The organism is Streptomyces sp. NPDC044064, from assembly GCF_056434245.1.
In genome coordinates, this window is sequence record NZ_JBWKFN010000031.1 from 1 (window position 1) to 114126 (window position 114126).

The 114126-nt window shown below is 72.3% G+C and carries 99 protein-coding genes and 7 pseudogenes (1 of these 106 only partly in view); 58 read left to right on the forward strand and 48 right to left on the reverse strand.

The window, feature by feature from the left end:
• Both AC07DS_RS36635 and AC07DS_RS36640 read right to left on the reverse strand, forming a co-directional pair.
• Positions 1-620, reverse strand: a 620-nt coding sequence (locus AC07DS_RS36635) for a maltotransferase domain-containing protein (RefSeq protein WP_479152498.1), incomplete at its 3' end; no start/stop codon positions are given.
• Positions 621-728: 108 nt separating this feature from the next.
• The gene (locus tag AC07DS_RS36640; protein ID WP_479152501.1) at positions 729-1028 is read right to left on the reverse strand and encodes a DUF5133 domain-containing protein; all 300 of its coding nucleotides are present in this window, start codon (positions 1026-1028) and stop codon (positions 729-731) included.
• 303 nt (positions 1029-1331) lie between these two features.
• Here AC07DS_RS36640 and AC07DS_RS36645 point away from each other — a divergent pair, with 303 nt between their 5' ends.
• The 3 genes from AC07DS_RS36645 to AC07DS_RS36655 are packed head-to-tail and all read left to right on the forward strand — an operon-like array spanning position 1332 to position 4325.
• A complete protein-coding gene (locus tag AC07DS_RS36645; protein ID WP_479152503.1) occupies positions 1332-1844 on the forward strand; it encodes a pep a2 in 513 nt (170 codons plus the stop codon).
• A 23-nt stretch (positions 1845-1867) separates the two neighbouring features.
• Positions 1868-4009 (forward strand): glycogen debranching protein GlgX, encoded by a 2142-nt coding sequence (gene glgX, locus AC07DS_RS36650; RefSeq protein ID WP_479152683.1) that lies wholly within the window; start codon positions 1868-1870, stop codon positions 4007-4009.
• A 19-nt stretch (positions 4010-4028) separates the two neighbouring features.
• The gene (locus AC07DS_RS36655; protein WP_479152505.1) at positions 4029-4325 is read left to right on the forward strand and encodes a hypothetical protein; all 297 of its coding nucleotides are present in this window, start codon (positions 4029-4031) and stop codon (positions 4323-4325) included.
• Here the strand turns inward: AC07DS_RS36655 and AC07DS_RS36660 are convergent.
• The gene (locus tag AC07DS_RS36660) at positions 4317-5126 is read right to left on the reverse strand and encodes a VOC family protein (RefSeq protein ID WP_479152508.1); all 810 of its coding nucleotides are present in this window, start codon (positions 5124-5126) and stop codon (positions 4317-4319) included. The two genes, AC07DS_RS36655 and AC07DS_RS36660, sit on opposite strands and share 9 nt — an antisense overlap.
• A gap of 127 nt (positions 5127-5253) precedes the next feature.
• Here AC07DS_RS36660 and AC07DS_RS36665 point away from each other — a divergent pair, with 127 nt between their 5' ends.
• On the forward strand, positions 5254-5610 hold the full coding sequence (locus AC07DS_RS36665) for an ANTAR domain-containing protein (RefSeq protein WP_479152509.1): 357 nt from the start codon (positions 5254-5256) through the stop codon (positions 5608-5610).
• 48 nt (positions 5611-5658) lie between these two features.
• Here AC07DS_RS36665 and AC07DS_RS36670 read toward each other — a convergent pair whose 3' ends face one another.
• Entirely contained in the window at positions 5659-6474 is an 816-nt protein-coding gene (locus AC07DS_RS36670) for an RNA polymerase sigma factor SigF (protein ID WP_479152510.1), read from the reverse strand.
• Between the two features lie 198 nt (positions 6475-6672).
• Between AC07DS_RS36670 and AC07DS_RS36675 the strand changes: the two genes are divergently transcribed.
• The 4 genes from AC07DS_RS36675 (at position 6673) to AC07DS_RS36690 (ending at position 9507) form a co-directional block, all read left to right on the forward strand.
• Complete coding sequence (locus tag AC07DS_RS36675) at positions 6673-7125, forward strand: MarR family winged helix-turn-helix transcriptional regulator (protein ID WP_479152512.1); 453 nt, start codon at positions 6673-6675, stop codon at positions 7123-7125.
• Positions 7122-7961, forward strand: coding sequence for an ATP-binding cassette domain-containing protein (locus tag AC07DS_RS36680; RefSeq protein WP_479152514.1), 840 nt, complete (start codon positions 7122-7124; stop codon positions 7959-7961). Before AC07DS_RS36675 ends, AC07DS_RS36680 begins: the two co-directional genes overlap by 4 nt.
• Complete coding sequence (locus AC07DS_RS36685; RefSeq protein WP_385171041.1) at positions 7921-8778, forward strand: ABC transporter permease; 858 nt, start codon at positions 7921-7923, stop codon at positions 8776-8778. The genes AC07DS_RS36680 and AC07DS_RS36685 overlap by 41 nt, the downstream gene beginning before the upstream one ends.
• Positions 8779-8967: 189 nt before the next feature.
• Positions 8968-9507, forward strand: a complete 540-nt coding sequence (locus AC07DS_RS36690; RefSeq protein ID WP_479152516.1) for a hypothetical protein — start codon at positions 8968-8970, stop codon at positions 9505-9507.
• A 6-nt stretch (positions 9508-9513) separates the two neighbouring features.
• Here AC07DS_RS36690 and hemC read toward each other — a convergent pair whose 3' ends face one another.
• The 4 genes from hemC to AC07DS_RS36710 all read right to left on the reverse strand — a co-directional run bounded on the left by hemC (position 9514) and on the right by AC07DS_RS36710 (position 14328).
• Positions 9514-10449: a hydroxymethylbilane synthase gene (gene hemC / locus AC07DS_RS36695; protein WP_479152518.1), complete on the reverse strand. Its 936-nt coding sequence runs from the start codon at positions 10447-10449 to the stop codon at positions 9514-9516.
• A 72-nt stretch (positions 10450-10521) separates the two neighbouring features.
• Positions 10522-11298: an NPP1 family protein gene (locus AC07DS_RS36700; RefSeq protein WP_479152520.1), complete on the reverse strand. Its 777-nt coding sequence runs from the start codon at positions 11296-11298 to the stop codon at positions 10522-10524.
• 106 nt (positions 11299-11404) lie between these two features.
• Positions 11405-12382 carry an ATP-dependent DNA ligase gene (locus tag AC07DS_RS36705; RefSeq protein WP_479152685.1) on the reverse strand — a complete coding sequence of 326 codons (978 nt, stop codon included), beginning with the start codon at positions 12380-12382 and terminating at the stop codon, positions 11405-11407.
• 473 nt (positions 12383-12855) lie between these two features.
• Entirely contained in the window at positions 12856-14328 is a 1473-nt protein-coding gene (locus tag AC07DS_RS36710; protein WP_479152522.1) for an MFS transporter, read from the reverse strand.
• A 221-nt stretch (positions 14329-14549) separates the two neighbouring features.
• Here AC07DS_RS36710 and AC07DS_RS36715 point away from each other — a divergent pair, with 221 nt between their 5' ends.
• The gene (locus tag AC07DS_RS36715) at positions 14550-15200 is read left to right on the forward strand and encodes a TetR/AcrR family transcriptional regulator (protein WP_479152524.1); all 651 of its coding nucleotides are present in this window, start codon (positions 14550-14552) and stop codon (positions 15198-15200) included.
• A 203-nt stretch (positions 15201-15403) separates the two neighbouring features.
• On the opposite strand, the gene AC07DS_RS36720 is transcribed toward AC07DS_RS36715, so the two are convergent.
• The gene (locus AC07DS_RS36720; protein ID WP_479152687.1) at positions 15404-16216 is read right to left on the reverse strand and encodes an EamA family transporter; all 813 of its coding nucleotides are present in this window, start codon (positions 16214-16216) and stop codon (positions 15404-15406) included.
• A gap of 155 nt (positions 16217-16371) precedes the next feature.
• Here AC07DS_RS36720 and AC07DS_RS36725 point away from each other — a divergent pair, with 155 nt between their 5' ends.
• The 3 genes from AC07DS_RS36725 to AC07DS_RS36735 all read left to right on the forward strand — a co-directional run bounded on the left by AC07DS_RS36725 (position 16372) and on the right by AC07DS_RS36735 (position 18701).
• Positions 16372-17235 carry a LysR family transcriptional regulator gene (locus tag AC07DS_RS36725; protein ID WP_336115306.1) on the forward strand — a complete coding sequence of 288 codons (864 nt, stop codon included), beginning with the start codon at positions 16372-16374 and terminating at the stop codon, positions 17233-17235.
• Between the two features lie 63 nt (positions 17236-17298).
• Complete coding sequence (locus tag AC07DS_RS36730; RefSeq protein WP_479152688.1) at positions 17299-17853, forward strand: PrpF domain-containing protein; 555 nt, start codon at positions 17299-17301, stop codon at positions 17851-17853.
• Positions 17751-18701: a VOC family protein gene (locus AC07DS_RS36735; protein WP_479152528.1), complete on the forward strand. Its 951-nt coding sequence runs from the start codon at positions 17751-17753 to the stop codon at positions 18699-18701. The genes AC07DS_RS36730 and AC07DS_RS36735 overlap by 103 nt, the downstream gene beginning before the upstream one ends.
• Positions 18702-18873: 172 nt before the next feature.
• On the opposite strand, the gene AC07DS_RS36740 is transcribed toward AC07DS_RS36735, so the two are convergent.
• A complete protein-coding gene (locus AC07DS_RS36740) occupies positions 18874-19632 on the reverse strand; it encodes a helix-turn-helix domain-containing protein (protein WP_479152530.1) in 759 nt (252 codons plus the stop codon).
• Positions 19633-19827: 195 nt separating this feature from the next.
• The gene (locus tag AC07DS_RS36745; RefSeq protein ID WP_479152532.1) at positions 19828-20367 is read right to left on the reverse strand and encodes a hypothetical protein; all 540 of its coding nucleotides are present in this window, start codon (positions 20365-20367) and stop codon (positions 19828-19830) included.
• Between the two features lie 209 nt (positions 20368-20576).
• Here AC07DS_RS36745 and AC07DS_RS36750 point away from each other — a divergent pair.
• From AC07DS_RS36750 to AC07DS_RS36765, 4 genes and pseudogenes are all read left to right on the forward strand, one after another.
• Positions 20577-20692 (forward strand): annotated as a pseudogene (locus AC07DS_RS36750) (MarR family transcriptional regulator); the annotation flags it as partial.
• Between the two features lie 235 nt (positions 20693-20927).
• Entirely contained in the window at positions 20928-21308 is a 381-nt protein-coding gene (locus tag AC07DS_RS36755) for a DoxX family protein (protein ID WP_479152534.1), read from the forward strand.
• Positions 21305-21772 (forward strand): peroxiredoxin, encoded by a 468-nt coding sequence (locus tag AC07DS_RS36760; RefSeq protein WP_479152536.1) that lies wholly within the window; start codon positions 21305-21307, stop codon positions 21770-21772. The genes AC07DS_RS36755 and AC07DS_RS36760 overlap by 4 nt, the downstream gene beginning before the upstream one ends.
• Positions 21773-21826: 54 nt before the next feature.
• Positions 21827-24166, forward strand: a complete 2340-nt coding sequence (locus tag AC07DS_RS36765) for an ATP-binding SpoIIE family protein phosphatase (protein ID WP_479152538.1) — start codon at positions 21827-21829, stop codon at positions 24164-24166.
• On the opposite strand, the gene AC07DS_RS36770 is transcribed toward AC07DS_RS36765, so the two are convergent.
• Positions 24167-24580, reverse strand: a complete 414-nt coding sequence (locus tag AC07DS_RS36770; RefSeq protein ID WP_479152540.1) for a cupin domain-containing protein — start codon at positions 24578-24580, stop codon at positions 24167-24169.
• A 168-nt stretch (positions 24581-24748) separates the two neighbouring features.
• On the opposite strand from AC07DS_RS36770, the gene AC07DS_RS36775 reads away from it, so the two are divergent.
• Positions 24749-25516: a dienelactone hydrolase family protein gene (locus AC07DS_RS36775; protein ID WP_479152542.1), complete on the forward strand. Its 768-nt coding sequence runs from the start codon at positions 24749-24751 to the stop codon at positions 25514-25516.
• Positions 25517-25561: 45 nt separating this feature from the next.
• Here AC07DS_RS36775 and AC07DS_RS36780 read toward each other — a convergent pair.
• Both AC07DS_RS36780 and AC07DS_RS36785 read right to left on the reverse strand, forming a co-directional pair.
• Positions 25562-25867: pseudogene (locus AC07DS_RS36780) on the reverse strand (DNA polymerase ligase N-terminal domain-containing protein); the annotation flags it as partial.
• Positions 25830-26693 (reverse strand): oxidoreductase, encoded by an 864-nt coding sequence (locus tag AC07DS_RS36785; protein ID WP_479152544.1) that lies wholly within the window; start codon positions 26691-26693, stop codon positions 25830-25832. The gene AC07DS_RS36785 and the pseudogene AC07DS_RS36780, both read right to left, overlap by 38 nt.
• 149 nt (positions 26694-26842) lie before the next feature.
• On the opposite strand from AC07DS_RS36785, the gene AC07DS_RS36790 reads away from it, so the two are divergent.
• Positions 26843-27718, forward strand: a complete 876-nt coding sequence (locus AC07DS_RS36790) for a helix-turn-helix domain-containing protein (RefSeq protein ID WP_479152546.1) — start codon at positions 26843-26845, stop codon at positions 27716-27718.
• Positions 27719-27807: 89 nt separating this feature from the next.
• A complete protein-coding gene (locus tag AC07DS_RS36795; RefSeq protein ID WP_479152548.1) occupies positions 27808-28782 on the forward strand; it encodes a TauD/TfdA dioxygenase family protein in 975 nt (324 codons plus the stop codon).
• Between the two features lie 67 nt (positions 28783-28849).
• Here AC07DS_RS36795 and AC07DS_RS36800 read toward each other — a convergent pair whose 3' ends face one another.
• Positions 28850-29878: an LLM class flavin-dependent oxidoreductase gene (locus AC07DS_RS36800; protein WP_479152550.1), complete on the reverse strand. Its 1029-nt coding sequence runs from the start codon at positions 29876-29878 to the stop codon at positions 28850-28852.
• Positions 29879-29968: 90 nt separating this feature from the next.
• Positions 29969-31471, reverse strand: coding sequence for a metallophosphoesterase family protein (locus AC07DS_RS36805; RefSeq protein WP_479152552.1), 1503 nt, complete (start codon positions 31469-31471; stop codon positions 29969-29971).
• A 110-nt stretch (positions 31472-31581) separates the two neighbouring features.
• On the opposite strand from AC07DS_RS36805, the gene AC07DS_RS36810 reads away from it, so the two are divergent.
• The gene (locus tag AC07DS_RS36810; protein ID WP_479152554.1) at positions 31582-33879 is read left to right on the forward strand and encodes a zinc-dependent metalloprotease; all 2298 of its coding nucleotides are present in this window, start codon (positions 31582-31584) and stop codon (positions 33877-33879) included.
• Positions 33880-33889: 10 nt separating this feature from the next.
• Here the strand turns inward: AC07DS_RS36810 and AC07DS_RS36815 are convergent, their stop codons facing one another.
• Positions 33890-35692 (reverse strand): alkaline phosphatase family protein, encoded by a 1803-nt coding sequence (locus tag AC07DS_RS36815; RefSeq protein ID WP_479152556.1) that lies wholly within the window; start codon positions 35690-35692, stop codon positions 33890-33892.
• 539 nt (positions 35693-36231) lie between these two features.
• Here AC07DS_RS36815 and AC07DS_RS36820 point away from each other — a divergent pair.
• The 3 genes and pseudogenes from AC07DS_RS36820 (at position 36232) to AC07DS_RS36830 (ending at position 38341) form a co-directional block, all read left to right on the forward strand.
• On the forward strand, positions 36232-36990 hold the full coding sequence (locus AC07DS_RS36820) for a MerR family transcriptional regulator (RefSeq protein WP_479152558.1): 759 nt from the start codon (positions 36232-36234) through the stop codon (positions 36988-36990).
• Positions 36991-37367: 377 nt separating this feature from the next.
• Positions 37368-37715 carry a hypothetical protein gene (locus AC07DS_RS36825; protein WP_479152560.1) on the forward strand — a complete coding sequence of 116 codons (348 nt, stop codon included), beginning with the start codon at positions 37368-37370 and terminating at the stop codon, positions 37713-37715.
• 53 nt (positions 37716-37768) lie between these two features.
• A pseudogene (locus AC07DS_RS36830) lies at positions 37769-38341 on the forward strand (transposase).
• Between the two features lie 15 nt (positions 38342-38356).
• Here AC07DS_RS36830 and AC07DS_RS36835 read toward each other — a convergent pair.
• Positions 38357-38761: a hypothetical protein gene (locus AC07DS_RS36835; protein ID WP_479152562.1), complete on the reverse strand. Its 405-nt coding sequence runs from the start codon at positions 38759-38761 to the stop codon at positions 38357-38359.
• A 487-nt stretch (positions 38762-39248) separates the two neighbouring features.
• On the opposite strand from AC07DS_RS36835, the gene AC07DS_RS36840 reads away from it, so the two are divergent.
• Positions 39249-41642 (forward strand): M4 family metallopeptidase, encoded by a 2394-nt coding sequence (locus AC07DS_RS36840; protein WP_479152564.1) that lies wholly within the window; start codon positions 39249-39251, stop codon positions 41640-41642.
• Positions 41643-41885: 243 nt separating this feature from the next.
• On the opposite strand, the gene AC07DS_RS36845 is transcribed toward AC07DS_RS36840, so the two are convergent.
• The 3 genes from AC07DS_RS36845 to AC07DS_RS36855 form a co-directional block, all read right to left on the reverse strand.
• Positions 41886-43085 carry a glycoside hydrolase family 64 protein gene (locus tag AC07DS_RS36845; protein ID WP_479152566.1) on the reverse strand — a complete coding sequence of 400 codons (1200 nt, stop codon included), beginning with the start codon at positions 43083-43085 and terminating at the stop codon, positions 41886-41888.
• A 148-nt stretch (positions 43086-43233) separates the two neighbouring features.
• Positions 43234-43989 (reverse strand): dienelactone hydrolase family protein, encoded by a 756-nt coding sequence (locus tag AC07DS_RS36850; protein WP_479152568.1) that lies wholly within the window; start codon positions 43987-43989, stop codon positions 43234-43236.
• Between the two features lie 111 nt (positions 43990-44100).
• The gene (locus tag AC07DS_RS36855) at positions 44101-44721 is read right to left on the reverse strand and encodes an L-threonylcarbamoyladenylate synthase (protein WP_479152570.1); all 621 of its coding nucleotides are present in this window, start codon (positions 44719-44721) and stop codon (positions 44101-44103) included.
• A gap of 315 nt (positions 44722-45036) precedes the next feature.
• On the opposite strand from AC07DS_RS36855, the gene AC07DS_RS36860 reads away from it, so the two are divergent.
• Positions 45037-46575 (forward strand): helix-turn-helix domain-containing protein, encoded by a 1539-nt coding sequence (locus AC07DS_RS36860; protein ID WP_479152572.1) that lies wholly within the window; start codon positions 45037-45039, stop codon positions 46573-46575.
• Positions 46576-46693: 118 nt separating this feature from the next.
• Here AC07DS_RS36860 and AC07DS_RS36865 read toward each other — a convergent pair whose 3' ends face one another.
• The 3 genes from AC07DS_RS36865 to AC07DS_RS36875 form a co-directional block, all read right to left on the reverse strand.
• Positions 46694-47926, reverse strand: a complete 1233-nt coding sequence (locus tag AC07DS_RS36865) for a cytochrome P450 family protein (protein ID WP_479152574.1) — start codon at positions 47924-47926, stop codon at positions 46694-46696.
• A gap of 116 nt (positions 47927-48042) precedes the next feature.
• Positions 48043-49290: a serine hydrolase domain-containing protein gene (locus tag AC07DS_RS36870; RefSeq protein WP_479152575.1), complete on the reverse strand. Its 1248-nt coding sequence runs from the start codon at positions 49288-49290 to the stop codon at positions 48043-48045.
• A 362-nt stretch (positions 49291-49652) separates the two neighbouring features.
• A complete protein-coding gene (locus tag AC07DS_RS36875; protein ID WP_479152577.1) occupies positions 49653-50120 on the reverse strand; it encodes a hypothetical protein in 468 nt (155 codons plus the stop codon).
• Positions 50121-50398: 278 nt separating this feature from the next.
• On the opposite strand from AC07DS_RS36875, the gene AC07DS_RS36880 reads away from it, so the two are divergent.
• Positions 50399-51748 carry a transaminase gene (locus AC07DS_RS36880; RefSeq protein ID WP_479152579.1) on the forward strand — a complete coding sequence of 450 codons (1350 nt, stop codon included), beginning with the start codon at positions 50399-50401 and terminating at the stop codon, positions 51746-51748.
• Positions 51749-51780: 32 nt separating this feature from the next.
• On the forward strand, positions 51781-52221 hold the full coding sequence (locus tag AC07DS_RS36885) for an Lrp/AsnC family transcriptional regulator (RefSeq protein WP_479152581.1): 441 nt from the start codon (positions 51781-51783) through the stop codon (positions 52219-52221).
• Positions 52222-52254: 33 nt separating this feature from the next.
• Here the strand turns inward: AC07DS_RS36885 and AC07DS_RS36890 are convergent, their stop codons facing one another.
• Entirely contained in the window at positions 52255-53361 is a 1107-nt protein-coding gene (locus AC07DS_RS36890; RefSeq protein ID WP_479152583.1) for a PP2C family protein-serine/threonine phosphatase, read from the reverse strand.
• 228 nt (positions 53362-53589) lie between these two features.
• On the opposite strand from AC07DS_RS36890, the gene AC07DS_RS36895 reads away from it, so the two are divergent.
• Positions 53590-54498 carry a GNAT family N-acetyltransferase gene (locus tag AC07DS_RS36895; RefSeq protein ID WP_479152585.1) on the forward strand — a complete coding sequence of 303 codons (909 nt, stop codon included), beginning with the start codon at positions 53590-53592 and terminating at the stop codon, positions 54496-54498.
• A gap of 180 nt (positions 54499-54678) precedes the next feature.
• On the opposite strand, the gene AC07DS_RS36900 is transcribed toward AC07DS_RS36895, so the two are convergent.
• The 6 genes from AC07DS_RS36900 to AC07DS_RS36925 form a co-directional block, all read right to left on the reverse strand.
• Entirely contained in the window at positions 54679-56169 is a 1491-nt protein-coding gene (locus AC07DS_RS36900) for a caspase family protein (protein WP_479152586.1), read from the reverse strand.
• Complete coding sequence (locus AC07DS_RS36905) at positions 56162-56593, reverse strand: hypothetical protein (protein WP_479152588.1); 432 nt, start codon at positions 56591-56593, stop codon at positions 56162-56164. Before AC07DS_RS36905 ends, AC07DS_RS36900 begins: the two co-directional genes overlap by 8 nt.
• Positions 56594-56831: 238 nt before the next feature.
• Positions 56832-57728, reverse strand: a complete 897-nt coding sequence (locus AC07DS_RS36910; protein WP_479152590.1) for a Gfo/Idh/MocA family protein — start codon at positions 57726-57728, stop codon at positions 56832-56834.
• Between the two features lie 35 nt (positions 57729-57763).
• The gene (gene tgmB / locus AC07DS_RS36915; RefSeq protein ID WP_479152592.1) at positions 57764-58747 is read right to left on the reverse strand and encodes an ATP-grasp ribosomal peptide maturase; all 984 of its coding nucleotides are present in this window, start codon (positions 58745-58747) and stop codon (positions 57764-57766) included.
• A gap of 17 nt (positions 58748-58764) precedes the next feature.
• Complete coding sequence (gene tgmA, locus AC07DS_RS36920; protein WP_014670659.1) at positions 58765-58956, reverse strand: putative ATP-grasp-modified RiPP; 192 nt, start codon at positions 58954-58956, stop codon at positions 58765-58767.
• A 179-nt stretch (positions 58957-59135) separates the two neighbouring features.
• Positions 59136-60002, reverse strand: coding sequence for a fructosamine kinase family protein (locus AC07DS_RS36925; RefSeq protein ID WP_479152594.1), 867 nt, complete (start codon positions 60000-60002; stop codon positions 59136-59138).
• A gap of 189 nt (positions 60003-60191) precedes the next feature.
• Here AC07DS_RS36925 and AC07DS_RS36930 point away from each other — a divergent pair, with 189 nt between their 5' ends.
• Together AC07DS_RS36930 and AC07DS_RS36935 are read left to right on the forward strand one after the other, a co-directional pair.
• On the forward strand, positions 60192-60902 hold the full coding sequence (locus AC07DS_RS36930) for a cyclodityrosine synthase (protein ID WP_479152596.1): 711 nt from the start codon (positions 60192-60194) through the stop codon (positions 60900-60902).
• Entirely contained in the window at positions 60899-62107 is a 1209-nt protein-coding gene (locus AC07DS_RS36935) for a cytochrome P450 (RefSeq protein WP_479152598.1), read from the forward strand. The genes AC07DS_RS36930 and AC07DS_RS36935 overlap by 4 nt, the downstream gene beginning before the upstream one ends.
• Before the next feature lie 76 nt (positions 62108-62183).
• On the opposite strand, the gene AC07DS_RS36940 is transcribed toward AC07DS_RS36935, so the two are convergent.
• Both AC07DS_RS36940 and AC07DS_RS36945 read right to left on the reverse strand, forming a co-directional pair.
• On the reverse strand, positions 62184-63059 hold the full coding sequence (locus tag AC07DS_RS36940) for an SCO6745 family protein (RefSeq protein ID WP_479152599.1): 876 nt from the start codon (positions 63057-63059) through the stop codon (positions 62184-62186).
• Positions 63060-63161: 102 nt separating this feature from the next.
• Positions 63162-64163: a Vgb family protein gene (locus AC07DS_RS36945; RefSeq protein ID WP_479152601.1), complete on the reverse strand. Its 1002-nt coding sequence runs from the start codon at positions 64161-64163 to the stop codon at positions 63162-63164.
• A gap of 367 nt (positions 64164-64530) precedes the next feature.
• Between AC07DS_RS36945 and AC07DS_RS36950 the strand changes: the two genes are divergently transcribed.
• Both AC07DS_RS36950 and AC07DS_RS36955 read left to right on the forward strand, forming a co-directional pair.
• Positions 64531-65181, forward strand: coding sequence for a hypothetical protein (locus AC07DS_RS36950; RefSeq protein WP_479152603.1), 651 nt, complete (start codon positions 64531-64533; stop codon positions 65179-65181).
• A gap of 111 nt (positions 65182-65292) precedes the next feature.
• Positions 65293-65964 carry a class F sortase gene (locus AC07DS_RS36955; protein WP_479152605.1) on the forward strand — a complete coding sequence of 224 codons (672 nt, stop codon included), beginning with the start codon at positions 65293-65295 and terminating at the stop codon, positions 65962-65964.
• A 22-nt stretch (positions 65965-65986) separates the two neighbouring features.
• Here the strand turns inward: AC07DS_RS36955 and AC07DS_RS36960 are convergent, their stop codons facing one another.
• The 3 genes from AC07DS_RS36960 to AC07DS_RS36970 form a co-directional block, all read right to left on the reverse strand.
• Positions 65987-67168, reverse strand: coding sequence for a GDSL-type esterase/lipase family protein (locus tag AC07DS_RS36960; RefSeq protein WP_479152607.1), 1182 nt, complete (start codon positions 67166-67168; stop codon positions 65987-65989).
• 38 nt (positions 67169-67206) lie between these two features.
• The gene (locus tag AC07DS_RS36965) at positions 67207-67776 is read right to left on the reverse strand and encodes a TetR/AcrR family transcriptional regulator (RefSeq protein ID WP_479152609.1); all 570 of its coding nucleotides are present in this window, start codon (positions 67774-67776) and stop codon (positions 67207-67209) included.
• A 272-nt stretch (positions 67777-68048) separates the two neighbouring features.
• The gene (locus AC07DS_RS36970) at positions 68049-68399 is read right to left on the reverse strand and encodes a winged helix-turn-helix transcriptional regulator (RefSeq protein WP_479152610.1); all 351 of its coding nucleotides are present in this window, start codon (positions 68397-68399) and stop codon (positions 68049-68051) included.
• A gap of 67 nt (positions 68400-68466) precedes the next feature.
• On the opposite strand from AC07DS_RS36970, the gene AC07DS_RS36975 reads away from it, so the two are divergent.
• From AC07DS_RS36975 to AC07DS_RS36985, 3 genes are all read left to right on the forward strand, one after another.
• The gene (locus AC07DS_RS36975) at positions 68467-69354 is read left to right on the forward strand and encodes an NAD(P)-dependent oxidoreductase (protein WP_479152612.1); all 888 of its coding nucleotides are present in this window, start codon (positions 68467-68469) and stop codon (positions 69352-69354) included.
• 197 nt (positions 69355-69551) lie between these two features.
• Positions 69552-70505: a LysR family transcriptional regulator gene (locus tag AC07DS_RS36980; RefSeq protein WP_479152614.1), complete on the forward strand. Its 954-nt coding sequence runs from the start codon at positions 69552-69554 to the stop codon at positions 70503-70505.
• Positions 70506-70653: 148 nt separating this feature from the next.
• Positions 70654-72591 (forward strand): collagenase, encoded by a 1938-nt coding sequence (locus tag AC07DS_RS36985; RefSeq protein WP_479152616.1) that lies wholly within the window; start codon positions 70654-70656, stop codon positions 72589-72591.
• Positions 72592-72667: 76 nt separating this feature from the next.
• On the opposite strand, the gene AC07DS_RS36990 is transcribed toward AC07DS_RS36985, so the two are convergent.
• A complete protein-coding gene (locus AC07DS_RS36990; RefSeq protein ID WP_479152619.1) occupies positions 72668-74113 on the reverse strand; it encodes a glyceraldehyde-3-phosphate dehydrogenase in 1446 nt (481 codons plus the stop codon).
• Between the two features lie 144 nt (positions 74114-74257).
• Here AC07DS_RS36990 and AC07DS_RS36995 point away from each other — a divergent pair, with 144 nt between their 5' ends.
• From AC07DS_RS36995 to AC07DS_RS37025, 7 genes are all read left to right on the forward strand, one after another.
• On the forward strand, positions 74258-75466 hold the full coding sequence (locus tag AC07DS_RS36995) for a hypothetical protein (protein ID WP_479152621.1): 1209 nt from the start codon (positions 74258-74260) through the stop codon (positions 75464-75466).
• Positions 75467-75601: 135 nt separating this feature from the next.
• A complete protein-coding gene (locus AC07DS_RS37000; RefSeq protein WP_479152622.1) occupies positions 75602-76294 on the forward strand; it encodes an alpha/beta fold hydrolase in 693 nt (230 codons plus the stop codon).
• 203 nt (positions 76295-76497) lie between these two features.
• Entirely contained in the window at positions 76498-77085 is a 588-nt protein-coding gene (locus AC07DS_RS37005; protein WP_479152624.1) for a DUF998 domain-containing protein, read from the forward strand.
• Between the two features lie 102 nt (positions 77086-77187).
• Positions 77188-78057 carry a PP2C family protein-serine/threonine phosphatase gene (locus tag AC07DS_RS37010; protein WP_479152626.1) on the forward strand — a complete coding sequence of 290 codons (870 nt, stop codon included), beginning with the start codon at positions 77188-77190 and terminating at the stop codon, positions 78055-78057.
• 59 nt (positions 78058-78116) lie between these two features.
• Positions 78117-79115 (forward strand): MASE1 domain-containing protein, encoded by a 999-nt coding sequence (locus AC07DS_RS37015; RefSeq protein WP_479152628.1) that lies wholly within the window; start codon positions 78117-78119, stop codon positions 79113-79115.
• Positions 79116-79186: 71 nt separating this feature from the next.
• On the forward strand, positions 79187-79660 hold the full coding sequence (locus AC07DS_RS37020) for a MarR family winged helix-turn-helix transcriptional regulator (protein ID WP_479152630.1): 474 nt from the start codon (positions 79187-79189) through the stop codon (positions 79658-79660).
• Between the two features lie 155 nt (positions 79661-79815).
• Positions 79816-81453: an MFS transporter gene (locus AC07DS_RS37025; protein WP_479152690.1), complete on the forward strand. Its 1638-nt coding sequence runs from the start codon at positions 79816-79818 to the stop codon at positions 81451-81453.
• On the opposite strand, the gene sph is transcribed toward AC07DS_RS37025, so the two are convergent.
• From sph to mgrA, 4 genes and pseudogenes are all read right to left on the reverse strand, one after another.
• A complete protein-coding gene (gene sph, locus AC07DS_RS37030; protein WP_479152632.1) occupies positions 81426-82409 on the reverse strand; it encodes a sphingomyelin phosphodiesterase in 984 nt (327 codons plus the stop codon). The two genes, AC07DS_RS37025 and sph, sit on opposite strands and share 28 nt — an antisense overlap.
• Positions 82410-82557: 148 nt before the next feature.
• Positions 82558-83190 (reverse strand): annotated as a pseudogene (locus tag AC07DS_RS37035) (cation:proton antiporter); the annotation flags it as partial.
• 96 nt (positions 83191-83286) lie between these two features.
• Positions 83287-83469, reverse strand: a complete 183-nt coding sequence (locus tag AC07DS_RS37040; RefSeq protein WP_479152635.1) for a hypothetical protein — start codon at positions 83467-83469, stop codon at positions 83287-83289.
• Positions 83470-83572: 103 nt separating this feature from the next.
• Complete coding sequence (gene mgrA / locus AC07DS_RS37045) at positions 83573-84616, reverse strand: L-glyceraldehyde 3-phosphate reductase (RefSeq protein ID WP_479152638.1); 1044 nt, start codon at positions 84614-84616, stop codon at positions 83573-83575.
• Positions 84617-84886: 270 nt separating this feature from the next.
• Between mgrA and AC07DS_RS37050 the strand changes: the two genes are divergently transcribed.
• Positions 84887-85726, forward strand: a complete 840-nt coding sequence (locus AC07DS_RS37050; protein ID WP_479152641.1) for a chitosanase — start codon at positions 84887-84889, stop codon at positions 85724-85726.
• 349 nt (positions 85727-86075) lie between these two features.
• Positions 86076-87716, forward strand: coding sequence for a phosphoglucomutase (alpha-D-glucose-1,6-bisphosphate-dependent) (gene pgm / locus AC07DS_RS37055; RefSeq protein ID WP_479152643.1), 1641 nt, complete (start codon positions 86076-86078; stop codon positions 87714-87716).
• Positions 87717-87803: 87 nt separating this feature from the next.
• On the opposite strand, the gene AC07DS_RS37060 is transcribed toward pgm, so the two are convergent.
• Complete coding sequence (locus AC07DS_RS37060) at positions 87804-88709, reverse strand: SGNH/GDSL hydrolase family protein (RefSeq protein ID WP_479152645.1); 906 nt, start codon at positions 88707-88709, stop codon at positions 87804-87806.
• Between the two features lie 346 nt (positions 88710-89055).
• On the opposite strand from AC07DS_RS37060, the pseudogene AC07DS_RS37065 reads away from it, so the two are divergent.
• From AC07DS_RS37065 to AC07DS_RS37120, 12 genes and pseudogenes are all read left to right on the forward strand, one after another.
• Positions 89056-89292: pseudogene (locus tag AC07DS_RS37065) on the forward strand (hypothetical protein); the annotation flags it as partial.
• 398 nt (positions 89293-89690) lie between these two features.
• Positions 89691-90101: pseudogene (locus AC07DS_RS37070) on the forward strand (hypothetical protein); the annotation flags it as partial.
• A gap of 472 nt (positions 90102-90573) precedes the next feature.
• On the forward strand, positions 90574-92085 hold the full coding sequence (pelF, locus tag AC07DS_RS37075) for a GT4 family glycosyltransferase PelF (RefSeq protein WP_479152647.1): 1512 nt from the start codon (positions 90574-90576) through the stop codon (positions 92083-92085).
• On the forward strand, positions 92082-93485 hold the full coding sequence (locus AC07DS_RS37080; RefSeq protein ID WP_479152649.1) for a hypothetical protein: 1404 nt from the start codon (positions 92082-92084) through the stop codon (positions 93483-93485). The genes pelF and AC07DS_RS37080 overlap by 4 nt, the downstream gene beginning before the upstream one ends.
• 40 nt (positions 93486-93525) lie before the next feature.
• Positions 93526-94527, forward strand: a complete 1002-nt coding sequence (locus AC07DS_RS37085) for a GDP-mannose 4,6-dehydratase (RefSeq protein ID WP_479152651.1) — start codon at positions 93526-93528, stop codon at positions 94525-94527.
• Positions 94528-94568: 41 nt separating this feature from the next.
• Positions 94569-95282 (forward strand): nucleotidyltransferase family protein, encoded by a 714-nt coding sequence (locus tag AC07DS_RS37090; protein WP_479152653.1) that lies wholly within the window; start codon positions 94569-94571, stop codon positions 95280-95282.
• Between the two features lie 7 nt (positions 95283-95289).
• Positions 95290-96204: an NAD-dependent epimerase/dehydratase family protein gene (locus AC07DS_RS37095; protein ID WP_479152656.1), complete on the forward strand. Its 915-nt coding sequence runs from the start codon at positions 95290-95292 to the stop codon at positions 96202-96204.
• Positions 96201-96863 (forward strand): spherulation-specific family 4 protein, encoded by a 663-nt coding sequence (locus AC07DS_RS37100; RefSeq protein ID WP_479152658.1) that lies wholly within the window; start codon positions 96201-96203, stop codon positions 96861-96863. The genes AC07DS_RS37095 and AC07DS_RS37100 overlap by 4 nt, the downstream gene beginning before the upstream one ends.
• 64 nt (positions 96864-96927) lie before the next feature.
• A complete protein-coding gene (locus tag AC07DS_RS37105; RefSeq protein ID WP_479152660.1) occupies positions 96928-97584 on the forward strand; it encodes a maltokinase N-terminal cap-like domain-containing protein in 657 nt (218 codons plus the stop codon).
• Positions 97585-97663: 79 nt separating this feature from the next.
• On the forward strand, positions 97664-98347 hold the full coding sequence (locus AC07DS_RS37110; protein ID WP_479152661.1) for a YoaK family protein: 684 nt from the start codon (positions 97664-97666) through the stop codon (positions 98345-98347).
• A 242-nt stretch (positions 98348-98589) separates the two neighbouring features.
• Entirely contained in the window at positions 98590-100452 is a 1863-nt protein-coding gene (locus tag AC07DS_RS37115) for a M1 family metallopeptidase (protein WP_479152662.1), read from the forward strand.
• Positions 100453-100609: 157 nt separating this feature from the next.
• Positions 100610-101458, forward strand: a complete 849-nt coding sequence (locus tag AC07DS_RS37120) for a lysozyme (protein ID WP_479152664.1) — start codon at positions 100610-100612, stop codon at positions 101456-101458.
• A gap of 158 nt (positions 101459-101616) precedes the next feature.
• Here the strand turns inward: AC07DS_RS37120 and AC07DS_RS37125 are convergent.
• The 5 genes and pseudogenes from AC07DS_RS37125 to AC07DS_RS37145 form a co-directional block, all read right to left on the reverse strand.
• Positions 101617-101709 (reverse strand): annotated as a pseudogene (locus AC07DS_RS37125).
• Between the two features lie 122 nt (positions 101710-101831).
• Complete coding sequence (locus tag AC07DS_RS37130; protein WP_479152666.1) at positions 101832-102395, reverse strand: DinB family protein; 564 nt, start codon at positions 102393-102395, stop codon at positions 101832-101834.
• Positions 102396-102517: 122 nt separating this feature from the next.
• Positions 102518-103186 carry a Na/Pi symporter gene (locus AC07DS_RS37135; RefSeq protein ID WP_479152667.1) on the reverse strand — a complete coding sequence of 223 codons (669 nt, stop codon included), beginning with the start codon at positions 103184-103186 and terminating at the stop codon, positions 102518-102520.
• Positions 103187-103296: 110 nt separating this feature from the next.
• Entirely contained in the window at positions 103297-104199 is a 903-nt protein-coding gene (gene surE / locus AC07DS_RS37140; RefSeq protein ID WP_479152669.1) for a 5'/3'-nucleotidase SurE, read from the reverse strand.
• Positions 104200-104251: 52 nt separating this feature from the next.
• Positions 104252-105511, reverse strand: coding sequence for an MFS transporter (locus tag AC07DS_RS37145; RefSeq protein WP_479152671.1), 1260 nt, complete (start codon positions 105509-105511; stop codon positions 104252-104254).
• Between the two features lie 290 nt (positions 105512-105801).
• On the opposite strand from AC07DS_RS37145, the gene AC07DS_RS37150 reads away from it, so the two are divergent.
• Entirely contained in the window at positions 105802-106803 is a 1002-nt protein-coding gene (locus AC07DS_RS37150; RefSeq protein WP_479152673.1) for a LacI family DNA-binding transcriptional regulator, read from the forward strand.
• Positions 106804-106878: 75 nt separating this feature from the next.
• On the opposite strand, the gene AC07DS_RS37155 is transcribed toward AC07DS_RS37150, so the two are convergent.
• Entirely contained in the window at positions 106879-107817 is a 939-nt protein-coding gene (locus AC07DS_RS37155; RefSeq protein ID WP_479152675.1) for an alpha/beta hydrolase fold domain-containing protein, read from the reverse strand.
• Between the two features lie 245 nt (positions 107818-108062).
• On the opposite strand from AC07DS_RS37155, the gene AC07DS_RS37160 reads away from it, so the two are divergent.
• A protein-coding gene (locus AC07DS_RS37160; RefSeq protein WP_479152677.1) for an amino acid adenylation domain-containing protein crosses the window boundary here: on the forward strand, positions 108063-114126 show its 5' portion. Its footprint extends 218 nt past the window's final position; only the first 6064 of its 6282 coding nucleotides appear in the window; its start codon is at positions 108063-108065; its stop codon lies off the right edge, out of view.

Genomic DNA, 114126 nt, shown 5'->3' on the forward strand with positions numbered 1-114126 from the left:
AAGAACTCGTACCACGAACCGAACAGGGCCCGCTCCCGCTCCACCAGCAGCGGCATCGCGTCCGACGCGGTCACCAACTCCCGCAACGGATACCGGGACAGCACCGCCTCCACCTCGGGTGACAACACGGCCTTCAGGCGGTGGTGCACCGACGTGGTGTCGTCTCCGAGAGCCCGCGCCGCGGCCAGGACCAGGTCCCGCTGCGCTCCCTTGGGCACTCCCGCGGCCGCACGCTCGTAGAGGTCGGCGCCCTCCTCCAGGACCAGGCCGGTGTCGATGCCCGCCGGGATCTTGACGGAGGCGGTGTGCCGCCAGGTCGCCAGCGGATGGCTCCACGCCTCGACGCGGAAGGTCCAGCGACCGGTGGCGTCCGGGGTGACCTCCGCGCCCCACAGGTCGCTGCCGGGGGACAGTTCGCGCATCGGGGTCCAGGGGCCACGGCGGCCCGCCGGATCGCGCAGGACGACGTTCGCGCCGATCGCGTCGTGCCCCTCGCGGAACACGGTGGCCGTGACCTGGAACGTCTCTCCGGTCACCGCCTTCGCCGGGCGCTTGCCGCACTCCACGGCCGGCCGTACGTCACGTACCGGTACACGGCCGATGGCCGGGGTCCTGCGCATGGATCTCACCTCCGCCGTGCGCGAAGCCGGGCCCGAGGCCCGGCTTCGCGATCCGAGAAACGGTTCGGCTGCTGCCGCCCCGTGGGGATTGCCGAGTACGGTGCCACGTCAGGGGCTTGGCGCCGTGGAACGCCGCTCCGGTGGTGGTGCCCTCCGGGCCCCCCGCCCCGGCTGGGGCCGCCCGTCCTGGTCGCGCAGATAGCCGGCCAGGCTGGAGCGCAGATAGCGCTCCGCCGCGTCCGCTGCCTCCCGGGCGCAGCGCTTTCCCATCAGCACGCACAAGGTGTAGCCCGAGTCCTCGAAAGTGGCCCGGACCGTGCGGTCGTGGGGCTTGGCGAGCATCACGCGCTCCCATGCCCGGTAACGCCGCAACTGCCGGGCCACTTCGGCCTTGGCGGGTAGCAGCATGACCCTCTTCACCTTCCACGCTCTCGACTGGGCGCGTTCCCGACGGTCGGGTGGTGTCCGCGCAGGGGAGGGCACGGCACCGTTACGGCGATCGAGGCTTTCACTCATGGTGCACGTACGGCCACGCAACGTCCTGTTGGATCTTCAACCATCCGCCGTTCGAGAGGCTCGTGTTGCACGAATGGCGTAGTGACCCCACTGTGGAGGTGACTCAGAAGCGATCGGCGCTCACGCTCGGTGTCCGGGACTCTCCCGGACGCCGGCACGGGGAGCGGGAGCTTCGCGGGTGAGGAGCAAGCGACGATGAAGACCGCAGTGCCCTGCTACTACCACCTGGACGTGGAAGTCAGCCCGGAAAGGGTGGGACAGGTCAGCCGCATTCTGGCCGCCCATCTCCGCTACTGGGACCTCGAGAACCTCGTGGTTCCCGTCTGTCACGGTGCCGAACTGCTGCTGCATGCGATCGACGAGCACGCCTCGGACAAGGACACGTCGATCGAGATGTGGTGGAACGGCCAGCATCTCATCACGGCCGTCGGCGGCGACGACCGTGACCTGCGCCCGGACCAGGACCTGCGGGCCTGCCTGGCGGACATCGCCGCCATGAGCGACGGCTGGGGCTGCTGTGCCTCGGAGGGCGGCGCCAAGATCATCTGGTTCTCGCAGCGGGCACGCGCCGGCGAGCGGGTCCCGCTGGTCCCGACCGCTCCGGCGCCGAGCCTCAACCAGGGGCTCCAGGTGCCCCGGGAGCTCCAGGTGCTCGCCCTGGCCGCCCCGGCGAACGCCGTGGACGGCGTCCTGGAGGGCGCCCGGTGACGGCACGGAAGTCCCGGAAAGGGGTGCCCGTCTGGAGCGGGCACCCCTACCCGTTGGGCGCCGCCTTCGACGGGCAGGGCACCAACTTCGCACTGTTCAGCGAGGTCGCCGAGCGCGTCGAGCTGATCCTGGTAGACGAAGCCGGCACCGAGCGCCGCATCCCCCTGAGCGAGGTCGACGGGTTCGTCTGGCACGCGTACCTGCCAGGCGTCGGCCCGGGGCAGCGCTACGGCTACCGCGTGCACGGCCCCTGGCAGCCGGACCTCGGCCACCGCTGCAACCCGGCGAAGCTGCTGCTCGACCCGTACGCGCGGGCGGTGGACGGCCAGATCGACAACCACGCCTCGCTCTACGAGCGCGCGGCGGACGGCCCTTCTCCCGGCGACAGCGCCGGCCACTCGATGCTGGGCGTGGTCACCGACCCGTACTTCGACTGGGGCGCCGACCGCCCGCCGTCGCACGCGTACGCCGACTCCGTCGTCTACGAGGCCCACGTGCGGGGCCTGACCCGCACCCACCCGGACGTCCCCGAGCGGCTGCGCGGCACCTACGCGGGTCTCGCGCACCCTTCGGTCCTGGACCACCTGACCTCGCTCGGCGTCACCGCGGTGGAGCTGATGCCGGTCCACCAGTTCGTCCAGGACGGTGTGCTGCAGGACCGCGGCCTCGCCAACTACTGGGGCTACAACACCGTCGGCTTCTTCGCCCCGCACAACGCCTACGCCGCCTTCGGCAGCCGGGGCCAGCAGGTCGACGAGTTCAAGGCGATGGTGAAGGCCCTGCACGCGGCCGGCCTCGAGGTCATCCTCGACGTGGTCTACAACCACACCGCCGAGGGCAACGAGATGGGCCCCACCCTGTCTCTCCGGGGCATCGACAACGCCTCCTACTACCGCCTGGTCGACGGCGACTGGGGGCACTACTACGACACCACCGGCACCGGCAACAGCCTGCTGATGCGGCACCCCTACGTGCTGCAGCTGATCATGGACTCGCTGCGTTACTGGGTCACCGAGATGCACGTCGACGGCTTCCGCTTCGACCTTGCGGCGACCCTGGCCCGGCAGTTCCACGAGGTGGACCGGCTCTCGGCGTTCTTCGACCTGATCCAGCAGGACCCGGTGATCAGCCGTGTCAAGCTCATCGCCGAACCCTGGGACGTGGGGGAGGGCGGCTACCAGGTGGGCAACTTCCCGCCGCTGTGGTCGGAGTGGAACGGCCGCTACCGGGACGCCGTACGGGACTTCTGGCGGGCGGAACCCGGCTCGCTCGGCGAGTTCGCCTCCCGGCTGACCGGCTCCTCCGACCTGTACCAGCACAGCCGTCGCCGGCCGCGGGCGAGCGTCAACTTCGTGACGGCACACGACGGTTTCACCCTCCGCGACCTCGTGTCGTACAACGACAAGCACAACGAGGCCAACGGCGAGGGCAACCGGGACGGCGAGAGCGCGAACCGTTCCTGGAACTGCGGTGCCGAGGGCGACACGGACGACCCGGCGGTCCTCGAACTCCGGGCCCGCCAGCAGCGCAACTTCCTCGCCACCCTGCTGCTGTCCCAGGGCATACCGATGCTCAGCCATGGCGACGAGCTCGGCCGCACCCAGCGCGGCAACAACAACGCCTACTGTCAGGACAACGAAGTCTCCTGGGTCGACTGGAAGTTGACGGACGAGCAGCTCAGCCTCACGGACTTCACCCGGTACGTCATCAACCTGCGCGCCGAGCATCCCGTGCTGCGCAGGCGCCGCTTCTTCCGCGGCGAGACCGCGACCAACGCCGAGCAGCCGCTGCCCGACCTGATGTGGCTGCGGCCCGACGCGCGCGAGATGACCGCCCGGGACTGGCAGCGCGAGGACGCCCACTCGGTCGGCGTGTTCCTCAACGGCGACGCGATCGCCGAACGCGACCCCCACGGCGGGCGCGTGCGCGACGACTCCTTCCTGCTGCTCCTGAACGGCTACTGGGAGCCCGTCGACTTCCGCCTCCCCGACGAGTCCTACGGCGAGCGCTGGACGACCCTGATCGACACCGCCGAACCGGACGGCACCTCCGACGAACGCGAACGCAAGGCGGGCACCCGGCTCCGCGTGGAGTCCCGGAGCCTGATCGTGCTCTCGAGGACGTCGCGCGGCGGGGGAGGGGCCAAGAGGGCTCGTCGCCGGTGACATGCTGTTGGATGGCCGTATGGCGAAACGGCGCGGAAGGCAGAGGCCGCTCGTCGGCGTACCCGAGAGCATCGTCCTGCCGGCGGCAGCGGACGGCTGGCGTCACAGCATCGGTACCGCGGACGGCGGGATGCTCTGCGGACGCCTCGACGGAGTGCCGGTGGCGGCGGCGGCCGAAGTGGCGCAGGCCGCTGCCGTCGAGCTGGTCAGGGACCTCGCCGAAGACGCCGGCGTCGAAGTGACCTGGGCCGCCTCCCCGGAGCCGGACGCCTGGACCGGTCGGGTCGGACCGGTCCGCCGAGTCCGCTCAGCGTGAGCGGCGGGACGTGACCGTGAACTGGGCGCCGTCCGGGTCCCGGAGGATCGCCTCGTCCTCCCGCTCGCTCAGGACGCTGCCGCCGTGCTTCTCGGCGGTCCGTGCGCAGCCCGCCACGTCGGCCACCGCGAAGTGGATCTGCCAGTGCGGCCGTACGGAGGGGTCCGGGGCCGACTCCGCCGCGCCCGAGTCGATGCGCGCCACCACATCACCCCGGCTGCGCAGCACCACCTCGCCGCCCTCGTACTCGACCTCGCAGCAGCCCGGTTTGCCGGAGGCCCAGTCGAGGATCTCGCCGTAGAAGAGCGCGGAGTCGAAGGCGTTGCGGGTGTGCAGCCGGATGAAGGTCGGGGCGGCCCGCCGCCAGGCCTCCCAGTTGCCGACCAGCTCGCCCTCCCAGATCCCGAAGGTGGCCCCGTCCCGGTCCGCGAGCAGCGCTGCCCGTCCCGGTGGGAAGGACAGGGGCCCCACGGCCGCCGTACCGCCGCGCTCCCGGGCCCGCGACACCGCCTCGTCCGCGTCCGGCACGGCGAAGTACGGGGTCCAGGCCACCGCCATCTGCCACATGGCGGCGACCGCGGCGATCCCGGCGACCGGCACACCGTCGGCCAGCGCGATCCGGAAGTGCTCGCCGAGCTTGGCGCCGCGCCACCGCCAGCCGAGCAGCGCGGAGTAGAACTCCTGGGTGGCCGCCAGGTCGCGGCTGGTCAGGCTCACCCAGCACGGGGAACCGAAGACGGAGTGCGTGGAGATGATGTCCCTCGTCCTCGGTCCACCGCTGGCAGGCGTGTCATGTTTCATGGAAGTCGCGTCCTGGTCTCGGGGTCCGGCGCCCACCGGTCTGGCACCAGTGTCCAACCGGAACCGGGTGCGGTGCCTGTCGAGTACCCCGGTGGCGGGGGGCCAGGCGGGTGAGCACGATGGAGGCATGGGAGAGACGGAACCCGACCGGATCGCCGAGCTGCAGGCCGAAGTGGACCAGTTGAAGGAGGCCGTGGCCTCCCACGCTGTCATCGACCAGGCCATCGGGATGATGGTCGCCCTCGGTCGGGTGACACCCGACCAGGGGTGGGAGGTGCTGAAGGACGTCTCCCAGCACACCAACATCAAGCTGCGCAACATCGCGGAACTGATCCTCGTCTGGGGTCGCCGGGGCGACATACCGCCCGCGCTCCGGGCCGCGCTGGAGGACGCCCTGGACCGGCACGGGCCCGTCCAGATCCCCGGGACCGCCGAGGCCATCCCGGCCGGCACGGAGGAGAGCCCCGGCAGCGTGGAGGACTGAGGGCCCGGCCCGCGTCCGTGAGGTGCCGCGCCGGCCTCGGCCGGGTGCTCAGCCGGCCTCCGCCAGGTGCTCGGCCGACGCCTCCGCGAGCAGTTCCTCCCGCAGTCGCTCGAAGCAGCCGCTCAGCAGCCGGGAGACGTGCATCTGGGAGATACCCAGCTGCTGGGCGATCCGGCTCTGCGTCATCCCGTCGAAGAACCGCAGGTAGAGGATGATCCGCTCCCGCTCGGGCAGCGCCTGGAGACACGGCTTGACCGAGGCGCGGTCGACCACGAGGTCGAAGCCGGGGTCCGCCTCGCCGAGCGAGTCACCGAGCGCGTACCCCTCCGTCCCGGACACCTCGGCGTCCAGCGACAGGGCCGAGAAGCACTCCAGGGCCTCCATGCCGGCGTGCACCTCGGCCTCGCTGAGCTTCGTGTGCGCGGCTATCTCGGCGACGGTGGGCGCTCGGCCGGCCGTGGTCTGGGCCAGTTCCTTGAGGGCGCCGCGGACCCGGTTGCGCAGGTCCTGCACCCGGCGCGGTACGTGCAGCGTCCACATGTGGTCGCGGAAGTGGCGCTTTATCTCACCGGTGACCGTGGGCACCGCGTACGCCTCGAAGGCGCGGCCACGGGCCGGGTCGTAGTGGTCGACGGCCTTCACCAGGCCGAGGGCGGCCACCTGGTACAGGTCCTCCAGGGACTCCCCGCGGCCCCGGAACCGTACGGCGATCCGCTCGGCCATGGGAAGCCAGAGCCGGACCAGCTCGTCCCGGAGCGCCTGGCGCTCGGCACCGTCCGGCAGCCGCGCGAGCCGCTCGAAGGACTCGGCCGTGTCAGGGGCGTCGTCATGGGGGTGAGGCTTCGTGCTGCCGGTGACAGGCATCGCGCGCACTTCCCTCAGCGGTTGCTGGATCCGGGCGTGCCTCCTGTCCGAAGCACTGTTGTGCGGATTCCCGCTGATGGATAGATCAAACAATTCGGGTGATATCGGGCGCGAGGTGTGCGGGGGTCGCTCCCGGCCGCCCGCTCTTGCCCGCCTCCTTGAGGCGCGATACCTCTGAAACAGAGATAATCTTCAGGAGTGGAATCCGGTTTCCCCGAGGAGCTGGCCGACGCACTCGTACGGATCCAGCGACTGATCCGGCGCAGGCTGCGCGGCGGGCTGACCCTGCCACGGCTGCGCGGCGCCGAGGTGGAGCTGCTGCGCCTGGTCGAGAGCCGGCCCGGCATCGGCATCTCGGAGGCCGCCCGGGCCCTGCACCTGGCGGGCAACTCCGTGTCGACGCTGGTCAACCATCTCGTCCGGGACGGCTATCTGATCCGTGAGACGGACCCCGCCGACCGGCGGGCCGCCCGCCTGCTGCTCACCGAGGCCGCCGAGCAGCGGCTCGGGGACTGGCAGCGCCGCCGGGCCGAACTGATCGGCCGGCACGTCGCCCGGCTGGACGAGGCCGACCGGGAGGCCCTGCGCGCGGCCCTGCCGGCGCTGCGCAAGCTGGCCGTCACCCTGCACGAGGAGGCCGAGGAGACATGACGAGCGACACCCCCGCCCCGCCCGCCGAAGCCGTCGCCTGCACCCGTCTCTGCTACGCCTTCGGGGACACCAGGGCGGTCGACGAACTCGACCTGGCCGTCCGTGAGGGTGAGGTGTTCGGACTGCTCGGGCCCAACGGCGCCGGAAAGACCTCCGCGATCCGCTGCATCACCACACTCCTCCCGGTGCCGGCCGGCATGGTCCGGGTCTTCGGGCACGACGTCGCCAGGGAACGCATGGCGGTACGCCGGCTCCTCGGCTACGTCCCGCAGCAGCTGTCCGCCGACAGCGGGCTCACCGGACGGGAGAACGTCGCCCTGTTCGCCCGGGTCTTCGACGTGCCGCGCCGCGAGCGCGGCGAGCGTGTCGCCCAGGCCCTGGCCGCCGTCGGGCTCGCCGGAGCCGCCGACCGGCTCGCCGGCACCTACTCCGGCGGCATGGTCCGCCGCCTCGAACTCGCCCAGGCCCTGGTCAGCGCGCCCCGGCTGCTGATCCTGGACGAGCCCACCATCGGCCTGGACCCGATCGCCCGCACCGGCGTCTGGGAGCACATCAACGCCGTACGCGCCGCCACCGGCATGACCGTCCTGGTCACCACCCACTACATGGACGAGGCCGACCAGTACTGCGACCGGGTCGGCCTGATGCACCGCGGCCGTGTCCGCGCCCTGGGCACCCCGGCCGAGCTGCGCCGGGGCCTCGCCGAACGCCGGGGCACGGACGCCGTGCCCACGCTGGAGGACGTCTTCCGGGACGTCGCCGGCAGCGGCCTCGACTCCGGAGGAGGTTTCCGCGATGTCCGAAGCACCCGCCGCACCGCGCACCGCGTCGGCTGATCCCACCGTCGCCGGCACCGCCCTGCTGCTCACCCCGCCCAGGCCCCGCGCGGGCTGGCGGCTGCTGCCCGCCCGGGTCGCCGCGATGTGCGCCGTCGAACTGCAGAAGCTGCGCCACGACCGCACCGAGCTGTACACGCGCGCCGTCCAGCCCGCCCTGTGGCTGCTGATCTTCGGCCAGACCTTCACCCGGATCCACGCGATACCCACCGGCGGCATCCCCTACATCGACTACCTGGCGCCCGGCATCATCGCCCAGTCCGCGATGTTCATCGCCATCTTCTACGGCATACAGATCATCTGGGAGCGCGACGCGGGCATCCTGAACAAGCTCCTGGTCACACCGACCCCGCGCTCGGCGCTGATCACCGGCAAGGCGTTCGCGGCCGGAGTGAAGTCGCTGATCCAGGCCGTCGTGGTCGTTCTCATCGCCGCCGTGCTCGGTGTGGCCCTCACCTGGAACCCTCTGAAGCTGCTCGGTGTCGCCGCGGCCGTGGTCCTCGCCTCCGCGTTCTTCTCGTGCCTGTCGATGACCATCGCGGGCATCGTCCTCAGCCGCGACCGGCTGATGGGCTTCGGGCAGGCGATCACGATGCCGCTGTTCTTCGGCTCCAACGCCCTGTACCCCGTCTCGGTGATGCCGGGCTGGCTCCAGGCTGTCAGCAAGGCCAATCCGCTCAGTTACCAGGTCGACGCCCTGCGTGGCCTGCTGCTGGGCACGCCCGCCCACCTCGCCGCCGACTTCGGCGTCCTGGCGGTGGCCGCCGCCCTGGGCATCGCCGCGGCTTCCTCACTGCTCGGCCGGCTGGCCCGCTGATCTTGCCGCGGAGTGAAATACGGCACGCGGCCGCACCCCGCCCCAGGCCCCCGTGACGGGATTCTTCCTGGGCAGCGCTTGATCACCGATCAAAGCGGGCGAACCCCCTGGCCACAGCGCATTCTGCTCATTTGACAGTGCGCTGAGCACACAGATAGACAGCAGCTCTCCGAGGTCGAGAGGGGCACTGTGTACGAGCCGAACGTGGTCGGGGACTGGCACGAGTACGACGAGCATGCCGGTCTGCGGGTCCGCGTCCACCGCCTGGAGGCGGCCGAGCCGCCGCGCGGACGTGACGACGCCGCGGCCGGGCTGACGTACTTCAGTGTCCGGGTGACGGTCGAGAACCGAGGTGCGCGGCACTACGGGATCCATCTCGAGGACGGCCAGATGGACGTCCGGGTCGGCCCGGACGGCGAGAGCGCGTTCATCGACTGGCGCAACTCCCAGTTCATCGAGGGCTTCGACGTCTACCCGCTGCGCCGGGCCACCGCCGTGCTCTACGCGGCCGCCCCGGAGGCAGCCCTCACCCACGTGGACGTACAGGTCCAGCTGCGGGTGGACGAGGAGTGGGCCGACCGCCGGCTGTGGGCGGGCGGCATCGGCATCCTGGAGGCGACGACGGCGGCCGCCTCCGTGGGCACCGGGCAGGGCAGCCTGGCGCACCAGGTCAGCGCCTTCCTGAAGGACCAGACGGTGAAGGACCAGAAGGAGCCCGGCACCGCCTGACCCGGGTCAGTGCGGGATGCCGTCGATGATCTCCCGTGCCCCCTGCCGCAGCAGCGCCACCGCGACCGAGGTGCCGAGCGTGGCCGCGTCCAGCCGGCCCGCCCACTCGTGGGCGTTCAGCCTTGTCTTGCCGTCCGGGGTGAACACGCAGGCCCGCAGGGAGAGTTCACCACCGCGGTCCAGGTGTGCGTAGCCGGCGATCGGGCTGTTGCAGTGTCCCTGGAGCACATGCAGGAACATCCGCTCGGCCGTGGCCTCCCGGTGCGTGGCCGGGTCGCCGAGCCCGCTCACCGCGTCGATCAGCTCGGTGTCGCCCTCCCGGCACTGCAGGGCGAGGATGCCCGCGCCGATCGGCGGCATCATCGCCTCCGGTGACAGCACCTCGCTGATCACGTCCTGCCGGCCGATCCGCTCCAGGCCGGACACCGCGAGCAGCAGCGCGTCCGCCTCGCCGGCGGCCAGCTTCTCCAGCCGGCGGTTGGCGTTCCCGCGGAACGGCACGCACTCCAGGTGCGGGTGCGCGGCGGCCAGTTGCGCGATCCGGCGCACCGATGAGGTGCCGATCCGGGTGCCGGCCGGGAGCTCGTCGAGAGTGAGCCCGCCCGGGTGCACCAGCGCGTCCCGGATGTCGTCCCGCTTCAGGAACGCGGCGAACACCGTGCCGGCGGGCAGTGGCCGGTCGGCGGGCACATCCTTGACGCAGTGCACCGCGAGGTCGGCCTCGCCGGCCAGCAGGGCCGCGTCCACCTCCTTGGTGAACGCCCCCTTGCCCTCGACCTTGGACAGGTCACCGAGCCACTTGTCACCCGTGGTCCTCACGGGCACGACCTCGGTGCGCACCCCCGGATGCAGCACGCCCAACTCGGCGCGCACGCGCTCGACTTGGGCGAGAGCCATCGGTGAGTCGCGGGACACGATGCGGATCAGTTCCGGGACGGACATGGGGGACACGATAGACCCTCGGGTGCCATGCCCCGTCATGTCCCCACCGAGAACAAGATGTTCGAGAGCGGGTCAGGCGTTCGGGTCGAAGGGGATGCCGGACGGCTTGGCCGAGGCCAGGTGGGAGGAGAAACTCGCGTCCTTCAGACCGAAGTGGGCACTGCCGAAGTCGTAGGCGCTCAGCTTGTCGCGCAGGCCTGCCGGATAGCCGTTCCAGCCGACCAGCGGCGGGTACTGCCAGCTGTGCCTGTGGTTCTCCGGCGGCTCGTCGTTCGTGTTGGCCAGCCGGAAGCAGTGCGTGCCGATGCCGTCCTTGTGGTACACGACCTTCGGGTGGCCGCCCTCGAAGCGGACCTCGGAGGCCGGGTGCACGGTGAACGAGCCGTGGTTGGACGTCGACACGTACCGCACCTGCCCGTCCTGCACCCACACCACCACGTGCTCCCAGTCGTGCCGGTGCCCGCCGATGCTGCTGCCGGGGAGCGCCTGGTCCTTCTCGAAGTACAGGCCGTACAGGTAGGCGCACCAGCCGTTGTTGCACTTGTGGCGCGAGTAGCTGTTGGTGTTGGCCAGGTCGGAGGCGTCGTGGCAGCTGCCGTTGAGGGCGCCCGTCGGCTTCAGGCCGCCGTTGATCGTGCCGTCGGGGCCGATCGCGGGCGTCGGGTAGCAGCCGTCGGTGTCGTAGTCGAAGGCCGGCTGGTACGCCAGCTCGGCGGGCTCGGCGTTCGCGGGCAGCGCGAGCGGCGGCGCGGCGAAGGCGGCGGCCGGGAAGGCGACGACGAGAGCGGCGGCGCCGGCGAGCACGCCGAACCATCTGCCACGCCGGGCACGGGATGTGAGTGACGGCACGAGGGTCCTCCAACAGCGGTGGGGAGCAAGGGAGTTCAGCATCCCGGGCGGAAGCCGTGCAGCCAAGAGGTCACACGCGTCCCACGAGTGCAGCCCCGCGGAACGCCTACCGTCCGTCCTCCGGGACGTCCGCCGACGACTCCTCCGGGGTGAGGTCGGGGCGCAGCCGCAGCCACGACGGCTGGCGCAGCAGCCCGGCCCGGGTCCGGGTGCTGTAGCTGACCTCGCCGACCAGCCGGGGCAGCACCCAGTGGGCGTCCGGGATCCGCGGCACCGGGTCGAAGGGGCACTCGATGCCGGCGGCGGCCCGCAGCAGCGCCGCCAGCTCCCTCCGCTCCGCCTCGCTCCAGCCGGTGCCCACCCCGCCCACGTAACGCAGCCGCCCGCCCGCCCGCTGGCCGACCAGCACCGCGCCCGGCAGCCCGGTCAGCCGCCCCTTGCCCGGCAGCCAGCCACCGACGATCACGTCCTCGCTGCGCATGTTGCGGATCTTGACCCAGGCGCGGGAGCGCACCCCGGGCTCGTACGCCGAGTCCAGCCGCTTGCACACCAGCCCTTCGAGACCGTGCTCCCGGGTCGCCCGGAGTGCCTCGGCACCGTGCCCGGTCACCGCGGCGGGCGTCGACCAGTACGGCCCCGCCAGGCCCAGCTCCTCCAGCCGCGCCCGCCGCTCGGCGTAAGGGACCCCGAGCAACGGGCGCTCCAGGTAGGGCACGTCGAACAGCACCAGATGGACCGGTACCCGGGCGGCCCGGCGGGCCGCCCGCGCGGGGGAGTGGGCGAGGCCCATCCGGCTCTGCAGCAACTGGAAGTCCGCCCGCCCCTGCTCGTCCAGGGCCAGCACCTCGCCGTCCAGGACGGCGGCAGCGCTGCCCAGGGCGCCGCCGAGCGGCCGGAGTTCGGGGTAGGCGCCGGTGATCTCCTCACCGGACCTCGCGCGCAGCAGCACGCCGCCGTCGCCGGGCAGGTAGACCATCACCCGCTGACCGTCCTGCTTGGTCTCGTACGCCCACCGTTGGTCCTGGGCGGCCGGCGGCAGCCTGCCCGGGGTGGCGAGCATCGGCGGAATCAACGGCAGGGTCACGGCGGTCACGGCAGAAGGTGTCGACCGCACCCGGCACCCTCACGCGCCTTTCGCCGCGGGTTCCCCTGAACGGGCCCGTCCGGCCGCCTCGGTGCCGCCGGCGCCGACTGGTGGGCCGGCAGAACGAGTTGGGGACGGTCCCGCGCTGCTCACGCGTGCTGCAGCTGGGCGAGCCGACGGGGTCTTCGGACCACTGCCGACCACCGCGGCCACCTCGTGCCCGACAGTGCGGAGCAGCGGCACCGGACCCTCACGCAACGGCGCGTCGTCCCCGGCGAACACCACACGCACGGCGAATCCACCTCGATCGCACTCCCGACGGGGCCGGCCGGCCATGGTCGTCGCAGAGCCCGGGCGGGCCGCCGCCCGCGACCCGCCCAGCCCTCCGGCAGGCCGTCGCTCCGTGACCGCGGCCGGACGGTCCCGCCACGTCAGGCACGGTCGCCGCTCCACCGGAGGGACGCTCGCGCTTCCTAGCCCACCGCCTCGGCCGACGGCTCCGCCTGCGCCGGGGCCCCGGCCATGCCCGAGGGGCGGTGGCGGGGGAGGAAGGAGGCGAGCACGAAGGCCAGGGCGGCGGCGCCCGCGCCGATCGCCATGACGGCCTTGAAGCCGTTCTCGGACGGCAGCGCGTGGCCGCCCGGACCGATCGTCATCTGCGAGAGGATCACACCCGCGACCGCGCTGGCCACCGAGGTGCCGATGGACCGCATCAGGGTGTTGAGGCTGTTGGCGGCGGCCGTCTCCGACGCCGGCACCGCGCCCATGATCAGGGCCGGCATGGCGCCGTAGGCGAAGCCCACGCCCGCCCCGATGACGCAGGACACCAGGACCAGGTGCCAGACCTCGCTCATCAGCACGATGTTGAGGCCGTATCCGGCCGCCACGACGACCGCGCCGATCATCAGCGTGACCTTCGGACCACGCGACTTGGTGATCACGGCGGAGACGGGCGCCGTGGCCATCATCACCAGGCCCTGCGGAGCCATCACCAGGCCCACGGTCAGCATGGACCTGCCCAGGCCGTAGCCGGTCTGCGTGGGCAACTGCAGCAGCTGCGGCAGGACCAGGGACATCGCGAACATCGAGAAGCCGAACGCGATGGAGGCCAGGTTGGTGAACAGCACCTGGCGGCGGACTGTGGTGCGCAGGTCCACCAGCGGCTGCGCCGTACGCAGTTCGAAGAGGCCGAAGGCCGACAGGACCACGACCGCGAGGGCGAACAGGCCCAGCGTGGTGCCGCTGCCCCAGCCCCAGTCGGCGCCCTTGGAGATGGCGAGCAGCAGCGAGACCAGCCCGACCGCCATGCCGAGCGCCCCGACGAGGTCGAAGCGGCCGCCGGTGCGCACACGGGACTCCGGCACCAGGGTCAGCACCAGCGCGAACGCGACGACGCCGAGCGTGGCCGAGGTCCAGAACAGCACGTGCCAGTCGAAGTGGTCGGCGATGAAGGCGGCGGCGGGCAGACCGAGGGCACCACCGACGCCGAGCGAGGCGCTCATCAGCGCGGTCGAGCCGGCCAGCCGCTCCGGCGGCAGCTCGTCGCGCATGATGCTGATGCCCAGCGGCACCACGGCGGCCGCGAGACCCTGCAGGGCACGGCCGACGACCATCGGGACCAGGGCGTCGCTGAGCGCGCAGCCCACCGAGCCGGCCACCAGCAGCACCAGGCTCACCAGCAGCAGGCGCCGCTTGCCGAACATGTCGCCGAGCCGGCCGGCCACCGGAGTGGCGACGGCGGCGGCCAGCAGCGTCGCCGTGACCGCCCAGGCCGCGTTCGACGCCGAGGCGTGCAGATAGACGGGAAGTTCCGGGACGATCGGAATCACCAGGGTCTGCATCAGCGACACGGTGATGCCGGCCAGGGCGAGCACCGCGACCACGGCGTTCGAGCGTGACGGGGTTGATCTGCCGGCCTCGGCGGGCCGGACGGGGGCGTCGGACATGGGAGACGGGACCTTCCGCAGGGAGCGGGACACTTTTTAAGTCAACTGCTTGACTTACTTTAGCGTCATGAAAGGGCGGTCCGGAGCGGGCCTGTCGGCCGCGGGCGCGGCACGCCCCGTAGGCTTCCCTGGCTGGACCTCGCCGCCCCGGTCGAGGACCTGAGGCGGTGCGGGGGACTGGCCGCCCCAGGGCGGTGCGCAGTCCCGGAGCGGTGGTGAGCATGGCGCGCAGGACGGCGCGGGCGGAGCAGGTCGGTGCGACGCGGGAGGCGATCCTGACCGCGGCGGAGCGGCTGTTCGCCGAGCACGGCGTGTACGCTGTGTCCAACCGCCAGGTCAGCGAGGCCGCGGGCCAGGGCAACAACGCGGCGGTCGGCTACCACTTCGGCACCAAGGCCGACCTGGTCCGCGCGGTGGCCCGCCGGCACGCCGCGCCCATCGAGGTGCTGCGGGAACGGGCGCTGGCGACCGCCGAGGGCTCCTGTGACGTGCGTGACTGGGTCGACTGCCTGGTGCGCCCGGTGACCGAGCACCTGGCCGGCCTCGGCAGCCCCACCTGGTACGCCCGGTTCTGTGCCCAGGTGATGACCGACCCGGCGCTGCACGAGATCATGGTCGAGGAGTCCCTGGCCTCGCCGGCGCTGCGCGAGGCGATCGGCCATCTGAACCAGGCCCTGCCGGAGCTGCCCGCCGAGGTCCGCGCCGAACGCGGCCAGATGGTGAGGACGCTCATTCTGCACACCTGCGCGGAGCGGGAGCGGGCCCTCGCCGAGGGCGCCCCGACCCCGCGCGCCACCTGGAGCGAGTTCGCCACCGGGCTCGCCGACGCGATCGTGGGGCTGTGGCTGGCGCCGGTCACCCGCGCCCGCTGACCCGTCACACGTCGAAGGTCACCACGACCTTCTCCGCGGCCCCCGGCGCGCGCCAGTTCGAAGGCCCTGTCGGCCGCGGAGAACGGGACCTGGTGGCTGATGAGCTTCGCGAAGCGCTCGTGGTGCTCGACGAGTCGGCGAGTGACCACGGGTACGAGGCCGAGCGGTGGGCCGGCCCACATCCCGGCCCACCGGGACGAGCGTCAGTGTCGCGCCGTCAGCATGCTGGTCGCGTTCGCGGCGACGACCGCGCCGATCCCCGCCCAGTCCGGCGCGCCGAGCCCCTGGCCGAGGACGATCCAGCCGACCACGGCCGCGAGCACCGGATTGACGCTCATGAAGAGTCCGAAGGTCTGCGTGGGCACGGTTCGCAGGGTGAACAGGTCGGCGAGGTACGGCACGGCCGAGGAGAGCACCCCGGCGGCCACGGCGCACAGCACGGCCCCGGCCGTGGGCGTGTGCCGCAGGGCGACGACGATGCCGACCGGCAGGAAGGCCAGTGCCGACACGCCCGCGGCGGCGGCCGCACCCTGGGCGCCGGGGATGCGACGGCCGACGAGCTGGTTGAGCAGGATGTACGAGGCCCAGCAGCAGGCCGCCACCAGGCCGAGACCCATGCCCACGTAGTCGGTCGAGGGCTGCGGACGCATCAGGACCACGACCCCGCCCGCCGCCAGCACCGCGCACGCCGCGTCCAGCCGGCGCCGGGACGCGGCCAGGGCGACGGCGAGCGGGCCGAGGAACTCAAGGGTCACCGCCAGCCCCAGGCCGATCCGGTCGACCGCGCTGTACAGCGTGAGGTTCATCGTGCCGAAGACCCCCGCCAGCAGGAGCACCGGCCACCACTGGCGCCGGCTGAAGGACCGGAGCCGCGGCCGGGCGACAGCCAGCAGGACCAGTGCGGCGACGTACTGGCGCGTCGCGACCACGCCGACGGGGCCGAGCACGGGGAAGGCCAGCGCCCCGATGGCCGCGCCGGTCTGGTTGGACAGGCCGCTGCCGAACATGGTGGCCACTCCGGCAAGCTGCCGGGCCTGCGGCGCGGAGCCGGACGCGGTGGTGGGCCCGGTCGCGGCGGCAGGGCGTTCGAGAGCTTGAGGCATGCCTGGATGGTGCGCCGCCAGGATGCTTACGCAAAATGCATGCTCAGGCTCATCTATACGCTTACCGTATGCATGAAGCGGATATCGAGCTGCGCCAGCTCCGCTGTCTCGTGGCCATCGTCGACGAGGGCACCTTCACCGACGCGGCCATCGCCCTCGGCGTCTCCCAGGCCGCCGTCTCCCGCACCCTCGCCTCGCTCGAACGGGCCCTGGGGGTACGGCTGCTCAGGCGCACCTCGCGCGCGGTGACCCCGACCGCGACCGGGCTGCGCGTGGTGGCGCAGGCACGGCGGGTGCTCGCGGACGTGACCGAACTGGTCCTGGAGGCCACCTCGGGACACGAGCGGGTGCGGATCGGATACGCCTGGTCTGCGCTCGGCCGCCACACCGTGGCCTTCCAGCGGCGCTGGACCGCCACGCACGCCGGGACCGACCTGCACCTGGTGCGCGTCAACTCCCCGTCCGCCGGGCTGGCCGAGGGTGTCTGTGATCTCGCGGTCGTCCGCAGGCCGCTGGACGACCGGCGCTTCGACTCCGCCATCGTCGGGCTGGAACGGCGCCTGTGTGCGCTGGCCGCCGACGACCCCCTCGCCAGGCGCCGCTCGGTCCGGCTCGCCGACATCGCCGGGCGCACGCTCTTCATCGACCGCCGCACCGGCACGGCCACGCCGGAGCTGTGGCCGCCGGACGCCCGGCCGGCCGTGCAGGAGACGCACGACGTGGACGACTGGCTCACGGTCATCGCCGCCGGACGCGGCATCGGCGTGACGGCCGAGTCCACCGCGAACCAGTACCCGAGGCCAGGCATCGTCTACCGGCCGGTGCGTGACGCCGAACCCGTGGCCGTGCGCCTCGCCTGGTGGCGGGACGATCCGCACCCCGCCCACCGGGCCGTGCGCGAACTGCTCACCGAGCTGTACCGGGCGGGCTGAGGCGGCGGCAGTCTCATCCCGGCGGCCGCGCTGAAGGTCACCGGATACGAGGAACCGGAGGACCTGGAGGAGGACCTGGCGCTTGCCGGCCGCCTCCACGAGATCCGGCTGGAGGCCGGGCGGCTGTTGGGGCTCGGCGATGTGGAGACCGCCACCGTCCCCAAGCTCACTCCGCTTGCCCCGCCCCGCCACGGCGGCGCGGTCACCACCCGCACCTTCATCCCCGTCCGCTGCCACACCTCCATCGGCGTCCTCGGTGCCGCGAGCGTGGCGGCCGGGCTGCGACCGCCCGGCGGGGCGGGGGAGGGGATTGCCCGGCCGCCCGGGCGGGGCGACCGGGTCCGCATCGAGCACCCCACCGGCTTCCCGGACGTCGAGACGGCCGCCGGCCCGTCCGCCTCCCCGCCCACGGCGCGTCGTACCGCCGTCGTCCGCACCGCCCGAAAGATCATCGACGGCATCGTCTTCCCGCGTGCCGCCGCCCCTGCACCCGTACAGCCCCCTTGGAGGCAACGATGGCTCCGCCGCTCGGTGACATCGCCCATATCGGCCATGTCGAGCTGTTCACCCCGGACCTGGACGCCAGTGTCGCCTTCTTCACCGAGTACCTGGGGCTGACGGTCAACGGTGAGGACGGCGACACCGTCTATCTGCGCACGTTCGACGACTACGAGCACCACAGCCTCGTCCTCACCGCCCGGGACCGGCCCGGCCTCGGCCGGCTCGCGCTGCGCACCTCCGGTGAGGAGGCCCTCCACCGCCGTATCAGGGCGATCGAGGCGGCGGGCGGCAAGGGACGCTGGGCCGAGGACGAACCCGGCCTCGGCGCGCTGTACGTCACGACCGACCCGGACGGACACGAACACGCCCTGTACTGGGAGAGTGAGCACTACCAGGCCCCCGACGAGCTGAAGCCGGCGCTGAAGAACCAGCCGCAGGCCAAGCCCAACCGGGGCGTGGGGGTGCGGCGGCTCGACCACGTCAACTTCCTCGCCGCCGACGTGCTCGCCGCCGCCGAGTTCCAGGAACACGTGCTCGGCGCCCGGCCCACCGAGCAGATCCGGCTCGACACCGGGCGGATCGCGGCCCGTTGGCTGACCTTCACGAACAAGTCGTACGACGTCGTGTACACGGAGGACCGGACCGGTTCGACCGGCCGGCTGCACCACATCGCCTTCGCGACCGACACCCGCGAGGACATCCTGCGCGCCGCCGACCTCGCGATCGACACCGGCGTCTTCATCGAGACCGGCCCGCACAAGCACGCCGTCCAGCAGACGTTCTTCCTCTGCGTCTACGAGCCCGGCGGCAACCGCGTCGAGCTGTGCAACCCGCTCACCCGGCTCGTGCTGGCCCCGGACTGGCCGCTCATCACCTGGACCGAGGCCGAGCGGGCCCAGGGACAGGCCTGGGGGCCGAAGACGATCGAGTCCTTCCACACCCATGGCACACCGCCGGTGGGCTGACCGCCGACACCCGGAGTCGCGACCTGAGCTCCTCGCCGATGGTCTTCATCGGCCTCGCGGCCCTGCGTTCGGCCCGCGGGCCGCAGCGCAGCGGCACGGAGCATCAGCTCGTCACCGCCCGGTGACCCGCACGGTGCCGCACCCGGATCCAGGGTGCGGCACCGTCGTCGCCTCACTCGCCGGGCGGCTCCACGTCCACACCCGTGCACGCCAGCTTCCCGTCCACCTCGGCGCAGGCCTCCACGCCCTTGGGCGAGCGGACGGCGAGCATCGGGCTGGTGTCCTCGGCGGAGTTGTCCGCCGGATAGCTCGCCGACATCACGTCCTGCCCCGCCCGCACCGAGACCTCCCGTGCCCTCGGTGTGCGCACCCGCACCTCCGACCACGCGGTGCCACAGGCGGGGGAGTAGCGCAGCCGGACGTCGTAGTCGGTGCCGGACACCGTGCTCGTGGTCTGCGCGTCCCGGGCGCACACCGACGCGTCGGGCAACTGGCCCTGACAGGAGCGGGCGTGGCAGCGGGGTGCGGTCAGCAGGGGCTGTGCGGCGGGGGTGGGGGAACCCTGCCGGCCGGAGACGGTGATCGCGGCGACCACCGCTGCGGCCGTGCCGAGCAGCGCGAGCGCCGACAGCGGAAGCCATCGGGAGCGGGCCCGGCCCGCCTGCTCGGGCGGACTCGGTGCGGGTGGCTCCTCGGCCGCCTCCCACAGGGCCAGTACGGCTTCGGGATCGGCGCCGGCCAGCCGGCTCAGCGCTTCCACCGCGGCCCGTGGAGGCCGTTTGCCGCCGGTCAGATAGCGGTGCCAGGCCGACTTGCTGTACGGGGTGCGCGCGGCCAGTGCCGCCAGGCTCAGCCCTGTACCGTGCTTCAGTTCGCGCAGTCTCACCACCAGTGGCTCGTCCGGCTCGGCCGATCCTTGGGGATGCCGCATCGTGCGTCCCTCGACTCCCATTCCGCTATGGGTGCTTTCACCCCTGTTGTCGCAATGGCTTCCCAGGAGATCGGCATCCGCAACACCGGCCGAGGTATGAGGACGGTGAGGCATGTGCACGCCGAAGGCCTGTTCGGGAGACGGGGGTTCCCGAGCAGGCCTTCGACGGTCAGGCGGTGCGTACGTGAGTGGTCGTCAGCACCACGCGACGGTGCGTCCGGTGCGGACGTAGCGGGCGGAGACATAGCCCCGGTGGTGCGGGAGGCGGTACCAGACGTGGTTGCCGTGCACCCAGGAGCCGTACGTCCTGCAGCTGAGCGTGAGCAGCCGGTGCGTGTGCCGGTGTCCGATCACGCGGTAGTAGGTGCCAGGGCCGGACCGGACGTTCAGCCGGGCGCCGTGCGTGGAGACCCGGCCGAGGGCGGGCAGGGTGCGGCGGTACGACATGCCCTGCGCGACCGCCCGCGCCGTGCCCATGGCGGCGAAGTGGTGCATGTGACGCGTGCGGTACCGACGGTGGTGGACGCGGCGGACGGTGCGCTTGGTGTGGTGGCGGCGGTGCTTGGTGTGGTGCGTGCGCTGCTTCGCGTGGTGGGCGGTGTACTGGGCCGCGACACTGGGCACCGGGCGCGGAGCGGCGGTCGTGCTCGCCGAGGCGGCCCCGGCCGCCGTGGGCAGGAGTGCGAGCACCGCGACCGTGGCCAGTACCCCGCTCTTGAGGGTCCGTCGGATCATGGAAACCTCCGGCTGTCGTTCTCATGACCACGAAGCGTGATCACAACAGTCAGCGTTGCCGTGACGGGCCGTCAGGATGCCGTTCCCGCGTCCCTTGGGACGCCGGGGACGTCTCCGGGGACGGGCACCGCCCCGTGTCCCGGCCCGTCCGGTCCCGTGCCGGGAGGTGTTCCACCGTCCTGCACGTCCCCGTGGACGTCCGGACGCCGGACCGGGCCCATGTGACGCGGACCGTGCAGCAGCTGCAGCGGTCCGGGTGCGTCAGCCGGGTCCCCGGCCCCGACGGCCGCCGGGCCGGCGGATCGAGCTCACCGACGCCGGCCGGGCTGTTCCGTCGCATGGCCGACGCCTTCCTCGCCTGCGCGGCGGGCGACGAGCCGGGTCAGGAGACCGACGGCCGCGCGGCGACGGGGTGACGGCGGTGGCCGCGGCCGTTCCGCCCGGATCGACGGTCCCGGCCGTTCCTCCCTCAGCGGCCGCCCCATCTGTTCACGCCGAAGCAACGGCCCCAGGGTCTACCGTCGAGTAATATCCGGCGGCAGGACACCAGAGGAGGAGCCGTGCCCCGGTTCGAACGCTCACCCCTGCTGCTGGCCGGTCTGCTGGCCACGGTCGGGGTCGCCCACTTCGCCGCCCCGCGGCAGTTCGACGCCACGATTCCGAAGGTGCTGCCGGGCTCGCCCAGGGCATGGACGTACGGCAGTGGGGTCGTGGAGCTGGCGCTGGCGGCCGGGCTGGCATCGCCCCGTACCCGCGCCGCCGCCGCGAAGGCGGCCGCCGTCTTCTTCGTCGGGGTGTTCCCCGCCAACGTGAAGATGGCCGTCGACTGGCGGCACCGGCCCGCACCGCAACGGAACGCGGCACTGGCCCGGCTGCCCCTCCAGGTGCCCCTCGTGCTGTGGGCCCGCAGTGTGGCAAGGAACGGAGAGGGACGGTCGTGAGCGAGCGCATCGAGGTCGGGGACAAGGTCGAGGACTTCGCCCTGCAGGACGAGACCGGCGCCACCCGGCGGCTCACCGAGCTGCTGGCCGAGGGCCCGGTGGTCCTCTTCTTCTATCCCGCCGCCCTGACGCCCGGCTGCACCGCCGAGGCCTGCCACTTCCGCGACCTCGCCGCGGAATTCGCCGCCGCCGGTGCCCATCCGGTCGGAATCAGTGGCGACAGCGTCGAACGGCAACAGGAGTTCGCCGGCCGGCACACCCTCGGCATGCCGCTGCTCTCCGACGCCGACGGAGCGGTCCGCGAGCGGTTCGGGGTCAAGCGGGGCTTCACGCTCGCGCCCACCAAACGGGTCACCTTCGTCATCGCCGAGGACCGCTCGGTCCTGGAGATCGTCCGCAGCGAGCTGCGGATGAACACACACGCCGACCGGGCCCTGTCCGCACTGCGCGCCCACAGGGGCTGAAGCGCGCCGCTGCCGCGCTTGATGCCCTGGAGCAATCGGATCATCCTTGGGCATATGGAGCGTGTCGCGGCCGCGGCGATCATCGATGCCCAGGGCAGGGTGGCGGGGTGGAGCGAGGGCGCACGACTGCTCACGGGCCGCACGGCGCAGGAGGTCGTCGGCCGGCCGGCGACCGACCTGCTCGCCGAGGACGTTCCTTCCGGCGCCCTCGCCGCGCACACGGGGACCCTCGCCCTGCGACACCGTGACGGACACCGGGTCGAGCTGGCCCTGACCGGCTGTCCGCTCGTCGGCCCCGACGGCGCGCCCACCGGATACGTGGTTACCGTCGACCCGCCCGTCCCGGCCGGTGCCGCGCTGGCGGCCCAGGCCTTCCAGCAGGCCTCGATGTCCATGTCGGTGTTCGACCTCCGGCAGCGCTATCTGCGCGTCAACGACGTCGCCTGCCAGGTGATGGGCGTACCGGCGGAGGCGCTGGTCGGCCGGTTCTACCTGGAGACCGTGGCGGACTCCGAGCACAGCCGGGGGTTTCTGGGGCATCTGCGCGAGGTCGCCGAGACCGGCCGGCCGCTGCGCTACGAGAGCTTCACCAGCGCCCCGGCCCTGAACCGCGAGCACGCCTGGAGCATCGAGATGTGGCCCCTGCGGGACCACTCCGGCGAGCCGACCGCCGTCGCGCTGTCGGCGTTCGACAGCAGCGATCAGTACTGGGCCCGCCGTCGGCTCGCCCTGCTGAACGAGGCGACCACCGCCATCGGCACCACCCTCGACGTGGTGCGCACCGCCGAGGAGATGGTCGAACTCCTGGTCCCGCAGTACGCCGACTTCGCCAGCGTCGACCTGCTCGACTGGGTCCTCGGCGCGGACGAGCCGCCGGCGATCCCGGACGGCGGTGTCGAGCTGCGCCGCGTCGCCCACGGCTCCACCCGGGAAGGCAGCCCCGGTGCGGCCGTGAAGGTCGGCGACACGCACGTCTACCAGCCGTCCTCGCCGCCCGCCCGGGCGCTGCGCGAGGGCCGTGCCGTGGTCGCCCACGCCGGTGAGCCCGACTTCGTCCAGTGGCTCGCCGAGCGCAACGAGCGTTCGCCCGACGGCCGCCCCCACCGGCAGGGCGTCCACTCCATGATCGCGGTGCCGCTCCGCGCCCGTGGCACCGGCCTGGGCGTCGCGGTGTGCATCCGGATGGCCCACCCGGACGACTACGGCCCCGACGACGCCGTCTTCGCCGAGGAGCTGGGCAGCCGCGCCGCCGTCTGCGTCGACAACGCCCGCCGCTTCGCGCGCGAACGCAGCACCGCCCACGCCCTCCAGCACAGCCTGCTGCCCAGGGGACTGCCCGGACAGGCCGCGGTCGACGTCGCCCACCGCTATCTGCCCTCCGGGTCGCTGGCCGGCATCGGCGGCGACTGGTTCGACGTGATCCCGCTCTCCGGCAGCCGGGTCGCGCTGGTCGTCGGCGACGTGGTCGGCCACGGCATCCGGTCCTCGGCCACCATGGGCCGGCTGCGCACGGCCGTCCGCACCCTCGCCGATGTCGACCTGCCCCCGGACGAACTCCTCACCCACCTCGACGACCTGGTCACCCACCTGGCCTCCGACGAGAGCGGCGAGGAGGTCGCCGAACTCGGCGCCACCTGCCTGTACGCCGTCTACGACCCCGTCTCCCGCCATCTGTGCATGGCGGCCGCCGGCCACCCGGCCCCCGCCGTCGTCCTGCCGGGAGACATCCCCGAGTTCGTCCCCATGACCGCCGGACCGCCCCTCGGGGTCGGCGGGCTGCCCTTCGAGGCGACGGAGCTCGAACTGCCCGAGGGCTCGGTCGTCGCCCTCTACACCGACGGACTGATCGAGGACCGCGACCGGGACTTCGACCGCGCCACCGACGAACTGCGCCGCGCCCTCGGCGCACCCGCCGACTCCCTCGAGGAGCTCAGCGACAACGTCCTCGAGGCCGTCATGCCCGAACATCCCACCGACGACGTCGCCCTCCTCGTCGTCCGCACCCGCGCCCTCGGCGGCGACCGCGTGGCCACCTGGGACGTACCACCCGACCCGGCCCATGTGGCCGGCTTCCGGCAGGCGGCCACCGAGCGACTGGCCGCCTGGGGACTGGAGGAGGCCGCCTTCGTCACCGAACTCGTCGTCAGCGAACTCGTCACCAACGCCATCCGCTACGGCGAACCGCCCATCAAACTGCGCCTGATCCGCGACCGCGCGCTCATCTGCGAGGTCTCCGACGGCAGTTCCACCTCGCCGCACCTGCGCCGGGCGCACGCCTACGACGAGGGCGGCCGCGGACTGCTGCTGGTGGCCCAGCTCACCCAGCGCTGGGGCAGCCGGCAGACGGGCAGCGGCAAGACCATCTGGGCGGAACAGCCGCTGCCCGACGCCTGATCACTGGAACCGGCAGCCTGGGTTCGGCGCGTCCTGCGAGAACGGGGCGCCGTGCGGCAGCACGTAGAGCACATCGAGGACGAGCGGGGTGTCACCCAGGTTGCGGCCGAGGTGGACGTGGTCCGGGCCGGCCGGCTCCTGGATCGTCGAGCCCTTCCGGTAGACGCCGTCCGAGGCGCAGGTGTGGTCGAAGTGGCTGAGGGTGCCCTGCTTCACGAAGCCGTACAACGGACCGTCGTGGTAGTGCCATCCGGTGCTCTGACCGGGCGGGACCGTGATCTCCTGCAGGGTGTAGTCGGTGCCGCCGATGGTGGTCTGGCTGAGGATCCGGGCCGTCACCCCGGGACCCGGCGGGGTCGCCCCTGCGGTGCTGCAGGTCATGACGGTGGCGGCCAGGCGGAGTGCGGTGCGCATGCGGAGCCTCCATGGACGCGAGGGGGTACCGCCGTGAACATAGGCCCGGGGAGGGAGAGTCGCGGGCGGAACCCGGTAATCCGCATTGCTTGAAACCGCCCCTGGCCCCGTTTCGCAAATGGCGCATCGGTAAACACCTGCTCTGTGTCCAAGTGCTGGAGGTAGTCGATGCCCCTTTCTGGAGAAGCAGTGGAACTGGGCCCGTTGAGCAGTCGGCTGGGCGGCTCCCGGCAGCTCACCGGGCATCTCGCCCGCCCGGCGGGTGACGGCCCCTGGCCGGGTGTCGTGGTCGTCCACGAGGCCCTCGGTGTGGACGAGGTGATGCTGCGTCAGACGCGTCGGCTGGCCGACGCGGGCTATCTGGCGCTCATGCCCGACCTGTTCACCCAGGGCGGCGCGCGGCGCTGCCTGGTGGCCACCCTGCGGGCCGCGCTGTCGGGGAAGGGGCGCGCCTACCAGGACATCGAAGCCGCCCGCGACCATCTCGCCGGACATCCCGACTGCACCGGCGCCGTGGGCATCATCGGCTTCTGCATGGGCGGCTCGTTCGCCCTGATGACGGCCGGCCGCGGCCAGTTCGACGCGGCAGCCGCCAACTACGGCCTGCTGCCGAAGGACCTGGATGCCGTCCTGACCGACGCCTGCCCCGTAGTGGGGAGTTACGGCGGCCGGGACCGCATGCTCCGGGGAGCGGCCGCCCGGCTGGAGAGCGCCCTGGACCGGCTCGGAGTCGTCCACGACGTCAAGGAGTACCCGGACGCGGGCCACTCCTTCCTCAACGACGCCGAAGTCGGCCCCAAGCTCCTGCGCCCGCTCCTGCGGGTCACCGGCATGGGACCCCACCCCGAATCCGCCGCCGACGCATGGCAGCGCATCGAGACCTTCTTCGACACCCACCTCACCGCATGCCCCACCCCCGGGACACCGGAGTCATGAGCACCACAGAGACCGAGCAGACCACCCCGACGCCCACCGCCGACGGGGCTGGTACGTCGACGACCCGCCGTACTCGCCCTGCGGGATCACGCCCCCGAAGTCCTCGTACTCCAGCGGATCGTCATCGGTGGGCACGGCCGGCCGCTTGTCCCCGGGGCCCGTCGACGGACCCCGCTGGACGGACCAGGACTTCAGCACGTCCCCGACCTGCAGCCGGAAGTCGAAGTGCATGCGGCGCGCGCCATGGATCTGCACCACGAAACGGGGCCGCGCGCCCGCCGGGGCCGCCGCCTGCCCCGACGGCTCGCGGGGCTCAGCCGGCCATGCCGTCCAGCTCCGCGACCGCGTCATCCGGGAGGACCAGCGCGGCCGCGGCGATGTTCTCGCGCAGGTGGTCCGGGGACGACGTGCCGGGGATGAGCGCGATGTTCGGCGAGCGGCGCAGCAGCCAGGCCAGGGCGACCTGCTGCGGTGCGGTGCCCAGCCGCGCGGCCGCCTTCGCCAGCGTCTCGGACTGCAGCGGTGTGAACCCGCCCAGCGGGAAGTACGGCACGAAGGCGATGTTCTGCGCCGCCGTACGCTCGACGAGCGGGTCGTCCTGCCGGTTGGCCAAGTTGTACAGGTTCTGCACCGTGACCACGGGCGCGATCTCCTGTGCCTCGGCCAGCTGCGCGGCGGACGCGGCGCTGAGCCCGAGGTGCCGGATCAGGCCCTGCTGCCGCAGCTCCGCCAGGGCGCCGAACTGGTCGGCGACGGAGTCCTCGTTCGGGGTGTCCATGTCGCCGAGCCGCAGATTGACCACGTCCAGCGTCTCCAGCCCCAGGTGCCGCAGGTTGTCGTGCACCTGCGCCTTCAGGTCCTCCGGGTGCCGGGACACGGTCCAGCTGCCGTCGGCTCCCCGCCGCGCGCCGACCTTGGTCACGATGTGCAGCTCGTCCGGGTAGGGGCGCAGGGCCTCCCTGATGATCTCGTTGACGACCACGGGGCCGTAGAAGTCGGCGGTGTCGATGTGGGTGATGCCCGCCTCCACCGCCGCACGGAGCACCGCCACGGCCCGCGCCCGGTCCTTCGGCGGACCGAACACATGCGGCCCGGCCAGCTGCATGGCGCCGTAGCCCATACGGGTCAGGGTCAGACCGTCGGCCGGGGAGACGGTGCCGCCGAGCTGTGCAGTCATGTCGTACCTCTCGTGCAGTGCGAGGGTCACCGGTACGTCCGGGACCCTGTCTCCACGGTGCGCCGAACACCGCCAGGGCGGCAGTGCCCCCGCGTTCCTGGGAGTGACAGGGACAGTCACGGCCACCGGTACGGCCGTACGGTGGTGTCATGGACGGTACGAACGCGCTCGGCGAGTTCCTGCGCGCCCGCCGGGCACAGGTCCGGCCCGAGGACGTGGGGCTGCCCGGCTCGGGCCTGCGCCGGGTGCCGGGGCTGCGCCGCGAGGAGGTCGCGATGCTCTCCGGCATCAGCTCCGACTACTACCTGCGCCTCGAGCAGGGCCGCGACCGCAACCCGTCCGCGCAGGTCCTCGAGGCCATCGCCCGGGTGCTGCGGCTGGACGCCGATGCCACCTCCTACCTGCTCGGCCTGGTCCAGGAGCGGCCCACCGGTGAGCGGCCCCCGTCCCCCACCCGGGCGGCGCGCGGCCGCGAACCGGTGCCGTCCAGCCTTCTGCAGCTCATCGACGGCTGGCCCCGCAACCCCGCTTACATCCAGAACCGGTACACCGACGTCCTCGCCGCCAACGCCCTCGCCACGGCCCTCACCCCGAACTGCCGGCCCGGCGTCAACCTGCTGCGGGCCGTCTTCCTCGACCCCGCCGAGCGGGCACTGCGCCGGGACTGGGAGGACCTGACCGAGGAGGGCGTGGCCACCCTGCGCACCTACGCCGGGCCCGACGCCGACGACCCCCAGCTGCGCGACCTGGTCGGCGACCTGTCCCTGCGCAGCGAACGCTTCCGCATGCTCTGGGCCCGGCACGACGTACGGCCCCGGCGCGGCCGGGTCAGCCACCTGAGCCACCCGCAGGTCGGCGACGTGGACCTGCACTCGAACAAACTCTCCGTGGACGGCACCGACGGACTCACCCTGGTCGTCTTCCACGCCGAGCCCGGCAGCCGCAGTGCCGAACTCCTCGACATCCTCGGCAGCCTCACCGCACCCCACACGGGCGCCCGGACCGAGCGCGTCGAGGAGCAGTAGACCGGCGGCGCGGCAACGGAGTTCGCGGTCCGGGGGCACACGGTGTCACGATCTCCGTGGAGCCGGTTCGGACGACCATCGGAGCGCACATGACGACGCACAGGGACACGGCGGAGCGGGCGGATCGGGTCAAGGGTGTCGAGGTACATCCGGCGGCCGGGCACATCGGTGCCGAGATCACCGGTGTCGACCTCGCCGGACCGCTCGACGACGCCGTGGTCGCCCTGGTCCGGGAGACGATGCTGCGCTGGAAGGTGGTGTTCTTTCGCGGGCAGGAGCTGGACCACCGCGGTCACGTGGCACTCGCCCGCCGCTTCGGTGAGCCGGTCGTCCTCGGCCGGCGTGGCAGTGCCTCGCCGCCGGACTTCCCGGAGGTGGAGACGACAGCCGACCGGCTGGAGCTGGGCGGGCGCTTCGGCATGGAGCACGAGGAGTGGCTGCGGCGCCGCCGCCACACGCTGCTGCGGGGCTGGCACTGCGACCACGGCGCCCGCATCGACCCGCCGGCCGCGACCATCCTGCGCGCCGAGACCGTACCGCCGTACGGCGGCGACACCACCTGGGCCAACCTGGCCGCCGCCTACGCCGGGCTGTCGGCGCCGGTCCGTGCCTTCGTGGACGGGCTGCGCGCCGAGCACCGGCTCGGTGTCGGCTACCAGCCGCGGCCCGGTGACGACGGGTACGTCCGGCACCTCCTGGACCACCAGGTCGCCTCGGTGCACCCGCTGGTGCGCGTGCACCCGGAGACGGGCGAGCGGGTGCTGTTCGTCAACGGGTACTACCTGGAGCAGATCTCCGGCGTTTCCCGCCCCGAGAGTGCGGCCCTGCTGGAGATGCTGCTGGAGCAGGCGGTCCGGCCCGAGTACACGGTCCGCTTCCGCTGGGAGCCCGGGAGCGTCGCCTTCTGGGACAACCGGGCCACCATCCACCTGGCCCCCGGCGACAGCGCCCACCTGGGCTTTCCACGGATCATGCATCGGGTGATGCTCGCGGGTGAGGTACCGGTGGGTGTGGACGGCAGGCCGTCCGAGCCCGTCACCGGTACGGAGGCGGGCCGCTGGTGAGCGCGGATGCGTCACCGGCGTCGAGGCGGACGTCGGCGACAGCGGTCTGCCGACGAAGGGCGGGGGATCAGGCCGCCGGCCGCCACCCCAGCGCCGGGCCCAGTCTCGTCGCCATGTCGGTCAGGATCTGGACGTAGTCCTCGTGTTCGAAGGTGAACGGCAGCGCGAACGCCACCTCGTCGATCTCACGGAACGCGGCGTGCGCCTGCAGCCGCTCGGCGAGTTCGCCGGAGGTGCCGACCAGGTCCGGGGCGAAGAGCAGTCGCGCCGGGCCCTGCGGGGCGGCCGTCCGGGGGAGGCGTTCGGCGGCGTACGCCTCGTACCTGGCCCGCTGCTCGGGGCTCGCCGAGTCGGTGGGGATCACCACCAGGCCCTGGGAGACACGGGCCGCGTCCCCGTCGGGGTGCTGGGCACGGAAGGCACGGACGTGGGACAGCTGGATCTCCGCGAAGTCCAGTGGCCCATCCGGGTCCTCGGCCCTGACCACGCTGCTGGTCAGGAAGTTCATGCCGTGCTCGCCCGCCCAGCGCGCCGAGCCGAGGCTGCCGCCGCCGTACCAGAGCCGCCGGCCGAGTCCGGGGGAGTGCGGCTGGACGACGTCCGAGAACACTTCGAAGCCTTCCACCCCGCTGAAGTCGCTGGCCGCCTCGCCGCGCACGAAGCCGAGGAGGCGGCGCACCCGTCCGTAGCCGAAGTTCTCGGCGTCCGCGGTGTCCGGGTACAGGGCCTCCTTCACCTGCTCGTAGTGCATCGGCGGTCCCACGCTGACGCCGGGGTTCAGCCGGCCGCCGGACAGGATGTCCACGGTCGCCAGGTCCTCGGCCAGGCGGAGCGGGTTCTCCCAGCCCAGGGGGATCACCGCGGTGCCCAGCTCGATGCGCCGGGTGCGCTGTGAGGCCGCCGCCAGCACCGCGACCGGGGACGAGATGCCGTACTGCAGGTGCCGGTGGCGGACCCAGGCGCTGTCGAAGCCCAGCCGCTCGCCCAGCTCGATGATCTCCAGCGTGCTCTCGTGGCCCCGGCCCGGGTCGGCCGCGTCGAACAGACCGATGGTGAGGAAGCCCAGCTTGCGCAGCGGGCGGGCGGTGGACGGCACGGGCTCCTCCAGCGGTCGTACGTCGGCTCCGCCCCTGTTCCGGCGTCGGCCCTGCCCCGATTCTGGCAGGCGGGTGTGACAACCGTGTGATCAGTTCAGCGGGATGGTGACCTCGTCCTCGACCGGCGGATCGAGTTCCTGGGCACGGTTGCCCGTCGCCGCGAAGCAGCGCAGCCGTACCGCCTCCGGGGTGACGTCCAGGCGCAGGAAGCACTTGAAGAACGGCGGGCTGTAGGTGGCCGAGCCCGGCGAGAACAGCTGCGTGTACAGCTTGCGCACGGGCAGCCGGAACCGGGAGGCGCGGTCGGGGCGGCCGCCGGTGCCCAGCAGGCTCGCCACCCGGCGGGTGCGCCGGGTGACCCGGGTGTCCGGGCCGGGCGCCCGGCCCGGCTCGATGCCCAGCCGTTCGGCGATGACGGCCGCCGCCTCGGACTCGGTGAGCGTGAAGAAGCGGCGCAGGCGCAGGCGGCGGCCGTACAGGCGGCTGTAGAAGGCCAGCGAGTCGCCGCGCAGCGGATAGCAGCGGAAGTCCCGCTCGGTGACTCCCGCGACCGACACCCGCGGGATGGTGTGCGTGGCGTGCATGAACGCTCCGCCGCCGCCCGCGACCACGTACTGGATGGTCCGGCCGTCCACGTCGACCGGATAGCGCTGGTAGTTGTGGATGTCACCGCCGATCGCGGCCACGTAGTGGTGCGCCGGGTCACGGACGATGTCGTCGACCGTGCCGCCGTCCTCGATGGCGCAGGGGTGGTGCTCGCCGTCCACGTACAGCGGTGAGCCGGTGATCAGGATCTTCGGCTTCGGCCCGCGGGAGACCTCCCGCAGCCACGCGCCCTGTTCGGCGTCGACCGTGCCCAGCAGCCCGGTGTCGATGCCCACGATCCGCACCGGACCGGCGTCGATCGCCCAGTACGGCCCCGGCTGCACGGCCTGTTGCCCGGGCGCCGACCGCAACTTCTTCGCCTCGGCCAGACGTCGGCCGTCCCCCGGGCGCGGCCGGTGCCAGAGCAGGTTCTGCCACCAGGCGCCGGTGAGCGGGCGCGACGTGGGCTCGGGGGACGGCGGCGGGGTGTCGGCGCAGAAAACGCGCATGAACGCGCCGAGGTCCTCGTACCAGTCGTGGTTGCCGGGTATCGCGTATATGGGTGCCGGGTACTCCTGGTACGGCCGGAAGAACTTGGTGCCGTAGTCGTCCGCGCTGCCGACGGGGTAGATGACATCGCTCGCGATCACCGCGAACTCGGTTTCCCGACCCGCCTTCAGAAACCCCGGCACGACGGCGTACTGGGAGTCGTCGCCCTCTCCGGTGTCCCCGATGACCATGAAGGAGAACCGGTCCGGCACCTCCCGCCGGATCACCTTGTCGACGGGTGCACCCGCCTCGGCCTGCCGGGCCACCAGGCGGCTGCGGGTACGGCCCGTCGGGTCGCCGAACCAGGACGCCAGAACCCCGTTGCGGGCGGCCCACAGGGTCCTCGGGTTCAGCCACGACAGCTTCTCGACATGGTCGGGCATCAGCTGCTGGTAGGCGCCGCGTTCGGCCGCGCCCCAGCCCGCGCCCTGTGCGGTATCGCGTGAGGAGTCAGACACGCGGTGCACGGTAACAACGTGCCGATCACGGCCCACAGGGCGGGGCCTGACACGATGCGTCCCCGGACCCGCACCGAGCGTTCCCGGACCCCACCGACCGAGAGGCCCGCATGACCGGCGACGACACTTCCGACCCCGGCTTCCTTGACCTCGTACCCGACCTCGAAAGCGGCCCGGAGCGGCTGCTGTTGGGCATCCGCCACTTCGACGAGCCGTTCCTGCTCACCGTCTCCCTCTCCCAGGGCGTCGGCTCCGGCGAACTGCAGCTGGACCGGGGCCGGGCGGGCAAGGCCCGCCTCGCGGAGTTCCGCCGGGCGGGCGGCCGGGTGCTGCTCGTCGTACGCAACAAGCACTTCCTGACCAGCGGTGAACCGGCCGGCGTGCGAGCGGGCCAGGAGTCCTTCGCCGTGTCCGTGGTGTGGAGCGGAACAGTGCTGCGGGAGGCGGCGGGCGCGGTCGTCGTGGACGCCACCGGGCTCGTCCTGTACGACCACGACCGTGTCGCCGAGCACCTGGAGGACGCGGGACAGGGCGAGTACGCCCTCGACGCCGCCACGAGTCTCCCGCTCGTCGCCGAGAGCCGTACCGGCCCGGACGCCGTCCGCCTGCCCGCGCTGCTCACCTTCCGGGGCCAAGGCCGCGGCCCGGCGCTCCGAGCGGTCGCCGCCGATCCGCGCGCGGTGACCGTCGTCCAGCAGCTGGTCCTCCTGCGCCTGCCCAAGTCCCCGCTGCACGCCCGCCGTTACCATCCGGCCTCGGGCAGCTACGGCGTCGGGTGGGCCGACCACGGCCTGGCCGGGCGTGCGGACACCCAGGTGAAGGTCCAGCCCCGGTTCCGCGCCGAGCCCGGTGGCGCGCCCGTCGTCTTCCGCGTCGACCCGGCCGTCCCCGAGCCCTTCCGTACGGCGGTCGTCGAGGGCGGCAACTGGTGGCGGGAGGCCTTCGCCCGGATCGGTCTGCCGGACGCCTACCGCGTGGAGGCCGCGGGAGACGACTTCGACCCGTACGATCCGGCGGTCAACGGCGTGGTGTGGGTGCACCGTTCCGGTCGCGGCTGGTCCCTGGGGCAGGGCCTGACCGACCCGCGCACCGGTGAGATCCTGCACGCCCGGGTCCGGCTCGGCTCCCAGCGCCTCGACCAGGTCCGTGCCCTCGGCGAGGCACTGCTCGCCCCGTACGGCCGCCCCGATGAGGCCGAAGGCCTCGCCTCCGTCGAGGAGTTGGTGCTCGCACGGCTCCGCCTGCTCGCCGCGCACGAGATCGGCCACGCCCTCGGGTTCATGCACAACTTCGCCAGCACGCGGCACCCGGCACCGTCCGTCATGGACTACCCGCACGCCCACGTCACCGTGACCGACACCGGCGGCCTCGACCTCACCCACGCCTACCCGACAGGCCTGGGCCCCTGGGACCACTTCCTCGTCGCCCACGGCTACGGCCACTTCGCCGACGAGGAAGGGGAGTTGGCCGGTCTGCGCCGCGGGGTGGCAGATGCGGGCCTGATGTACGTGAGCGACGTGGACGCCCAGGGCACCGCGGCCGCGCACCCGGACGGCGTGCCCTGGGTGACCGGGGGAGACGCGATCCGGGCCCTGGAGACCGTGCTCCGGGTACGCCGCATCGCCATGGAGGGTTTCTCGCGTGGGGTACTGCCGCGCGGGCGGCAGACCGGTGAACTGGAGGAACGGGCGGTGCTGCTGCACCTGCTCCACCGCCACGAGGTCACCGCCGTGGCCCGCCTCGTCGGTGGGGTCCGGTACGGCTATGCGCAGGCCGGAGACGACTCCCCGGGCGTGGCGGCCGTCGACGCGGCCACCCAGCGAACGGCCCTGACCCGGCTGGCCGAGCTGCTCCGGACCGGTCGGCTCGGTCTGCCCGAGGCAGTGCTGGACGTCCTCACCCCGCCCGCCATCCGGTACGAGCGGACCGACCAGTACTTCGACACCCGCACCGGACGGCTCTTTGACCCCTTCGAGGCCGTACGGACCGCCGTCACCCTCGTCACCGCCGAACTGCTCGACCCCGCCCGGCTCGGCCGTGTGGCCTGGCAGCACGCCGAGGACCCGGCCATGCCGGGTGTCGGGGATGTCGTGGACGCCCTGCTGGCCACGACCTGGCTGAGCGACGAGGAGGACGGTGACGCAACTGTGCCGGGCGCCGCGGGCGTGCGGCAGACAGCCGACTGGACCGTCCTGAACCATCTGCTGACCGTCCTCGGATCGCCCGGCCTGCACGCGCCGGTCAGAGCCACCCTCCGGGACGCTCTGCGGCGCCTCGCCGACACCCTGCGCGTGCAGACCGGCGAACAGCGGCGTGAGGCGGCCAGGTCGATCGGTGCCTACCTGGCCGACCCGCGCACGGTGCGGCTCGACCCGCTGCCCCGGGTACCGCCCGGGGCGCCGAACTGAGGGTGCCCGATCAGTCCACGGTCAGCGAGAACGGCCCGGCCAGCACCGAGTAGCCGTCATTGGCGAGGTAGTACACGTCGTACTTGCCCGCGCCGCCCAGCTTGCCGGTGGAGAAGGTCGCCGCGCCACTGGTGTTGGGCGTGTAGGCCCAGGTCAGTGCGGACCGCTGGCCCGGGGTGACGCCGGCCGGGTAGATGCCGATCCAGTTCTTCGCACCGGCCTGCGCGGCGGACGGAACCGAGTACCGGAAGGTGACGTTGCCGCCGTTCGCGACCGTGTTCAGGTCACCGGTGAGCGTCGGCGCCGTCGCGGTGGACGGTGCGAAGGCGGCGTTCAGCGGCGTCGCGTAGGTGTCGTTGGCGGTCAGGCCGGGCAGGCCGAGGGCCGACTCGATGGTGCGGGCTATGCCGTAGTGGTCGTAGTGGGCGGGGCTGCTGGTGCCGGCCGGGACGGTGCCCTGCGAGCCGACGACCGTGGTGACGATGTGGTTGTAGGCCTCGCTCTGGCTCTCGTCCCACGTCAGGACGAGCAGGGAGCGCTGCTGGGTCCAGGCGGGGGAGGACAGCACCGGGGCGAGAGTCTGCTTCAGCCAGCCGTCCTGCGTCTTCAGGCTGGTGGCGCTGCCGTTGCCGGAGGCCTCGCCGTCGTAGTAGTCGTCGGCGGCGATCCAGGAGAAGTTCGGCGTGGTCGCGGCCGACTGCAGGTCGGTGGTCAGCTGCGAGGTGTCGAACAGGTGGGCGGCGCAGCGCGAGGCGTTGCCGCTTATGTCGGTGTAGTTGATGAACGGGGCGTCGTCGGGCTCGTAGTAGCTGTCGTTGTTGTTCTTGGTGTTGCAGGGGGTGCCCATACCCTGCTCGTAGGCCTTCCAGGTCTTCCCGGCGTCCTCCAGGGTGTCGCCCAGGTTGCGCTGCGGGGAGTTGATGTTGGGCCAGTACGTGGCGCCCTTGGCGTACGTGTCACCGCCCGCGACGGCGAGGTAGTTCTCGTCGCTCGGGTGGTAGACGCCGTGGAAGTCGGTCAGGGTCGCGCCCTGGTTCATCAGGCTGTGCATGTAGGGCGTGTCGGCCGGATCGTTCATGACCTCGGAGTAGTCGGTGTTCTCCATCATGACCATGAACACGTGGTCGTAGCCGGGCACTCGGGACACCGGCGGGGTGAGCGGCGCCGGCGCGGTGACCGGGGTGTTCAGGGTGAGGGAGAGGTTGTCGAGGTAGCCGGCCTCGTGCGACGTCGACAGGAACTGCACCTCGACCTGGATCGACCGGGTCCCGGCGGGCACCTGGCCGGTGGTGCTGCGGGACAGGAACTTGGTGGCCAGGCCCCGGTCGGACGCGGAGACCGTCGGCAGCTTGGCGGTCACACCGAGCGGGTGGCCGCTCGCGTCCTGGAAGTGCAGGCCGACCGCGACATATCCGCCGTAGACCGTCCAGCCGCCGAGCCAGCCGGAGAGGTTGTAGCTCACGCCTCCGCCGTCGACGGCCGTGGCCGCCGAGGAGACGTCCACGGTCTGCGACATCGAGCCGTCACCGAAGTTGCCGGGCCCGAAGAAGGCCTTGCCGGGGGCCTTGCCGTCGCCGGGCAGCCCGAAGGACCCGGCGGTGTGGCACATGACGTCCGGGCCGCCGGCCTGGGTCGTCCAGCCGGGCACCGTGGTGGCCGCGGACCAGTCGTCGGTGCAGTAACCACCGGCCTCCGCATCGCCGTTGACGATCAGATTGCCGCTGCTCCCGGCCGCGTGGGCCGGGGGAGTGGAGACGATCAGTGCGCCGAGGAGGGCCAGGAGCCCGCCGAGGGATCTCCAGCGCAGTCGCATGCGTGTACCTCGTCCCGTTCAAGAGGGTGTGGTGAGGGTGAGGGCCGTGGGGCCCAGCTGTGCACGATGAACGGGACATGGGTATCGGTCTGCGCTGTCGAACGGAAGAACCGAGACCAAACTTGACCAGACAAGTTGGCATGGTGTCGGTCAGGCGGCGCCCCCCCTGCGGCGCGTCACCGGGCGCCGCCGGCCAGGGCATCCGGCGGACGAGGGTGTCCCGCACCCGGGTGAGGGTCGCGATCCTCTCCTGCAGATCCGCCACCCGGTGTGCGCCCACGCCGCAGGCGTCGGCGCACGCTTCCGAGTAGGTACATCACGCTCCCACCTCGTAGCGGGCGACGCTAGGCATTGACCCATACGTGAAGGTCAACCCCGGTTCGCAGTGTCGGGCGGGTCCGGGGGTGGTCGTGCCGCCTTCGGAGTCCGGGGCCGGTACGGCTGGAGCTTGGGGTTGCAGTTGCCGTTGCGGCAGCTTCTAACGTCCTGGACAGGGCCGGAGAGACCGGCCCGGCGACACATGTGTGAGGGAGACGGTGATGGACTGGCCGATCGCGGAGGTCGCCCGGATGTCCGGCGTGACCGCCCGAACCCTGCGGCACTACGACGAGATCGGCCTGCTCCCGCCCGCCCGGATCGGGACCAACGGCCACCGCTACTACGAGGAGCGCGAGCTGCTGCGGCTGCAGCAGATCCTCGTTTTGCGGGCGCTGGGCCTGGGACTGCCCGAGATCGGCCGGGTCCTGGCCGAGCAGGTCGACGAGGCGGAAGCGCTGCGCGGCCACCATCAGCGGCTGCTCGCCGAACGCGACCGCCTCGATGCCCTGGCCGGCGCCGTCTCGCGCACGATCGCCGCACTGGAACAGTCCAGGAAGGACGGCAGACCCATGACCATCAACCGGCCGGAGAACCTGTTCGAGGGCGTGACGCCCGCCCAGTACCAGGAGACCCTGCGCGACTTCCCCGAGCACGCCGAAGAAGTCGCCCGCCGGGTCGCCGGGATGAGCCCGCAGGACGTCGAGGCCGGGCAGCGCGAGCGCACCGCGCAGATGGTCCGGCTGGCAGAGCTCATGGCCGCCGGGCACGTGGCCGACGCCGAGCCGGTGCAGGCCGAGATCGACGTCCAGTACCGGGCCCTGACGGCGCTGCGGACCGTGACCGTCGACGAGTACCGGGCCATCGGCCGCTCCTGCGTGGACAACGACGCCTGGCGTGCCGCATACGAGGCCATCGCCCCCGGTTTGGCCGCCTACCAGCGTGACGCCATGGAGTCCTACGCCGACACACGGCTCGGCTGACCAAGGCACCACGAGGGGCCGGAGCCCGGCTCCAGCCCCTCTGTCCCGCACACCGCCGACGGCACCTCGCCTCCCAACCGTGGCCCCCCGCTCCCTCCCCGCCCAGCTCGTCCGCACCGCCCGCTTCACTCGCGGTGCCCCGGTGCGTCGTGGATCGTACGGGTGGGCGGCGGTGAGCCCCCGCGGCTTCCCGCCCCCGCCCGGTGGCCGATCCGGGCCCCACCGGTCGGCGGATCGCCCAGGACTTGTCCTGCCGATCATGGACGAGGATCGGCCTACTTCTTGGGTGGGGCGCTGCCGCCATGGTGCGGTCGAGGACGGCTTTCCCAGGCCGATGCGGGTGTGGATCTATCCTGAGGGCCTGGGGAGGGGGTGCCGTGGAACGAGATGTTCAGCTGGTGCGGGACTTGATCGCGGTTGCGCCTGGCTTCGAGGACCTCCTTGACGCGCATGTCTTCAACGAGGACGGTGTCCTGCCCCACGTCTTCTTCTGGGATGTCGTTCAGGAGACCGTCGCATCGTTCCTTGGAAAAGACGGGACCTGGCGCGTCACACTGCGGTTCCTGGAAGAGCAGCTTCGACTCGATCTCCCCGAAGTGAGCGAGGTGGTCAGCACCTCGTTCCTCTTCAATCTGCCATGGCCGGATCAGCCCGGATACGGCCTTGTCGACTACCTTGGTCCCGCCATGAGCGCGCGGTTCGCTGCGATCCGGCCGTCCGGCTAGGACTTGCGCGGTCGACCGTGTGACTGCCGCGTGTCCAGGCCGTTGCCATGGGCATGGGGCGGGGTGGTCCGAGTGATGCGGAGCGGGAACGGATGCGGCCGTTCCTGCCGGTCAGCAACAGGCGTTGTGGCCGTTGGCGGGATCACCGGCAGGTGATCGACGGGATTCTGCACCGGCTGCGGACCGGCATGCAGTGGCGTGACCTGCCCGAACGGTTCGGGCCATGGAAGACGGTCTGCGAACGCCACCGGCAGCGGCGGTGGCGGTGAGGGCCTGGGCCGCTCGCGCGGCGGATTCACCACCAAGCTCCACCTGAGCGCGGACGGCGCAAGAAACCCGACAGCTTCGCGGCCGACAAGGCCTACAGCAACGGGGGCCCTGTCGTGAGTACCTGCGGCGCCGGGGCATCCCGCACACGATCCCGGAGAAGACCGACAGCCAGGTCGCCCGCCTGCGGGCGGCCACCCGGCTTCGACGAGGAGCGGTACAAGAAACGCAGCTCCGTCGAGCGAGCGGTCAACCGGCTCGAGCAGCACCGGGCGGTGGCCACCCGCTGCGACAAGCGCCGTTACGTCTACCTCGGCACCGCCACCGCCGCAGCCCTCACCATCTGGCTCCGCACATGATCGGCAGGACAAGTCCTAGTTGTCGCCGAGACAGTTTTCCTCGCGCTTCGCGACACCCAGGAGGATCGCGGTGTCGGTGCTGACCTTCCCCAGTGCTCCGGGCATCTGGGTGCAGACCTTCCAGCTGCGAGCGACGGTCGGTCTGCGCCCACGGCTTCGGATGTCGTACGTGCGGATCGACCGGAATCCGGCGGCTCGGGATTCATCCAGGGCAGCCTGCAAATTCTTACCCGTGAGGTTCGGAAGGGACGCGTTCCCATGACCGTTGCCGCTGCCGACCGTGAATTTCGCCTCGGGGCCTGGAGGAGATGCTGCCTCTGCCCGCGGTACAGAGGTGTGGGGGCGAGCTGCCTCCGTCGCGCAGGCCGACATGGCGAGGCAAGCGGCGGTGATGAAGACAGTGGCGGCGATACGGTGCATGGCCCCTCCGTGGCGATCAAGCGACGAACGTACGACTCTCGCCGCCACGGAGTGCAACGTCCGTTCGCCGGCACCCGACTCGCGGTGGCATCAGTGCCAGTCGCTTGTTGCGCCGGGACGAGGCCCGGCACGCGGCGGCCCGCCCGCACGAGGTGCTGCTCCTGCCCGGTGCGGGGTACCAGCCGATCCGCACCGGGCCTGACCGGGAACCTGCTGGACCATCAGGTCCGGTTCCTGCGTGAGCACTTGGGGGTCATACCTGCGGGAGTGTCCCGGGCTGTCCCGCCCGCATAGGGAAAACCCTCGATTGCCCACGACATGGCTGACATGCGCGGGTCAAAGCTGAAATCCTCCCCCAGCACACGGATCCTCCAAGGTGTGTGTACGGATCACGGTCCCCGCACAGCTCAGCTCGTCCCGGGCAGCACACCCGTCTGTCCGGTCTGTCATCGGTCGCGACCCGGCGGCCGCAGCAGGAGGAGTACGAGTGAGACGTCTTCCCCACAGACGGGCCACGGTCGGAGCGGCACTGGTCTCCACCGCCGCCTTCCTCGCCGTCGGCATCCAGTCGGTCCCGGCGAGCGCCAAGCCCGCAGGCCCCCACCCCAGCCCCGTTCGCACCGGAGGCCTGGAGGCGAAGCTCAGCCCCACCCAGCACTCCGCGCTGATCAAGAGCGCCAAGGAGAAGACCGCCGCGACGGCCCGCACCCTCGGGCTCGGCGCGAAGGAGAAGCTGGTCGTCAAGGATGTCGTCAAGGACAACGACGGCACCCTGCACACGCGTTACGAACGCACCTACGCCGGCCTGCCGGTCCTCGGCGGCGACCTCGTCGTGCACACCCCGCCCGCCTCCCTGGCCAAGGGCACCGTGAGCACGACCTTCAACAACAAGCACAAGATCGAGGTCGCCTCCACCACCGCGGCCCTCACCAAGTCCGCCGCCGAGGCCAAGGCCCTCAAGGCCGCCAAGGCCCTCGACGGCAAGAAGGCCACCGCCGACAGCGCCCGCAAGGTGATCTGGGCCGGCCACGGCACTCCGAAGCTCGCCTGGGAGACGGTGGTCGGAGGCTTCCAGGACGACGGCACACCCAGCCAGCTGCACGTCGTCACCGACGCCGCCACCGGCAAGGAGCTGTACCGCTACCAGGCGGTCAAGACCGGCACCGGCAACACCCAGTACAGCGGCACGGTCACGCTGACGACGACGCAGTCGGGGTCGACGTACACGCTGAACGACGCCTCGCGCGGCGGCCACAAGACGTACAACCTCAACCACGGTACGTCCGGCACCGGCACGCTCTTCTCCCAGACGAACGACACCTGGGGAAACGGCACGACGTCCAACGCCGCCACCGCGGGTGCCGACGCGGCCTACGGCGCGCAGGAGACCTGGGACTTCTACAAGAACACGTTCGGACGTTCCGGCATCAAGAACGACGGCGTCGCCGCGTACTCCCGGACGCACTACGGCAACGCGTACGTGAACGCGTTCTGGGACGACAGCTGCTTCTGCATGACCTACGGCGACGGCTCCGGCAACGCCGACCCGCTGACCTCGCTGGACGTCGCGGGCCACGAGATGAGCCACGGCGTCACCTCCAACACCGCGGGCCTGGAGTACACGGGTGAGTCCGGCGGTCTGAACGAGGCCACCTCCGACATCTTCGGCACCGGTGTGGAGTTCTACGCCAACAACAGCTCGGACGTCGGCGACTACCTCATCGGCGAGAAGATCAACATCAACGGCGACGGCACCCCGCTGCGCTACATGGACAAGCCCAGCAAGGACGGCGGCTCCGCCGACAGCTGGTACTCCGGTGTCGGCAACCTCGACGTGCACTACTCCTCGGGCCCCGCGAACCACATGTTCTACCTGCTGTCCGAGGGCAGCGGCACCAAGGTCATCAACGGCGTCACCTACAACAGCCCGACCTCCGACGGCGTCGCCGTCACCGGCATCGGCCGGGCCGCGGCCCTGCAGATCTGGTACAAGGCGCTGACGTCGTACATGACGTCGAGCACCGACTACGCCGCCGCCCGCACCGCGGCCCTCAACGCGGCCACCTCGCTCTACGGCGCCAACTCCACCCAGTACGCCGGAGTGGCCAACGCGTTCGCCGGCATCAACGTCGGCAGCCACGTCACCCCGCCGGGCAACGGTGTGACGGTCACCAACCCGGGCAGTCAGACCGCCACCGTCGGCACCGCGGTCAGCCTGCAGGTCCAGGCGAGCAGCACCAACAGCGGTGCCCTCACCTACAGCGCCTCCGGGCTGCCGGCCGGTCTGTCGATCAACAGCTCGACCGGCTTGATCTCCGGCACGCCCACCACCGCGGGCAGCTCCAGCACCACGGTCACGGTGACCGACTCCACCGGCGCGACCGGCACCGCGACCTTCGGCTGGACGGTCAACCCCACCGGCGGCGGCTGCTCCTCGACCCAGTTGCTGAGCAACCCCGGCTTCGAGTCCGGCAGCAGCGGCTGGACGGCGACCAGCGGGGTCATCGGCACGGACAGCGGTGAGGCGGCCCACAGCGGCTCCTACAAGGCCTGGCTCGACGGCTACGGCACCACGCATACCGACACCCTGTCCCAGTCGGTGACGATCCCCGCGGGCTGCAAGGCGACGCTGACCTTCTACCTGCACATCGACACCTCGGAGACCACCGCCAGCACCCAGTACGACAAGCTGACGGTGACCGCCGGTTCGAAGACCCTGGCGACGTACTCGAACCTCAACAAGGCCTCCGGCTACAGCCAGAAGTCCTTCGACCTGTCCTCGCTGGCGGGCTCGACGGTCACGCTGAAGTTCAACGGGGTCGAGGACTCCTCGCTCCAGACCAGCTTCGTCGTGGACGACACCGCCCTGACGACCGGCTGAGTCCCACGTCACGGTCCCGGGGGGGGGGGGGGGAGGGGGTGGGGGGGGGGGGGGGGGGGGGAGGGGGGGGGGGGGGGGGGGGGGGGGGTGGGGGTGGGGGGGGGGGGGGGGGGGGGGGGGGGGGGGGGGGGGGGGGGGGGGGGGGTACGCCTTCGCCCCCCCCCCCCCCCCCCCCCCCCCCCCCCCCCCCCCCCCCCCCCCCCCCCCCCCCCCCCCCCCCCCCCCCCCCCCCCCCGCGGCATGTCAGGACAGGGGATCCAGCGTCAGATACGCCTGCTGCGGGCCGCCGTCGTGAACCAGCGACTCCTGGTTGCCGACGTCGTCGAAGGCGAAGGCGTACGCCTTGCCGTCGGCCATCTGCGCGTGGATCTTGCGCGCGTAGTGGTTGGTCACCGCGTCCTGGTAGAAGTTCGCCGCCGAGGTGTCCGGCTGGTCGGGGTTCACCAGCAGGGTGGAGCGGTTGAAACCGGCGCACAGTGTGCGGGAGATGGGGCCGCGCACCGCGTCGTTGGGCGCGTCCAGCAGCTTGTGGCAGCCGAAGATGCTGGACGCGTCCGGCTTCTGGAAGCTGGTGACGACCGCTCCGGAGGCGTTGGTGAAGTTCATGACGTTCCCCGAGACCCGGCCGTAGTACCTGGTGCCCGGCTGGTCCGCGAACGGCGTCACCGTGAGGGTCGACGTCGAGTACTTCTGCCAGACCCGGTTGACGTAGTCGTCCATCACGTTCGCCGGCAGAGCCCCGGTCTCCACGCCGTACAGCGGTGACAGGGCGCGCAGCACGGTGCCGTCGGAGCGTGTCTGGATCAGGTTCGCCCAGCCGCCCGGCTGCCCGCGCAGCGCGTTGAAGAAGCCGGTGTAGCCGCCGGACTTGAGGTGCCCGGTGCTGATCACACTGCCGTCGGCCCGCTGCACGCCGACCGCGTACGGCGCCGAGAACATGTCCACCTGGGTGCTGTTGAGCCACAGTCCGGAGTCGTTGAGCGTGTACTCCGACCAGTTGAACAGGATGTTCCGGTTGGGGTCGGACGGGTTCTGCACGGCCGGCTGCACCAGCCCGCCGGTGGTCAGCCGGAAGTCCAGTTTCTGGCCGTAGGAGAAGTAGATCCGGCCGGAGAACTTCGGGATGCGGATCGTCTTCGACTGTCCGGCGGCGGGCCCCGCGATCGCCGCGTCCGGTGCGGGAGTCGGCGGGTTGCCGCCCGCCGGCCAGGCGTGGAAGGCGCCGTTCGCGTCGGCCCAGCCCTGCCGTCCCGAGGACAGCTGGGTGCCGAGGTCGTAGACGTACACCGGGTCGGAGCGGCCCGAGTTGTTGGTGATCTTCAGTGGGACGGTGTCCGGAACGGCGGCACCGGCGGGGTCCGGTGCGACCAGCGTGAGCAGGCCGCCCACCAGGGCCGCCGCGGCCGCCAGGGGCAGCGCGGGGCGCGTGATGCCGAGAGGCACTCTCCACCTCCGTGTGGGGTCGGGGTCGTACGGAAATTGGTCCGTACCTGTTTGAGAGCGCTCTCAGAGTTGCGGTCGGGCGGGTGCATGTCAATGAGTTGGACGGGATCCGGGCGGCGCCCGCCGTGTGGCGGGCACCCCGCAGACCTCAGAAGGTGCGCTCCAGCAGGTCGAGAAGTGCCGCCCAGTGCCGCTCGTCGGCCTTTTGGTCGTAGGAGGGAGTGTCGGCCTGCGTGTAGCCGTGCTGCGCCCCCGGATAGACCTCGCAGGTGTTCCGTACGCCGGCGGCGGTGAGTGTGTCCGCCAGGAGCCGGATCTGCTCCTCGGGCATGGACTGGTCCTGGTCGGCATGGCCGAAGTACAGCTCGGCGGTGATGTGCCCGGCGCCACGGTGCGGGCTGTCCGGGGCGTCGGTGGCCAGCCGGCCGCCGTGGAAGCCGGCCGCCGCGGCCACCCGCCCGGGATGGGTGGCCGCCGTGCGCAGCGCCAGGCGGGCACCCATGCAGTAACCCGTCAGCGCGACCGGGCCGTCGGCGACCAGCGGGCTGTCGGCCAGCCAGCCCAGGTAGGCGTCCGCGTCCCGCCGGACCTGATCGGGGGTGTGCGAGGCCATGACCGGGCCGATCCGCTCCCAGATGGTCGGGTCGGCATCGGGGTCGATGAACTCCGGAAGCTCGCCGATCGGTGTGCGGCCGTGCCGGTAGAAGACGTTCGGCATCAGGACCGTGTAACCGGAGCCGGCGAGCCGGTCGGCCATCGCCCTCAGCTGCGGGCGCAGACCGTAGGCGTCCTGGTAGAGCAGGACGCCCGGATGCGGGTTCCCGTCCGCGGGGTGGGCCAGGTACGCGTCGGCGGTGCCGTCCCCGGTCGGGATGTCGACGGCTGTTCCCTGTACGGCGGTCATGCCGAGAAGCCTCCTGAGGAATCAGCGGCGGGAGGCGGGTGCCCCGCGGTGCTGCGTGTACGTCTCATGCTGCCATGCAAGATCCACACCGCCGGGCCGGACCTCCGCCCGCTACTCGAACCGGGAGGTGTCCCCGGCGCCCCGCCGCACGATCTCCGCCTCGCCGCTGGAGAAGTCCACGACCGTGGTCGGCTCGGTGCCGCAGTCGCCGGAGTCCACCACCGCGTCCACAGCGTGGTCGAGCCGGTCCTTGATCTCCCAGCCCTGCGTCATGGGCTCCTCCTCGTCCGGCAGCAGCAGCGTGCTGGACAGCAGCGGCTCGCCCAGTTCGGCCAGCAGCGCCTGGGTCACCACGTGGTCCGGGATGCGCACGCCCACGGTCTTCTTCTTGGGATGCTGCAGCATGCGCGGGACCTCGCGGGTGGCCGGCAGGATGAAGGTGTAGCTGCCGGGAGTCGACGCCTTGACGGCCCGGAACACGTCGTTGTCGACGCGGACGAACTGCCCGAGCTGCGCGAAGTCCCGGCACATCAGCGTGAAGTGGTGCCGGTCGTCGAGGTGGCGGATGGAACGGATCCGGTCGATGCCGTCCCGGCTGCCCAGCTGGCAGCCGAGCGCGTAGCAGGAGTCGGTGGGGTATGCGATGAGCGCACCCGAACGGACCGCGTCGACCACCTGAGTGATGCTGCGCGGCTGGGGGTTCTCGGGGTGCACGTCGAAGTACTTCGCCATCCGCCGAGCTTATGCCGTCGCCGGGCACCGCGTGCGGCTCCGGCGCGCTGCGCCGCGACGCCCGTGCGGGCCGGGGTGCTCCGTGTGCGGGCGCGCCCTCGCGGCCGCCGGGATGCGGGCCGTAGGCCCGACGGTGAACTGCTGCCCCGGGCAATGGAGTTGTGGGGCAGGCGGCTGGTGCCCGGCGCCGGCCCCCGGTGCCGTGTCCCAGCCGCCGCATTCGCGCTCGCCGCCGACGGGCGGCGTGCGGCCCCGCTTGGGGTAACGTCCACGTTCGAAAGCCGAGGTCAAACCGACGACGAGGAGAAGGTCGACGTGGCCGGCCGAGCCGACGAGGGCCCTCACACCCAGCAGCCGCGGGACTCCGTCACCACGTGGGCGGAGCAGCTGCTCGACCATCTGCGTCCCGCCGGCCGCGATCCGCGCCGGGTGGTCACCTGGCTCGGGCGGACCGTCGGGGCCACGGTCTGCCTCCAGGACACCCACGGAAGTCTCCTCGCCGGTGAGCGCCTGCCGCTGGACGCCGCCGTGCTCGCCGACGTGGTCACCGGCCGGATCTCCGCGGCGGCCCTGGAGGACGGCGAACGCCATGTCCGCCTGGTCGGGATACCCAACCCCGAACGGGGCCCGGCGGCGGGAGCGGTGCTCGCCGTGGCCCGCCGCGACCCCTTCGACCGGCGTGCCGCCGAGATCCTGAACCGTACCGCGTCCGTGCTCGAACTCCTCCTCAGGGAGCGGAAGCTGACGGACGACGGGCACCGGCTGCGCCGGGCCACGGCCGACCTGCGGCTGGCCATCCTGCAGCTGCTGATGGTGGAGGACACCGTCTCCGCCCGCCGGGTCGCGGCCGGACTGTGGCCGGGCCTGCTCGAGGAGGACACCGCGTGTGTCTACGTCGTCGAGGTCTCGCCCGCCGAGCGGGACGCGCTCGCCGACGCCTGCGCGCACATCACCGAAGGCCTGGCCCTCGTCGTGCGCTGCCCCGCGGTGGACGGGCACGTCATCGTCGTCGGCCCCAGGCCGGCAGCGGGGGACCGGTTGCGCTCCCTCGTCGACGGCCGGCCGGGCACCTTCCTCGGCGGCAGCCTGCGCCAGCGCCTGGCCCGCACCGCCACCGCCTACGGGCAGGCCGTCAGCGCCCTCGCCGTCGCCCGCTTCCGCCCGGACCAGACGGCCGTCTACGCCGAACGCACCCACCCCGAGCGGCTCATGGACCCCGTCGCCCTGCGCGCCTGGTCCGCGGGCGTGCTGCGCCCCCTCGACCGGCTGCCCCACCACATCCGCGCCGAACTGCTCGCCACGACCCGGCTGGGCCTGGAGTTCACCGCCGTCGCCGCTGCCAAGGTCCTCGGCGTCAGCCGCAACACCGTCCGTGCCCGCATGGACCGCGTCGAGGCGCTGCTCGGCACCGACTTCTCCCACCTCACCACCCGGGCCGCCGTCCGCCTCGCGCTCAACACCGAGGCGGTGCAGGGCCTGTACGGCCCCGACGGCACGGCCCCGCCCGCGGCCCCCGACCGGCTCGGTGACCTGCTCGGCTCGGCGGCGCTGCGGGCCTGGGCGCGGGACCTCCTCGGCCGTCTGGACGCGGACGGCCGCGACCTGCGGGGCACCCTGCGCGCCTGGATCGCCGCGGACTCGAACGCCGAGCGCACGGCCCGGGACCTGGGCGTGCACGCCCAGACCGTACGCGACCACGTCCGGGCCGCCGAACCGGTTCTGGAGCGCCAGCTGCTGGCCATGGGCAGCGACCTGTACGAGGTCGTCCTCGCCCACCTGGCCACCGGTGCCCTCGCCGCACCCGTCATGAGCCGGGCGAACCCGGGCCAACCGGACTCACCTGTGCACGAGTGAGTCCTCACCGCTCCGGAAAGGGCACCGGCGCGATACCCACCGCCGTGTCCCCGCACATAGGTTCAGCAGTCGCGGGGCACGACCGGTACGGGGGACCGGTCGGTGCCCCGCACGTGTCTCAGCCGCCGAGCCGGACCGGCACCTCCTGCCGGCCGTGGGCGATGAACGACGCCACCTGCCGCAGCTCGTCGGCGCCGACGGCCAGGCGCAGCCGCGGGAAGCGGGTGAACAGCGCGGGCAGTGCGGTCAGTGCCTCCATGCGGGCCAGCGGTGCGCCGACGCATCGGTGCACGCCGATACCGAACGCCAGATGGTCGTCGGCGCCGCGCCCCGCGTCGAAGTCGGCCGCGTGGGGCCCGTAGCGCGCCGGGTCCAGGCCGGCGGCCGCGTACGTCGTGATGATCGCGTCCCCGGCCGGGATCGTCACGCCCCCGACCGTCAGGTCCGCGACCGCGAACCGCAGCGGCAGCGCGGCGACCGGCGGGTGCACCCGCAGCGTCTCCTCGACCACCCCCTCCCACCCGGCCTCCCCGGAGCGCACCGCCGCCAGCTGCGCCGGATGTGTCAGCAGCGCGACGACCGCGTTGCCGATGAGATTGACGGTGGTCTCGAACCCGGCGCCGACCACCAGCAGCAGCGTGTGCAGCAGCTCCTCGTCGGAGAGCCGGTCGCCGTCCTCGTCCCGGACCCGGATCAGCTCCGTGGTGAGGTCGTCGCCCGGCTCCTGCCGCCGGTACGCGAGCAGCGTCCCCAGCACCGTGCCGATCCGCTCCTGCACGGATGCCGCGTGCTCCGGGCCGGGGTCGGAGGTGTCGAAGATGTCGGTGATGAGGCGTGCGGCGTCCGCGCGCAACTCGTCGGGCACTCCCAGCAGTTCGCAGATCAGGCGCATCGGCAGCGGATGGGCGAACCCGGCCCGCAGATCGACCGCGCGGCCGTCGGCGCCCGCGGCCGCCAGCGCGTCCAGCAGCTCGGCGGTGATGGCCGCCACGCGCGGGCGCAGCGCCTCGGTGCGCCGGAGCGTGAAACTCGGCGCCACCAGCTTGCGCAGCCTGGTGTGGTCGGGACCGTAGGTGGTCAGCATGTTGACCACGCCCACCCAGGTCACGATCCAGCTCCAGGCGGGGCGTTCGCCGGTGTGCGGCCACAGCCGCCAGTGCCGGCGCGCGTCCTTGCTCACCAGGGGATCGAGGATCAGTTCCCGCAGGACGTCGTACCCGGTGGGCGCCCAGGCGGGGATGCCGCCGGGCAGCTCCACGGGGACGATCGGGCCGAGGGCGCGCAGCCGGGCGCTCTCCGCGACGATGTCGGTGCCGAACGGGTCGATCGGCATGCGGTCGGTGACGGTCACGACGGCTCTCCTGGCTGGTCGGCTCTCGCGGGGCAGGCGCTTTCCAGTACACACCGTCGTCGTCCGGCAGCGAACAGGCCGTCCTCGACTCGACCGGAAACCAGCCAGGTCGGCGCCTACCTGGCCGCGGGTTCGGCCGGCAGGTCGAAGACGTGGTCCGGGGAGATGATCTGCGTGATCGCCTGGCCGAACAGGGTGCTCGGTTCCTGGCCGTTGTGGTCGATGTCTGTGTTGAGCAGCACCACGAGGGTCGCCTGTGCCGCCGGGAGATAGACGGTCAGTGACTCGTAGCCCGGCAGCGAGCCGTTGTGGCCGATCCAGCCCTGTACGTTGAAGATGCCCAGTCCGTAGCCCGCCCCCGGGATCGGTGTGGCCGGTGTGGTGAGCCGCTGCTTCTGTGTGACCGGGCTGACCATCCAGCTGCCGTCCGGGAACTGGCCGGTCGCCACCGTGCGCGCCCACACCCGCAGGTCGTCCTGGGTCGAGATCATCGCGCCCGCCGCCCACCCCCAGGACGGGTTCCAGTCGGCCGCGTCCGCGATCCTGCCGTCTGCGGTCTGGTTCGTGTAGCCCTGCGCGTGCGGGGCGGGGAACTCCGCGCCGACCGGGAACAGCGTGTTCTTCATCCCGGCGGGCTCCAGGACGTGCTGCCGGATGTAGTCACCGAGGCGCTGTCCGCTCCGCTGCTCGACGACCAGGCCGAGCAGGATGAGATTGGTGTTGCTGTAGTAGAACTTCTGCCCCGGCGGGAACAGCACCGGGTGCCTGAAGGAGTAGGCGAGCAGCTGCCGGGGCGTGAAGGGGCGTCGCGGATCGGACGTGAACGCCTTGAAGAAGTCGTCGTCCTGGGAGTAGTTGAAGAGCCCGCTGCGCATGCCGGCGAGCTGCCGCAGCGTGATCTCGTTCCCGTTCGGCACCCCGGCGATGTACTTTCCGATCGGATCGTCCAGGCCCACCTTGCCCTGGTCCACCAGCTGCAGCAGCGCCGTCACGGTGAACGTCTTGGTCTCGCTGCCGATCCGCATGTACAGGTCGGGTGTCATCGTCCGGCCGCTGATCTTGTCGGCGACACCGAACGAGCCGACGTAGCTGCCCCGGTGCGGTGTCCAGATGCCGACCATCACGCCGGGCACGTTCGCCTCGGTCATCACCTTCTGCACGGCGGCGTCGAGTTGGCGGGCCACGTCCGGCGTGATCGTGCGGACCTCCGCCCCCGAAGGGGAGGGGGTGGGCTCGGCGGCGAACGCGGTGGGCACGGAGGCCGGCACCGCCCCCGCGGGAGCGCCACCGAGCGGCACCATCAGTGTCCCCACCACGACGGCGACCGCGGCCCCCCGGCGCAGGCGTGCGGATGAATGCGGCATGGGCTGACTCCAAGCACGTGAGAGCAGTACGTGCGGCGGGCGAGACGTCGGAGCCCTGGCTCCCCAGCATAGGAGCGCGCACCTGGCCGCGCCTGTCGGCCGGACGGGCTCCCGGGCCGGCCTGAGCCGCCTCCGTGCCGAGGTGCTTGCCCGACGGGCGGAAGGCCCTGTTCGGCCGGTTCGGACGGACCGAAGCAGCCGCAGGGCCCCGGCGGACCGGACCCGAGAGCGGGTCCGCGCCCAACTCGTCACGGCGTGGCGGGCCGAGGGACGCACCGTCCCTGTGGAGCCCGACGTGCTCCGGGGCAGCCTCGGAGGGCTCGTCCGGCGCATCCTGCCCGGGCCCGAACGCCCCTGCTCCGCTACTGCCCGAGCGACGGCGCGAGGACCGCCAGCGCGCCGTTGGCCTCCTGCAGCGCCGTCTCCAGCGTGCCGGGCCGGTGCAGGGTGCCGTTGCCGTCCGGCGGGATCAGCCACTCCAGGGAGCGCGCGGGCCGGTACGGCGGCGGTACGGAGACCCAGGACCCCTTGGTCGCGTACCGCAGGCCCGCGCCGATCCAGCCCCCGGTCGGGTCCGGCGGCAGGAAGAACCCGACCCGGCCCGCGGCGGTGTCCACCAGGGTCGGCCCCGGCACGGGCAGCGAGGGCCGCCACAGCAGGTCCAGGGTGAGCAGACCGAGCCGCTCGGGGACGCTCAGGACGTCCCAGAACCGGCCCGCCTCCAGCAACGCGATGCCCTCCCCGTGGTCCCACTCCCACTTGCACGCTCGCGGATCGGCCGCCGCCGCGGCGAGCCATTCCACGCCCCGCATCCACATCCTGTTCGTCATGCACCGCTCCGCTGATCCTGCACACCAACCCGGCATATGCATGCTGTTAGATATTTCTACCTGGCGGAAGGGGTGGCGAACCCTGGCGTTTGAGACATCTCATTCGAACACCGGACAATGGTTCGTCAGTTGGGGCATCAGTGCCAAGGTAGCCATGTGCCGGTCCGACACTCGATTCAAGCGTTGCGACAACTGATTCGAGCATGGACCCTTGAACTCGGCACGCTTTCGCTCGTACGCTCGGACCGTTCCGTCCCCGGTATACATCGAGGTACCCCATGGACCGCACGCGTCTGAACGCCCTCCTGGCCCGCGAGAGCGCCGAGGCCGAACGCCGCAACCCGCGCTCCAGGTCGGCCTACGAGAAGGCCGACCACCTCTTCGGCCGGGTACCGATGACCTGGATGAACAAGACGGCCGGTGCCTTCCCGCGCTATCTGGCCGGAGCGCGCGGCGCACGGATCACCGACGTGGACGGGCACGAGTACATCGACTTCTGCCTCGGTGACACGGGCGCGATGGCCGGTCACTCGCCCGCCGCGGTCACCGAGGCGGTCGACCGCCGGTACGGCGTTCTGGGCGGGGCCACCGCCATGCTGCCCACGGAGGACGCCGAGTGGGTCGGCGCCGAGCTGACCCGCCGCTTCGGCCTGGCCCGCTGGAGCTTCTCGCTGACCGCGACCGACGCCAACCGATGGGCGATCCGGCTCGCCCGGGCCGTCACCGGGCGCCCGAAGATCCTGTTCAACAGCTACTGCTACCACGGCAGCGTCGACGAGTCGCTGATCGTCGTGGGCCCGGACGGCCAGGGCGCCGCCCGCCCCGGCAACGTCGGAGCCCCCTGCGACGTCACCCTGACCAGCAGGGTCGCGGAGTTCAACGACCTCGCCGGGCTGGAGCGCGAGCTGGCACACGGGGACGTCGCCGCCGTCCTCATGGAGCCCGCGCTCACCAACATCGGCATCGTCCTGCCCGAGCCCGGCTACCTCGCCGGCGTACGGGACCTGACCCGGCGCTACGGCGCCCTGCTCATCAACGACGAGACCCACACCTTCTCCGCGGGCCCCGGTGGCTGCACGGCCGCCTGGGACCTCGACCCGGACCTGCTCACCATCGGCAAGGCGATCGGCGGCGGCATCCCGGCCGGCGCCTACGGCCTCTCCGCGGACCTCGCCGAGCGGCTGCTGAACCGCTCCGACCTGGACCTCGTCGACATGGGCGGCGTGGGCGGCACCCTCGCCGGCAACGCGCTGTCGGTCGCCGCGACCCGGGCCACCCTGGAGCACGTGCTCACCGACGAGGCCTTCGCCCGGATGGCGAAGCTCTCCGAACGCTTCGAGGCGGGGGTCCGGGCCGGCATCGAGGCCCACCGGCTGCCCTGGTCCGTCAGCCGCCTCGGCGCCCGCACCGAGTACCGCTTCACCGCGCCGGCGCCCCGCACGGGCACCGAGTCCGCCGCGGCCGCCGACCCGGAGCTGGAGGACTTCCTGCACCTGTACCTCGCCAACCGGGGCATCCTGCTGACCCCGTTCCACAACATGGCGCTCATGTGCCCCGACACCACCGAGCCGGACGTCGACACGCACACCGAGGTGTTCGCCGCGGCCCTCGCCGAACTGGCCGGCTGAGAACCCCCCCGACACAGCACGAAGGGAGAGTCGTGGACGAGATCGACCGGGCCATCCTGCGCGAGCTGCAGACCGACGGCCGGATCGCCTACGCCGACCTCGGTCCCAAGGTCGGGCTGTCCGCCTCGGCGGCCCGCCAGCGCCTGCAACGCCTGCTGGACTCCAGGGCCGTTCAGGTCGTCGGCGTCACCGACCCGATGGCCATGGGCGGGCAGGCCATGGCCCTGCTCGGCATCGGCGCCGACGGTGACCCGCGCGTCGTCGCCGACGCCCTCGCCGAACGCCCGGAGGTGGTCTACTCCGTGCTGAGCTCCGGCGGATTCGACCTGTTCGCCGAGGTGGTCGCGCCGGGCCCCAAGGACCTGCTGGACTTCGTCAACGACGTGGTCCGGCCGATCGAGGGCGTCCGCGAGATCCAGTCCTTCCCGTACTTCGGCATCCACACCCACCGCTTCCTGTGGGACGTGGGCTGACCTGTGCGTCCGCACGGGCACGGGATGCCGGGATCAGGTGCCCGGCGGCTGGGGCGTCAGGACCAGCAGGGTGGCGTCGTCGCGCACCTCGTAGTGCCGTAGGCCGAGGTCGGTCCACACGGCGTCGGCCAGGTCGCCGGAGACGGTGTCCGCGATGTCCGTCAGCCGCTCGGCCAGCGGATAGAAGGCGCCGGAGGCGTTCCGGGCCTCCCAGACGCCGTCGGAGGCCAGCAGCAGGCGGTCGCCCGGCCCGAGCGGCACGGTGACCTCCTTGGGGGGATCGGCGCCGATCAGCCCGAGGCCCAGCGGGGGCGCCGCCGTGACAGTCAGCTCGCGGGCCCGGCCGTCGTGCAGCAGCACCGGGGCCGGATGCCCGTAGGCGACCACCCGCACCGCCCGCGCGTCGGGCGTGAACTCCAGCAGCACCGCGGTCGCGAACAGCTCCGCATGCCGCTCACCGGCGGAGTCCACCCCCAGCCTGCGGTCCATGCGGGCCGCGACCGACGCCAGGTCCGGCTGGTCCAGCACCGCCTCCCGGAACGCGCCCAGCAGCGACACCACCGTCGCGACCGCCGCCAGCCCGTGCCCCCGCACGTCCCCCAGCACCGCCCTGACGCCGTGCGGCCCCGCCCGCACATCGAAGAAGTCCCCGCCCACCAGCGTCCCGTCCTGGGCGGCCCGGTAGAAGCCCATGCACCCCACCCGCCCCACGCGCTCCGGCAGTGGCGGCATCACGGCCTGCTGCACGGCCTCCCCGATCGCCCGCTCCATGACCAGCTGGGCGTCCCGGAGCCTGCGCGCGTAGGAGAGGAACACACTCAGCAGGGCGACGAACACGATGGTGAGCAGATCGGTGTTGCCGGGACGGTTCAGGTGCGTCGACGGAAGGTTCAGCACCACGACCACCAGAGCGCCCAGGACGGCGGTCGCCGCCGGCCCGTACGACAGGACGGCGAGCGGCGGGATCGCGCCCAGCAGGAAGCCGAGATCGCTCGCGTGCGGGGTGACGAGCGTGGCCGTGGTCACCCCCACCAGCAGTGCCACCGGCAGCAGCCGCACCCATTGCGGCGGTGGCGCGCCCTGCAGCCAGCCGCGCCCTTCCCGGTTCCGCCGCGACGACGAGCCGCGCACCGATCTCACATCCCCACGCTACGCCGTCGCCGGGAGGGGGGTGCACCGAGGAAAAAGCCGTCGACACCCGGCCGTCCGTTCTCCTGGCGTGTGCGGCACGCCCGAGACGGCACCGGAAGGGGGCGAGCGTCATGCAGTCCGCAGTCACCCAGCGCTCCCGCCTTCCCGTTCCTCGGGTGTGACACGTCCGACCGGGAGCGCGTCCCGCCGTACGCAGCACGCATCCCGGAGGAATCCATGACCGCCGTGGTCATCCGTACGCTCGACGAGAGCAGTGCTCACCTTTTCGACGCCCTGCCCGACCCGCTGGGCTTCCGTGAGAAGCACCGGCGGACCCGGTACCGGCCCGACTGGAAGCGGGTCGCCCTGCGTGCCGGCCGGGTCGTGGCCCGCGCCGCCTGGTGGGGCCGGCCCGAGGACCCCGAGCCGCTCGTCGTCAACTGGTTCGACGTGGCCGAGGGCGAGGAGGACGCGGGAGCCGAACTCCTGCGCGCTGCACCCTGGCGCACCGAGGAACTCGAACTCGACCTGCCCGCCGGCTGGCGCGACGTCCCCGGTCTGCCGACCGCCGTCACCACCCGCACCGCCGCCGCCCGCAAAGCGGGATACGAGCCTCTCGTGGAACGCTTCATCTACCGCTGGACCCCGGACCACGGACTGCCCGAGCGCCCCGGACGCCTCGTCTTCTCCGCCGAGCCGGACGACACCGTCTTCTTCGACGCCCTGCGCCGCATCCACTCCGTCACCCTGGACGCCCATGCCCGGCGGGCCGTCGAGCAGGGCGGAGTCGACCGGGCCGCCCAGGAGGATCTCGACATCTTCCACTGGTTCCCGTCACCACGCATGTGGTGGCAGCTCGCCCGCACACCCGAGGGCGAGCCGGTCGGCATCCACATCCCGGCCCGCAATCCGTCCGGACCGTGCGTCGGCTTCATCGGCGTCCTGCCGGAACACCGCGGCCAGGGCTACGCCTACGACCTGCTCGCCGAGTGCACCCACTTCCTCGTCGAACGCGACGCCGAGTTCATCGCCGCCGCCACCGACCAGGACAACTTCCCGATGGCCGCGCACTTCACCCGGGCCGGCTACCCCGTCGTACGGGAGCGCCTCAACTTCTGTTGCGAGCGGGGTGTCAGTGCCGGGTGACCGGCTGACGAGGTGATCGACGACGGCGGAGCGGGGGCCTGGCCCGGTGGTGCGACGAACCGTTCGAGGAGGACGGCAGGACCTGAAGGGTGTTGCACAAGGCTGTGTTCGGGCAGGTCAGCCCTCAACACCCCAGCCATACATGGGAGATGCCCAGCTCAGGGCCTTGTGCAACACCCTTTAGGCGAACCAGTCGGGGTGGCTCTTGCGGAGGTCGGCCATGGCCTCGACGAACGAGGTGAGGGCAGTCTCCAGCACGCTGCCGAACAACACGGCCGTCGCGTGGCCGAAGCGGACCGTGGTGGTGACGTGTCGCGTCTCCCCTCCGAATCCCGCTTGGTCGTTACTGCCCGACCACCGCTCCCATTCAGTCTTGGAGGAAACGTCGAGTTCCGGCAACTCCCGGTAGGGCACACGGATCAACGTGCCGGTGGCGAGGACGCAGAGGTGCGTGGTGGTGAAGGCCACGGCTTGGTCCAGGGCCACCGACCGCCCGGTCCTGACGTGGCCCAGCAGACGTTCCCAGCCGACGAGCCGGCACCGTTCACGTAGTTGCCCCACTTTGCGTCCAGTCGGGCTGTCGGGCACGACCACGGCTTCCTGTTCCCTCAGCAGCAAGGTCAACGCGATCTCGAAGTTGGCGGGTTCGACGAGATGACGCTCGATGTGCGCGTCCACCTGCCCCTTGTCGTAGCCCATGCGTTTGTCGGACGCCGTGGGGAAGTGCGGTGGCCGTACCGGTGTCGTGCGTCCGGGGTCGGACACCACTTCGATGAGCCGGTCGAGGCCCGCGACGACGTGCTCGATGTCGTAGCCGGACCCCTTGAGCGGAGTGAAGGGGTACTTCGGCGGTGGTGCGGCGGCGGCCGGCACTACGGCGGTCGCACCGGCCGATGCGACCGGAGCCGGACGGCTCGGTCTGGGGCCCGCCGGGTTGAAGGCCACCACGAGGTCACCGACCGCGCTGTTGACACTGCGTGTGGGGGTCTGAGCGGGCAGGATCCGGCCGACCCGGTCGGCCACGTCCCGGTAGAACTCCTCCGCGCCGACCCGGCCGTCGCCGTCCCGGTCGCCCGTGCCGTCGCGCAGCGACTGCACCACAGCGGAGGTGAAGACCGACGGCTTCGCCCCGTCGCGGCTGCGTTCGCCGTCCTCGTAGCTGTACTGCAACGAGGTCGACGAGGTGATGATGAAGCGACCGCGGCCGCCGAGGTTGCCGGCCACGTCGATGGTGTGCTCACCCGCACGCGTGCGCATGCCCCGCACAAACGCGCCGCTGTAGCAGCAGTCGAGGAAGAGGACGATCTGCTGGGACCGGCTCTCGTCCATGAGGTCGTTGAGGAAGTCGGCACCGACCGAACTGGCGGTCAGCACGTCCAGCTCCGTGTCCCGGGCGGCGAAGTGCAGCCGGCCTCGCGAGTCCTTGCGGCCGTGGCAGGAGAGATGGAGCAGCAGCAGATCCTCGGGGGCGGCCCCGGTGAAGAAGCGCTGCACTCCGCGCGCCACTTCGTCGCGCGTCCGGTCTCTGAGGACGTCGACCTCGAAGCCTCCGATCGCCTCGTCCCGCAGCACCTCGCAGAGGGCAACCGCGTCCGCGTCCGCCCCCGGCAGGTGCGCGAGCCTGGGATCGTCGTAGCGCGAGGTGGTGACCACCAAGGCTCGCCTAGCCATGGTCGGAGGGCTCCGTCGTCCGGGTGGCGTCCCGGTCCTGTTCGATCGCGGCGAAAAAGCCCTGAATCGCCTCGCGTTGTTCCGCGCGGCCGGTGGAGTCGAGCCGTAGTTCGTGCGTGCCGAGCTTCATCTCGATGGAGCCGGAGTTGCGGCGCCGCAGCCAGTCCTGCAGCAGTCCGACCAGCGACCTCACCAGCGTCGGCGCCGTCCGGAGGGTGATCACCAGGGCCGCTGTCTCCCAGACCTCGGCCGACCGGGTGCCCACCGGCGCCGGACCCGCGGGCAGCGGTGTGACCCGGTGCAGCTCGAGCCCCGCCAACTCCTCGGTCAGCGCGACTGCTTCGGCCTCGGTCATGCGTATCCCGGCCGACTCGTCATGCCACAGCCGTACGGTCGCCTCGGCGAGACCTCCCTGACGGTCCATGTGCCGTCCCCCCTCAACGCAGTGCTCGAAGTGCATGAAGGGTGACAGAGTGGCATGAACGGGGCCGCCCTCGGGGCGGTTTCGCGGATCCCCACCGATGCGGTGGCCGATCTCGCCGGGAGGCTGCGGGCGGTCAGGGGGACGCGCCCAGAGGCGGACCGTCATCCGCACGGTCACCTCGTCACCCTCGGCCAGATCCCGCGGCCGCGTAACCGCCCCACCGGTCACGGGACAGTCTCTAGGCGAAGGAGGCCGGTTCCCCGGCCAGCTTCGCCTCCGCCGCTGCCAGGATCTCGGTGACCCGCAGGCCGAACGCTGCGTCGCAGGGGTGCGGGCGGCCGGTGCGGGTGGCGGTGAGCAGGGCGTCCGCGGCGCGGGTGAGGGCGGGCACGGCGCCCTCGGAGCTTCTCGGCAGGAGCGACACCCCGGCCTCGCCCCGCAGTTCGAGGTCGGCCCCGGCCGCCGCGGGCGGTGCCGTCAGGCTCAGCGTGAGCGTGCTGGACGCGCCCGTGGCGTGGTCGAGGACCAGGTGCACGGTGTCGGAGGGACCGTACGCCGCCGCCAGGACCTGCCGTACGTCGCCGAGGACCGGCAGCAGGACGGACAGGGCATGCGGTCCCACGTCCCACAGCGCGCCCTTCTCCCGCCGCCACGGGGAGGCCGCGAACGGGCTGTCGCTCGTGAACACCGCCCCCAGCCACTGCGCCCGCGCCGTGAACCAGCCGGCCGCGGCGGCCTGTTCGTCGATCCAGGCCTCCGGTTCCTTCTGGAAGCGTGTGGTGAAGAACACGACCGAGGACACCCCGGCCCGCTCCGCGGCCTCGGCCACGGCCCGCGCCTCGGCGACCCCCACCGCCAGCGGCTTGTCCAGGAGGAGATGCCGTCCCGCCCGCGCCGCCCGCACTGCCAATTCGGCCTGTACGGAGGGGGGAAGGGCCACCGCCACCGCGTCCACGTCCGCCAGCAGCGCGTCCACGTCGTCGTAGGCCCCGACGCCGTACTGCTCCGCCAGCGTGGTGGCCGCCTCCGGGCGGCGTCCCCAGACCCCGGCGAAGTCCAGACCGGTGTGCCCGGCGAGCGCGGGGGCGTAGGCGGCCTGGGCCCACGGGCCGGTTCCCAGCAGTCCGATGCGCATCTCGCGTTCCTTTCCGCTGACCGGTCGCCACGGCCTCATGATGCCGTGTCCCGGTCGCCGTTGACGTACGACACCGCATGGTCTCCGTGCCCGGCCAGCCACTGCGCGATGGTCTCGGCGATCGGCTGGCCGGTGTCCATCTCGACGAAGCCGAACTGGCCCGACTGGTTGCACTCCAGGAACCACCAGATTCCGTCCGAGTCCTCCGCGAAGTCGAAGGCACCGTATGCGAGTTCGGCGTCCTTCATGTAGCGGAGGACGGCCTCGGCGACGCGCGGGGGCACTTCCGCCGGGAGCCAGGGGGAGACCGACGGGGCGAAGCGGACGTCGATGTCGTCGGGGTGGCCGTCCGGGTCGGCCGGCTTGCGCGCGGCCAGCAGCCGCTCGCCGACGACCGTGAGCCGGATGTCGGCCCGCTTGGGGATCCGCCGCTGCAGCAGGGTCGGACCGAAGGCGACGGCCGCGAAGTCGGCGTCCGGCGCGACCCGGCTGGTGGGCACCGCCCGCGGCGGCTCCTGGGGATGTGCGCCGGAGACGGGCTTGACCACCAGGTCAGGGAACCGCTCGGCGAACTCCCGGGCCGCCTGCGGGAACGTGGTGATCAGGGTGGCCGGCACGGCGAGCCCGCTGAGCTGGGCGAGCCGCAGCTGCCAGGGCTTGTGGCGGGCCCGGCGGGCCGCGTCCGGATGGTTCATCCAGCGCGCGCCGGTACAGCGCAGCATGCCGTACAGCGCCTGCGCGGACTCCTCGGTCAGCCAGGCGGACGGCTGGCCGGCCCGCAGGGCCGCGTCACCCGGCCTGCGCACCCAGATGGAGCGCAGGCCGTTCATACTCACGAGGCGCCCGCCGACGGAGAGGTGTCCGCGGCAGGCGCCCTGCACGTACTCGCCCGACAGCGCCACGCCGTTGGTGAGGTCGGCGGGATCGAGCCGGACCACGGGCACGCCGGCCCGGCCCAACTGGAGGACCACCATGTCCGCCGTCACGTCCTCTTCAGTGGTCAGGATGAGCACGGTCATCTTGCACAGGCCCGCGTTCAGTCGTCGAAGTGCGTCTTGGAGCCGGCCGTGGAGGTCGTTGTCCCCAGTGCTCTCAGAGTCGCGTGGTCGGTGGCGGCGATCCGCCCGTCCGGGAGGACGTTCAACTGCAGTCCGGAGTCGTACGCGTACGGAGCGGTGACGTCCAACTGCACAGCGGGGCGCGCGTAGTTGAGCGTGAACGGTTGCATGGTCTCTCCCTGATTCGGCTTTCACGTCCTTATACGAATCGAACGGGTGGTTGGTTTCCTTACACTCCGTAACCGAAGTCCGGAGAGGGGTCGTTCGGGGCACCAGACAGGAGGACGTCACCTCGGTCGGGAGGAGTTGCGCGGTCCGCCCACGGGTGTGCGGTGCCTTGCGTTCCGTTTCACTCCGTGAGGGCGCCGCGGGCCGCGGCCAGGGTCTGCTCGGCATAGCCGCGGCCGAACAGCACCACGTGCACCAGCAGCGGGAAGAGCTGGTGCAGGCCGACGCGCCGCCGCCAGCCGTCGGCCAGCGGCGCCGCCTCCTGGTATCCCGCCAGCACCCGGTCCAGATGCGGGCAGCCGAACAACCGGAGCATCGCCAGGTCGGTCTCCCGGTGTCCGCCGTGCGCCGCCGGGTCGATGATCCGGACCGCCCCGTCTGTGGCCCACAGCACATTCCCGTTCCATAGGTCGCCGTGCAGCCGGGCGGGCGGTTCGGCCGGTCCGGCGAGATCCGGGAGCCGCGCACAGACCCGCTCGATCACGGCGGCCTCCGCGGGCCGGATCGTGCCGGCGTCCACCGCGTCGCGCAGATACGGCAGCACACGGTGCTCGGCGTACCAGCCGGGCCAGTCGTTCCCGGGCGTGTTGCGCATGGGTGCGAGGCCGATGTACGCCTCCTGCGGCCCACCCGGCGGTGGTGCGCCGAACGCCGGTGCCCCGGCGGCGTGCAGGGCCGCGAGGGCGTGGCCGAAACGCAGCGCTGCCGCGCCATCGGGCTGCCCGGTCGGCACGCACTCGGTGACCATCCACCGCTCGTCGTGGCCGAGCACCTCCGGCACCCGGACCGCGCCCGCGGCGCCGAGCCAGCGCAGCCCGGCCACCTCGGCGCGTACGGCACCCGGGGCGCCGCCGTGCTTGACCATCACTGCTGTTCCGCCCTCCAGCGTCACCTCGGCGGGCGACCCGGACGGCGTCCGCGCGGCTGTGACCCGGCGCCCGGTGAGCCGCGACGCCGCCTGCCCCGGATCTTCGTCCCGGTTGACCACGGCCTCAGCGTACGGCCCGCAAATGAGGTTCCCCTGAGGACACTTCGACGGTTGATACGACTGATTTCAGCCAAACCCAGGCAGTAACTACCCGTGTTGGCGCCGTACGACTAGCGTGAGGGCGCCGCGTCGCCACACCAGGGGCACAGGGCCCTGACGGGACTAGCGAGCGGCGGAGGGTTATCCCCCTTGACCACAGCATCCGTGCTGATGGCCGACGTCTTCGAGGTTCAGCCCTACACCTCCCACTGCGAAGTCATCTTCGGCGAGGGCGCACACGCGGTCATCGGCGTGTCGCCGGGCAACAGCTACTTCTCCGCCCAACGCCTGCACGACCTCGCCCGCTGGGGACTGGACCACTTCGACAGGGTCGACTTCGTCTACACCGACCTGTACGTGGCCGAGATGTACGAGGCGTCCGGCTACCCGCCGGACGAGGCCCGCCGCAAGGCCGTGAAGAATCTGCGGGGCGTGCGCGCGAAGGTCCGCGACGCGGTGACGGAGGCCGACCCGGACGGCACCCGGCTCGACTGGCACCCGATGTCGGCCTTCCGCACCAACCCCGCCTACCAGGAGATGCACCGGCAGCTGAAGCACCGGCTCACGTCCGACGGCGACTTCCGGCGCGTCTGCAACGCCCTGGTGAGCCGTTTCCTGTCGGCCCGCGGCGAGCAGGCGAGCGAGCGGCAGCGCGAGGTGTGCCTGGAGTACGTGTGCGCCGAGGCGCCCCTGTTCCTGGACACCCCCGCCATCCTCAAGGTGCCCTCGTCGCTCAACTGCTACCACCAGCTGCTGCCGATGGCCGAGCTGTTGTACTCCCGCGGCGCCGGACTGCGCGCCTCCCGAAACCAGGGCCACGCCATCGTGACGCCCGCCGCCCAGCAAGGAGCCGCGGCATGACCACCGCCCCCGACATCCGCACCGAAGCACCGCCGCTGGACTTCCCGTTCTCCTGGGACGGCACCCGTGTGCCCGCCGAGGTCGAGGAGCTGCGCACCGCCACTCCCGTACGGCGCGTGCGGACCATCGCCGGCGACGAGGCGTGGCTGGTCTCCTCCTACGACCTGTGCCGGGAGGTTCTCAAGGACGACCGCTTCTCCCTCAAGGACACCTCCGCGCCCGGCGTCCCCCGCCAGTACGCGCTCACGATCCCGCCGGAGGTCGTGAACAACATGGGCAACATCACCGGGGCGGGGCTGCGCAGGGCGGTGATGAAGGCGCTCAACCCCAAGGCCCCCGGCCTGCTGGCCCGGCTGCGCGAGGACGCCCACCGCCTGGTGGACCTGATGGAGGCCGAGGGGCCGACGGTGGACCTGCGCGACGCGTTCTGCGAGCCGTACTCGGCGGGCATGCACTGCCGCATCCTCGGCATCCCGCAGACCGAGGCCCCGGCCTTCCTGCGCAGCCTCGACATCGCCTTCATGAACTCGGCGTGCCCGATCACCGGCGCGAAGATCAACTGGGACCGGGACATCACCAGGATGACCGCCCTGCTCGACGACCCGGCCACCCACGGGCTGATGGGCGAACTCGCCGCCCTGCGCGACGACCCCGACTACGCACACCTCACCGACGAGATGCTGGCCACCGTCGGCGTCACCATGTTCGGCGCCGGCACCATCTCCACCTCGGGCTTCCTCGCCATGGCCCTGGTCTACCTGCTCACCCACCCCATAGCCAGGGACCTCCTCAGGGACCGCCCCGACCTGATCGGTCCGGGCGTGGAGGAGCTGCTGCGGGTGAACCTCTCCATCGGCGACGCCCTGCCGCGCCTCGCCCTGGAGGACGTCCTGCTCGGCGACGTGCGGGTCCGCCGGGGCGAACTCGTCCTGGTCCTGGTGGAGGGCGCCAACCTCGACCCGGAGAAGTTCCCCGACCCGCACCGCTTCGACGTCCACCGCGACAACACCCCCGACCACCTCTCCTTCGGCGGCGGCGCCCACTACTGCCCCGCCACCGCACTCGGCCGCGCACACGCCCGGATTGCCCTGGAGGTCCTGCTCGAACGCCTGCCGGACCTCGCGCTCGCGGTCCCGCCGAGTCAACTGGTGTGGCGCACCGGCTTCATGAAGCGGATCCCCGAACGGCTCCCGGTGGCCTGGTAACCCTCAGGCTCCCCGTACGTCCCGTACGGCGTCCCCGGTCCGGAACCCCGGACGGGGACGCCGACGTGCGCCACTGTCACCGGCGTGCGGACTCCCGTCGTGTCAGCCCCACCGGATTGCCGGGCGGCAGCAGCCCCGAGTCCTCGACGGTGCGGGCCAGCGGCTCCAGCAGCTCTGCCAGGCGTGCGGTGCGCTGCGCACCGAGCGCGGTCCACGGGCGCTCGGCCGCCTCGTCGGTCCGCATCTCGATGTGCGCGCGCCCGCCGACACCCGCGCGGGTCAGCGATCCGTCCTCGGCGAGGAAGCCGCGCTCCCGCAGGGCGGCCTCGGCCGCCGCCCAGTCCTCCGGCTCCCATCTGCGGGTCTCCCGCAGGAACGCCGCGTCCGACTCCCCGGCGGCCGCCTTGAGCACCATGGCCTCGACCGGCCCGAGCCCCAGGCCCACCAGAACGGCGACATGCCCGTCGCCCCGGTGCTCGCGCAGGGTCGTCAGGGCCTGCCACAGCCGGACCGTCGGCCGCTCGGGCCGCTCCAGCGCCTGGTTGGCCGCGGCCAGCACCCGTCCCGGAACGTCCGCCGCGGCCGCCGCCTCCCACGCGAGGTCGGCCGCCTCCGCCAGCTCCGCCGAGCCCGTCACCTCCGGCCCGAACAGACGGATCATGGCCGCGTTCATGGCCTCCCCGCGGGCCGCAAGCACCGCCTCGGGAGCCGCGTACGCCCAGGCGTCGGGCAGCGCTCGGGCCACCCGGGCGGGGTGGAAGACGAAGAAGGATCCGGTGACCACGGACGGCGACACCGCGCCCAGCGGGGCCGCCCGCAGCGCGAAGTACCCCATCCAGAACCCGCGCATCCCCAGCCGGTCCGCCGCCTGCCGCGCCTCGGGCGCGAAGTACACGAGATCGTGCACCGGCTCGTACCGCTCCCACATCGTCCTCGCCGTCCCGCCCGCCACTGCTTCCTCCCACCGTGTCGGCCTGTTGTGCTGCCGGCACCAGCCTGCGCTATGACTGCTGTCATAACAAGCGGGTTCGGGGCGGTTTCCCGCTCCTCGTGATCACTCGGGAAGGGCCTGGACGCGCCCGATGACATTGCCGAGCAGCCCCGTGAACCACACCCCGTGGTCGGGACCGGCGGCGATGCGGAACGGCACCGTGTCCGCGCCGCCCGGCACCGGGAAGACGGTGATCCTGCCGGCCGTGTCGACGTGACCGATCCGGCCGGCCTGGTCGGCGTACCACACCTGTCCGTCCGGCCCGAGGGCGATACCGCCGGGACTGCTGTCCGCGTCGGGCAGCGGGATCCCGGTGACGTGTCCGGTGGAGTCGATCCGGTCGACCGGGTCCGCACCGGACGTGGTGAACCACATGCCGCCGGGGCCGGTGACGATGTCGTCGGGAAAGCCGGCCGCGGAAGGCAGCGCGAACTCGGCGATCCGGCCGGAGCCGTCGATCCGCCCGATCTTCCCGCCGGTCAGTTCCGTGAACCACAGCGCTCCGTCCCCGCCCGCCGCGATGGAGTTCGGGCAGGCACCCGGGGTCGGGACCGGGTACTCGGTGACTCGGCCGGAGGCGGTGATGCGGCCGATCCTGTCGCCGTCCGCCTCGGTGAACCACAGGGCACCGTCCGGTGCGGACGCGATCCCGGTCGGGAAGCCGTCCGCCGTCGGTACCGGGAACTCCGTGAGCTGTCCGGAGGTGGTGATACGGCCGATCCTGTTCGCCTCGCCCTCGGTGAACCACAGGGCCTGGTCCGGACCCGTGGTGATGCTGAGCGGGAAGCTGTCCGGACTGGAGGTGGGGAAGTCGGTGACCTTGCCCTCTACGGTGACCCGTCCGATCCGCCCGACTCCTGGCGCCGCGAACCACACGGCCCCGTCCGGTCCCGTGGTGAGGCCGGCGGGGAGGGTGCCGGCCGTGGTGGTGATCGGAAACTCCGTCACATCGCCGACGTCGGCCCGGGCCGGGGCGGCGACGACGGCGATCCCGGCCAGGGCACCCAGCGACGCCGTGAGCAGTCGGCGGATGCCGCGTCCGAGCACGGCTGCGGGGGAGGGCATGGCGCGGCTCCTTCTCGTTCTCGGCGGGGCGAGGGGCAGGGGGCGCCGCCGTGCCGTGATGGATCGTCGGACCACCCCCATCCTCGTCAAGTCCCGGACCTCGGACACCTGGACCGGGCCAGGCGGACGCGACGTTCTGAGTGGGCCACTGGCGGCGCCGGCCGAGCGGCGGGCGGACGGGTGACGGGAACTGGTCCGAACGAGGGGCATTGCGGCGTGTCGATGGGACAGACGGGTGGAGCGATGACACGGCTGGGCGGCCCGGATGGTGCGAGGCAACCGGCTGGCTGACGGTGGTTCATGTCGAGGCCGGGTTCATCGAGCCGATGTCGAATCCGCTGCCCGGCCACGGCGGAAGGACCTCGACATGCGTTCTGCCCGCATCCTGCTCGCCACGGCTGCCGCCGCGGCCGCCCTCTCCTTTGCCGCACCCGGCGCCGTGTTCGCCGTGTCGGGTGGGGACGACGGCGGCCGTGACGACTCCTCGTACAGCAGGAACCAAGACAGTGATTCCGGCAACGACAGTGATTCCGGCGGCGGCCACGACAAGGGCTCCGGCGGCGACCACGGCAAGGGGTCGGACAGCGACAACGACAACGACTACAGCACGGACCGCGACAGCGGTGGCAGCCACGACTCGCCGCGCGGCGGAATGCACACGGGCGGCGGTGCCCTCGCCGCGGTGCGGGGTGACGACGACTGGAGTTCGAGCAGCGACGACAGCAGGTTCGACCCCGAGACCTACAAGAACAAGGACGAGGACAACGGCGGCAAGGGAGACACGGGAGACAGCGGCAAGGGGGACAAGGAGGACAGTGGCAGCGGCAGCGGCAAGGGGGACAAGGACGACTGGGGCGGCGGCGGTGACGACCAGGACAAGCCGCGCGGCGGCATGCACACCGGAGGCGGCGCCCTCGCCGCGCCCGGTGTCACCGCGGGCGGGCTCGCCGTGCTCGCGGTAGGCGCCACCGGCATGTACGCACTGCGCCGGAAGAAGGCCGTCGAGCCGGCGTCCTGACCGGACTCCCGCATGCCGGGGGATGCGGCCGCCGCCGGCGCAGACCGTGCCGGCGGCCCGCCCCCCCAACCCCGATCCGCTTGCTGCCGTGCCCGAGTGAGGTGGTGTCCGATGGCAGCAGATCCCTCCTCCCCGCCCCCCGACGAACCGGCGACGGACGAGCCGACCCCCGGCTTCGGCGGCCGGCTGACCCTGTGGGGCGTGGCGATCGCCGTCCTCGCCGTCAGCCTGTTCGGCGGCCATCACGGTGTGAACGACACCCCGGACGTATCCCGTACCGCGGGCGCGACCGGCGCCGCTACGGGCGACTCCGACCAGGCAGGCCTGCCGCTGCCCCACTCCGTGCCGATCCGGCTCCTCATCCCCAAGATCTCCGTGGACGCCCCCTTCGCCGCCCTCTCCCTCGGCCCCTCCGGCCAGCTCGAACCCCCGCCGGCGGCCAACACCAACCTGGTCGGCTGGTACTCCGACGGCGCCTCGCCCGGCGAGGCGGGCACGTCGGTCATCGCCGGGCACGTCGACACGGTGACCTCCGCGGCCGTCTTCGCCAACCTCGACCAGCTGGAGACCGGCGACCGGTTCTCCGTCGACCGGGCCGACGGGCGGCGGGCGAACTTCGTCGTGGACGACACGGAGACCTACGCCAAGGACGACTTCCCGAGCAAGCGCGTGTACGCCGACACGGCGCGCCCCGAGGTCCGGCTCATCACCTGCGCGGGTGACTACGACCACTCGGTGCAGGACTACACCGACAACCTGGTGGTCTTCGCCCACCTCGTGTGACGCCCCGGCGGACCGCTGCGGGTCAGACGGCCCCGTCCGCGAAGGGGCCGCCCGGGGCGAAGGCCAGCGCGGCGAAGCGCTCACCTATCCGGCGGTGTGTGGCGGCGTCCGGGTGGAGGTCGTCGGGCAGCGGCAGTTCGGCGCTGTCGGCCTCCCCGTACAGGTCGCGGCCGTCGAGGTGGTGGAGATGCGGGTCCTCGGCCGCCCGCTGCCGCACGATCCGGGCCAGCTCCTCCCGGACGACCGCGAGGGTGAGCTTGCCGTACGCCCGCTCCGCCGGATCGCCGGTGGCCCGGAACCGCAACTGCCCCGAACCCAGGGAGCCGAGGTCCACGGCGCACGGGCCGGGTGTGTCCTCGTGGATGGGGCACAGGATCGGCGAGATCACGAGAAGAGGGGTGTCCGGCCGGCCCTCGCGGATGGTGTCGAGGAAGCCGTGGACGGCGGGGCCGAAGGCGCGCAGCCGCATCAGGTCGGCGTTGACCACGTTGATGCCGAGCTTGACGCTGATCAGGTCGGCGGGAGTGTCGCGCAGCGTGCGCGCGGTGAACGGGTCGAGGAGGGCGCTGCCGCCCAGGCCGAGGTTGATCAGCTCCACCCCGCCGAGCGAGGCGGCGAGCGCGGGCCAGGTGGTGGTGGGGCTCGCGGCGTCGGAGCCGTGGCTGATGGAACTGCCGTGGTGCAGCCACACCTTGCGGCCCCGGTCCGGCACCGGCTCGACGGGCGCGTCGGCGCGCAGGGCGACCAGCTCGGTGGTCTCGTTGTGCGGCAGCCAGATCTCGACGTCCTTCACCGTGGCGGGCAGGCCGGTGAAGCGCACGGTGCCGACCGGGCCGGGCCGCTGCTCGGCGGTGCCCGCGGCCATGTCGATCGTCAGGGTGTTGCCGCCGGTGACGGACGCGCTGCCGGCCGGGCGGCCGTCGACGAGCAGGTCGTACACGCCGTCCGGGCGCGGCGGGGCGCCGACGTAGACCCGTTTGGTCGGCAGCGTGTCGAGCTCGACGGCGGTGGCACGCGTGCGCAGGACCAGCCGTACGCCCGACGGCTGGGACTCCACCATGTGCAGCTGCGGGTCGGCACACTGGGCCCGGGCCCGGGCCGGAAGCCGGTGCGGCAGCAGCCCGTGTCCGGTGCGTTCCAGGTCGAGGGCACCGCGTACGAGGTCGGCGGTCAGGGGGATGGTGAGCCAGTCGTACGAGGACATCGGTGCGAGCCTGTCGGTAGAAACGGGCGGAGGGGGAGTCAGGACGCCGGCCAGTTGCGCAGCAGTGCGTCGAGGGCGTCCAGGATCCGGGTCCAGGACTCCTGCGAGTCGGGTGCGCTGTGGCTGAACCCGCCGGCCGACTCGAGGCTGACGTAGCCGTGGAAGACGCTGCCGAGCAGCCGGACCGCATGGGTCTGGTCGGGCTCGGCCAGGTCGTAGCCGCGCAGGATCGCCCGGGTCATCTGGGCGTGCCGGCCGCCTGCGCTCGCGGCGGCGGCCTCCGGGGCGAGCCGGAACCGGGCGGCCTCGTAGCGGCCGGGGTGCTCGCGGGCGTAGTCGCGGTAGACGTTCGCGAAGGCCTGGAGGGCGTCCGTGCCGGCCCGGCCTGCCAGTGCTTCGGCGGCGCGGTCGGCGAGTTCCTCCAGCGCGAGCAGGGCGATCCCGGTCTTCAGTTCCTGGGAGTTCTTCAGGTGCGAGTACAGGCTGGCGACCTTGACGTCGAAACGCCGGGCCAGCGCGGACACCGTCACCTGCTCGAAGCCGACCTCGTCGGCCAGCTCCGCTCCCGCACGGACGAGACGCTCCGCGGTCAGTCCTGCGCGCACCATAAGCTTCCTCCCATTTGCCGAAATCGATTATGCGGCTACCTAAAGCTTTTAGGCAAATTGGATAGCGCTGCAGCCTGGCTCGGTGCGTCGGGCATCGCCACGGGGCCGGCGGGGACCATGCCGACCGTGGCCGGAGGCCGGCAGTGACGTGGAGGCCGGTCGCGAACACCCACTTTTTGTGGGTACTTGGCAGCCCCGCCCCGCCGGGAGACGCTGTTCTCCGAGGTCAGGGGCTGCCGGGCAGAGGGAGTGGAGGTGCGGGCGCCAGGGCGTCAGGAAGCCGGCCGGGGCGCGACGAGTCGCTCCAGGCGGCGGTGGCCCCAGTCGGACAGCGGCCCCAGGGCCTCGGCCAGCTCGCGGCCGAACCCGGTCAGCGAGTACACGGTCTTCGGCGGCAGCACGTCGTGCACCTCCCGGTGCACCAGCCCGTCCGACTCCATCTCGCGCAGCGCCTGAGTCAGCACCTTCTCGCTCAGCCCCGGCAGCCGGCGGCGCAGCTCGCCCGGCCGGTGCGGACCGGACTCCAGCAGCCACAGCAGCGTGGTCTTCCACTTGCCGTCGATCACCGCGATCGCGGCGGTCACTCCGCACACGTTCGGATCCTGGGCACGGCTGCGCGTCATCCTCGTCCTCTTCGCTCGTCCGCCCGGCCGTTCGGCCATATTTCCTTACTTATACGGGAGTTGAATCATGTCTGCACCCTCCGCACGCTCCACGGTCACCGTGCTCGGTCTGGGCCCGATGGGCCGCTCGCTGGGCGGCGCCTTCCTGAAGGCCGGGCTGCGCACCACGGTCTGGAACCGCACGCCGGGCAGGGACCGCGAGCTGATCGCGCAGGGTGCCGTCGGCGCCCCGACCGCCGAGGCGGCCGCCGCCGCGAGCGATCTGATCGTCGTCTGTCTGGTGAACTACGACGCGGCCGACGGCGTCCTGCGCCAGGACGCCGTCACCCGGGCACTGAAGGGCCGTGTCGTCGTCAACCTCACCGCCGACACCCCCGATCGCGCCCGGGACACGGCCGACTGGGCCGCAGCCCACGGCATCCGCTACCTGGACGGCGCGATCATGACACCCGCACCGGGCATCGGCACGCCCGACGCAGTGTTCCTGCACAGCGGCCCGCGGGACCTCTTCCAGGAGCAGCTGCCCCTGCTGGAGGCCCTGGGCGGCACGCACACCCACCTCGGGGAGGAGATCGGGCGCGCCGCCACGTTCGACATCGCGTTGCTCGACGTCTTCTGGACCGCGATGGCGGGCTACGCGCACGCCGTGGCGATCGCCCGCGCGGAGGGCGTCACCGCCCGGGAACTGGCACCCTTCGCGCAGGGCATCGGCGCCATCCTGCCGCCGCTCTTCGGGGAGTTCGCGGAGGACGCCGACAGCGGCACCTACTCCGGGGCGATCAACCCCATCACCTCGGCCGCCTCCACCATGGCCCATGTCGTCGCCCTCTCCGAGGCCCACGGCATCGACGCGGGCGTGATGCGCGCCGCCGAGGGCATGGCTCGCCGGGTCATCGGCCTGGGTCACGGGACGGACGGTTTCATCCGGGTCGCGGACGTGCTCGGCCGGCACTGACGCCGGGCTGCGACTCCTCGTGTCGACGGACGGACGGAACGTAACGGGCGCCGGCCCGCGACTTGTGTGTGCGTCCGCGCGATGGAACGCTTCCCTCCGCCGGTCGCGACCACGGCCGGCGAAGCTGTGAGCATGGGTTTCCCGGGAGACGGACAGTCTCCCGGAGCCGGCCGTGGGACGAAACGGGGAGTGGACCGATGGAGCTGGAGCTTCGGCACCTGCGAGTGCTGTGCGCGATCGCCGACGCGGGCAGCGTGGGCCGTGCCGCAGCACACCTCGGGTACTCGCAGCCCGCCGTGAGCACCCAGCTCAGACGCATCGAGCGCCACCTGGGCGAGCCGCTCTTCGAGCGGAGCGCGAGCGGAGTGCGGCCCACCCGGTACGGCGCCGAGGTGGTCGCCCAGGCCCGGGACGTGCTGGCCCGCGCCGACGCCATCGGCCACCGCCCCGCCTCCGCCCGGCCGCGACGTACGCTGCGCGTGGCCGCGACCAACTCGCCCATGCTCTCCGGCACGGTGTCCCGCGTCCGCACCCGGCTGCCGGATCTCTCCCTCGCCGTGACCAGCGTCTACGCCTCCTCGCGGATCGTCGAACTGCTGGAGGAGGGCACGGTGGACGCGGCCATCGCCGCCGACTACCCGGGCATGGAGCTGCGGCACTCGACCGCCGTGCAACATCGCGGGATCGTCACCGAGCCGACGTTCGTCGCCCTGCCGTCGCGCCACCGTCTGCGCCAGTCCGCCCAGGTGCAGCTGGCCGACCTGGCCGAGGACGACTGGTTCGTGACCCCGGACGACGGCGCCGGCTGGCCCGGGGTGTTCTACGGCGCCTGTGCCGCGGCCGGGTTCCACCCCGTCGCCGTGCACGAGTTCCTCGGCGACCAGACCCAGCTGCAGAGCATGATCGCCGACGGCCTCGGTGTCTCCCTGGTGCAGCCGACTCTGCGCCCGATCCCGCACGTCACGGTCAAGCCGCTGGCCGGCTCCCCGCTGTGGTGCCGGTATGTGCTGGCCTGGCGCCCCGACACCGTCACCGCCGACGTCGTGGAGACGCTCTTCCAGTCGGCCCTCGGCGCCTACCGCGATCTGGTCGCCCAGGCACCGCACTTGAGGACCTGGGCATCGCGGACCTGGAGCATCGCCGGGGCGTAGCGGCCGCCGGTACGGCGGGCCGCGATGTTATGGGCCCGTAGTGCCATGTGCTATGTCACACGCCATTGTTGTGCGGGTGGCGCGCTGAGACAGTGCCACACACGCCTCAACACCCCACAGAGGCGCATCCCTTCGTGGAGGAATCCCGATGCGCTATCGCTTCGCGCTGCCCAGACGCATGGCCGGCGCCGCCGCCGTCTGCGTCACCGTGGCCGGCCTGCTGTCCACCCCGGCGCTGGCAGCACCCCGGCCGGACTCCGGTACCGCCGCGCACACCCCCGGCAGACACACCCCGGCACCACCTCCCACCGGCCCGACCGCCGGTGCCGACGAACGCCCCGCGACCCAGGCGAAGAGCCTCAGCCCCGCCCAACTCCCGCCCCAGGCACCGACGTTCACCCGCAGCATGGAGACCGCGCCGCACGGCGTGACCAAGTCGGCCTCCTGCACTGCGGCCGACTTCGGCAGCCGCAGCGGATCCGCCCTCGTCTCGTTCGTGAAGGCGTCCTCCACGGACTGCGTGAACACCCTCTTCTCGGTCACCGGCAGGGACGCGCGCGACATCTTCCGCCAGGCGCAGATGCTGTCCGTGGCCAACGCGTTCACGCGTACGGCCGGGCAGTACCAGGGCGACAACTCCGGAAGCCTGCTGCAGCTCGTCCTCTTCCTCCGCGCGGGCTACTACGTGCAGTTCAACCACCCCGGTGACGTCGGGTCGTACACCTCCCGGCTCACCACCGCCGTCACGGGCGGCCTGGACACCTTCTTCGCCCGCTCCCGTTCCCGGGACGTGACGGCCGCGAACGGCGACATCCTCGGCGAGACCGTCATCCTCACCGACAGCGCCGACCAGCAGGGCCGCTATCTGTACCTCTACCGGCGGCTGCTGGGCGACTACGACAGCTCCTACGACGCCGTCGACAGCATGGTCAGGGCCGTCAACGACGTCTACACGCCGCTGTGGCGCGGCAACTGGAACCCGGCGTACGTGCAGGCGGTCGACGCCGACCCGCGCATCATCGACACCCTGTACGACTTCGCGCTGGCCAACACCGACCAGCTCGGCACCGATCTCGCCTTCCTGGACTCCAACGCCGGGATGAACCTGGCCCGTTACGTCGAGCACCCGGAACTGCGCGAGACCGTGCAGCCGTTGACCAAGGATCTGCTGGACCGGACCGCGATCACCGGCCCCACGGCCGGGCTCTGGGTCGCCGTGGCCACACAGGCCAACTACTACGACAGCGCCGACTGCGCCTACTACGACGTCTGCGACCTGCCGGCGAAGCTCACCAAGGCCGTGCTGCCGGTCAGCCGCCAGTGCGACGCGAACGTCACGATCCTCGCCCAGTCCCTGACCGCCGCCGACCTCGACGCCGCGTGCGCCAGCGTGCTGAACCAGAGCACCTACTTCCGCGGCGTGGTCAAGGCCGACGGAGCGATACCCGGGCAGTACGTGTCCACGATCCGGCTCGTGGTCTTCGCCGGCCGGAGCGACTACCAGACCTACGCCGGCCCGATCTACGGCATCAGCACCGACAACGGCGGTATGACCCTCGACGGCGACCCCTCCGACCCGGCCAACCACGTCACGTCGATCATGTACCAGAAGAACTACGACGACGGCTTCGTGGCCCGGATCTGGAACCTCAACCACGAGTACACGCACTTCCTCGACGCCCGCGACGACATGTCGGGCGACTTCACCCGGCAGACCTCGGTGCCCGACGTGTGGTGGATCGAGGGCGTCGCCGAGTACGTCTCCTACAGCTACCGGGGCCTCGCCGACGACCAGGCGATCCAGGAGGCCGCCAAGCACACGTACAAGCTGAGCACCCTGTTCGAGAACACCTACGCCAACAGCGACGTGATCCGCACCTACCCGTGGGGCTACCTCGCCGTGCGCTACATGATCGAGCGGCACCCCGACGACGTCCGGCGCATGCTCGGCCGCTTCCGTGCCGGTGACTACGCCGGCGGATACGCCGTCTACCACGACGGCATCGGCAACCGCTACGACGCCGACTTCGACCAGTGGCTGACGGCGTGCGCCGCGGGCGCCTGCACCAGGCCTTCGGCGGCCTGACCGCCCGCGCCCGAGCAGAACGGCCGCCGACCGGAACCCCGGTCGGCGGCCGCACGTGTCACGCGGCTCCCCGGCGTCAGACCGCCGTGGCCGGGTACGTCGGGTACTCGACGCCCGAGACGTGCTGGACGACCCGGACGACCTGGCAGGAGTAGCCGAACTCGTTGTCGTACCAGAGGTAGAGGATGGCGTTGTCGCCGTCGACCTTGGTCGCGCCGGCGTCGACGATCGAGGCGTGGCGCGAGCCGACGAAGTCCATGGAGACGGCGTCGGGGGCGGTGGTGAAGTCGATCTGGCGCTTCAGCGGCGAGTTCAGCGAGACGTCGCGGAGGTAGTCGAGGACCTCGTCGCGGCTGGTCTCACGGCCCAGGCGCAGGCTCAGGATCGCGATCGAGACGTCCGGGACGGGGACGCGGATCGAGCTGCCGGTGATCGGGGCCTTGAGGTCCGGCAGCGCCTTGGCGACGGCGGAGGCGGCACCGGTCTCGGTGATGACCATGTTGAGCGGCGCGGAGCGGCCGCGGCGGTCGGCCTTGTGGTAGTTGTCCAGCAGGTTCTGGTCGTTCGTGAACGAGTGGACGGTCTCCACGTGACCGCGCAGGACGCCGAACTCGTCGTCCATCGCCTTCAGCGGCGGGACGATCGCGTTGGTGGTGCAGGATGCGCAGGACAGGATCTGCTCGTCCGGCTTGATGGTGTCGTGGTTGACGCCGTGGACGATGTTCGGGACGTCACCCTTGCCCGGGGCGGTCAGGACGACCTTGTCGATACCGGGGCGCAGATGCTTGGAGAGGCCCTCGCGGTCGCGCCACTTGCCGGTGTTGTCGATGAGGATGGCGTCCTTGATGCCGTGCGCCGTGTAGTCGACCTCGGAGGGGTCGTTGGCGTAGATCACCTTGATCGCGTTGCCGTTGGCGACGATCGTGCCGGTCGCCTCGTCGACGGTGATGGTGCCGTTGAACTGGCCGTGGATCGAGTCGCGGCGCAGCAGCGAGGCGCGCTTGACGAGGTCCGCCTCACCGCCACCGCGGACGACGATGGCGCGCAGGCGCAGGCCGTTGCCGGACCCGGCCTTCTCGATCAGCAGGCGGGCGACGAGGCGGCCGATGCGGCCGAAGCCGTACAGGACGACGTCGCGGCCGACGCCGCGCTCGATCTTGTTGGCACCCGTGGCGCCGGCGACGGCCTCGGCGGTGAATTCGGCCACCGACAGACCGCGGTCGTCGGTCCGGTAGGTGGCGGCGAGCATGCCGATGTCGATCTGCGACGGGCCGAGATCGAGGGTGGTGAGGGTCTGCAGGAAGGGCATCGTCTCGGTGACCGAGAGCTCCTCGCCGGCGATCTGCCGGGCGAAGCGGTGCGTCTTCAGGATGCTGACCACCGACTTGTTCACCAAGGAGCGGCTGTGCAGCAGGACGGTCACGTCCCGCTCGCGGTGCAGCTTCCCGATGATCGGGATCATCGACTCCGCGATCTCCTCGCGGTTCTTCCAGTTGGTGAACGAGTCGTCGTTGACAGTCACAGATCCATCTTTCGAGCTAGGCAGCGCTCAGATGATAACAACAACCGGTCCGGGTCTTTACGGGGGTCCTGAATCAGGGTGGAAGACCGTAAGAAACCCGGGTCGTGAATTGCACGCCCGCACCGCGGTGACCATGGTCTGAGGGTGAGCACGTCCTCCGTACCCCGGCCCGAGCCGGCCGCGCCGTCCCGCACCTTCCGCAGCCCCGCCCTGCCCCTCGTGGTCCGGCACCGGTTCCCCGAAGGCGCCCTGCCGGCCCTCGCGCTGTTCGCGGCGGTCCGCACCGCCGGCATCCTCGTCGTGATCGTCGCCAACCACCTCACCGGGCACCCGCTGGTCAAGAGCCTCGCCCACTCCTGGGACTCCCGCTGGTACCTGCACATCGCCTCCCACGGCTACGGGCACCTCATCTGGATCACCCAGAGCGGCGGGGTGCAGGCCGACTGGGCGTTCTTCCCGCTCTACCCCGGGCTCATCCGGGCCCTGACCACCGTCCTCCCGCTCACCCCCGGCCAGGCCGCGCTGCTCGTCGCCTGGGCCGCCGCGGGCGTGGCCGCCCACGGCATCTACGTCCTCGCCCACCACCTGTACGGGCGTGCCGTCGCCACCGCCCTGGTCGGACTGTGGGCCGTCCTGCCGCACTCCGTCGAGCTGACCATCGCCTACACCGAGTCCCTCTTCGCCGCGCTCGCCGTCTGGTCGCTGTACTGCGTGCTCAGGGGCCGCTGGCTGTGGGCGGGTTCGCTGGCCGCGCTGGCGGGTCTGTCCCGGCCGACCGGATTCGCGGTGGCGGCGGCCGTCGGCCTCGCCGCCGCGCAGGAGGTGCTGCGGCAGCGCGGCCGGGTGCCCGCGACCCTGTGGGCCGGCGCCCTGGTCGCCCCGCTGGGCTGGCTCGCCTACGTCCTGTGGGTGGGGCAGCAGACCGGCGACCCGCTCGGGGGCTACTTCAAGATCCAGAGCGCCTGGGACTCGCGCTTCGACTTCGGCGCCGGCGCCCTGCGCTTCCTCGGAGCCCTGTTCCTGCACGGCGGCGGCTTCGTCTACCCGGCCGCCCTGATGATCGTCGCGGTCTCCGTCGTCCTCTTCGGGCTGCTCTGCCTGGACCGCGCCCCGCTCGCGCTGGTCGTCTTCGCCGCGGTTCTTGTCCTGCTCGTGGTCGGCGGCTCCGGCTCGTTCTCGTCCAAGCCGCGCTTCCTGCTGCCGGTCTTCCCCCTGCTCATCCCTCCGGCCCGTGCCCTCGCCCGCACCTGGCGGGTACGCCCGGCCCAGGCCCTGCTCGTCGGCGGCGCCCTGGCCGTCGTGTCCCTGCTGTACGGCGCCTACGTGACGGTAGTGGCCCACTCCCCGCTGTGAGCCGCCGGGCCACCGGGCGCGGGCGGAAACCGGCCGTCCTGCACCGGAAACGCGGCTGCCGCACCCGGAATCGGCTGGATCCGGGGTGGGTTCACCGGAAAGATCGTGCGGAGTCCTGACGAGAGAGGCGTGTCGATGAAGCTGCACACCCGTGAGTGGGGGACCGGGGACCGGATCGCCGTCCTGGTCCACGGGATCATGTCCGACCACAGGACCTGGCGGCGGGTCGCGCCGGCGCTGGCGGACAAGGGCTACCGGGTCATCGGCGTGGATCTGCGCGGGCACGGCGCGAGCGGCCGGGGGGAGTACGGCGCCGAGATCTGGGCCGACGATCTCGTGGAAACCCTGCCCAAGGGCCCGGAGCTGGCGATCGGCCACTCGCTCGGCGCCATGGCGCTGGCCCTCGCCGTCGAGCGCCTCGCACCGGACCGGGCGGTCTACTGCGACCCGGCATGGGAGCTGGGCGGCAACGCCGCCGCGGCCGCCATCGCCTTCCCGTCCTTCAAGGACGCGCCCCGTGCGATGATCACCGGCTTCAACCCGCGGTGGGAAGAGGCCGACGTGGAGATCGAGCTGGCCACGCTCGCCGTCTGGGACCCCACGACCGCCCACGCCCTCCCGGACGCCTACGCGGTCAGCCGGACCCCGGCCCGCCCGGTGGTGCCCTCACTGGTCGTGCTGGCCGACCCCAGCCGTCTGGTGTCCCCGGAGGCGGCGGGGGAGCTGGCGCGGAGGGGCTTCGAGATCCGCACCGTCCAGGGGGCGGGGCACACTCTCTACCGGGACGACTTCGAGGGGTTCATGTCGGCGCTGGACGGATGGATGTGAGAGGGCGTCCGCCGCGCGGACGAGGGGCCCGGTACGGCTGAGCCGTACGCCTGGGGAAATCCTCACCCCCCTTCCGGGGGGCTGCCGCAGTGCCCCGGGTGCCTGCCGCGTGATCGGCTGTGGGCACCGGATTCGATCGAGGGCAGCCGAGGGGTGGCCGACAGGTGCGGTATCGGTGGGGGTGTGCGGCGTGGGTCGTGGGTGTGGCGCAGTTCTTCGTCCTGCAGGGCGTCGTCGGGTCGGCATGGGCGAGGCCGTACAGCTGGGCGCGGAACAACATCAGTGATCTGGGCAACGCGCACTGCGCCTGGCAGCCGGACCCCGAACCGCGCTACGTCTGCTCGCCCGAGCACGCGCTGATGAACGTCTCGTTCGTCACCCTGGGTGCGCTGTTCGCCGCCGGTGTCCTGCTGAGCGGTGCCCTGTGGCGGCGCGGCGCGACCGCGACCGCCTCCCGGCTGCTGCTGGCCGGTGCCGGTGCCGGGTTCGTGCTGGCCGGGCTCGCGCCCGCGGACGTGCACGAGAACCAGCACGTCCTGGGCGCCCTGCTGATCATGGCGACCGGCAACCTCGGCCTGCTGCTCTCGGGTGCCGCCCTGGACCTGCCCCGTCCCCTGCGGTGGGGGAGCGGACTGCTCGGCGCCGTGGCACTCGCCGCCTTCGCGCTCTTCCTCTCCCACCACTACCTCGGGCTCGGCATGGGCGGCATGGAACGCGTCGCGGCGTTCCCGCTGCTGGTGTGGGCGGCGGCTCTCGGCGCCCGGGGCCTGGTCGTGCGGGGCGCCAGGTGACCGTCGGTCCCAGGGCGGAAGCTCCCCTGAGGCGGGATCATCCAATAACGGTAAAATCTAGACGTTTGCCCTGACGGGCCACCGCCCATCCGGAAGTGACCGATGCCCCGCAAGCGCTCCACGGACGACGGCGACGAGCTGCTGGCCAGACTCGGTTCGCTCACCGCCCAGGCGCGCGAGCGCGCGGAGCTGCAGCGCACCCAGGTCGAGCTGGCCATCGCGCTGCAGCGCGGCATGCTGCCCCGGGACCTGCCGGCCGCCCCGGGCCTGCACCTCGCGGTCCGGTACGCACCCGCCTGCTACGGCCTCAACGTGGGCGGCGACTGGTACGACGCCTTCGCCCTGCCCGACGGCCGCATCGGGCTGTGCATCGGCGACGTGCAGGGCCACAACATCGAGGCCGCCGCCTTCATGGGCCAGGTCCGGGCCGGGCTGCGCGCCCTCGCCTCGGTGACCAGCGAGCCGGGCGAACTCCTCGCCCGGACCAACGAGCTGCTGATCTCTCTGGGCAGCGACCTGTTCGCCACCTGCACCTTCCTGCGGCTCGACCCGGCCACGGGGGTGCTGGAGAGCGCGCGGGCCGGGCACATCCCGTTCATCTGGGCCACGGCGGACGGAAAGTCCGGCGTGGTGGACGACGAGGGCGGGCCACCGCTCGGCATCGAGCCGGGGATGGAGTACCCGGTGACCCGGCACCGGCTCACCACGGGCGGGGTGTTCGTCCTGCTCACCGACGGTGTCGTGGAGGGCCCGTCGCTGAGCATCGAGGACGGCCTGGACCAGGTGGTGCGGCTCGCGGGCATCGCGGCCGTCGCGGGACTGGAGGCGCACGCGCTGGCCGCGGCCGTGATCAAGGGTGCGGAGAGCGTGGGGCACGAGGACGACGCCGCCGTGCTCGTCGTGGGCCTCGACGGGCCGGGGGCGTGGCTGTCCGACCGGTGGGGCGCCCTCGAGCCCGGCTTTCAGCCATAGAGCGGGACCGGACGGCCCTCGCCTCGCCGACTGCGGGCCATCGGTGTGAGATTGCTGCTGTGGTGGGTTTCGAGGATCTGCGGCGGCCCGGCGGCTACGTCGTCCGGGTGCTGGCCGTCGCGGCCTGCTACTACGGCGCGGCGCGGCTCGGGCTCCTGCGCCGGCTCGTCGTCGAGGGCTCCGTGTTCACCCCCATCTGGCCGCCCACCGGCGTCGCCGTCGCCGCCCTGCTGATCTTCGGGCTGGGCTGCTGGCCCGGAGTCGCACTCGGGGCTCTCGGCGCCATCCTGTACCTGACCACCCCCAGCATCGACGTGCTGGGCTTCCTGGTCGGCAACACCGCGGCGCCCGTGTGTGCGGCGCTGCTGCTGCGCCGGGCCGGTTTCCACACCGACCTCGGCCGGCTGCGCGACGGCCTCGCCCTGGTGTTCCTCGGCGCGCTGACCGCCATGCTGATCAGCGCGACCATCGGCGTCGGCCTCCTCGTGCTCACGGGCAAGCTGGCCGAGCACAGTTTCTGGGCCGTCTGGCTGGCGTGGTGGGTGGGCGACGCGATGGGCGTCCTGATCGTCACCCCGCTTCTCCTGCTGCTGTTCAGGTCCCGCTGGCCGCCGCCGCTCGTGCGCTGGAAGGAGGCCACCGCGCTGGCGATCGTGACCTTCTGTGTCGTACCGCTGGCCGCCTACAGCTCGATCAGCCTGCTCTTCCTCGTCTATCCGCTCATCATCTGGGCCGCCCTGCGCTTCGAGCTCGTGGGCAGCATGCTCTGCGCGCTGGTCACGTCCGTGCTGGCCACCGTCGCCGCGACGGACGGCGTCGGGGCTTTCGCGGGGCTGACCCGGATCGAGGTCATGGCGAAACTCCAGGCCTTCAACGGTGCGATGGCCCTCACCGCGCTGCTGCTGTCGGCTGTCATCACCGAGCAGCGCAACACCCGCCGCTCCGTCGAGCAGGCCTGCCAGGAACTGGTGCACGTCCTGGAACACCTCACCGCGGGCGAGCTCCCGCCACCCCACCCGCCCCCGGAACCCGACGACCGGCCGTGGCCCAAGGCCTAGCCACCCCGGCCCGCATCGATTACTCACACTTGGTTGAACAGTCCAGACTGATAAACCTATTGTTAGTAAACGTGGACGTGGAGAACAGGACCGAGAACGGCACCCGCCCCCCGGGCCCGCCGCAGGACAACACGGCGCTCGCGGCCGCGCTGCGGCTGGCCATGGGCCGGACCGTCCGCAGGCTGCGCCAGGCGCACGCCGTCGGGGACGTGACCCTCTCCGGAGTGTCCGTGCTGTCCCGGCTGGCCACCGCCGGACCGGACTCGCCGGGCTCGCTCGCCGAGCTGGAGCGCGTCCGTCCCCAGGCGATGGCCACCACCCTCGCCGGGCTCGAACAGCGCGGACTGGTCAGCCGTACCCCCGACGCGGCCGACGGACGGCGGGCCATCGTGTCGATCACCGACGCGGGCCGCGCCGTGCTGGCGGAGCGCCGCTCCGAGTCCGTGGCCCGGCTCGCCCAGGCCCTGGACGAATTCACCCCACAGGAGCGCGACGCCCTGCGCGCCACGCTGCCCCTTCTCGACCGGCTGGCGGAACAGCTGTGAGCGCCCAGGCGCCGGGCAGCGTCCCGGGCGGGTCCGCCGACGGCCCGCGCGGCCGCCTGCTCGCCCGCTCCGCCCGCCTCCGCGACACCCCACCAGGACCCGGCTACAAGTGGGTCGCCCTGTCCAACACCACACTCGGCGTCCTGATCGCCACGATGGACGCCTCCATCGTGATCATCTCGCTGCCCGCGATCTTCCGCGGGATCGGCCTGGACCCGCTCGCCGCGGGCAACATCGGCTATCTGCTGTGGATGATCCTCGGCTATCTGCTGGTCTCGGCCGTACTGGTCGTCGTCCTCGGCCGGCTCGGGGACATGTTCGGCCGGGTCCGCATCTACAACCTCGGCTTCCTGGTCTTCGCCGGTGCCTCCGTCGCGCTGTCCCTCGACCCGTTCCGGGCCGGCGCGGGCGCCCTGTGGCTGATCCTGTGGCGCATCGTGCAGGCCTTCGGCGGCTCCATGCTCACCGCCAACTCCGCCGCCATCCTCACCGACGCCTTCCCGGCCCGGCAGCGCGGCATGGCCCTCGGCATCAACCAGATCACCGCGCTCGCCGGGCAGTTCCTCGGCCTGCTCGCCGGCGGCCTGCTGGCCGCGGTCGACTGGCGTGCCGTCTTCTGGGTCAGCGTCCCGGTCAGTGTGACCGGCACGATCTGGTCGTACCTCAGCCTGCGCGAGACCGCGGCCGGCGGACGCGGCCGGATCGACTGGCTCGGCAACATCACGTTCGCCACGGGCGCCGGTATCCTCCTCGCCGGCATCACCTACGGCATCCAGCCCTACGGCGGCCATGCCACCGGATGGACCAACCCCTGGGTGCTCGCGGGCCTGATCGGCGGCGTCCTCCTGCTGCTCGTGTTCTGCGTGGCCGAGACCCGGGTCGCCGAGCCGATGTTCCGGCTGTCCCTGTTCCGGGTGCGGGCCTTCGCCGCCGGCAACCTGGCCGCCCTGCTGACCGCGATCGCCCGCGGCGGGCTGCAGTTCATGCTCATCATCTGGCTGCAGGGCATCTGGCTGCCGCTGCACGGCTACGACTTCGAGGACACCCCGCTGTGGGCCGGCATCTTCATGCTGCCGCTGACCCTGGGCTTCCTGATCGCCGGCCCCGTCTCCGGCTACCTCTCGGACCGGTTCGGCGCCCGCCTGTTCTCCACGGCCGGCCTGATCGTGGTCGCCGGTTCCTTCCTGGGCCTGCTGGCGCTCCCCGTGAACTTCGCGTACGGCCCGTTCGCCGCGCTGCTGTTCCTCAACGGCTTCGGCCAGGGCATGTTCTCCGCGCCCAACACCTCGTCCGTGATGGGCAGCGTCCCCGCCCGCCACCGGGGCGTGGCCTCCGGAATGCGGTCCACCTTCCAGAACTCGGGCACCGCCCTGTCCATCGGTGTCTTCTTCTCGCTGATGGTCTCCGGGCTGGCCTCCTCGCTGCCGTCGACGCTCAGCAGCGGACTCCAGGCACACGGTGTGCCCGCCGGCACCGCCCACGAGGTGGCCTCACTGCCCCCGGTCAGCACCCTCTTCGCGACCTTCCTGGGCAACAACCCCATCGGCCACCTGCTCGGTTCCGGCGACACGCTGGACCACCTGACGGCAGCCCAGCGCGCCACCCTGACCGGTCACACGTTCTTCCCGCAGCTGGTCTCCGGCCCCTTCCACCACGGCCTGAGCATCGTCTTCGGTGTCGCCGCCGGCATGGCCCTGGTCTCGGCCCTCGCCTCCGCCCTGCGCGGGGGGCACGAGCCCGTCGGCGACGACACACCGAAGGGCTCCTATCCGGCGTACGCCCGCAAGGGGTAGTGGTCCGAGAGGTTCGTGTACGTGTACGACGTCCCCCAGCTGGACACCGTCCAGGGCGCCGACTGCTCCCTGACGACCTCGTTGCGCCACCCCGCCGGGCGGGCGTGACCGGCGCGGGCGAGGACGTAGTCGAGGTCCTCGCGCGGGTCGTCCGGGTAGCGGTCGTGGGCGATGGAGTTCTCCTGCGTGTCGAAGGAGTACGGGTGTCCGGTGCGCGCGTCGGCGCCGACGACACCGGCGTCGGAGAGCATCGACGCGTACTCGCCGCTGCGCGAGTCGACGTTGAGGTCGCCCGCGAGCAGCACCTCCTCGCCGGCGGGGATGTTCTTGGCGTCCAGGAACGCGTCGATGGCCTTGAACTGCCGGCTGCGCATCGCCGCCGCCTCGCCCGCACCGCACCCGGGGTCCGTGGACTGCGCGTGCGTGCCGACCACGTGCACCCTGGTGCCGTTCACGTCCAGGACGACGTACGCGAAGCCCTTGTTGGACCACCAGTCCGCGCCGCACGCGTCCTTGTAGACGTACTGCTCCTTGTGCACGATCGGCCACTTGCTCAGCACGGTGACCCCGCCGTCCTCGGGCGTGGTGGACGAGTACGCGCCTCCGGTCGCGTCCCAGCCGTCCTTGCTGCGGCCCACCACCGGTGTCTGGTACGGGTATTCGGCCGCGGCCGCGCTCTTCAGCGCGTTCGACGCGGAGTTGTCGAAGGCCTCCTGGAGGACGACCACGTCGTTGCCGTGGAAGAAGGCCGTCTTCGGGATCTCCGCGGCCCGGTGGTCCTGGCCCCAGTTCGGGTACAGGTTCTTGCTCATGAGCAAGACGTTGTACGTCAGGACCTTCAGCGCCGGTGCCTGCCCGGCTGCCGACGCCGGTGCGGCACCGGCGAGCGCCGCCGCGGGCAGGGCGAGGGCGAGCACGGCCGCGCCGAGGGCACGGCGGGGTGCGAAGAGCGTCACTGGATCTCCCTGTGGGTGAAGGGGGTTGAGTGGCGCCGCACATCAAATCACCTGGGATTACCCATAGGTAACACCCATGCGGGCAGCAGATGGCACACAGTGGAGGAGGTGGAGAGTCCGGTTGGGCGGCGACCGCGCCCTCGTCGCGTCAGGGGTGCCCCACCGCGTCCTCGAGCGGTGCCGCGTCCCCGGTCCCTGCGGTGGCCGGTGCCGTACGGCGGCCCCGTCGGCCGGTGAGCCGCAGCGCGAGCGGCTCGGTGTAGCGGGCGGTCAGCGGGCCGAGGACCACCAGGATGAGGACGTACGCCGTGGCCAGCGGACCGAGGTCGGAGTCGATGCCCGAGGTGACGGCGAGGCCGGCGATGACGATGGAGAACTCGCCGCGGGCCACGAGGGTGCCGCCGGCCCGCCACCGGCCCTTGGCGGAGATCCCCGCCCGGCGCGCCGCCCAGTAGCCCGTCGCGATCTTGGTCAGCGAGGTGACGAGGGCCAGGGCGAGCGCGGGCAGCAGCACGGGCGGGATGCTGCCCGGGTCGGTGTGCAGGCCGAAGAAGACGAAGAACACCGCCGCGAACAGGTCCCGCAGGGGCGCGAGCAGGTTGTGCGCGCCCTCGGCGACCTCCCCGGACAGCGCGATGCCGACCAGGAACGCGCCCACCGCCGCCGAGACCTGCAGCTGCTGGGCGACACCGGCCACCAGCAGGGTCAGCCCGAGCACGACCAGCAGCAGCTTCTCGGGGTCGTCGCTCGAGACGAACCGGGAGATGTGCCGCCCTGCCCTATTTTTGAAGGTTTCTTGGCGAAACCATTACCGAAAGCCTAACCTGGCGGCGAAACTGCCGTCCGGGGGGTTCCGGGTGGACGGGGGGTGAGCGGGTTATGAGGCGGAGCGGAGGCCGTTCTCGCCGTGACCCTGGTCGGGCTGGCAGCTGAGGCACAGTTCGTGATCCCCGTCGCGGGTGACGACGGTTCCCCATCCGAGGCACTGCGTGCAGTCACGGGCGAGACGCAGGTCGGGGTGCGGGGACGGGAAGGGGCTGCGGTGGGCTCCGTACGCCATGCGGGAAGCGGCTCCTTGGGATCGCGGGGACGCGGGCCGGATTGCTTCCAGTATGTCCTATTTTTCTCTTATGTCAGTTACGGGTGTCACTGCGTGCCACTCTTCAGCCCAGATTTCCCAGCCGCGCGTCCCGCCACAGGTCCACACCGCCGTCGATGGCGTACTTGTCGATCTCGGCCAGTTCTTCGGCGCTGAAGTCGAGGTTCTCCAGTGCGGCCACGTTCTGCTCCAGCTGCTCGACGCGGGAGGCGCCGATGACCAGCGAGGTGACCCGCTCGTCGCGCAGCGCCCAGGCCAGCGCCATCTGGGCCAGGGTCTGTCCGCGCCTGGCGGCGATGTCGTTGAGGGAGCGCAGCCGCTGCCGCATGTCCTCGGTCAGCCATGCCTGGTCGAACGACGTGCCGGCCGCGGCCCGCGAACCCTCGGGCACGCCGTCGAGGTAGCGGCCGGTCAGCAGGCCCTGGGCGAGCGCCGTGAACCCGATGACGCCGAAGCCCTCCTCCTCGGCCGCGTCCAGCAGGCCGTCGGTCTCGATCCAGCGGTTGACCATGCTGTACGACGGCTGGTGGATCAGCAGCGGGGTGCCGAGCTCGCGCAGGATCGCGACCGCCTGGCGGCTGCGCTCGGAGTCGTAGGAGGAGATGCCGACGTACAGCGCCTTGCCCTGGCGGACGGCCGTGTCGAGCGCGCCCATCGTCTCCTCCAGCGGCGTGCTCGTGTCCAGCCGGTGGGAGTAGAAGATGTCCACGTAGTCCAGGCCCGTGCGGCGCAGGGACTGGTCCAGTGAGGCCAGCACGTACTTGCGGGAGCCGCCGCCCTGCCCGTAGGGGCCGGGCCACATGTCCCAGCCGGCCTTGGTGGAGACCACCAGCTCGTCCCGGTACGGCGCGAGGTCCTGCTTCAGCAGCCGGCCGAAGTTGATCTCGGCCGCTCCGTACGGCGGACCGTAGTTGTTGGCCAGGTCGTGGTGGGTGATCCCGAGGTCGAAGGCGCGCAGGGCGATCTCGCGCTGCGTCTCGAAGGGGCGGTCGTCGCCGAAGTTGTGCCAGTAGCCCAGGGACAGGAGCGGGAGGTCCAGTCCCGAGCGGCCGGTGCGGCGGTAGCGCATGGTGCCGTTGTAGCGATCGGGGTCCGCGACGTGGTTCATCGGGTCGTCTCCGGGTGGTGCCGTAGGGGGTGCCCTTCGTGTGCGAAGGGGCTCGTCCACCCTGCGCCTTCATGATTCGTAAGTCCAACCGATGCTTCGCATGGCATTGAGCGGTCCGGTTTCTGAATCCGGCGCGGAACGGCCGTGCTGTTCGATCCTACGAACTTCTCCCGAGACGGGTTACCGGCCACCCCGGTGTTTGATAGGAAACTTTCCTACCAGTGCCGGTACGGACCAACTTCCCACCCCCCACCCCTACTTGGAGTCCTAGTGGAGCACACAGAGCGCGAATCGGCAGTCTCCGCCCGTCTCTCCCGCCGGACCGTCGTCGCCGTCCTCGGCGCCGTCGCCTCCGGCGCCCTGCTCGGCGTCGAGCGCGTCGCGGCGGCACCGGCTGCCGCGCCCGGCCTCGACGACCCGGCGAAGAAGGAGACGGCCATGCAGCTGGTCTCCAGTGCGGAGAACTCCTCGCTCGACTGGAAGGCCCAGTACAAGTACATCGAGGACATCGGCGACGGCCGCGGCTACACCGCCGGCATCATCGGCTTCTGCTCCGGCACCGGCGACATGCTCGACCTTGTCCAGCTCTACACCGACCGCAAGCCCGGCAACGTCCTGGCCAAGTACCTGCCGGCCCTGCGCCGGGTCAACGGCAGCGACTCGCACAGCGGCCTGGACCCCGACTACCCCAGGGACTGGCGCAAGGCCGCCCAGGACTCCGCGTTCCAGCAGGCGCAGAACGACGAACGCGACCGTGTCTACTTCAACCCCGCGGTCGCCCAGGGCAAGGCGGACGGGCTGCGCGCCCTCGGCCAGTTCACCTACTACGACGCCATCGTCATGCACGGCGACGGTGACGACCCCACCAGCTTCCGAAACATCCGCAAGCGTGCCCTGCGCAGCGCCAAGCCGCCGGCGCAGGGCGGAAACGAGACGACGTACCTCAACGCCTTCCTCGACGCCCGGGTGTGGGCCATGAAGCAGGAGGAGGCGCACAGCGACACCAGCAGGGTCGACACCGAACAGCGGGTCTTCCTGCGCAAGGGCAACCTCGACCTGAACACCCCACTGGACTGGAAGGTCTACGGGGACAGCTACCACATCGGCTGACTCGGGACAGGCGCGGCAGCCCCACGGCACCGGCCACCGGAAGCGTCGCTTCCAGTGCCGTGGCCTGCCGCGCCGCGAGGCGCCGGATCACGGCCGTGGCCACGGCGGCCCGGGCGCAACGGGCAAGCGGTCATGGGGCCCTGACGGTGGGTGCGGACGCGGGGGACACCTGCCTGTCGGAGACGACACGCGCGCGGATGCGGCCGAGTCGGAGGACCGGCGGAGCGGATCGTAGGGCAGACGGCCCCGCTCCGCTCCCCGCGTCGGGTGGCGCACTCGCCTGCCGGACCCCCGACGGGGAAGGATGGGGCCGGAGCGATCGATCACACCGACGCGGAGGAGCGGACTCATGCCGCACGAGCGAGCCGGCCGGCCGGCCGGTCCCGAGGACCTTGTCGACGTGGCCCGGCTGGTCACGGCGTACTACGCGCTGCACCCCGACCCGGCCGACCCGGCGCAACGGGTGGCGTTCGGCACCTCGGGGCACCGGGGTTCGTCCCTGGCGACCGCCTTCAACGAGGACCACATTGCCGCCACCAGCCAGGCCATCTGCGAGTACCGCGCCGCCCAGGGCGTGGACGGCCCCCTGTTCCTCGGCGCCGACACGCACGCCCTGTCCGAGCCCGCGAAGGTCACCGCCCTGGAGGTGTTCGCGGCGAACGGCGTGACCGTGCTCATCGACAGCGCGGACGGCTACACCCCCACGCCCGCGGTCTCGCACGCGATCCTCACCCACAACCGGGGCCGCAGTTCGGGCCTCGCCGACGGCGTGGTCGTCACCCCCTCGCACAACCCGCCCGCCGACGGCGGCTTCAAGTACAACCCGCCCAGCGGCGGCCCGGCGGCCTCCGAGGCGACCTCCTGGATCCAGGACCGCGCCAACCAGATCATCACCGGCGGCCTGAAGGACGTACAGCGGCTGCCCTGCACCCGTGCGCTCGCGGCCGGCACGACCCGGAGGTACGACTTCCTGGGGGCCTACGTCGGCGACCTGCCGAACGTCCTGGACCTCGACGCGGTCCGCGCGGCCGGCGTGCGCATCGGCGCCGACCCCCTCGGCGGAGCGTCCGTCGCCTACTGGGGCCGGATCGCCGAGGAGCACGGCCTCGACCTGACCGTGGTCAACCCGAACACCGACCCCACCTGGCGGTTCATGACGCTGGACTGGGACGGCCAGATCCGCATGGACTGCTCCTCGCCCTACGCGATGGCCTCCCTCATCGAGCAGCGCGACCGCTTCCGCATCGCCACCGGCAACGACGCCGACGCCGACCGGCACGGCATCGTCACCCCCGACGCGGGCCTGATGAACCCCAACCACTACCTCGCGGTCGCCATCTCCTACCTCTACCGGCACCGTGAGCAGTGGCCCGCCGCCGCGGGCGTCGGCAAGACGCTGGTCTCCTCCACGATGATCGACCGCGTCGCCGCCGACCTGAAGCGTCAACTGGTCGAGGTGCCGGTCGGGTTCAAGTGGTTCGTGGACGGACTGGCCGCCGGCACCATCGGGTTCGGCGGCGAGGAGTCGGCCGGCGCGTCCTTCCTGCGCCGCGACGGCTCGGTGTGGACCACCGACAAGGACGGCATCCTCCTCGCCCTGCTCGCCTCCGAGATCACGGCGGTCACGGACAGGACGCCGTCCGAGCACTACGCGGACCTGACCGCCCGCTTCGGCGAACCCGCCTACGCCCGCATCGACGCCCCGGCCACCCGCGAGCAGAAGGCGCTGCTGGCGAAGCTGTCCCCGGCCCAGGTCACCGCCGACACCCTCGCCGGGGAGGCGGTCACCGGCGTCCTGACCGAGGCACCGGGCAACGGCGCCGCCATCGGCGGGATCAAGGTCACCACCGCCAACGCCTGGTTCGCGGCCCGCCCTTCGGGCACCGAGGACGTCTACAAGGTCTACGCCGAGTCGTTCCTCGGCCCCGACCACCTCGCCCGGGTGCAGGAGGAGGCCAAGGGCGTGGTGCTGGCCGCGCTCGGCGGCTGAGCCCCAGGGCCGTACGACTGATACGACAGTTACGACGGCGTGCGCGCATCGGTCGCACCACCGCGCGCACGCCGTCACCGCGTGTGCTCAGCCGCGTCCGCGACCCCGCTCCAGCCGGTCCAGCACGGCCTGTGCCATGGCGGCCTCGCCCTTGGCGTTCGGGTGTGCGGGGGCCGCGGGCGAGGCCGGCTGCAGCGGCTCGATCCAGCGGTCCGCGGGCGCCTTGCACATGTCGTGGCCGACCGTGGGGCCGTAGGTGTCGACGTATTCGGCCCGGTTCCACGCGGCGACCAGGCGCAGCATCAGGTTCAGCCGCTTCTCGGTGTCCCGCAGATAGGGGAAGTCGCGCTGCCCGAACGGCACCGAGGGGAAGCAGCCGCTGCCGTCGTCCGGCAGCAGGTCCGGATAGCCGACGAGGACCACCCGCGCGTGCGGGGCCCGGGCGTGCACGGCCCGCAGCACCCGGTCGATCTTCGGCGCGGTTTCCAGAACGGTCAGCGCCAACCGGTCGTAGCCCCCGGCCTTGTACGAGCGCTCGCAGGGGTTGCCCGTCGGGTCCTGGGCGCCGAGGCGGGCACAGGTGCCGATGATCGAGCCGAAACCGACGTCGTTGCCGCCGATCTGCACCGTCACCAGGTCGGTGTCCCGTCCCAGCGCGTCGAGCTGCGGGGCATTGGTGCCCTGCGGCTTCCACATCTCGTTCGTCGTGGCCCCGGAGCAGCTCACGTCCTTGAACACGGTCGCCTCGCGCTGCGCCGCCACGAGCGAGGGGTAGTTGTGGTCGGAGCGGGCGCAGTTGGCGTCCGTCTGGCGCGGTATGAGCGGGCCCGAGGTGTAGGAGTCCCCGAGGGAGACATAGGTGAGCTCGTGGCCGTGTGCCGCCGCGGGCACCGTCGACGCGGCGACGAGGGCGCAGCCCCCCAGCGCCGCCCCCAGCACGGCGGTTCGCCGCCGGCCTCTCGCCCCGCCCGTCGCATGCGTGTCGTTCGCCATGGATTCCTCCCCCTGAGGCCGTGACATCGCACGGCCCCGCCCTGAAACAGCGGTCCGCGCGTTCAACTGGGTCTGTATACCGTCCGGTACGTCTCACGGACCAGAAGCGGGAAGCAACATTCGCGCCGGGAAGCGGGGTGGGTGCGGCGCAGGCACGGCGGCCGTAAAGCGGTGTTCGGCAAAGAATCGCCCCAGCGCACAAGCGGTGGCCCGCATTCCGCACGCTCGGGGAGGACTTGACACCCGCTCTCGGCCGGGAGTGCACGGGGCCCTTCCGGCGGGGCAGACGTCGTACCGGCCGCCGGTGCCGATCCGGCGCCGGCTGCGCCGACCTTTCAGCACCGACAGCGCCGGCTGCACCTCCTGTTCCGGCACGGGCCCGGCCGACCTCGGCGGCAACTACGGCACCACCATCCCGCCCGGCCGGAGCCGCACCGTCACGCTGATCCTGCAGGTCGCCGCCGACTCCGGATGCAACGGCGGCATCGGCTTCCGCTCGTACTGCTACGCCGAGTTCAGCGACAGCAGCAACACCGGCTCCGGACCCGTCTGCACGCCCGAGATGCGCGTGCTCCGCGTCTGACGGACCAACCGGACGGAGGGTGCGAGTGACCTGAACCGGACCCTCGGGTCAGATCTCCATCCGGTCTGGACCACTGGCACTTCGCCCGGCGGGCTCAGTGGCCCGTCGATGCGTCGTCCGGGGGCCGGACCAGCGCACCGAGCCGTCGGCCGGCTGCCGTCCCCCGTGCCGCGCCGACGAAAAAAACGGGCTGCCCGGTTCCCCGGCCGGCCGTTGGACACCTGCGCTTTTCCGTCAGGTTTCGCGACTCGACCGCAGAAGCTACACAGAGACATCACCATGTGACGCAGCGGAAGCGTCGACGGCCGGCCTCTGAGGGGGACGCCGGCGTCACGCAAGGGGGTGCGTCCGCTCCACGGAGCCGTGCTCACCCCTGTCGGGGGAGGGGACGTCACCGCATGAAGCGGACCTTACGCACCACCGTGCCGACGGTGGACGCGCTCATAGCCGCGCTCGGACTTCCGGCCGGCGCGGCCCAGGCCGACAGCACGGCGCCGCGTATCGATCCGAGAATCCTGTTGGTCGGCGACGGGGGCCCGGTCACCGACGCCATCGCCGCCGAACTCGACGCGGCCGGAACGCCGTACACCCCGGTCGACCTCACCCGGTCCGGCCGGCCCGCCACCGACGCCGTCTTCCTCGCCGACACCGTCGACGGGCGGCCGCGCGCCAAGTATCAGGCCGTCGTCATGCCGAGCGACAACCCGTTCACGGCCGGCTCCGCCGAGATGGCCCCGCTCGCCTCCTGTGAGCAGACCTACGCCGTTCCCCAGGTCGACGCCTACACCTACGACGCCCTGTTCGCGGGCAACACCCCGCTGGTGAACCTGAGCATGAAGGACATCGGCACCGAACTGCAGCGCCGCACCGCCTGGAAGAGCGCGGCGGACGCCGGCCGGGTCACCGCCTACCGTGTCGGCGACGCCGTGAGCATGCGGGCCCCGAGCGGCCTCGCCGTCACCGCGACCCTGCCCACCGGCATCACCCTCGGCGGCAGCGCCTTCGGCAGCGCGTACGCGGACCGGTCGTCCGGCTGGACCGCCTCCTCCGGCAGCGCACTCACCCTCACCCTGCCGTCCACCACCGCGGCACCCGACGCGACCGCGTCCGCCCGGACTCCGGCCACCGCCCCCGCCCCGCGCACCTCGGTGCCCGCGGGCGTGACCGAGCAGGTCCCGCACACACCGGACAGCTGAACGGCGCACCGAAACGAGGTCCCGGCCGCCGTCCGACGGCCGGGACCCGCACGACCACCCCACTTCTCGGCCGTGGAGCACATCGATGCACGTTCACCACGGCGCGCGTGGCCCAGGCGCAACGCGCGTCACCCTGCTCACCGAAGGCACCTACCCGCACAGCCACGGCGGCGTCAGCGTCTGGTGCGACCAACTCGTCCAGGGCATGCCCGACCTCGACTTCGACGTCATCGCCGTCACCGGCACCGGACGCGAACCCGTCGTCTGGGACCTGCCCGGCCACGTCCGCGGCATGCGCTCCGTCCCCATGTGGGGCGCCCCGCCCGAGGGGAGCGCTCCCCGGGGCCGCGCCCGCAACCAACTCGCCGCCGCCTACGAGCGGTTCCTGACCGCACTGCTCGACCCGCACGCCGAGGACGGCTTCGCACCGGCCCTCTACACGATGGCGCGGGCCGCGGCGGACGGCACCCTCAGCCCGTTCCTGCGCGGCGACCGGGCGATCAGCATCCTCGCCGCGGTGTGGAACCGACCCGGACTCACCGTCCGAGAGGCCCGCCCCACCCTGCACGACGCGGTCACCGCCACCGCTCTGCTCGAACATGCCCTGCGCCCCCTGGCCGCCCCGGCACCCCGGCACGGGGTCGCCCACGCGGTCAGCGGCGGCGTCGCCGTCCTGCCGGGCCTGGCCGGCCTGGACCGGTACGGCGTCCCGCTGCTGCTCACCGAGCACGGCGTCTACCTGCGCGAACGCTACCTCGGCCACCGCACCGCGCCCTACCGCTGGCCGGTGAAGGCCGTCCTGCTCGGCTTCTTCCGGCTGCTCGCCGAGGAGAGCTACCGCCGGGCCGCCCTGATCACCCCGGGCAACCGTTACAACCGGCTGTGGGAGGAACAGGGCGGCGCCGCACCGGAGTCGATCCGCACGGTCTACAACGGCGTTGACCCCGCCGCCTTCCCGCCCGCCGGACCCGAGCCCGACTCACCCACGCTCAGCTGGGCGGGCCGCGTCGACCCGATCAAGGACCTGGAGACCCTGATACGGGCCTTCTCCCAGGTCAGGGAGCGAATACCCGAGGCGCGACTGCGCCTGTTCGGCGGCACCCCCCGGGGCGGAGAGGCCTACCGGGAGCGGTGCGAGGCGCTCGCTGCCGAGCTGGGCCACGCGGACGCCGTCACCTTCGAGGGCCGCGTCGACGACATCAAGGACGCCTACGCGGCCGGCAACGTCGTCATGCTCTCCAGCATCAGCGAGGGCTTCCCGTTCACCCTCATCGAGGCCATGTCCTGCGGCCGGGCGACCGTCTCCACCGACGTCGGCGGCGTACGCGAGGCCGTCGGCGACGCAGGGCTCGTCGTCCCGCCGCGCGACCCGGACGCCATGGCCGCGGCCGCCCTGGAACTGCTCGCCGACCCCGGACGGCGCGCGGCGATGGGGCAGGCGGCCCGGCTGCGGGTGGTCGAGCGGTTCACGCTGCGCCAGACCATCGACACCTTTCGCTCCATCTATCTCGAACTGCCCACGCCCGCAAATCTGTTGCTCACCCAGCCGGAGCTGCCCCAGGAAGCCCGGGCCGACGCCGGGAGCCTCGCCGGATGAGCGGCCCGATGGCCCTCGAACCGGGCGGAACGGAACAGGACACGCTGGCCCTGCAGCTCGCGGGGACACCCGCACGCGGCCGCCGCGCCGAGGAGCGCACCCTCGCCCTCCGACCGCCCGGACCGGGCCCGGACGCGGTGGCGGTCAGCCGGCTGGCGGCCGAACTCGCCGACCGGATCGGCCCGGCCGTCCACCCGTACGAGGTGGCCGCACTGCTGGAGGCCGAGGGCCTGTCCGCCGACCTGATCAAGGGACGGTACGGCCACCCCGACCTCTTCTCGCTCGCCGCGGCCCTCTACGAGCAGGTGCCCAGAGCCTTCCCCGAGCCGGCGCCGGCGGCCGACCCCTGGCGCCCCGATCACATCCGCTGTCTGTTGCGCGGCGTGCTCTTCGCCCTGCCCGGGCTCGCCTACCTGCTCACCGCCCCGCTGTGGCACCCCGGCCGGCACGCCACGGCGCTGTTCGTCGCGGGACTCGTCTCCTGGGCATGGGGTCAGGCGCTCGGCCACCGCGCCCACCTACGGATGACCGCCGGGCGCCGGGAGGCGGCCCGCACCCTCCTGACCGGCGCGCCCGTGGGCGCGGCCCTGGCCACGGCCGCCGCCCTGCCGTCCGTCGGCGGCGGCCCGGTGCTCCTGGCGGCCGCGGCCCAGTCGCTGTACCTGGCCGCGGCGGGCGTGCTGCTCGTCCTGGCCCGGGAGCGGCTGCTGCTCGCCGCGCTCACCCCGCTGATCGCCGGCGCCGCCGTACTGCCCTGGTGGGAACCGGGACCCCTGCCGCGGGCCGGACTCCCCGTACTGGCCCTGCTGGCGACGCTCGCCGTCACCGGCCACGTCCTGCACGGCGCCCACGCCGTCCCGGCCGCCCCGGACACCGGCCGGCCCCGCCTCGTCCGGTCCCTGCCCTACGGGCTGTTCGGCCTCGCCGCGGGGCTGCTGGTGCTGCTGGAGGGCAGGCAGGCGCCCAGTGCGGTGATCGTGCTGACCGTGAACATGGGACCGGCGGAATGGCTGCTGTACCGCTACCGGGGCCTGTCGGTCGCCGCGCTGCGCCGGACCGCCACCCCAGCCGGATTCCTGCTGCGCTCCGCCGCCGTCCTCGGCCTCTGCCTGTTCGCCCACCTCCTCCCGCTGCTGCCCGCCGCGCTGCTCACCGGCGCCGACCCGGCCGCCCTGCTCCTGCTCGCCGCCACCCTGTGGACCGCACTGCTCCTCCAGGCGTTCGGGGTCGCCTGGCCGCCGGCCGCCATCTGCCTCGCCGCGGCGGGCTGTGCCTGCGCGGCCGCGTTCCTGCGACTGCCACCGGGCCCGCTCGCCCTGCTGACGTGCTGCGGCGCCGCCGCGCTCTGCCTGGCGGTGTGCGCGCTGCACCGGCTCGGCCGGCCGGCCCGGCACGCCTGACGGGCTCCTGTCTACTCAACCGACCGGAAGGAAACATGAGTTGAGCTCCGTACCGCTCGCCGCCGTCACCGGGGCCGAGGGCTTCATCGGCTCCCATCTCACCGAGGCCCTGGTCGCCTCCGGGCGCCGGGTCAGGGCCATGGCCCAGTACAACTCCTTCTCCTCCTACGGCTGGCTGGAGACCCTGGCGCCGGACGTCCTCGACCACGTGGAGATCGTCCTCGGCGACGTCCGCGACCCCGGCTCGGTCCGCGGACTGCTCGAAGGCGCCGACGTCGCCTACCACCTGGCCGCGCTGATCGCGATCCCGTACTCGTACCAGGCGCCGCACAGCTACGTGGAGACCAACGTCACCGGCACCCTCAACGTGCTGGAGGCCGTCCGCGCCCTCGGCACCCCCCGGCTGGTGCACACCTCCACCAGCGAGACCTACGGCACCGCCCAGACCGTGCCGATCACCGAGGACCACCCCATCAACACCCAGTCCCCGTATGCCGCTTCGAAGGCCGGCGGCGACCGGCTGGCCGACAGCTACCACGCCAGCTTCGGCACGCCCGTGGTCACCCTGAGGCCGTTCAACACCTTCGGGCCGCGCCAGTCGATGCGCGCGGTCATCCCCACCGTCATCGCCCAGGTCGCGGCGGGGGAGCGCACCATCACCCTCGGCGACCTGCGCCCCACCCGCGACTTCAGCTACGTGAAGGACACCGCGCAGGCGTTCCTCGCCGTGGGCACCGCGCCCGCGGAGAACGTCGTCGGACGCACCTTCAACGCCGGTACCGGCAGCGAGATCTCGGTCGGCGACCTCGTCGCCCTCATCGGGAAGGTCATGGACACCGCCCTCGACGTCCGGGAGGACCCCGAGCGCATCCGGCCCGCGAACTCCGAGGTGATGCGGCTCGTCGCCGACGCGACCCGGCTCGCCGCGGCCACCGGCTGGCAGCCCTCCCACACCCTGGAACAGGGCCTCGCGCACACCGTGGAGTTCTTCCGCGACCCGGCCAACCTGGCCCGCTACAAGACCGGCATCTACAACATCTGACCCCGTCCGGCACGTCACCCACGTCATGTAGGAGGAGTCCCATGCACGCAGTGATCCTGGCGGGAGGCAAGGGCGTCCGGCTGCGCCCCTACACCACCGCGCTGCCCAAGCCGCTCGTCCCGATCGGAGACCAGCACGCCATCCTGGAGATCGTGCTGCGCCAGCTGTCGGCCGCCGGCTTCACCCGCTGCACCATCGCGATCGGCCACCTCGGCGAGATCATCCGCGCCTACGTCGGCGACGGCTCCCAGTGGGACATGGCCGTCGACTACGCCACCGAGGAGAGCCCCCTCGGCACCATGGGCCCGCTGCTCACCCTGGGCGACCGGCTGCCCGAGACCTTCCTGGTCATGAACGGCGACGTCCTCACCGACCTCGACTACGCCGACGTCCTGCACCGGCACGAGGACTGCGGCGCTCCGCTGACCATCGCGACGTACGCCCGCAAGGTGCACATCGACTTCGGCGTGCTGACCACGGACGCGAGCAGGGTCGTCGCCTTCACCGAGAAGCCCAGCATGGACTACCGCGTCTCCATGGGCGTCTACGGCCTCAGCCGCTCGACCCTCGCCGGCTACACGCCCGGCCTGCCGCTCGGCTTCGACGAACTCGTCCTCGACCTCCTGGCCACCCAGAACCCGCCGCACGCCTACGAGTTCGACGGGTACTGGCTGGACATCGGCCGCCCGGACGACTACGACCGCGCCAACGCCGAGTTCACGACCCGCAAATCGCTGCTGCTCAAGGGGGCCTGAGTTCCGTATGCGCATCCTCGTCCTCGGCGGCACCGGATACCTGGGCCGCCACGTGACCGATCGGCTGCGCGCCCTCACCGGCACGCAGGTCCTCGACGGCGGCCGCTCGTCCGCCGCGCAGTTCCGTGTCGACCTCGCAACGGACCGGCCGGAGCGGCTCGCGAAGACCCTGGCCGCGGTGGCGCCCGACGCCGTGGTCAACTGCGCGGGCGCGACCGGGGGCGACCCGGTGACCCTCGCCGAGGTGAACGCCCGTGGCCCCGCCGCGCTGTGCGCCGCGCTCCGCGAGGCGGCACCCACCGCCCGCCTGGTCCACCTGGGTTCGGCCGCCGAGTACGGACCCGGTGTCCCGGACACCCCGGTGACCGAGTCGGCACCCGCCTGCCCGGTCACCCCGTACGGCGTGACCAAGCTCGCGGGCACAGTCGCGGTGACCTCCGCCGTCCTGGACGGCGTGGTGCTGCGGGTCGGCAACCCGGTGGGCCCCGGCGCGCCCGTCGCGAGCCTGCCCGGCCGGACGGCCGCGCAACTGCGCGCCGCCGGCCGGAACCCCGAGGTGGTCCTGCGGCTCGGCGACCTGTCCGCCCACCGAGACTTCGTGGACGTACGCGACCTAGCCCGGGCGGTCGCCCTCGCGGTCACCGCTCCCGGCCCGCTCCCGCCAGTGCTCAACATCGGCGGCGGACGGGCCGTACCGGTACGGGAGTTGGTGCGGATCCTGGCCCGAAGGGCGGACTTCCGGGGGCGGCTGGAGGAGAGCGCCGAACGCACGGCCGGCTCGGCCCGCTCCGCCCGGGTGTCGTGGCAGTGCTCCGACATCACGGCCGCCGGCCGTGCCCTCGGCTGGCGGCCCGTCCACGACCTGGACGACGCCCTCGACGCCCTGTGGGCGGCCGCGGCCGAGAACGGGCGGACGTCATGAGCCTGTTGGTACCGCTGTACGTGCACCCGGCCGAGGACCCCGGCGCCTGGCACCGGCTGATCACCGCGGCCGCCCGCACCCACGCGGTCGTGCTGAACCCCGCGAACGGTCCGGGCGCCGCCCCTGATCCGGCCTTCGCGGCGGCCGCCCGGGCGCTCCGAGCGGCCGGTGCCCGGCTGCTCGGGTACGTCGACACCGACTACGGGGTCCGGGACCGTGCCGAGGCCGTCGAGGACGCGCGGCGGCACCAGGAGTGGTACGCGGTCGAGGGCTGCTTCCTCGACCGCGTCACCGCGACCGCGGAGGGCCTGCCGGCCTGCCGGCGCCTGGTCCGGGAGCTACGACGCCTCGGCTCGGGGACCGTCGTCCTCAATCCGGGGGTCCACCCGGCCTCCGGCTACATCCGGCTCGCCGACCTGACCGTCACCTTCGAGGGCCCCTGGTCCACGTACGTCTCGGCGTTCACCCGGCCCGTCTGGACGGCACGCCACCCGCCCGAACGGTTCTGTCATCTCGTCTACGGCGTACCCGAGGCCCTGGTCCCGCTCGCCGTCCGCACCGCGCACGAGCGCGGCGCGGCCGTCTGCGGGCCGGTCACCGGTGAACCGCCCAACCCCTGGTCCGAGTTGACTCCCGCGCTGACCGGGGCTCAGGAGTGACCAGCTCAGCCGGTGTGGAAAGCTTCGAGGGCCCGGAACAGCCCGACGGAGGAGAGTCACCGGCATGGCCGTCATCCACCACACCACCATCACGCCGACCAAGGTCGAACTCCTCACCACCTGGCTGCCCACCCGGCCCTGGTACCGCGGCGGTCCGGACGCCCCCGTGCTGACGAAGTCCGGCGGCTTCCGGCTGGACGACCCGGAGGGCGAGGTAGGCATCGAGTTCATGGTGGCCACCGACACCTCCACCCCCGAGCCGACCGCCTACCTGATCCCCCTCACCTATCGCGGCGCGCCGCTGGAGGGGGCCGAGGACGCGCTCGTCGGCACGATGGAGCACGGTGTGCTGGGCAAGCGCTGGGCCTACGACGGCTGCCACGACCCGGTGCTGGTCGCCGAACTGCTCTTGCTGATCGAGGGCAAGGCGCAGGCGATGGCCCAGAGCATCAGCGACACCCCCGACCGCGAGGTGACCCGCTCCTACGAGGGAGAGCCCTTCTCCCCGCAGGACTTCGCACCCCGGCCGACCGACGACGAGCAGGGCACCCGCCTCCCCGCACCGCACGGCACGACCCTCCACCTCCACCGCGTCCTGCGGCCCGTCCTCGAGAACCCGCCGCTGCCGGCGCAGGAAGCGCTCGGTCATGTCGCGAGCGGCTGGCCGGGACCGGACGGCACCCGGCTGCGAGCGGTGTTCATGAGCCTGCACACCCACTGATCCCACCGCCCTCCCCGGGGGAGATCGACATGCCGGGAGCCGGCGGCCGGGATGTAGTGGGGCGGAGGAAGGTGAGCCCATGCCCCGACGACCCGGCCGCCCCGATCCGCTCCCGAAGGCGCTCCTCGTCGTGACCGCCGCCACGGGCATGGTCGACGCGGTGGCCTACCTGGGTCTCGGGCAGGTCTTCACCGCCTTCATGACCGGCAACATCCTCTTCCTCGGCTTCTCCCTCGCCGGCGCGGAATGGCTCTCGCCGATCGGATCCGGTACGGCGCTCGTGGCGTTCAGTGTCGGCGCGGTCGCCGGCAGCCGTCTGGGCGCCGCCACGTCCGAGCGGCGCCGCCGCTGGCTGCTCACCTCGGCCGCCCTCGCGGCCACCCTTCTCGTGGGCGCGGCACTGACCGCGATCGGCCTGCGCCCCGTCGGCCAGGACCCGGAACCGCGCCACTACGCCGTGACCGCGCTGACCGCCCTGGCGATGGGGCTGCGCAGCGCGACGATGTGGCGCCTCGGAGCGGTCCTGAACACGACGCTCGTCACCGGCACCCTCGTCACGCTGATCATGCGGTCGTCCCTGGGCGGCGGGACCGGGGACGGCGCCCAGCGCTACCGCGCCGCCGGCCTGCCGGCGGTCCTGGTGGGCGCGGTCGCCGGCGCCCTGCTGCTGCGGGTGAGCATCACCGTGACCCTGCTGCTCGCCGCAGCGGGCGTGTTCGCCGGCATCGGGGGATACGTGGCGCATCCGGCGTCGCGGTCCTGACCCGCACCGCACCCCGCCTCAGGTCATCAGGAGCACCGCCACCCACTTTCTGTGGCCTTCTGGCATGCCCTGGTCAAATCTGTCACTCTTTCGGCAGTCCTCGCCCTGACCCCATGAGGGCGCGGCGCACCACCCCGCACAGCGATCGCGCAACCCCAACCCCGCGGCCGCCCCGGCGCACCCCAGCCGGCCGGGCGGCCATCGAGCAGGCCGGAATCCCGGCCGCCGCAAAGGAGTAGCGTGTGAGATCGACCCCCCACAAGGCCCTCGGTGCCGGTGCTCTCACCGTCGCCGCGCTGGCCGCCCTCTCCCTCCCCGCCACCCCCGCCGCCGCCCGGCCCGCCGGGCAACCGGTGGCCGCAGCCTGCACTCCGGCGCAGACGGTCACCAACGGGGGCTTCGAAAGCGGCACCTCGCCCTGGACCCAGTCCTCGTCGAGCGTGATCACCAGCCGTACCGGCGAAAGCGCCCACGGCGGCTCCTCCTTCGCCTGGCTGAACGGTGTGGGCAGCACCCACACCGACACGCTCTCGCAGAGCGTCACCATCCCGAGCGGGTGCAGCTCCGCCACCCTCACCTTCTGGCTGCACATCGACACCGACGAGACGACCTCGTCCATCGCGTACGACAAGCTGACGGCCAAGATCGGCAGCACCACGCTGGCGACCTACTCGAACCTCGACGACAACACCGGCTACGTGCAGAAGTCGTTCGACGTGTCGTCGTTCGCGGGCCAGACCGTGAACGTGTCCTTCACCGGAACCGAGGACTCCAGCCTCCAGACGAGCTTCGTCCTGGACGACGTCGCCCTCGCCACCTCCGGCGACACCACCCCGCCACCGGCGGACTCGACCCGCACCCCCGCCGCGCCCTCCTACACCGTCAGCCTCAGCAGCGACACGAGCGGCACCGTCTGGAACGGGCACGAGAGCGTGTCCTTCACCAACGCGTCCGCCACCGCGCTCAGCGAGGTGTACCTGAGGCTGTGGGACAACTACCACGGCACCTGCTCGGCGATGCCCATCACGGTCACCAACGTCACCGGCGGCACCGCGGGCGCGCTCTCGGCCGACTGCACGGCCCTGAAGGTCACCCTGCCCGCACCGCTGAACCAGGGGCAGACCGCCACGATCGGCTTCGACCTGGGGATCACCGTGCCCAGCGGCGCCGACCGGTTCGGGCACGACGGCGCCTTCAGCTTCATCGGCAACGCCCTGCCCGTCCTCGCGGTGCGCGACAGCGCGGGCTGGCACCTGGACCCGTACACCAACAACGGCGAGTCCTTCTACTCCCTGGCCGCCGACTTCAAGGTGACCCTGGACCACCCCAGCAGCCTGCTGGTCCCGGCCACCGGCACCTCCACCGACACCCCGGGCTCCAGCGGCCGTACGGTCACCACGGCCACCGCCTCCAAGGTCCGTGACTTCGCCTGGGGCGCCGGGCCCTTCACCAAGATCTCCGGCACCTCGCCGGGCGGCGTCCCGGTGAACATCTACTCCGTCTCGGGGATCAGCTCCTCCAGCGCCCAGTCGATGCTCAGCACCGCCAAGACCGCCGTCGACGCCCACGCGGCACGCTTCGGCGCCTACCCCTACGGTGAGCTGGACGCGGTCATCGACAACAACTACTGGTTCGGCGGGATGGAGTACCCCGGCTTCGTCCTCGACCTGGTCAGCACCACGGCGCTCACCCATGAGATCGGCCACCAGTGGTGGTACGGCATCGTCGGCGACGACGAGTACAACAGCCCGTGGCTGGACGAGGCCTTCACCGACTACGCCACCGACCTGGCCCTCGGCAAGACCGGCAGCAACTGCTGGAGCAGCGTCTCCTGGGCCTCCAGCGCGGAGAAGATCACCAACTCGATGGCCTACTGGGACGCGCACTCGTCCCGGTACTCCACCGTGGTCTACGGCTACGGCAAGTGCGCCCTGCACGACCTGCGGCGCGTCCTCGGCGACACGGCCATGGCCAAGCTGCTGAAGGACTACGCGACCACGCACTGGTACGGCGTCTCGACGACGGCCGAGTTCAAGGCGGCCGCCCAGGCCGCCACGAGCACCGACCTGACCTCCTTCTGGACGCAGCACCGCATCGACGGCTGACCCGCGCCGGAGCGGCAAGTCATGGGCGGCGCCTTCCCCGGCGCTGCCCATGACCATGCGGGTAGGACGGCCCGGCCACTCACTTGGCGTAAATACCCGGCCGATATGGCGTAGTTGGTCGGGATCCGGAGTGCGGGGTGGTCCGCCTGCAGGTCTGATGGATCCCGTGACGAGCCATATAGCCCGAAATCGCCGCCGCTCACGCTGGTCCGTGGCCAGCGCACTGACCGGCCTCCTGCTGACCCTGTCGATCCCCGCGGCCGTGCCCTCGGCGGCCGAGTCCACAGTCGAGCGCGGCAGCGCCTACATGGGCATGGGGGTACTCGCCCACGACGGCGAAACCGCCACCGACGACGGCCCCGTGTCGGTTCCACGGGTGACCCAGACCGAGGGCGTCGACGTCGCCAGCTACCAGGGCGACGTCTCCTGGAGCACCCTGTGGAACAGTGGCGTGCGCTGGGCCTACACCAAGGGCACGGAGGGCACGTACTACACGAACACCTACTTCAGCCAGCAGTACGACGACGCCTACGACGCCGGCCTGATCCGGGGTGCGTACCACTTTGCGACCCCGGACACCACCGGCGGCGCCGCCCAGGCCGACTACTTCGTCGACCAGGGCGGCGGCTGGTCCAAGGACGGCAAGACGCTGCCCGGCGCGCTCGACATCGAGTGGAACCCGTACGGCGACGCCTGCTACGGCAAGTCCCAGAGCGGGATGGTCAGCTGGATCCGCGACTTCCTGGACCGCTACAAGGCCCGCACCGGCCGCGCCGCCGTCATCTACACCGCCACCAGCTGGTGGAGCGACTGCACCGGCAACTACGCGGGCTTCGGTGCCACCAACCCGCTCTGGGTCGCCCGGTACGCCTCGTCGGCGGGGACGCTGCCGGCCGGCTGGTCGTCGTACACGATGTGGCAGTACACCTCCTCGGGCCCGACCGTCGGTGACCACGACAGGTTCAACGGGTCCCTGGACAAGGTGAAGAGCTTCGCCGCCGGCTGACGCGCCGTCGGCAGTGCTCGGGCGGCCGGCCAGGTGCCAAGTGCCCTGGCCGGGCGGTCGCCTGCCCGTGCCGCTGACCGCGCTCGGCGACGACGACCTGCCGGACGCTCCTCCAGTCCAGCACCGACAGCGGCCGTCCCGCCCTGGTTCGGGCCGAGCGGAGAGGGCAGGATTTGAACCTGCGCGGGCCGTGAGGCCCGACCTCGAGACGTGCTCGCCGGTCCCCGATAAGCCACTCCGGGCACCTCTCCTCGTTCCCGGCCCGGTCTCCCGTGCCGTTCACGAGAACAACAGTGACAGGGGCCGCTGACGCCGCGCTGACACGCCGGGCCGGGAGCGGACTGCCGTCAGGTCACATCCGGGGCGGCCCCCGTCACTGGCCCACCCGTCCGTCGACGCACTCGCGCAACAGATCGGCGTGCCCGCAGTGCCGGGCGTACTCCTCGATCCTGTGCACCAGCAGCTCCCGAACCGGGATCGCGTCCTTCCCCACCCGCTCGCCCAGGTCCGGGTGCCGGGCCAGCGCGGCGTCGGTCGCCGCCTGTTCGCGCTCCAGATCGGCGTACGCGGCGTCGACCACGGCCTGCTCGGCGACGGCACCGTCGAAGTCCCCGTCACGCACGCCGTACAGCTTCGGCAGCGGGTCGCCGTCGGTGATCCAGTTGCGCCAGTCCCGCTCCACCTCGGCGAGGTGCCGCACCAGGCCGAGCAGCGACATCGTGGACGGCGGAACCGAGCGACGGGCCAGTTGCTCCGCGTCCAGGCCGTCGCACTTCATCCGCAGGGTCAGGCGGTAGTTCTTCAGGTAGTCCTGCAACGTCGCCGACTCGCCGTCCGGCACGGGGCCTTCACGGGGGTCGCCGTCCGGGTCGGTCCACATGTCGGGGTAGACGGTTGCCTGGGTCCACCGCGCGGGTTCGTCACTCATGCGTCGCATGGTCGTCTGTGCGGGGCCGGCCTCGCCACCGAGTTATCGCCCGAACTCTCGCTTCCGGGGCACGCCTTCGCTTGCCGCCCACCACAAGTCTCCTGCCACGCCGGGCGGAGCGGACGCCGTACTCAGAGCACGCCCACCAGCGCGATGACCAAGGCAGGCAGTGCGATGAAGACGGTGCCGAGGTAGACGGCGAGGACCCACCGGTGTTCGGAGGCGACGCGGGCGAGGGTCTCGGCGCAGAACAGCGGCACGGGCCGCAGGAGCGGTATCACGTAGATCACGACGATCGCGAAGAGGTTGTAGATCAGATGCACGAAGGCTGCCTGCAGGCCGATCCTCGCGTCCTGTCCGACGCCTGCGAACGCCGCGAAGACCACCGTGAACGTCGTGCCGAGGTTGGAGCCGACGACGACGGGATACACCTGCGCCGGTGTCAGGATGCCTGTTCCGGCGAAGGGGACCAGCACGGACGTGGTGATGGTCGAGGACTGGGTGACGACGGTCACTCCCATGCCTGACGCCATGGCGAGGTAGGCGTTGCGGCCGACGGCCTTGATCAGGATGTCGCGGGCCCTGCCGACCATGAGCAGTTTGAGCAGCTTTCCCAGGTAGCGGACGGCGACCAGGATCAGCGCGGCGCCGATCACGGTGGTGAACAGCGGCCCCAGGGTGCTGCTGACGTGCGAGGTCGCGTGGATCACTCCGTGTTCCACCGGCCTGGTGAGCGCCCGGATGACGTTGAAGTGGGCCGGGTTCGGCAGCCAGTCCGTGCCGTACAGCGCATTGGTCAACGTCCCGCTGATGTGTTCCAGCGGATCGCGGCTGAGCGCCGCGACTGCGGTTTCTCCTGGCCCGACACCGGCCGAGCCAGGTCCCCGTCGGCTGATCCGAACGAAACGCCCTAGGGGCGCAGCCCCCTGAGCAGAGCCGCCCCGCGCGCGTACGCGGCGGGGCCGGCGTTCCAGCCCGGCGTGACGGGGGAGACGGAGATCCGGCCGGCCCCGACCGAGTCGACGTCGCTTCCGGGCCCTGCGGGGGAGTCCGCCACACTCACGGTCACCTTCCAGGTGCCGTCGCCGTTGTCGGCGTAGGCGGACTTCAGTACGGGGTGCGGATCCTGCGTGGTGATGTCGGTGCCGTGTGCGGTGCCCGTGCCGTTCGTGCCCACCACCGGGTGGTCGACGTTGAGGCCCATCCCCTCCGGCAGGAGGCGACCGCCGTGTGCCCGGTCGCGCAGCCGGTCGATGAGCCTGACCGCGAAGTCGTCGGTCGGGCGCATGGCGTTGAGGATCCGGGTGGGCTCGGGCGGTTCGAGCCCGCCCGTGCTGACCGCGATCGCGGGCACCCCGTCCTCCACGGCCGTCATCGCCGCGCCCACCGTGCCCGAATGGGTCGCCATGGCGCCGACGTTGGGGCCGAAGTTCGTCCCCGAGACGACCAGGTCGGGCGCGTGGGCTCCGAACACGACGGAGAGCCCGAAGGACACGGCGTCCGAGGGGCTGCCGGCGACGGCCCAGACGCGCGGCTGCGGATGCTTCACCGTGACCGCCGCCGCGCTGGAGATCCTCGTTCCGGCGCCGCTCTGGTCGGTCAGCGGGGCCACGATCGTCACGTCGTGGCCCGCGGCCGTGAGGCGGTCGTACAGCATGCGGATGCCGGGGGCGTCGTAACCGTCGTCGTTGGTCAGGAGGATGTGCAGCGGGCGGGGCGGTGCGCTCGCGCGGGGTGCGGCCGAGGCGGTCGTGGAGAGGGCGGTGCCGCACAGCAGCAGGGCGGCCAGCGGCAGGGCGTGTCTGCGATGCACGTGTAACTCCTTGGAGAGGAAGGCGCTGAGGGGAAGGAGGCGGGCGGTGCGCTCAGCGCACACCCCGGATGGGGAGGATGGCCAGCGCGCCGAGCAGCGACAGGGCGCCGCCGAAGAGGAACAGCGGGGTGTAGCCGCCGAGCGCGGTGACGACCGCGGAGGCGACGAACGGAGCGACGATCTGCGGGCCGGCGTTGGCGATGTTGAGCACGCCCATGTCACGGGCCGCGTCCTCCGCGCGGGGCAGGACCAGTGTGACCACGGCGGTGTCCACGGCCATGAAGCAGCCGAACGCGAGTCCGTTGAGGGCGCTGAAGACGAGCATGCCCGGCCAGGTGGGCGCCACCACGGGGACGGCCATGACGAGACCGGCGAGCGCGGCGGACACGCCGACGAAGACCTTGCGCCGGTTCCAGCGGTCCGACAGCAGACCGCCGACCACCGTGGAGACGGCCATCGCCGCCATCGACACCGGGGTGAGGACGGCCATCGCCTCGGCCGGCTTCAGGCCCTTCGGCAGGGTGATGTGGTCGTCGAGGATGTAGAGCTGGTAGCCGACGACGGAGAAGTAGCCCAGCACCATCAGGGCCCGGCCGATGAAGGCCCAGCGGAAGTCACTGCTGCTCAGGGCGGACAGGAACACCGACGCACGACGTCTCCAGGGCACCGGCGGCGCGGCTGCGGCGCTCGGTTCGCGGGGTACGTCCCGGCACAGCGCCGTCAGCAGGACGGCGGCCCCGGCGGCGACCAGCCCCAGCGTGAGGTAGCCCGCGGAGAGATGACCGGCGGTCCGCGACGCGATCAGCACGCCGAGGGTGCCGCCCACGGGCAGGGCCAGCCCCACCAGGGCGGAGGCCGTGCCGCGGCGGTCGGCCGGGATGCGGTCCGGCACGATGGCGGTGACGGCGGCCTGGTAGACGTTCATGGTCGCCTGGACGAGACACCAGGCGATCGCGACCAGCAGGGCCGTGCGCACCCGGCCCAGCAGGGTGAGACCGGCCAGCGAGGCCAGGGCCCCGCCCAGTACCCAGGGGTTGCGCCGCCCGGAGCGGTCGGACAGCGCCCCGGCGACGGGGTTGCACGCGGTGGCGAAGACCGAGCTGACACCGCCGATCAGGCCGAGCAGCGCGACCTTGTGATCGGGGTCGATCGCCTCGACCTGCGTGGGCAGCAGGACGGACCCGACGCCCATGTAGACGGCGTACATCGAGGCGTTGGCGGCCAGCAGCAGCGTCATCAGGCCGCGCCGCCCGGGTTCGGGGGTCCCGGCGGCGGCCGGCCGGACGTCTTCGGTCGCGGAGAACGGGGTCATGTCGACTCCAGGGAAAAGGGAGGCAGAAGAGGGAAGCAGGAGGGTTCGGAGCAGGGCCGGCCGGTGGGACGGGGTGACGCTGCGAGGGGAATCCGCGGGTGTCGGATGGTTGATTACACGAGTAACCACGGCGGTGGTCCTTGTGTAGCACCCCGGGTACGGCGATGAACAGAGGCTTGCGTCGATGAGGCGCGGTCGTTGCTTACTCGTGTTGCCGAACGCGCATGTAGCCTGGAGGTCTAGGGGAAATCGGTTGCCGTGGAATCGGTTGCCGCGGGCGGAAGGGAAGCATGGCGAGGAAACCGGCGGCTGCCGTCACCAGCGCCGACGTGGCACGGCTGGCGGGCGTTTCGCGGGCCACCGTTTCCTTCGTGCTCAACAACACCCAGAACCACCGGGTCGGCGAGGCGACGCGCACGAAGGTCCTCGCCGCGGCGGACACGCTCGGGTACGTACCGCACGCGGCCGCCCGTTCGCTGCGGGCGGGCCGCAACAACCTGGTGCTGATGCCGGCAGCCGTGTCCGCCATCGGCCGCCTGGTCAGCGGCTGGATCGACGACCTTCACACGGAACTCGAGCAGTACGGCTACACCACCGTGCTGCACGCGGGCCGGTTCGCCGACCCCGTCACCGCGGCCCGCGCCTGGGCCGAGCTGCGCCCCGGCGCCGTTCTGGCGCTGGACGGCGCCGGCCTCACCGCGGCCGGCGTGGACGTCCTCAGGCGGGCCGGTGTCCGGGCAGTGATGGCGTTCGCGCCCCAGCCCGTCGAGGGTGCGTACACGGTCGCCTACGACGATCAGCGCATCGGCGCGCTGGCCGCCGGGCATCTCGTGGAAAGCGGCCGGCGGCGCCTCGGCGTGGTCATGCCGCGGGAACGAGGCCTGTCCGCGTTCGCCGCACCCCGACTGGCCGGCGCCCGGAGCGTGGCCGCCCGGACGGTGGCGACCGTGACCCCGGTGGAGATGGCGTACACGTACGAGTCCGCCGTCGAACTCGCGCGTGCCTGGGCGGAGTCTGGGCTGGACGGTGTCTTCGCCTACAACGACGAGTACGCGGCTCTGCTGTTGCGTGCCCTGCAGGACGAGGGGATCGACGTCCCGGAGGACGTCGCCGTGGTCGGTTGTGACGACCTCGTCTCGGCGGTCCTGCAGCGGCCGTCCCTGACGACCGTCCGGCTGGACCAGCCCTCCGCCGCGCAGGTGGCCGCCGCCGTGCACGCCCTGATCGAGAACGGCACCGCCGCACCCCTGTCCGGCATCGAACCCGTCCTCGTGCGCCGCGAGTCCGCCTGACCGCGGTGCGGTACCGGCGCGCGCCCCGCGGCCGGACGGCGCCGGGGCGGGTCGCTCCGGACGGGTTCCGGCGGGTCAGGCGGTCAGGTGGCGACGCAGGAAGTCGACGCTCTCCGCGACGATCGAGGGCACCTCGTCGGAGCCGAGGAAGATGTGGTCGGCCCCTTCCACGGCGCGCAGCGCCACCTCCGTGCCGCCCCGCGTGAGCGCCTCGGCGAGCACCTCGCTCTGGCTGAACGGGACGACCCGGTCCTCCCGGCCGTGGATCAGCAGGAACGGCGGCGCGCTCGCCGCTCCCGCGTACGTCACCGGACTCGCGACGCGGGCCCGCTCCTGCAGGCCCTCCTCGCCTCCGCCGAGCAGGGCCGCGAGCGGGTCGGGGTACGGGGGCCCGTCCGGGACCGGCGGCAGGGTGGGCTGTGCGAGCAGTGCGCCGATCTCCGAGACGCCGTACCAGTCGACCACCGCGCGCACGCCGCTGTCCTCGTCCGGTACGCCGTCCTGCCCCTCGAGGGCGGATCCGTGGGCGTCCGCGCGGACCAGACCGGCGAGGGCGGCCAGATGGCCGCCGGCCGACTCGCCCCAGACGCCGATCCGCTCCGGGTCGACGCCGAGGAGACCGGCATGCCGCCGTACGTACCTGATGGCCGCCTTCACGTCGTGCAGCTGCGCGGGGAATGGCGCTTCGAGGCTGTGCCGGTAGTCGACGCTCACCAGGGCCAGGCCGGCGCCGAGCACCGCCCCGTGCAGCAGCTCCACGGGCACGGTCGGCGGCGGATAACGGCGGTCGCCCTCCAGCCAGCCGCCACCGTGGATCCAGACGACCGCCGCCACGGCACCCTGCGCGGTGGGCACGTGCACGTCCAGCAGGCGCGGGCGGTAGCCGGGTGTGCGGGCGTAGGTCAGTCCCTGGAAGCGCCGCACGCCGTCGGCGTCGACGACCGGCGGGGCGGGAGCCAGGAACGGGGGCGGAGGCCAGCCCGTGTCCAGCGGGGCGGGCGCGGTTGAGGTCATGTCCGGGGCCTTCCGTCATCAGCCGGAGCGACTGCTCAGGGTCCCGAGCGACTGCTCGGCGTCTTGTGCTGGCCAGGATGTTACACGTGTAACCAGTGGCTGACGAGGGTTCGACACAAGGGATCACCGGCTGGGCCGGAAGGACACCCGGGCAGTCCGGTCTGCGTCCGGTGCTGCGTCTTCTTCCCTATGGGCCCTCGTGCGGCGGCGGCAGTCTGCTGGAAAACACGGCTTGGAGGCGCACAGTGACAGCAGGCCCGGCCCCCGCGGGGGCACCGACCGACGGCGACACCCTCACGGCATCCTTCGCGCAGCGCCGGCTGTGGTTCCTGGACCAGCTGGCCGGACACTCGACCGGGTCGATGCTTCCGCTGGTCCTCAGGCTGCGCGGGAGCCTCGACGTGCCGCGCCTGGAGCGGGCCCTGTCCGGGATCGTGGAGCGGCACGAGGTACTGCGCACCCGGTTCACCTCCGTCGGCGGGGAGCCTGTGCCGGTCGTGGACGCCCCCGGCGGGTTCGCCCTGGAACGGACCGAGGCCGGCGGCCCCGACGACCTCTTCGCCCGGTACCTGGGCCGCCCCGTGAACCTGTCCGCCCAGCACCCGGTCCGGGCCGTGCTCGCCCGGGTCGCGCCCGCCGAGCACCTGCTGCTGGTCGAGGTCCACCACATCGCCGTGGACGGCTGGTCCTGGGGCGTCCTGCTGGACGAACTCGCCGCCGGATACCGCGGCGAGCCCGTCGCCCCGCCCGCCGTGCGGTACGCCGACCTCGCCCGCTCGCAGGCCCTGCGGCTCTCCGGGGAGCGGATGGAGCGGCTGCTCGGCCACTGGCGCGGCCGCCTCGCCGGTCTGACCCCGCTCGACCTGCCCACCGACCGGCCACGCCCCCAGGTCTGGGACGGCTCCGGTGACGTCGTCCGCTTCGACCTGCCCGCCGGCCTGGTCGCGGACGTCGACGCCCGGGCCCGCTCCGGGCGCGCCACCCGCTACATGCTGCTGCTCACCGTCTACCAGGCGCTCCTCGGCCTCTGGTCGGGCCGCACCGACGTCGCCGTGTGCAGCACGCTCGCCGACCGCTCCCAGCGCGGTGCCACCGGACTCATCGGCCCGCTCGTCAACACGGTCGTGCTGCGCACGGACCTGTCCGGCCGGCCGGGCTTCGCCGCCCTGCTGGACCGCGTGCGCGGGCGGGTGCTGGCGGACCTCTCGCACGCCGAGGCCCCGTTCGACCATGTGGTCGGTGCACTGGGCGGCGGGCGGGACCTGTCCCGGCACCCGCTGGCCCAGGCGTCGTTCACGCTGCTCAACAGCCCGATCCGCCCGGTGCGCATGCCGGACCTGGCCGTGGAGCTGGTCGAGCCGCCGCTGACCGAGACCCCGCTGGACGTGTTCCTCGATCTCACCCTGCGCACGGACGGCAGCATCGCCGCCGTCCTGCAGTACGCCACCGCCCTCTTCGACGCGGCCACCATGCGGGCGTTCGCCGACGCCTACGTGGCCCTGCTGCGGGCCGTTCTGGCCGAACCGGACACCCCTGTACAGGAGTTGGCGCGCACCCTGCCCACGGCGGGGCCGGCCCGCCCCCGCCCCGAGTGGCGGCACGCCCCCGACCGGCCCGCCGGCCCACTGCCCCCGGTCGCCTTCTGCGGGCCGTCCGAGGCAACGGCCCTGATCTGCGGTGACGGCCGCGTCACCTACGCCGGCCTGGACGGCATGACGGGTGGGCTCGCCACCGCGCTCAGGGCCGCCGGGGTGGGCCCCGGCAGCCCGGTGGGCGTGCTGCTGCGCCGCAGCGCGTGGTCCGTCGCCGCTATCGAGGGAGTCTGGCGGGCGGGCGGGACGTACGTCCCCCTGGACCCCGAACTGCCTCCGGAGCGGCTCCGGTTCATGGCCGAGGAGGCGGACCTGGCGTGCGTCGTCGCCGACTCCGCGACCGCCGAGGCGGCCGCGGCCCTGGCTCGGGTCACCGTCGACGTCACAGCCGTGACCCCTGCCGCGGACGGGCCCCGGCACCGCCCCGACCCCCGCGAACTGGCCCACGTCATCTTCACCTCCGGCTCCACCGGACGCCCCAAGGCGGTCGGTGTCGAACACGCCGCCCTCGCCTCCCATGTGACCGCCGTCCGCGAGCGGCTCGGCATCACCGCCGCCGACCGGGTGCTGGCCTTCGCCTCCTTCTCCTTCGACGCCTCACTGGACCAGCTGCTGCCCGCGCTGACCTCCGGCGCCACCGTCGTCGTACGCCCCGACGAACCCTGGCTGCCCACCCAGGTCCCCGAGGTCGTCCAGCGGCACGCCCTGACCGTCGTCAACGTGCCCCCGACGTACTGGGCGGAGCTGACCCTCTCCCTCGACCGGCGGCTGGCCGCTGCGCTCGCCTCCCTGCGCCTGCTGGTCCTCGGCGGGGAGGCCGTCCCCGCCGACACCCTCGCCGCCTGGCGGGCCGCCGTCCCGTGGGCGCGCGTGTGCAACGCCTACGGGCCCACCGAGACCACCGTCACCGCCACCACCTACGAGGCCGCCGACCCGCCCGCCGGCAGCGTGCCCATCGGCCGCCCGCTCGGCGACCGCCGGGTGTACGTGGTCGACGCCGACGGCGAGCCGGTCCCGGTCGGCGTGTCCGGCGAACTCCGCATCGGCGGCACGGAAGTGGCCCGCGGTTACCTGCGCCGCCCCGCCCTCACCGCCGAGCGCTTCGTGCCCGACCCGTACGGACCGCCCGGCAGCCGCATGTACCGCACCGGCGACCTCGTGCGCTGGCAGGCCACCGGGGACCTGGAGTTCCTCGGCCGCAGCGACGACCAGGTCAAGATCCGCGGCTTCAGGATCGAACTCGGCGAGATCGAGACGGTGTTGCGCGCCTGCCCGCTGGTCGCCGCGGCCGCCGCCCGCCCCGACCGGGCCACGGGACGCAGCCTCGTCGGCTACGTCGTACCGGCCGGGGACGCCCGGGCCGCCGTGGACCGGGCGGAGCTGCGCGCCTGGTGCGCCCGCTACCTGCCGCACTACGCCGTACCTTCGGAGTTCGTCGTCCTGGAGGCCCTGCCGGTCGGTGTCTCCGGTAAACTCGACCGCTCCGCCCTGCCGGACCCCGCCCACGCCCGGTCCGCCGACGCCGCCTACGCGCCGCCCCGCGACGAGACCGAGCGGATCGTCGCCGAGGTGTGGGCGGACGTGCTGGGCCTGGACCGGATCGGCATCGACGACAGCTTCTTCGACCTGGGCGGACACTCCCTGCTGGCCACCATGGCCGTCTCGCGGATCGCCCAGCGCCTGGGCCGCGAGATCGAGCTGCGCACGGTCTTCGAGCACCCCACGGTCCGGGGCTTCGCTCCGCGCGTCAGCGCCGCCCGCGCGGCCGGCGGCACCGAGGTGGTCCCCGTCGACCGCGCCCGCCCGCTGCCGCTGTCCTTCGCGCAGGAGCGCCTCTGGTTCCTGGACCGCACCTCGGACCGGGGGGACTCCTACCTCCTCTGGTACTGCTGGCGGGTCAGCGGCGGTCTCGACCGCGCGGCCTGGCAGCAGGCCCTGGACGACCTCGTCGAGCGGCACGAGGTGCTGCGCACGGCGCTGATCGAGTCCGACGGCCGTCCCGTGCAGGAGGTCTGCGACCCCGTACGGGTCCCGCTCCACTGGGAACAGGCACCGGCGGCCACGGACGAGGAGGCCAGGCTGGCGGCCGTACGACAGCGGGCCGCGGCCCTCGCCACCCGCCGGTTCGACCTCGCCCGGCCGCCGCTGCTGCGGGCCGGCGTGTGGGAGCTTGCCGCGGACGACCACGTCGTCGTCCTGGCCCTGCACCACGCGGTCACCGACGGCTGGTCCAAGGGCGTCCTCCTCGACGAACTCGCCCTGCACTACCGGGCCCGGCGGACGGGAGAGCGTGCCCCGCTGCGGCCGCTGCCGGTGCAGTACGGCGACTTCGCCGTCTGGCAGCGCGACCGCGCCGACAGCGGAGTGCTGGAGCCCCAACTCGCCTACTGGGAACGCACCCTGGAGGCGGCGCCCGCCCTGGAGCTGCCCACCGACCGGCCCCGGCCCCCGGTGTTCACCGGCCGCGGCGGCGCCGTCGAGGTCGACCTGCCCGCCGACCTGGCCGACCGGGTGGACGCGTTCGCCCGCGAGCGCGGCGCGACCAGGTTCATGGTGCTGCTGGCCGCCGCCCAGGCCGTCCTCGCCCGCTGGTCCGGACAGTCGGACGTGTCGGTCGGCACCCCCGTCGCAGGCCGCGGCCGGCTCGAACTGGAGCCGCTGGTCGGCTTCTTCGTCAACACGGTGGTGCTGCGCACCGACCTCTCCGGGCGGCCCGCCTTCGCCGGGCTCGTGGACCGGGTGCGGGATGTCGTCCTGGGTGCCTTCGACCACCAGGAGGTGCCGTTCGAGCGGGTCGTGGAGCGACTGCGCCCGGAGCGCGACCTGTCCCGCAACCCGCTGTTCCAGGTCATGGTCGACGTGCAGGACGCGAGCACGGGCGGCTCGGGACTGCCCGGGCTGGACGCCGCCTTCGAACTGCCCTGGTCCTCGGCGAAGTTCGACCTGACGGCCACCTTCCTGGTCCGGCCCGGCCGGTTCGCGCTCAACGTCGAGTACGCCGCCGACCTCTTCGACGCGAAGACGGCCACCCGGTTCGCCCAGCACGTCGGCATGCTGCTCCGGGCCGTCCTCGCGGACCCCGGAATCCGGGTGGACGAGGCACCGCTGCTCACCACGCGGGAGCGGCGGCGGCTGGTGGCCGGGGCGGGCCGGGACGCGCGGCAGGCGCCGGCGTTCCGGGTGGCGGGCCGGCCGGACGCCCCGGCGGTCGGATGCGAGGGCCGGGCACTCGACTACGGACAACTCGACGCACTTACCGCAGGGCTGGCCGCCGCTCTGGCCGCCACCGGGGTCGCGCCGGGTGCCGCCGTGGGCGTGTGCGTGGGCCGGGGCGTGTGGTCGGTGGCCGCGATGCTCGCCGTGTGGCGGGCGGGCGGGGTGTACGTTCCGCTCGACTCCCGGCTCCCGGGGGAGCGACTGCGGTTCATGCTCCAGGAGGCGGGAGTGCGGCACGCGGTCGTGGACGCGGCGACCCGGGAGACGCTCAGCGGTCTCGGGGCCGTGACGGTCGACGTCGACCGGGTGCGACCGGCGCCCGACGGCCCCCGGCACGTCCCCGACCCGGGCGACCTCGCCTACGTCATCTTCACCTCGGGCTCCACCGGCCGCCCCAAGGCCGTCGGTGTCGAGCACCACGCCCTGAACGCCCATGTGGCCGCCGCCCGCGAGGAGTTCGGGCTGACCTGCGCCGACCGGGTGCTCACCTTCGCCTCGACCTCGTTCGACGCCTCGCTGGAGCAGGTCCTGCCCGCGCTGAGCACCGGGGCGACGGTCGTCGTGCGTCCGGACGAGATCTGGTCCCCGGAGGAACTCGCCACCCGCGTCGCCGCCGAGCGGGTGACCGTCATGGAACTCACGCCGTCCTACTGGGCGGAGCTCGTGGCCCGTCTGGACACCCTGGCTCCTCGACTCGCCTCGCTGCGGCTGCTGGTCACCGGGGGAGAGGCACTGCCCGCCGATCCCCTGCAGCGCTGGTTCGCGCACCTGCCCCGGGTGCCCGTCGTCAACACCTACGGCCCCACCGAGGCGGTGATCTCCGCGACCGCACACCGCGTCGACCGGGTCCCGCACGGCCGGGTGCCCATCGGACGCGCCCTGGGCAGCCGGCGCACCTACGTGGCGGACGCCCTCGGCGACCTCGTCCCCGACGGCGTCCCCGGCGAACTCCTCATCGGCGGCGCGGAGTTGGCGCGGGGCTACCTCGACCGGGCCGCCCCCACCGCCGAGCGCTTCGTGCCCGATCCGTTCGGCGCGCCGGGCGGCCGGCTCTACCGGACCGGCGACGTGGTGCGCCGGCTGCCCTCCGGGGACCTCGAGTTCCTCGGCCGCAACGACGACCAGGTCAAGATCCGCGGGTTCCGCGTCGAGCCGGGAGAGGCAGAGGCGGTGCTGCGCCGCCATCCCGGTGTCCGGGCCGCGGCCGTCGTGGTCCGTACCCTGCACGGCGAACCGGCCCTCGTCGGCTACGCCGCCGGTACGGGCCTCTCCGCGGAATCCCTGGCGACCCACAGCCGGGCCCACCTGCCCCACTACCTCGTCCCGTCGGCCTTCGTGCTGCTCGACCGACTGCCGCTGACCGTGCAGGGCAAGCTGGACACCGCCGCCCTGCCCGAACCCGTGGCACCCGCACCGCACGCCTTCGTGGCGCCGCGCACCCCCGCTGAGACGGTAGTCGCACAGATCTGGTGCGAGGTGCTCGACCTGCCCCGGGTCGGCG

Bases quoted from the DNA above. Each gene is read 5' to 3' on its own strand.
- AC07DS_RS36640 (WP_479152501.1), bottom strand. From the start codon at position 1,028: ATGCTGCTACCCGCCAAGGCCGAAGTGGCCCGGCAGTTGCGGCGTTAC.
- AC07DS_RS36645 (WP_479152503.1), top strand. From the start codon at position 1,332: ATGAAGACCGCAGTGCCCTGCTACTACCACCTGGACGTGGAAGTCAGC.
- AC07DS_RS36655 (WP_479152505.1), top strand. From the start codon at position 4,029: ATGGCGAAACGGCGCGGAAGGCAGAGGCCGCTCGTCGGCGTACCCGAG.
- AC07DS_RS36660 (WP_479152508.1), bottom strand. From the start codon at position 5,126: ATGAAACATGACACGCCTGCCAGCGGTGGACCGAGGACGAGGGACATC.
- AC07DS_RS36665 (WP_479152509.1), top strand. From the start codon at position 5,254: ATGGGAGAGACGGAACCCGACCGGATCGCCGAGCTGCAGGCCGAAGTG.
- AC07DS_RS36670 (WP_479152510.1), bottom strand. From the start codon at position 6,474: ATGCCTGTCACCGGCAGCACGAAGCCTCACCCCCATGACGACGCCCCT.
- AC07DS_RS36680 (WP_479152514.1), top strand. From the start codon at position 7,122: ATGACGAGCGACACCCCCGCCCCGCCCGCCGAAGCCGTCGCCTGCACC.
- AC07DS_RS36685 (WP_385171041.1), top strand. From the start codon at position 7,921: ATGTCCGAAGCACCCGCCGCACCGCGCACCGCGTCGGCTGATCCCACC.
- hemC (WP_479152518.1), bottom strand. From the start codon at position 10,449: ATGTCCGTCCCGGAACTGATCCGCATCGTGTCCCGCGACTCACCGATG.
- AC07DS_RS36710 (WP_479152522.1), bottom strand. From the start codon at position 14,328: ATGTCCGACGCCCCCGTCCGGCCCGCCGAGGCCGGCAGATCAACCCCG.
- AC07DS_RS36715 (WP_479152524.1), top strand. From the start codon at position 14,550: ATGGCGCGCAGGACGGCGCGGGCGGAGCAGGTCGGTGCGACGCGGGAG.
- AC07DS_RS36725 (WP_336115306.1), top strand. From the start codon at position 16,372: ATGCATGAAGCGGATATCGAGCTGCGCCAGCTCCGCTGTCTCGTGGCC.
- AC07DS_RS36735 (WP_479152528.1), top strand. From the start codon at position 17,751: ATGGCTCCGCCGCTCGGTGACATCGCCCATATCGGCCATGTCGAGCTG.
- AC07DS_RS36740 (WP_479152530.1), bottom strand. From the start codon at position 19,632: ATGCGGCATCCCCAAGGATCGGCCGAGCCGGACGAGCCACTGGTGGTG.
- AC07DS_RS36745 (WP_479152532.1), bottom strand. From the start codon at position 20,367: ATGATCCGACGGACCCTCAAGAGCGGGGTACTGGCCACGGTCGCGGTG.
- AC07DS_RS36765 (WP_479152538.1), top strand. From the start codon at position 21,827: ATGGAGCGTGTCGCGGCCGCGGCGATCATCGATGCCCAGGGCAGGGTG.
- AC07DS_RS36770 (WP_479152540.1), bottom strand. From the start codon at position 24,580: ATGCGCACCGCACTCCGCCTGGCCGCCACCGTCATGACCTGCAGCACC.
- AC07DS_RS36775 (WP_479152542.1), top strand. From the start codon at position 24,749: ATGCCCCTTTCTGGAGAAGCAGTGGAACTGGGCCCGTTGAGCAGTCGG.
- AC07DS_RS36785 (WP_479152544.1), bottom strand. From the start codon at position 26,693: ATGACTGCACAGCTCGGCGGCACCGTCTCCCCGGCCGACGGTCTGACC.
- AC07DS_RS36790 (WP_479152546.1), top strand. From the start codon at position 26,843: ATGGACGGTACGAACGCGCTCGGCGAGTTCCTGCGCGCCCGCCGGGCA.
- AC07DS_RS36795 (WP_479152548.1), top strand. From the start codon at position 27,808: ATGACGACGCACAGGGACACGGCGGAGCGGGCGGATCGGGTCAAGGGT.
- AC07DS_RS36810 (WP_479152554.1), top strand. From the start codon at position 31,582: ATGACCGGCGACGACACTTCCGACCCCGGCTTCCTTGACCTCGTACCC.
- AC07DS_RS36815 (WP_479152556.1), bottom strand. From the start codon at position 35,692: ATGCGACTGCGCTGGAGATCCCTCGGCGGGCTCCTGGCCCTCCTCGGC.
- AC07DS_RS36820 (WP_479152558.1), top strand. From the start codon at position 36,232: ATGGACTGGCCGATCGCGGAGGTCGCCCGGATGTCCGGCGTGACCGCC.
- AC07DS_RS36835 (WP_479152562.1), bottom strand. From the start codon at position 38,761: ATGCACCGTATCGCCGCCACTGTCTTCATCACCGCCGCTTGCCTCGCC.
- AC07DS_RS36850 (WP_479152568.1), bottom strand. From the start codon at position 43,989: ATGACCGCCGTACAGGGAACAGCCGTCGACATCCCGACCGGGGACGGC.
- AC07DS_RS36855 (WP_479152570.1), bottom strand. From the start codon at position 44,721: ATGGCGAAGTACTTCGACGTGCACCCCGAGAACCCCCAGCCGCGCAGC.
- AC07DS_RS36870 (WP_479152575.1), bottom strand. From the start codon at position 49,290: ATGCCGCATTCATCCGCACGCCTGCGCCGGGGGGCCGCGGTCGCCGTC.
- AC07DS_RS36875 (WP_479152577.1), bottom strand. From the start codon at position 50,120: ATGACGAACAGGATGTGGATGCGGGGCGTGGAATGGCTCGCCGCGGCG.
- AC07DS_RS36880 (WP_479152579.1), top strand. From the start codon at position 50,399: ATGGACCGCACGCGTCTGAACGCCCTCCTGGCCCGCGAGAGCGCCGAG.
- AC07DS_RS36895 (WP_479152585.1), top strand. From the start codon at position 53,590: ATGACCGCCGTGGTCATCCGTACGCTCGACGAGAGCAGTGCTCACCTT.
- AC07DS_RS36900 (WP_479152586.1), bottom strand. From the start codon at position 56,169: ATGGCTAGGCGAGCCTTGGTGGTCACCACCTCGCGCTACGACGATCCC.
- AC07DS_RS36905 (WP_479152588.1), bottom strand. From the start codon at position 56,593: ATGGACCGTCAGGGAGGTCTCGCCGAGGCGACCGTACGGCTGTGGCAT.
- AC07DS_RS36910 (WP_479152590.1), bottom strand. From the start codon at position 57,728: ATGCGCATCGGACTGCTGGGAACCGGCCCGTGGGCCCAGGCCGCCTAC.
- tgmB (WP_479152592.1), bottom strand. From the start codon at position 58,747: ATGACCGTGCTCATCCTGACCACTGAAGAGGACGTGACGGCGGACATG.
- tgmA (WP_014670659.1), bottom strand. From the start codon at position 58,956: ATGCAACCGTTCACGCTCAACTACGCGCGCCCCGCTGTGCAGTTGGAC.
- AC07DS_RS36935 (WP_479152598.1), top strand. From the start codon at position 60,899: ATGACCACCGCCCCCGACATCCGCACCGAAGCACCGCCGCTGGACTTC.
- AC07DS_RS36945 (WP_479152601.1), bottom strand. From the start codon at position 64,163: ATGCCCTCCCCCGCAGCCGTGCTCGGACGCGGCATCCGCCGACTGCTC.
- AC07DS_RS36950 (WP_479152603.1), top strand. From the start codon at position 64,531: ATGCGTTCTGCCCGCATCCTGCTCGCCACGGCTGCCGCCGCGGCCGCC.
- AC07DS_RS36955 (WP_479152605.1), top strand. From the start codon at position 65,293: ATGGCAGCAGATCCCTCCTCCCCGCCCCCCGACGAACCGGCGACGGAC.
- AC07DS_RS36960 (WP_479152607.1), bottom strand. From the start codon at position 67,168: ATGTCCTCGTACGACTGGCTCACCATCCCCCTGACCGCCGACCTCGTA.
- AC07DS_RS36965 (WP_479152609.1), bottom strand. From the start codon at position 67,776: ATGGTGCGCGCAGGACTGACCGCGGAGCGTCTCGTCCGTGCGGGAGCG.
- AC07DS_RS36970 (WP_479152610.1), bottom strand. From the start codon at position 68,399: ATGACGCGCAGCCGTGCCCAGGATCCGAACGTGTGCGGAGTGACCGCC.
- AC07DS_RS36975 (WP_479152612.1), top strand. From the start codon at position 68,467: ATGTCTGCACCCTCCGCACGCTCCACGGTCACCGTGCTCGGTCTGGGC.
- AC07DS_RS36980 (WP_479152614.1), top strand. From the start codon at position 69,552: ATGGAGCTGGAGCTTCGGCACCTGCGAGTGCTGTGCGCGATCGCCGAC.
- AC07DS_RS36985 (WP_479152616.1), top strand. From the start codon at position 70,654: ATGCGCTATCGCTTCGCGCTGCCCAGACGCATGGCCGGCGCCGCCGCC.
- AC07DS_RS37000 (WP_479152622.1), top strand. From the start codon at position 75,602: ATGAAGCTGCACACCCGTGAGTGGGGGACCGGGGACCGGATCGCCGTC.
- AC07DS_RS37010 (WP_479152626.1), top strand. From the start codon at position 77,188: ATGCCCCGCAAGCGCTCCACGGACGACGGCGACGAGCTGCTGGCCAGA.
- AC07DS_RS37025 (WP_479152690.1), top strand. From the start codon at position 79,816: ATGGACGCCTCCATCGTGATCATCTCGCTGCCCGCGATCTTCCGCGGG.
- AC07DS_RS37040 (WP_479152635.1), bottom strand. From the start codon at position 83,469: ATGGCGTACGGAGCCCACCGCAGCCCCTTCCCGTCCCCGCACCCCGAC.
- mgrA (WP_479152638.1), bottom strand. From the start codon at position 84,616: ATGAACCACGTCGCGGACCCCGATCGCTACAACGGCACCATGCGCTAC.
- pgm (WP_479152643.1), top strand. From the start codon at position 86,076: ATGCCGCACGAGCGAGCCGGCCGGCCGGCCGGTCCCGAGGACCTTGTC.
- AC07DS_RS37060 (WP_479152645.1), bottom strand. From the start codon at position 88,709: ATGGCGAACGACACGCATGCGACGGGCGGGGCGAGAGGCCGGCGGCGA.
- pelF (WP_479152647.1), top strand. From the start codon at position 90,574: ATGCACGTTCACCACGGCGCGCGTGGCCCAGGCGCAACGCGCGTCACC.
- AC07DS_RS37080 (WP_479152649.1), top strand. From the start codon at position 92,082: ATGAGCGGCCCGATGGCCCTCGAACCGGGCGGAACGGAACAGGACACG.
- AC07DS_RS37090 (WP_479152653.1), top strand. From the start codon at position 94,569: ATGCACGCAGTGATCCTGGCGGGAGGCAAGGGCGTCCGGCTGCGCCCC.
- AC07DS_RS37095 (WP_479152656.1), top strand. From the start codon at position 95,290: ATGCGCATCCTCGTCCTCGGCGGCACCGGATACCTGGGCCGCCACGTG.
- AC07DS_RS37100 (WP_479152658.1), top strand. From the start codon at position 96,201: ATGAGCCTGTTGGTACCGCTGTACGTGCACCCGGCCGAGGACCCCGGC.
- AC07DS_RS37105 (WP_479152660.1), top strand. From the start codon at position 96,928: ATGGCCGTCATCCACCACACCACCATCACGCCGACCAAGGTCGAACTC.
- AC07DS_RS37110 (WP_479152661.1), top strand. From the start codon at position 97,664: ATGCCCCGACGACCCGGCCGCCCCGATCCGCTCCCGAAGGCGCTCCTC.
- AC07DS_RS37120 (WP_479152664.1), top strand. From the start codon at position 100,610: ATGGATCCCGTGACGAGCCATATAGCCCGAAATCGCCGCCGCTCACGC.
- AC07DS_RS37130 (WP_479152666.1), bottom strand. From the start codon at position 102,395: ATGCGACGCATGAGTGACGAACCCGCGCGGTGGACCCAGGCAACCGTC.
- AC07DS_RS37145 (WP_479152671.1), bottom strand. From the start codon at position 105,511: ATGACCCCGTTCTCCGCGACCGAAGACGTCCGGCCGGCCGCCGCCGGG.
- AC07DS_RS37150 (WP_479152673.1), top strand. From the start codon at position 105,802: ATGGCGAGGAAACCGGCGGCTGCCGTCACCAGCGCCGACGTGGCACGG.
- AC07DS_RS37155 (WP_479152675.1), bottom strand. From the start codon at position 107,817: ATGACCTCAACCGCGCCCGCCCCGCTGGACACGGGCTGGCCTCCGCCC.